Below are 110,375 nucleotides of genomic sequence, written 5' to 3'. Positions count from 1 at the left end.
ACAACCAGACCGTCCGCTACAGCGGCGAAAGCGTCGCCACCACCGGGCTGGCGAAGTCGACCGTCTGCACCGAGGGCGGCGACAGCGGCGGCGCCTACATCGCGGGCAACACCGCGCAGGGCATGACCTCCGGCGGCCCCGCCGACGGCCACGACTGCGGCTGGAACCAGGGTTCCAACGCCACCGGTTCGTACTCCTACTACCAGCCCGTCGTGGACGCGGCGAACAAGTACGGGGTCACGCTGACCCGTTCCTGACGCACTGATCGCGATGGCCGGGGAGCGCCCGCTCCCCGGCCATCGTCGTCTACCGGGAACTCAGGATCTGCTCGCGCAGGATGTCCGCGTGACCGCCGTGCTGCGCGAGTTCACGCAGCACGTGCAGGTACACCCAGCGCAGCGGAAGCGGGCCGCGCCGGTTGCCGTGCAGCAGATCGTCCAGGTCGAGGGCGGCCGCCGCCTTGCGCGACGTCTCGCAGGCTTCGCGGTACGCCTGCCGCACGGAGTCGATCGTGTCCTCCTCGGCGAGGATGAACGACTCGTCGGGCGTGTCGGGGAGGCCGATCTCGGTCCGCGGGCGGCAGGTGACGGCTTCGACGAACCACACCTTTTCCACGAAGGTCGCGTGCTTCACCAACCCGAGCAGGGTCGTCCGGGAGGGGACGAGCGAGCGGCGGGCCTCCTCCTCGGTCAGCCCTTCCAGTGACTTGTCGAGAACACGACGGTGCTCGTCGAGGAAGACCTCGAACTGCTCGCGGAACGGGTGGTTGAGGACTTCCAGCGTGGACATGCGGGAAGCATCGCAAAGGTTCTCGATCTTGGGCAACTACTTCAAGAACGCGACCAGTTCGGCGCTCACGAACTCCGGATTCTCCTCGGCGAGCCAATGTCCCGCCCTCGGCACCTCCACGGCGCGGGCCAGGTTCGCGACGCGGGGTGCCAGGGTCGCCTTCTGCGGTTCGAGCAGACCTTCCGCGGTCATCAGGAGTGTGGGGGTCGTGATCGATCTGGCGCCCACGTTCGCTGTCGCGTCCTGCCCGAGTGTGCGGTAGAGCTCGAAACCGCCGTGCAGGACCTCCGGCCTCGTGTAGGTGCGGGCGTACTCGTCGATCTCGGCGTCGTCGAACGGCGACGGCGCTCCCGGCCCGCCGAACGCCGTCCCCGAGTAGGCGACCTGCGGGTAGAACAGGGACAGGTATTCGCGGACGTCGTCGCCGACGACGGCTTCGGGAACCGTCTTCTGCGAGTGGAAGGCGATGTGCCAGCTCAGGTTCCGGTAGGCCGTCGCGTCGAGCGCGGGGCCCGGCAGCGGCAGATCGAGGTACGCGAGTTTGGTGATGTCGCCGGGGAATTGCGCCGCGTACTGGAAGGCGACCGCGGCGCCGAGATCGTGCCCGGCGATCCGGACGTCTCGTAGGCCGAGCCGTCCGGCCACGAGGCCGTGCACGTAGCGCGCGAGGGTCGCCTTGTCGTAGCTGGGCGGCGAGCCGGCGCTGTCACCGAGTCCGGGCAGGTCGAGGGCGTACACCGTGAAGTGCTCGGCCAGCGCGGGCATGACCCGGTGCCAGCCGTACCAGGTCTGCGGCCAGCCGTGCAACAGGACGAGCGGGGCGCCCTTGCCGCCGGTGACGTAGTGCATCTTCACGCCGTCGACGTCGGCGAACTCGTGCCGGAACTGACTCGCGAACGCCGCGTCGGCGCGGGTGACGTTCTCGTAGGGCGGGGCGGTGGCCGGGGGCGAACCGCAGGCCGTCAGCAGGACGAGGGCCACGACGAACGCGGCGGCTCGGTGGAACATGGGGATCTCCGTTTCAGCGCCCGGTGGCGCCATCGATCAGTTCGCGCAGGATGTCGGCGTGTCCCGCGTGCCGTGCGGTTTCTTCGATCAGGTGGGTCAGCGTCCAGCGCCGGGATCCCCGGCGGGGCCCGGTCGCGGCGAGGTCGTCCCAGGAGGCGATTTCGGCGTTCGCCTCGGCGACGGTTTCCCGGTAGGCGGCGAGAACGGACGCCGTCGTGTCGTCCGGGCCCGGCCGGAACGTCGCCTTCCAGTCGGTGACGCGGTGGCCGAGCAGCCAGTGACGTTCGACGTGGGTCAGATGTTTGACCAGCCCCAGCAGATTCGTGCCGGACGGGACGCCGGGAGCGCGCGCCCGGTCCTCCGGCACCCCCTCGGCCTTGGCCATGACCGCGGTGCGGAGATAGTCGAGGAATCCGGTGAGGACGTCCTTCTCCCCTGCTCCAGTCGAAGGCGGCCCGGCGTCGCGTTTGCGGCTCATCGCCCGGCCCGCCGGAGCACCAGGACGTGGTCGACGACCATCGCGGTCCGGCCCGCCGGGCCCGTGGCCAGGCGTTCCGCCGCCTCCGCGCGGTCGATCGACCAGTCCGCCGGGTCGAGCTCCAAACCGGCCGCCACCTCGGCAGGCGTGGGGAATTCGGCGCCCTGGTCCCACGACCAGGGAGCTGCGGAGCCGTGGTCGACGACGACCAGCCGCCCGCCGGGGTTCACCGAGCCCGCGGCAGTACGCAGGACGCGGGCGCGGTCCAGCTCGAACGGTGTGTGGAAGTACTGCGCCGACACCAGGTCGAAGGTGCCGCCTGGGAAGTCTTCGGCGAGATCGACGCGGAGCGCCGTGATCGATCCGCCGCGGTCCCGGAGCGAGCGCACGGCCGCTCCGGAGATGTCGACCGCGGTCACCCGCCAGCCTCGGGCGGCCAGCCACACCGCGTCTCCCCCGCCACCACAGCCGAGGTCGAGCGCGGTGCCCGGCGCCAGCGGGCCCGCGATCTCGGCCAGTCTCGCGTTCACCTTCGGCGTCCCCTCGGACCGCCGTTCGTGGAGTTCGTCCCAGAATTCCGTCGCGTTCATGACCGCCACCTTCGCCTCGGAGCAGCGGGGTTGGCACGAAAACTTGCCGACCTGGCAAGATCGGCGGCATGGCGGACGAGACGGACGAGGTACTGGACGCGGTCGGCCCCCGGCTGCGAGTGCTGCGCAAACGCCGGGGCCTGACCCTGGCCGAGCTGTCGGCGACGACCGGGATCTCGGAAAGCACCTTGTCGCGGCTGGAAAGCGGCGGCAGGCGGCCGACGCTGGAGCTACTGCTGCCGCTGGCGCGCGTGCACGGCGTGCCGCTCGACGACCTCGTCGGCGCGCCCCGGACCGGTGATCCGCGCATCCATCTCCAGCCGATCCACCGCCACGGCATGACGTTCCTGCCACTCACCCGGCGCGCCGGCGGGGTGCAGGCGTTCAAGATGCTCATCCCCAGCAGGGCCGAACCGGCGGAGCCGACGCCGCAGACCCACGGCGGCTACGAATGGGTGTATGTCCTCAATGGACGGTTGCGGCTGGTGGTCGGCGACCGCGACATGGTCCTGCCGCCCGGCGAAGCCGCCGAGTTCGACACCGCGCTGCCGCATTGGCTCGGCTCCGCCGACGGGCAGGCCGTCGAAACCCTCGTCCTTTTCGGACCGCAGGGCGAACGCGCGCACGTCCGGGCGCGCTAGGCGGTGCCGAAAGCCAAAGGTGTCCGAAAACGTCGGTACAGATGGTCGTGAGTGCGGGGCGGTGCCGCTCGAAGCCCGCGCCCACCGACGTTGCGAAAGCCACTTTCACAACCTTCAGCGTTGCGAAAGTGGCTTTCGCAACACTCCACCGCCGGCCCCGACCGCGAACTGACTTGCAGGACAGCGCCTAAAGCCAATCGTGCTCGCGGGCGTACCTGGCGGCTTCGTGCCGGGTCTGCGTCTGGGTCTTCTGCATCGCGTTCGAGAGATAGTTCCGCACCGTGCCCTGCGCGAGGTGGAGCTGTGCGGCGATCTCGGCGACGGAATAGCCCTCGCCGGTCACCCGCAGCACCTCCAGCTCCCGCTCGGTGAGGGGACAGTCGTCGACGACGGCGAGCGCGGAGACGTCCGGGTCGATCCAGCGTTTGCCCTGATGCAGGGCGCCGATGACGAACGTGATGTGCGACGGCTCGGCAGCCTTGCTCACGAAGCCCTGGACACCGAGTTTGAGGGCCTTGCGGAGCACCCCGGGTTTCGCGTGCCGGGTCAGCATGAGGATGACCTGGTTCGGCCGCGTGCGGCGGATCTCCGCGACCGCGCCCAGCCCGTCCACCCCGGGCATTTCGAGGTCGATGACGAGCACGTCGGGCTCGTGCCGCAAGGTGGCCTCGACGGCCTCTTCGCCGTTCTCCGCCTCGGCGAGGACGGTGATCTCGCCTTCGAGCGGGAGCAACGCGGCCATCGCCTTGCGCAGCAGGGCTTCGTCGTCGGCGAGCACGACCGTCGTCATCGTCCCTCCCGGGCGGGGAAGGTCGCGGCCGTCACGAACTGCCCGTCTTCCTGTTCCACCGTCAGTTCACCACCGTCCGCGACGACGCGTTGTTCGAGCGCGGCCAGCCCGCGGAGTTCGGGCAGCGGCGCTCGCTGGGCACCGTCGTTGACGATACTGATGCTCCATTCCGACAGCGTGATCCGCACGCGGGTCGCCTGTGCGTGACGTAGGATGTTGGTCGTGGTCTCGCGCAGGACCTGGCCGAGCAGCCTGCCCGCCGCCGGATCGACGTCCGCCTCCCGGTTGACGCGCACCCGGATCCCCGCGGCCTCGAAGAGGTTCCTCGCGTTCTCCAGTTCGGCGGAGAGGTTGAGCCGGCGCTGGGCGTAGGCGAGTTCCTTCGTCTGGGTGATCGTGTCGGCCACGAGCGCGTGGATCTCCCCCAGTTCCTGTTTCGCCCGCTCGGCGTCGATGTCCACCAGCTTCCTGGCGAGCGCGGCCTTGAGCTTCACCACGTGCAGCGTGTGGCCCTGGATGTCGTGCAGATCGCTCGCGAACCGGACGCGTTCCCGGATCACGGCCAATTCCGCCTCCCGCTCGCGCGACTCTTCGAGCTCCTTGACGACGTCGTAGAACCGCTTGTTGGGGAACATGAGGCCGAGCACGACGGCCGTGAGCGCCGCCGGGACGAACACGAAGCTGACCAGTTCGCCGGAGACGTCCTCGTAGGAGACCAGCGGCCTCAGCGCACCCACCGCCGCGATGTACGCGACGAGCGCGACGGCCGCCGCGATCCGGTGCCGGGGCAACTGGGGGACGACCAGGGAACCCACGAGGAAGACGCCGAAGAACGACGAACTCCCGCCCGGCACCAGCACCGAGAACGGCCACACGGCCGCCGCGACGACCAGGCACGGGATCGCCACCCGCAGGACCTCGCCCGCCGCCCACCGCACGAAGGCGACCATGGCCGCCAGCACGCCCGCGCTCAGGACGGCCGCGTGCCACCAGGTCCGCGCGTCGGACGCGACCACGATCACCCCGCCGACGAAGAGCAGCGGGAAGAACATGGTGAGGTTGAGCCGGCGCAGCTTTCCCTTCGCCGGCTCGGTGTCCACAGCAGACATGAGCCCAGTATCGGCCCTCCTCCGCCGCGGACGACAGTGACGCCACGTCATATCCGATCATGACAGACCACACTGGCCGGCCCGCGTCCGAACGGCTGGAATCAGGCCATGACTTCGACAGCAATCGACGTTGACCTCCTGAACCTCAAGTACGGCGACTTCCACGCCGTGAAGGATCTGTCCTTCCAGGTCCGGCAGGGCGAGTTCTACGCCCTGCTCGGAACGAACGGCGCCGGGAAGACCTCGACCCTGGAAACCCTGGAAGGACACCGGAACCCGACGTCGGGCACGGTGCGGGTGCTGGGGAAGAGCCCGCGGGACCGCGCCGCCGTCCGCCCCGAGATGGGCATCATGCTGCAGGAGAGCGGTTTCTCACCGGATCTGACGGTGAAGGAATCGATCCGCCTCATCGGGAGCCTGACGCGGCGCACGGACCGGCTCGAACGGGTCCTCGGCATCGTGGACCTGACCCGCAAGGCCAACACGAAGGTGTCGCAGCTTTCCGGTGGTGAAAAGCGGCGGCTCGACTTCGCGACGGCGGTGTACGGCTCGCCGCGGCTGGTGTTCCTCGACGAGCCGACGACCGGTCTGGACATCCAGTCCAGGGACGCGCTGTGGGACGCGGTCGACAAGCTCCGCGAGGACGGGTCGACCATCGTTCTCACCACGCATTACCTGGAGGAGGCCCAGCAGCGCGCCGACCGCATCGGCCTGATGCACCGGGGCACCTTCCACCGGGAGGGCACGGTCTCCGAACTCACGCGGACGCTGCCCGCCGTGATCCGGTTCGCCCTGCCACCCTCGGCGCCGGCGCTGCCGCTGCAGGGCAGGACCGAACACGACGGGAAGTTCGTCATCGAAACCTTCGGCTTGCAGAAGGACCTGCACGTCCTGCTGCGGTGGGCGCAGGACAACGCCATCGAACTGCGGGATCTCGAAGCGGGCCCGACCCGGCTCGACGACGTGTTCCGCGCCATCGACAACGACTAGCCACAAAGGACTCCCATGCTTTCGATAGCCCGTAGCGAACTGATCCAGATCTTCCGGAACCGCTCGGTCCTGATCACCAGCTTCGTGATGCCGCTGGCCATTTCCACGTTCTTCGTCTACCAGCACGAGGTCTTCACCAAGATCGGCAGTCTCGGGTACATCGCGGCGATCGTGATGTTCACCGTCTGCGCTTTCGGCCTCTACACCAGCGCGGTGACCACGCTGGCCTCGCGACGGCAGAACCTCTTCCTCAAACGGCTGCGCTCCACCGCGGCGGGTGACGCGTCCATCCTGGCAGGCCTGGTACTGCCGGTCACCGTCATCTCGCTCGTCCAGGTGGCGGTGATCATGATCGTGCTGGGCACGATCACCGATACGCCCGCCAATGTCGCCCTGCTGGTGGTGGCGGTACTCGCCAGCGTCGCCATGATGATCGGCCTCGGCCTGGCCACCGCGGGCCTGACCAACTCCCCCGAGCACGCCCAGGTCACCACCTTGCCGGTCAGTCTCGGCGTGATCGCCGTCGCCAGCTGGGTCGGGATCTCCGGTACCGACGAGCTGACCCTGCTCAAACGGCTGCTGCCCGGCGGCTCGGCGACCGAACTCGCCGTCAACGCCTGGAACGGCGGCGTGGCCGTCACCGACTCGCTGCTCCTGCTCGCCCCGACGCTGGCGTGGGTCGTCGTCGCCGTCGTCCTGGCGACGCGGCTCTTCCGCTGGGAGCCTCGCCGATGACCATCCTAAGTGGAGCGAAGGTTCTTCCCGTGCTGGTCGCCGCCTTGGTGGCCACGGCGACCCCGGCGGTCGCGTCGGCGGCACCCCCGCCGAACTGGGGCCCGTGCCCGGAGGAGGCGGCGGGCCTCGGCCTGGAATGCGGCACGATCCAGGTACCGCTCGACTACCGCGATCCCGGCGGGAAGACCATCGAGATCGCGATCTCCCGGCTGGCGAGCACCAAACCGGAGAAGCGCCGAGGCGTACTGCTGACGAACACCGGTGGCCCTGGCGGCGAAGGGCTGGCCTATCCGGCCACCCTCAAGAAGCTGAACATCCCGCAGGAAGTGCTGGACAGCTACGACGTCATCGGGATGGATCCGCGCGGAGTCCACAACAGCACACCGGTGACGTGCGGGCTGTCCCTCGCGGAGCATCCGACCAACATCCCGAGGTACGCCCGGAATTCGGCCGACGTCACGAGCGAGGCGCAGCGGGTCGCCGCCGTGGCCGCGAAATGCGGTTCCTCGGCCACCGCCCCGCTCCTGCCGTACATGACGACCGCCAACACCGCCCGCGACATGGACCGCGTGCGCGAGGCGCTCGGCGAGCGGAAGGTGAACTACTTCGGCATCTCGTACGGCACCTACCTCGGCTCGGTGTACACGTCGTTGTTCCCCGAGCGCAGCGACCGGTTCCTGATCGACAGCGCGACCGGCCCCGGCGGCTGGGACGCCTCCTTCTCGCGCCTGTTCGGCCAAGGTGTCGAAGACCGCTTCCCGGACTTCGCGAAGTTCGCCGCCTCGAAACCCGAATACGGCCTGGGCCGGACGCCCGCGCAAGTGACGGCGAAGTACTTCGAGCTCGCCGCGCGACTGGACCGGACGCCGAGCCCGGACGGCTACAACGGCCAGGTGTTCCGCCACGTCACTTTCGCCGAGCTCTACTACGACCGGCGTCTGCCGCATCTGGCCGAGACCTGGCGCGCGCTCGACACCGGCAAGCCCGTCCCGTCGTCTCTGTCCGGTGCGGGCTACCCGTCGGACAACTACATCGCGAGTCAGCTGCACGTGATCTGCAACGACTCCGACTGGCCGGAGGACGTCGGCACGTATCGACGCAACGTCGCCATCGACCGGTTCCGCCATCCGCTGTTCGGCGCGGCGGCCGCGGACATCACGCCGTGCGCGTTCTGGCCGTCCGAACCGATCGAACCGCCCGTGAAGATCACCGACCGCGGCCCGTCGAACGTGCTGATCGTGCAGAACCTCCGCGACCCGGCCACGCCGCTGGCGGGGGCACGGAAACTGCGCCAAGCCTTCGGCGAGCGCGCCAGGATGGTGACCGTCGACCAGGGCGGGCATCTGGCGTACCTGTTCAAGGACAACAAGTGCGCGAACGACCTCGCGACGGGGTTTCTGGTGGATGGGACGCGGCCGGGGCACGATTTCGCCTGCTGATCGCCTGGGTCGTGACCGGTCCGTTCATCCGGGACTGTGTGGATTTCGGGACGTTGGATGACCCGAAATCCACACAGTCACGCACGATCGGTCCAGTCACAGACCCACACCGGCACGCCCGACGGCACGCGGCACGATCTCACTGCAGACCCGGGTGGCCGGCTCCGCGAGACCGCCGAGACACCGTGATCGGGCAACGCCCCGACCATGACCGGACCCCTCATACACGACCGTGTGGATTCCGGGACGTTGGATGGCCCGAAATCCACACAGTCACACACGACCGGTCCGGTCACACACCCACACCGGCACGCCCGACGGCACGCGGCACGATCTCACCCGCAGACCCGGGTGGCGGGCTCCGCGAGACCGCCGAGACACCGTGATCGGGCAACGCCCCGACCATGACCGGACCCCTCATACACGACCGTGTGGATTTCGAGACGTTAGACGACCCGAAACCCACACAGTCACGCACGATCGGACCAGTCACGCAAGCCGCAGGGCGTTGCGCCGAGGTTGCCGAAGCGGATCTCCCGCAATTAGTCGACTAATTGCGGGAGATAAGACCAAGCGCCCCGGGCCGGAGGGTTTCCGGCCCGGGGCGACCCCCAGTTCAGCTCTCAGTTCAGCGGTCGCGTTCCTTGGCGAACAAGGACTTCGACCACACATATCCGACCACCGAGAGCAGCACGCACCACCCGATCGCGAGCCAGCCGCTGCTGCCGATCGGAGTGCCGAGCAGCAGTCCGCGGAGGGTTTCGATCACCGGCGTGAACGGCTGGTAGTCGGCGAACCAGCGCAGCCACGCGGGCATCGAGTCGGTGGGCACGAACCCGCTGCCGAGGAACGGCAGCAGCATGAAGATCATCGGCGTGTTGCTGGCCGTCTCCACGCTCTTGGCCGCCAGGCCGAGCGCCACCGAAAGCCAGGTGAGCGCGATGGTCAGCAGCAACAGCAGGCCGGCGACCGCGAACCATTCGCCGACTCCCGCCGTCGGCGAGAAGCCGATGAGCAGCGTGACCCCGAAGACCACGGCGAGCGCGAACGCGGTCTGGATGAGCGCGCCGACGACGTGCCCGGTCAGGACCGAAGCCTTGCTGATCGCCATCGTGCGGAACCGCGCGATGATGCCCTCGGTCATGTCCGTCGCCACGGAGATCGCGGTACCGAGCGCGGCACTGCACACGGTCACGAGCAGGATGGCAGGCGTGACATAGCCGACGTATTCGGCTCTGCCGCCTCCGCCGCCGAGCCCGTTCCCGAGCGTGCCGCCGAAAACGTAGACGAACAGCAGCAGGAACACGATCGGCTGGCCGATCAGCATGATGGTGAGCGACGGATACCGTTGCATATGCCGGATGTTGCGGCGCAGCATGGTCGCCGAGTCGCGCATCGAAAGGGACAGGGTGCTCATCGGGCCATCTCCTTGGTGGCGCCGGTCCGGTGACCGGTGAGGCTGAGGAACACGTCGTCGAGGTCCGGCGTGTGCACGGTGAGGCTGTCGACGGCGACGGATTCGGCGTCGAGGCGGTCCAGCACGGCGCGAAGATCGGCGACGGTGCCGTCGGTCGGCACGCGGAGCGCCAGCGCGTCTTCGTCCGAAGTGGACACTCGAAGCACGCGGGTCGCGTCACGCAGCGAGACCGCGTCGGGGAACTTCAGCTGCATGTGCCCGCCGGGTACGCGTCGCTTCAGCTCGTCGGGCGTGCCCAGCGCGACGATCCGGCCGCCGTCGAGGACGGCGACGCGATCCGCGAGCTGGTCGGCCTCCTCCAGGTACTGCGTGGTGAGGAAGATCGTCACGCCACCGTCGACGAGGTCCCGGATGATCTCCCACATCGTGCGGCGGCTGCGCGGGTCGAGGCCGGTGGTCGGTTCGTCGAGGAAGATGACCTTCGGGTCGCCGATCAACGTCATCGCCAGGTCGAGTTTGCGGCGCATGCCACCCGAGAAGGTGGACGGCGTCTTCTTCGCCGCGTCGGACAGTTCGAACCGTTCCAGGAGTTCGGCGGCACGCTTGCGTCCTGTCCGGCGCGGCAGATGGTGCAGATCCGCCATGAGGAACAGGTTCTCCTCGCCGGTGAGGAGATTGTCGACGGCGGAGAACTGGCCGGTGAGGCCGATGGCGGCGCGGACGCCGTCCGGGTCGGTGCCGAGGTCGGCTCCGGCGATGGTCGCCGCACCGGCGTCCGGAGTGACCAAAGTGGACAGGATGTTGACCGTGGTGGTCTTGCCCGCGCCGTTGGGGCCGAGCAGCGAGAAGACGGTACCCGCCGGGACGTGCAGATCGATCCCGTCCAGGACGACCTTGTCGCCGTAGGATTTACGCAGTCCGGTGGCGGAAATGGCCGGGTTTCTCATCGGGGATCCCCTTCAGGAACGGTGGACGACGATGTCGCCGACGGAGGTGCCGGCGTGGACCTCGACCTTGTCGGTCGCGGCGCCGGGCGCGGTGGCGGCGGCCATGTCGTTGATGACCCGGCCGAAACGGGTGTTCACGTCGAGCCAGGCCGCGCTGCCCTCGCGGATGCCGACCTCGATGTCGCCCAGCGACGTCTCGAGGGTGAGCGTGCCCCTGGCCGCGTCGAGCACGCGGACGGAACCGTTGGCGGTCTTGGCTTCGACGCCGCTTTCGGCCTTGTCGACGGTGATGTCGCCGTTGGCCGACCGGACGCGGATCGAATCGGCGACGGCGCCGATCGTGGTGGCACCGTTGGAGTTCTTGACCACCGCGGTGCCGTCGATCCGGCCGACGTGCACCCGGCCGGAGCTCGTGCTGATGTCGGCGTTCCCGTCGGCGTGTTCGACGACGATGTTCCCGGACGCGGAGTGCAGTTTCAGCTCGCCGGTGCGGTCGAGGTGGATGTGCCCGGTCCCGGACCGGTAGCGGCAGCCGGCGATCCGCCCGGTCACGGTCAGGTCACCGAGCCCGGTGCTCCCCTGCACCCGGGAGCCGGCGGGCAGTTCGATGGTCACGTCGATCGACCTCGTCCGGTTGGAGAAGTCGAGCAGGCGCATCTTCGGCGCGCGGACGGTCAGGGTGCCGCCGGAGAATTCGACGACCGTCCGCTTCGCGGCGTCGACGTCGGATTCGTTGTTCTCGTCGAGCGGCGCCACTTCGACGACCGTGTCGGTGCGGTCACCGGCGACGATGCGGACGTTGCCGACGACCGGCTCGAGGTCCGCGAGAATGGGTTCCGGGGTGGCGAAAGAAGGCATGGTTGTCCCCTCGAAGGTGGTGTGATCGATGTTTGTGCTGGTGTACGGGGTCTAGCTGACCCAGCCGGTGTAGCGCTGCGCGCCGCGACGACCGCCGCTCACCGGGGCGGGCGGCGCGGACGGCTCCGACGGGTTCAACGCCGCGGACGCGGCGCGCACGAGCCACGCGTTGACCGAACGGCCTTGCGCGGCCGCCGCTTCCTCGACGCGTGTCTTGAGGTTTTCCGGAAGCCGGAAGTTGATTCGCGCGGTGGCTCCTTCGTCTTCAGGCAGCGGCTCCGGCGCGGCGGCCGCGACCGCCTCGGCCTGTTCGACCGCGGGCAGCGTGACGGCGAAGCTGGCTTCCCCGGCACGCAACCGGACCTCGACCGAACCCGGCGCGAGATCACGGGTGATCTCGTCCGACGCGGCGGACAGCGCGTCCAGCAGCGCGAGACGAATGGCCGACGCCAGCGGCGCGGTCAGGCGTTCGGCGAGTGCGCTCGCCTCGGCTCCCCCAGCCTCGGCGGCGACGGCGAGTTCCCGGCGAACGTTGTCCACAAAGGGCGTCAAATCCATGATGCCATCATGGCACCATCGTGGCGCCATTGCAAGGCCAACTTGGCGCCAAAGGGCGCCAAAGTGGCGTCACCGCAGGTCAGGGCCGAATTTGCCCCTTCGGCCAGTCTCGGTTGGCGGGGAAAGCAGGAGGCGGGCGAACGCGTTGCCGGGGCTGTTCGCGGCGGGCGAGAATCGCCACGAGCCGCACGAAAGGAAGCGACCCGCCATCAGAGTGTGGGGGTCACCCGAGGCGGGCCGCTACCCGGATCCCACCGTACAAGAGCTCCGCTCGCTCATGCGGGCAACGCTTTTTGTCCCTGCGGCTCTTGACAAATCGAAGATCCACAGTGGACATAAGAGGGACACATGCGACCAGTCCGGGTGAGCGTCTGCGCACTGGACCCCATCACGAAGGCCGGGATGGCCGACCTCCTCGAGGCGCGCGCGTCCGTGCAGGTGGTCGAGGGCCGGGCGCCGGACCGAACCGATGTCGTCGTCGCCGCGTTCGACCGGCTTTCCGCCGACGCGGTCACCGCGTTGCGTGCGGTCACCGCCGAAATCGGCAGGCCGATCGTGCTGGTCACCGACCGGATCGAGGAAGGCGGCCTCGCGACGGCGGTGGCTTGCGGGGTGGTCGCCATCCTGCCGAGGTCGGCGATGACCGACTCCCGCGTGGCCGACAGCGTCCGGGTCGCCGCGTCGGGCACCGTGTACCCGCCGCGGGATCTGCTCGGCAGGCTCGCCGAACACGCCGAGCGGCTGCACCGGGAGACGCTCGCGCCGGAGTCGCCCTCCGGGGTGGCGCTCTCCTCGCGGGAGATCGACGTCCTCCGCCTGATGGCCGACGGGCTCGACACGCAGGAGATCGCCACCGAACTCGCCTATTCGGAGCGAACGGTGAAGAACGTCATCTACGCGGTCACCGACCGGCTGCGCCTGCGGAACCGGTCGCACGCGGTGGCCTACGCGATCCGGGAAGGGGTCATCTGAAAATGCTCAGATGAGCCCCTCACGCAGCGCGTACGCCACGACATGGGTGCGGTTGCGCAGATTGAACCGGCTGAGCAGGCCGTGCAGGATGTTCTTCACGGTCCGGTCGGAGTAGGCCACCCGGCGGGCGATCTCCCCGGTGTCGAATCCTTCCGCGAGCAGGCGGAGCACTTCGGTCTCGCGGGGCGACAGACCGCTGAGCGTGAGCTCGCGGGGCTCGAGAACTTCCTTGTGCAGCCGCGAAATCCCCCGGAGCAGGCTGCCGAGCTGCTCGGCGGGCAGATCGCCACGGCCGGCGTGGGCGTCGGCGACCGCGCGCAGCAGCCGCGCCGGCGTCGCCTCGGAGCGCGCGACGACGACGGCGAGCCCGCGTTCCACCGCGGCCCACAGTTCGGCCTGGTTGGGCTGATCGGCCACCAGCACCAGCCGCGCGGACCCGGCCGGGATCCGCCGCGGGTCGTCGTCGGCGACCGCGACGAGGACGTCGGCCTGCTCCGGGTCGTCGCGCAGGCTGATGCCGGGCCCGTCGCCGAGCGCGCTGCGCAGTCCCGCCCGCACGAGCGGGTCGGCGGCGTGCACGGCGACCCGGATCTTCTCGGCCCGGAGCACCGGGCGGACCGGCGTCGTCATGATCGTCGACATGCCTTCCAGGTAACCGGCCCCCGAGAAGGCCGGACAAGCGGAAGCAGGGGGCAGCTTTTCGACGCCGGAAGCCTGCCGGTTGAATGGGCCGCGGTGGAGGCGAACGAGAAGCGGTCGGTGTTCGGCAAGCTCCTGCTCGAACACCGTCGTGCCGCGGGGTGGACGCAGGGGCGCCTGGCCGAGGCCTCCGGTATCAGCGTTCGTGCCCTGCGCGAACTGGAACGCGGCCGCGCGCGGGCCGCCCAGCAACGCTCCGCCGAGGTGCTGGCCGACGCGCTCGGCCTGACCGGCGGCGACCGGGAGTTCTTCCTGACCGTCGCCAAACAGGGACGTCGCCGGAATCCGGCGCTGGCCGCCCAGATCGCGGCGACCTGCGCGCTGCCCGCGCCCACCGCGGATCTGTCCGGCCGCGAAAGCGAGCTGGAGCAGCTGTCCGCGAAGGTCGCCGAAGGTGGTGGCGTGGTCGCGATCGTCGGACAGGCCGGGGTCGGGAAGACGGCGCTCGCGGTGACCGCCGCGGATCTGTGGCGCGCGGAGTTCCCGGACGGGGGCTACGCGGTGGATCTGCGCGGGATGGACGAACAGCCGCTCAGCGCCGGGACCGCGCTCGACCGGCTGTTGCGCGCGCTGGACGTCGCGCCGGGGCAGGTGCCCGCCTCCGAAGCCGAACGGTCGGCGTTGCTGCGGATGCTGCTCGAAGGCCGCAAGGTCTTGCTGCTGCTCGACAACGCGGCCGACGAGGCGCAGCTCCGGCCGCTGCTGGTCACCGGGCCCGGCTCCCTCACCCTGATCACCTGCCGCCGGACGCTCGCCGGGCTCGAAGGCGCCCGGTGGCTCGCGCTCGAAGCGCTTTCGGACGAGGGCGCGACCGGCCTGCTCGCCAAGATCGTCGGAGCCGACCGGGTAGCCGCGGAGCCCGCCGCGGCACGCGAACTCGCCGAGCTGTGCGGATATCTGCCGCTCGCGCTCCGGATCGCGGGCAACCGGCTCGCCACCCGGCCGCAGTGGTCCCTGGCCCACCTGGCGGACCGGCTGCGCGACGAAAGCACCCGGCTGCGCGCGCTCGCGGCGGGCGATCTGCGGCTGCGCTCGGCTTTCGACCTGTCCTATCGCGCGGTCTCGGCCGAGGCCCGGCGGCTGTTCCGGCTGCTGGCGACCGTGCCCGGCGCCGACTTCGGCCTCGAACTCGCGGTCGTCGTCTCCGGCGCGCCACCCGCCGACGTCCGTGACCAGCTCGACGAACTCGTCGACGCCAGCCTCCTGCAGAGCACGGCGGAGCCGGAACGGCACCAGTTCCACGACCTGATCCGCTTGTTCGCCGAAGAACGGTTCGAGGCCGAGGGGGAACCGGCCGCGCGGGACACCGTGCTCGCCCATCTGCTCGGCAAGGCGGCGGAAGCGGCCAGGCTGTTCTACCCCGGAGCACCGGAGAACGGCCGCTTCGGCTCACGGGAGGAAAGCGCCCGCTGGCTGGACGTCGAAGGCGGGAACTGGGTCGCCGCGCACCGGATCGCGGCACGGAAGGGTCTCCACCGGGAGGTCCGGGACCTCGCCGTCGCGCTGCACTGGTACTCCGACGGGCGGAGCGCCCAGCGGCCGTGGTGGGAGATCTTCTCGCTCGGCGCGGCCGCGGCGAACGCGCTCGGCGACGACGGAGCCGAGGCGAAGCTGCTCAACTTCGTCGGCTGGGCCGCCAGCGTCTGTCTCGGCGACGACGAGGGTGCCGTGGCGGCGCACCGCCGCGCGCTGGACATCGCCACCGGGATCGGCGACCGCGTCGAGCAGACCTGGGCGTCCATCTACCTCGGCCAGGTCCTGCGGCTGACCGGAAAGGACGACGAAGCGTTCGAGTTCGCGAAGCGCGGGTACGAACTGGCGGGCGAACTTCCGTTCTGGGACGGGCAAACCACGGCGCGGAACGTCTACGGGCGCGCGCTGCTCAACGCCGGACGGCACGCCGAAGCGCTCGCCGTGCACCGGGCCGTGCTTTCCGACGCCGAGCGGCTGTCGGGCGACACGTATCCCGCTTTCCACCGGCTACTGAAGGCCTTGACCCTGCGCGCCATCGGCGACGTGCTCGGTGATCTCGCCGAATGGCGGGAGGCGGCGGGCCACTACCGCACCGGCCGGTGGCTCGCGTGGGAAGGCGGTTTCGACGCGCTGGAGGCGACCTGCGCCTTCCGTGAAGGGCGGGCCTGGCGGGAGGCCGGTGCCTTCGAGGAAGCCAGGGAGTGCCTCGCCATGGCCGTGGACCTCTCCGCCGGGCCGTCGTTCGGCGCGCTGCGCGAGCAGGCCTCGGCCGAACTGGCGCTCCTGCCCGCGGAGCGCCGACTAAGCTTCGGGCCGACAGAGCGGGAGGACCGATGACGGACGCGGACGGGAAGAGCCCGCGGGAGCGCTATCGCGACCAGGTGCGCGCGGAGATCAAGCAGCACGCGTGGGAGCAGATCGCCGCCGCCGGGGTGCCCGCGCTGTCCCTCAACGCGATCGCCAAACAGGTCGGGATGAGCGGCCCCGCCCTGTACCGGTACTTCGCCAGCCGCGACGATCTCATCACCGCGCTCATCCGCGACGCGTACCGGAGCCTCGCCGACACCGTCCGCGCGGCGTTCGACGGCGGCGCCGATCTGGCCGGGCTCGCCGTCACCATCCGGGACTGGGCCCGGAGCGACCCGCAGCGCTATTTCCTCATCTACGGCACGCCCGTCCCCGGCTACCACGCGCCCGAGGACACCACCGCCATCTCGAGCGAGGTCATGGCCGTGCTGCTCGAAGCGTGCCGCGCGATCACCGTGGACAAGCCGGAAACCCCGTTCGACAAGCATCTGGACGGCCATCGCGACTGGGCGGGCGACGACCCCGCCCCGTCCTCGGCGCTGCACCGCGCGATCGCCTTCTGGACCCGCCTGCACGGCGTGCTCTCACTCGAACTCGCCGGCCACTTCACCGGGATGAAGTTCGACCCCGACCTGCTGATCGCGGACGAACTGGACGACCTCACGGCCCGGTGAACCTTTCCCGCCTGTCACACGTCTTGCCAGCGACGTGGTTGACGTACAACGTTGTAAGGTTATAGCTTCTAAGTACCGCAATAGCTATTAATGCTGGTGCTTCGGACGGGGACTTCGCATGATTCACGGGGAGAAGATCAGCAGGAGGACCGATCGCGTCAGAGTCGCCGTGTACGCCCCGGATCTGCTGGCCGGGCTCGGCACGACGAGCATCCTCGGCGCCGACGACCGGCTGGACGTGCTGTCCGGTACCGACCTCGGGTCCGCCGAAGTCGTCGTCACGGTCGGGGATTCGATCGGCGACGGCGCTTTCGCCTTCCTGCGCCAGGTCCGCGCCGCGTCGTCACTGGCGACGCCACGGAGATGCGTGATCGTCACCGACCATTTCCCCGTCCAGGTGCTGATGACGGCGATCGAATGCGGGATGGCCGCACTGCTGCCGCGGCGCGATCTCGACGGCGAGCATCTGGCGCGGACGATCCTCGCGGTCAGCCAGGGCGCGGGCGCGCTGCCGCCGCGCCTGCAGGGCAGCCTGCTCTCCCAGCTCGAACGGATCCAGGAAGACCTGCTGGCGCCCAACGGGCTCGCGCTGTCCGGCCTGTCCGGGCGGGAACGAGAAGTACTCCGCCTGCTCGCCGACGGCCATGGCACGGAAGAGATCGCGGCCAAACTCGCCTATTCGGAGAGCACGGTGAAGAACGTCCTCCAGCGGGTGATGTCGCGATACGGCCTGCACAACCGCACGCACGCCGTCGCCTTCGCCTTGCGCACCGGCTCGATCTGAGGCGGTCACCGGAGCTGAACGCGGCCAAGCAACCGGTCGACCAGCTCGGGAAGCGACTGCTCCTCCGGGCCTTCCAGCCACAGGACGTTCCCCGTCCGCAACGTGGCAAGGAAGGTCGCCGCGGTGAGCCTGGCCAGCTCCTGATCCAGGCCGTGCCCCCTGGCGAGCAGCACAGCGATCAGGTCGCGTTCGAGAGCGAACTGGTCGCCCGCCTGCCGCGCGAGCAGCGACGGATGCCGCCGCAGCAGCCGTAGCTGCGCCACCCATTCGCGGTCGGGGACGGGGTGCGCCCGGTACAGCTCGCGGCACGCCGCCCGCAGCGCCTGCCAGGGCTTCTCGCCCGGCGGCCTGCCCTCGACCAACGACACGAGCAGACCGGTGCGGTCCCGGTCGGCATGCAGGATCGCGTCCTCTTTGTTCGCGAAGTAGTTCGAGAACGTCCGCCGGGACACGCCCACCGCGTCGGCGATGTCCTCGACGGTCACCCCGTCCAGCCCGTGCTCCATCGCCAGCCGGAGCGCGGCCTCGTGCAGCGATTGCCGCGTCGCCGCCTTCTTGCGGGTGCGCAACGTGTCGAGGGTGTCCACCAGGACAGCGTAGCGAGGGGAATAAAGTTCCCACTGTGCAAGTTTGCACAATGAGCAACATTGCCGCTCGAAAGGACGCCATGAAGACCGAGGGAACGACGGCGGAGGCACCGCCAGGGGCGATGGGGCACCGCCAGGTGCTCGAATCGCTGTCCGGTCTGCTGCTCGCGCTGCTCGTGGCGATGATCAGCTCGACGGTCGTGTCGACCGCCCTGCCGTTGATCATCGGCTCGCTGAACGGCTCGCAGACGCAGTACACCTGGGTGGTCACGGCCACCCTGCTGGCGGCGACGGCCACCACACCGATCTGGGGCAAACTCGCCGACCTGTTCAACAAGAAGACGCTGGTCCAGATCGCCATCGTGATCTTCGTGATCGGTTCGATGATCAGCGGATTCAGCCAGAACACCGGGCAGCTGATCGCCGCCCGCGCGTTCCAGGGCATCGGCGTGGGCGGTCTTCAGGCGCTGGTCCAGGTCGTGATCGCGGCGATCATCCCGCCGCGGGAACGCGGCCGCTACAACGGTTACCTCGGCGCGGTCATGGCGGTCGCCACCGTCGGCGGGCCGCTGCTCGGCGGCCTGATCGTGGACGTGCCGTGGCTCGGCTGGCGCTGGTGCTTCTTCGTCGGCGTGCCGATCGCGGTGGCGGCGTTCATCGTGCTGCAGCGGACCTTGAAGCTGGAGACCGTGCGCCGGGAAGGCGTCCAGGTGGACTACCTCGGCGCGGGCCTGATCGCGGCGGGTGTGAGCGTCCTGCTGATCTGGGTCTCCTTCGTCGGCAACAGCTTCGACTGGCTGTCGTGGCAGACGGCCGTGATGGTGGTGGGCGGCGCCGTGCTCCTCGCCTTCGCCGTGCTGGTGGAACGGAAGGTCCGCGAACCCGTCGTCCCGCTGCACATCATCACCCGGCGGACCCCGGCGCTGGCGATCATCGCGAGCCTCGCGGTCGGCATGGCGATGTTCGGCGGTGCTGTGTTCCTCGGCCAGTACTTCCAGGTCGGCCGCGGCTACTCCCCCACCGAAGCCGGACTGCTGACCATTCCGCTGATGGGCGGCGTGCTCGTCTCCTCGACCGTGTCCGGGCGCCTGATCAGCCGCACCGGACGGATGAAGCCGTACATCGTGGCGGGCACGATCACCCTGGTGATCGGTTTCCTCGGGCTGGGCACCGTCGACCACGCCTCGCCGCTGTGGCTGGTCGGTGTCGCGATGGCGATCGTCGGCGTCGGTGTCGGCATGACGATGCAGAACCTCGTCCTCGCGGTGCAGAACACCGTGCCGTTGCGGGATCTGGGCGCCGCCAGCGCTTCGGTCACGTTCTTCCGGTCGCTCGGCGGCACCATCGGCGTCTCGGTGCTGGGCGCGGTGCTCGCGAACCGGGTCACCGCCGACCTGTCCACCGCGCTGCACGTGCCGGCGGGGAGTGCGTCGACGGGCAGCGTCAGCGCGCTGAACCTCAAGGCCCTGCCGCCGGATGTCCAGACGATCGTGCACACCGTGTACGGCGACGCGACCGCGCACATCTTCCTGATCTCCGCGGCGGTGGGTGTCGTCGGCGTGATCGCGGCGCTGCTGCTCAAGCCGCTCACCCTGCGCACCACGCTCGACGTGGAGACACCGTCGGAAGCGCCGGTCGCGCGATGAACGAGAACGCCGCCGGGGCCTTCGAGTCCACTGTGGAGCGTTTCGGCCCGCCCCGGCCCCATCCGGGGCGGGCCATCCTGGCCGGGGTCGACGGCTCCGACACGGCGATGCGGGCGGCCGCCTTCGCCTTCGGCATGGCACGACGCGAGGGCGGCAGGCTGATCGTCGCCTTCGTCTGCCGTCCGGCGCTCGGTCCCGCGGTCGCGGCGACGATGGAACACGACACCGCGGTGCAGCTCTACGAAGAGATCCGCGAGCAGATCCGCGAGGCCGCCGAAGAACTGGAAGTGCCGGTCAGCTTCCTGAAGACCTACGGCGATCCGAACACCGTGCTCCGCGACACCGCCGACCGCGGCAAGGTCGACACCGTCGTGGTCGGCGCCTCACAGCAGGCCGGTCACCGGTTCGCGGGGTCGGTCGCGACCAAGCTCATCAGGACCGGGCACTGGCCGGTGCTGGTCGTTCCCTGACGACCGGCCGCCGAGGAACGACACGACCCCCACCGCGGCCACGACGAGCGTGCAACCCGCCAGCTGCAGCGGGGTCGGCCACTGGCCGAGCAGGGCGGCGCCGAACAGGATCGCGGCGGCGGGTTGCAGCATCAGCACGGCGGACCCGCCGCTCGCGGGAAGGGCGGACAGCGCGCGTCCGATCAGGAGCCAGCCGAGCACCTGGCCGGTCACGGCCAGCACGAACAGCCACAGCAACGCCGAAACCGGCGGCGTGACGTCGAGGTTTCCGGCAAACAGGCCCGAAAGGCCGCCCACGCTCGCCGACGCCGCGGTCGCGGTGGCGAGCATCGTCGTGCGCCCGCCGCCGTCGGATCCGGCGCGGCGCAACAGGATCAGGTAACCGGCGTACGCGACTCCGGCCAGCACCGCCATGACCGTGCCGTACCAGGGATCGCTGCCCGCGGCACCGCCGTCCGCCAGCCCGCCCGCCAGCGCGGTCCCCGCCAGCATCACCGGGATGGACAGCCAGAACGCCCGCGGCGGCCGCTCGCCGAACCACAGCAGTCCTGCCAGCGGGACGAGGACGACCTGGACGTTGACCAGCGCCGTGGCGACTCCGGCGCCGACGGAGAGGATCGCCTCGCTCCACAGCACCATGTCGACGCCGAGCAGGACACCCGCCAGCACGTGGCGTCGCCGCGCGGCCGGGGTGGGGCGCCGCCCCCGCTCCCGGGAACGCGCCAGGACCACGAGGATCGGCAACGCGAACAGGCAGCGGAAGAACGTCGCCGTCGTCGAGCTGACCCCGGACAGCGCGACGAGGGGGGCGGAGAGGGCGATCGCGAGGGCGCCGAGGACTCCCTGTGTCCTCGGATCGACGAAGAATCCGGTGTGCCGCATGCCTTCGATTCGATCGCACGGCGGCGGACAGGACCAGCGAGATCCTCTTACCCCGACGGTTAAGCTCGGCTAATGAGTGGCGATCTGTCCAATGTGGAACGGCTGCGGATGCTGCACGCGGTATGGCGGCGGGGATCGCTCGCCGCGGCCGCCGAACTGCTGCACGTGACGCCGTCGGCGATCTCCCAGCAGCTGACCAAACTGGAGCGGGAGGCGGGCACCGGGCTCCTCGTCCGGCACGGGCGCGGCGTGCGGCTCACCCCGGCGGGGCTACTGCTGGCGCAGCGCTCGGACCGGGTGCTCGCCGAACTCCGCGCCGCCCGCGCGGATCTGGACTCCCTCACCGGGGAGACGACCGGCGTCGTCGAGATCGGCGCCATTCCGTCGGGGGTGCACACGTTCATCGCGCCGGCGCTCACCGGCCTCGCCGTGCGCCATCCCGGTATCGAGGCGCGGCTGCACGAGGTCGAACCCGAAGTCGCCCTTCCCGCGCTGGCCGACGGTGTCTTCGACGTCGTGGTCGTCGAAAGCTGGGAGAACCTGCCGCTCACCCGACCGCCCGCGACCCGCTGGACCGAACTGCGCGACGACTCGGCGATGATCGTGCTCCCGGCCGGACATCCGCTGGCGGGCGCGGATTCGGTACGCGCCGAAGACCTCGCGGACGAGATCTGGGTCGCCTGGGCCCGGCCAACGCTGGCGAACGCCTGGATCCGCCAGACGCTGCGGGAACGCGGGATCGAACCGATCGTGCGGCATACGGTCAGCGGATTCGGGACGCAGTTCGCCGTCGTCGCCGGGCTCGGCGCCGTCACGCTGGTGCCGGGTATGGCCACCACGATCGCGCCGCCGACGGTGGTGTGCGCCCCGCTCGAACCGGTGCTGCACCGGCAGCTCTACGCGGTGCAGCCGCACGGGGAAACGCGGCCCGCGGTCGCGGAGTGCGTCAAGGCCCTGGTGGAGGCGGCGAGGTCCTGGGGCTCGTGAGTGATCCGGGCCCGTCAATGCCGCACCACGCTCGCTTCGATACGGCCGCGCTCGTGTCGTCCATCGGATCACGCGTGTCGTCCATTCAGTCACGTGTGTCGTCCGCCCGATCACGGGAAACGCCGGTGCTGAACCTCGTGAGTGGTAAGGACGGTTAGAACCGTCCTTACCACTCACGAGGGCGGGTCAGCGGCCGCAGAGGGCGTGGTCGATCACCGGCTCCAGCGGATGCACCTCCGGCAGCGGGGCGCCGGGGTTGTACGGCGTCAGCGTGTTCAGCGAGACCATCACGCTGCGCTTGCCGTCCTCGGTCACGCCGTTGCCCGTCAGGTAGCCGGGCAGCGCGCCGCCGTGACCCCAGTAGCCACCACAGGAACTCGCCGACTTCTGGAGGCCCAGCCCGTACTCGCCGAGCCCCGGCGCGGGCACGGTCTTCTTCATCTCGGCCAGCATCGACGGCGGGAGCACCTTGCCACCCAGCAGTGCCCGAAGGAACTTGTTGCCGTCCTCGGTGGTGCTGTTGATCGACCCGTCCGCTCCCCCGCCCATCGACGGATTCATCAGCGTCACGTCCACCCGCCGTCCGAGTTGCGGCGGATTCGAACCCTCGACGACGAACCGGTCGTACCCTCGCGCGTGCGGTGCCGGGATGAACGGCGACGTGTACGGCAGGGTGGTCTCGCGCAGGTCCAGCGGGCGGACGATCCGGTCGATGACCTCCTGCCGCCAGCCCCGCCCGGTCACCTTCTCGGTCACCATCCCGGCGAGCACGTAGTTGGTGTTGGAGTAGCCCCAGCTCGTCCCCGGCGCGAACTCCGGCGGCTTCCCGACCGCCAGCTTCACCGCATCCGACGCGCTCAGCTCGTCGAACCGATGACGCAGGAAACCCTTCTCGGTGAAGACGTCCAGTTCCGCCATGTAGTCGTGCAGCCCGCTGGTGTGCTGCAGCAGTTGCCGGACGGTGATGGCCTTGCCGTCGTTGCCGTTCCCGCTCACCACCCCCGGCAGCCATCGGTCCACCTTGTCCTCCAAGGAAAGCCGCCCCTCGCCGACGAGCTGGAGCATCGTCGCGGACAGGAACGTCTTGCTGAAACTGGCGATCCGGAAGTGCCCGTTCCACGGCACCGGGGTCCGGGTGCGCAGATCGCCGTGACCGCTGCGCACCTTGACGCTGCCCTTCGCCGTGCTGACCTCCATGAGCACGCCCGGCGACCCGTTCGCGACGAGCGTGTCGGCATCGCGCTGCAGTGTCCGCTGCAGCGATGGCGCCGCGGACGCGACGGCCGGGGTGACGAGCGTTGCCGCGCAAAGCACGGCCATGACGACTGAAGTGCGTTTCATATCGGCAAAACTACGAAGCCGCGGGCACATGGGGCATCGGCTTGGAGGACGATGCCACCTCCCTCCCTGGTACTAACGGAGCACAGGGTCCTCTCAGGGTTTCAGGTCCATCCGGAGGAATTCGGTGAGGCGGAGCAGTTTCGGCGGGCGGGTCACGCCGTCGGGGAATTCGTCCGCACCGATGAGGCGCGGGCCGGTGAGGTCCACTTCCCGTCCGTCGATCCGGAGCCGCGCCTCCCCCGCGGTCAGGATGTTGCGCACCCAGTCCGCCTCCGGGCCGTAAACCGGGATGAACAGGTAGCCGCCGTCGACCGGATGCGCGTCGAGCGGTGTGTGGCGGGTCTTTCCCGAACTGCGGCCGACGTGGATCAGCACCGGATATTTCCCTCGGGCGATCGCACGGGGGTTGAACACCCGTTTGTTGATGTGGCCCCACCATCTCGGCATCGGCATCGGTCTCTCCTCTCGATGGCCTTACACCCGTAAGGTTGTCTTACACCTGTAAGGTTGTCAACGTGCCGCCTCGCCGATCGCTCACCAGGGACCGCGTACTGAAGGCCGCGATCGAAGTCGCCGATCGCGGTGGCGTGGAGGCGATGACGATGCGCCGGGTCGCACAGCACCTCGGCGTGGAGGCCATGTCGCTCTACCACCACGTGCCGAACAAGGACGCGATCCTCGACGGCGTCGTCGACGCGGTGTTCGCGGCGATAGAGCTGCCGGACCCAGGCGCCGGCGATTGGCGCGAGGCGATCCGCGCGCGTGCTTCGTCCGCGCGCGCGGTCCTTTCGCGGCACAGCTGGGCGCTGGGCCTCATGGACTCCCGGCGGAATCCGGGGCCGGCGACGCTACGCCACCACGACGCGGTCCTCGGTGTCCTTCGGCGGGCGGGATTCACGGTCCCGATGGCGGTGCACGCCGTCTCGCTCATCGACAGCTACATCGGCGGATTCGTGCTGCAGGAGTCGAACCTCCCGCTGAGCGAAGACGTCCCGGACGTCGCGGGCGACATCCTGGACGGCCTGCCACGGGACGAGTTCCCGCATCTGGCCGAGGTGATCACCGAGCATGCCCGGCGGCCGGGTTACGACCACACGAAGGAATTCGCCTACGGCCTCGACCTCATCCTGGAAGGGCTCGAAGCCCGCAGGAAATGAGTCAGCGGGTCACTCCCGGCAGCACGAGGGCCAGCCGTGCCACCGGTGGCAACGGCGACCGTTCCGGCGCGGCCCGGAAGGCCTGGATCGCGAGCGCGGCGAACCGGCGGGACGCCGCCACCTGCGCGGCCGCCGAAGCGGCCTGGATCCCGTTGTTGGCCATGAGCATGAGGATCAGGTCGTCGAGGACGAAATCGGGGCGCAGCTTCCCGGTGTCCTTGGCCCGGCCCGCCAGCTCGGCGATCGCCTTGAGCGCGTGGTCGCGATCCGCGGTGAAGTCCACCGCCTTGGGGAAGGCCGAGACGAAGGCCGCCGTGAAGCCCCGGTCGCGCGAATGCAGCTCGCAGATCCTCTCGATCACCGAACAGAAGCCGCGCCACGGATCCGGATCCGCGAGCCCTTCGTCGACGACGGCGTGGCACGTGCGCATCTGCTCGGCGAACGCCTCCGTCGCCAGGATCTCCTTGGTCGGGAAGTGGCGGTACAGCGTGGCGGGGCCGACTCCCGCGCGGCGCGCGACCTCCCGCAGCGGCACGTTCAGACCCTCGGTGGCGAACAGCACGCGAGCCGCTTCGAGGATGCGTTCCCGGTTGTCCACGGCGTCGGAGCGCGGGATCCGAGGCAAATGATCGGTCACCGCTCTCAGTTTAGCCAAAACGGACGGGGGCGTCCGTTAACGTCCGCCGGACCAGTGATCGACGACCAGGAGACGAAATGCGCGCAGTCGAGATCCGGACGTTCGGCGCCCCCGAAGGCCTTGCCGTGATCGACGTCCCCTCCCCCGTTCCCGCCGAGGGAGAAGTGCTGATCGACGTGGAAGCGATCGGTGTCGGCGGGGTCGACACCGTGATCCGCAGCGGCGCTCTGGCCGGTCTCGGCGGCTTCCAGGAAGGATTCATCCCCGGCAACGAGGTGGCCGGAACCGTCACGGCGGTCGGCGGCGGGGTCGATCCGGCCCTGGCCGGGCGGCGGGTCTGGACGTTCACCGGCGAGGGCGGCGGCTACGTCGAACAGGTGGCCGTCCCGGCGGACAGGATCCTCCCGCTTCCCGGCGATCTGCCCGCCACCGACGCGGTGGCCATCGGGACTTCCGGCATGGTGGCCCATTTCGCGCTCGCCCACGCCCATTTCGCGCCGGGCGAATCGGTGCTCGTGCGCGGGGCGGCGGGCAGCATCGGGATCATGACGGTGCAGCTCGCGGCGCAGGGTGGCGCGAGCGCGGTGGCGGTCACGACGTCCTCGGCCGAACGCGGCGAGCGCCTGCGCGAACTGGGGGCGACCCACGTCCTCGACCGGTCCGGTGAAGGGGACGGGCCGCCGGGGTACGACGTCGTCATCGACATCGTGTCCGGTGTGGACATGCCGTCCTTCTTCGACCGCCTGAAGCCGAACGGCCGCATGGTCCTCGTCGGCGTGGTCGCGGGCATGCCGCCGGCGGATTTCGGCGCGAAGCTGATGGCGACCTTCCGGAAGTCCTTGTCGTTCGCGGCCTTCAGCGCGGACTCGATCCCCGAGCCGGATCGGCGGGCGGTGAGCGCGGAGCACTTCGGCGCGGCGGCGCGCGGTGGGCTGCGTCCGGTGGTGCACGAGGTGCTGCCGCTGGAAAAAGCCGTGCTGGCGCACCGGAAGATGGACGACGGCGAAGTGTTCGGCCGGATCGTGCTCACCCCGTGAACCGGTCCATTGTGGAGCGCCACGTCACCCGGTCAGTGTAAGTTTCCCCATCGCGTGCGCCGCCGCACTAGGCTGCCCACTCGTGCCCGATCCGATGCCCGAGGGACCCGGCTTCACGGCGGTCGGCTTGCGGCCGCTCTCCGGCGGCGAGGGCACCGGCGCCTACGGCGTGAACGACGCCGGGGTGATCGTGGGCGAGTCCGGGTCACGGCCGGCGCGCTGGGATCGCGGCGGGCATCCCACGCCGCTGCCTCTCCTCGACGGCTGCTCCGGCGGACGCGCGGTCGGCGTCAACGCCGCGGGTGTCATGGCGGGTTCACTCGTCGCCGGCGAGCACCTCCGGCCCGTGTGCTGGCTGCCCGACGGCCGGGTGTGCGCGCTCCAACTCCCCGCCGGGGCGCTGTCCGGCACGGCGTGCCGGGTGAACGCGCGCGGGTCGATCCTGGGGAACGCGATGTGGCCGGGCCACCGCTGGCGGGCGCTGCGCTGGGCACCGGACGGTGAGGTCGTCGAACTCGCCACTCTGCCAGGGGACGGCGAGACACAGGGGCAGGACCTGAACGGGCTGGACGAGGTCGTCGGATCGGCCAGGAACGGCTCGGGCGTCCGCACCGCGGTGCACTGGACGTCCTCGGGGAAGATCAGCACCCTGCCCCCGCCCCGCCGCACGACGGCGTGCGGGATCACCGACTCCGGCGCCATCCTCGGCGACGGTGTCGTGTGGCACCGCGACGGAGGCACCGTCCTGCTGACCGGTGAACCGGAGTTCTCCGCGGGACAGGTCGTCCGGATCACCGGGCCGGGTGTCGCGATCGGCTGGGGCCTGACGCCGGACCGGCGCGGCGTCGGCGCCCGCTGGGATCGCGACGGACGGCCCACCGTGCTCCGGCCCCTGCCTTCGGACGCCGCCAGTACGTGTTTCGACGTCGACGACGCCGGGACCGTCGTCGGCGAGTCCGTGAGCGAGGGAACGGTGCGGCCGGTGCGCTGGGACGCGGACGCGACGCCCCGTCTGCTCCCGTCACCTGCCGGTATCACGGCGATCGTGGCCCAGCACATCAACGCGAACGGCACCGTCATCATCGGCTACGGTTTCGCGCCGGACAGCTCCGCCTACCGCGGGATCGCCTGGCACCGTTCGTAAGGCCGCCCGGTCAGGCCGTCGCGAGCTCGATCGCCCGCCGCATCGCCTCGTCCAGCGGAGCCCCGAGGCGGAGGGCCGCTCGCCCGGCGGCGAAGACCGCCCCGGTGGCCGCGCCGACCAGCGCCGCGGCATCCACCTCGTCGATCTCGCAGGCTTGGCACAGCGCGGCCGCAAGCCGCTCCTGAGCGTCGAAGGCGCGTTGCAGCATCGTCGCGCGCAACGACGGCACCGACGTGATGAGCTCCAGCCGGATCCGCTCGGGCTCGTCGGCCGGATCGCGGAGCCCAGCGCCGGCCTCGGCGAGCATGCCGAGCATCGCGCGCCGCAGAAGTCCGCCGGGTTTCTCGCCCGCCTCGCGCGCGGCGAGCACGTCCAGGCCCACGCGCAGGATGTGTTCGCCGTCGTCGGTGAGAAGGAGGTCTTCCTTCGTCGCGAAGTGGTTGAAGAACGTCGCGGTGGACACCTCGGCGGCCGCGGCGATCTCGGCGGTGGTCGTCAGGTCGTAGCCCTGCCGTTCGAAAAGCCGGTACGCCGTCTCGATCAACACCTTCCGGGTGCGCCATTTCTTCCGTTCCCGCAAACCCACCGGCTCGGTCATGACGGTCAGCATACTGGATCGACTTCAAAATTAGAGTTACTATAATTTTAGAGTTGATCCAACCAAGGAGATGCCATGATCCTCGACGCGTTCCTCGACCGGCTGGAGTACCGCGAGCCCGTCCGGCCGGATCCGGCCACGCTCCGGAACCTGCACCGGGCATGGCGGTTGCGAGTTCCTTACGAGAACCTCGACCTCCAGCTCGGCAGGACACTCCCGCTCGACCAGGAAGCCTTGATCGACAAGCTCACGCGCCGCGGCCGGGGCGGGCTCTGCTACGAGATGAACGGCGCGCTCGCCGTTCTGCTGCGGGCGGCCGGATTCGAGGTGACCGTCGTGGAGGGCGCCGTCCTGCGCTCGACCCGCGGCGACGGCCAGTGGGGCAACCACATCGCCCTGCTGGTCGACGTCGACGGGGAGACCTGGCTCGCCGACACCGGGATCGGCGACGCGTTCCTCGAGCCCCTGCCGATGCGGGAAGGCACGTACCGGCAAGGAGAACTGCCGTTCCGGATCGAGCGCCTCGACGACAGCACCTGGCGGATGCATCACCATCCCGGTGGCACGGTCGACTCCTGCGACTACCGCACCGAGCCCCGCGAGGTCACCGACTACGCCGAACGACCCGAGATCACGTCGCCGGACTCCCCGTTCGCCAAGGTGCTGCTGGCGCAGCACCACCGCGACGGCCGTGAGCTGGCTCTTCGCGCTCGCACGATCAAACGCGGCGACGGCGAGCGCCACACCCTGTCCTCTCTCGACGAGTTCGCCGAGACACTGCGGGAGTTCCGTATCCCGGTGGAGGACTTCGGCGCCGGCGAATTGGCCGCCCTCTGGGCCAAGACCGAAGAGCAGCACGAGGCGTGGCTGGCCATCCAGGCGAAGTCGAACGGCAGGGGTTGAAAGCGCCCGTCCGGGGTATGCCCTGATCATGGAAGTCGACGCCGTGGTGATCGGATCGGGGCCGAACGGCCTGGTCGCCGCCAATCTCCTGGCCGACGCCGGCTGGGACACCCTGGTCATCGAGGCCACCGCCAAGCCCGGCGGCGCGGTACGGACCGAGGAGCTCACCGCACCGGGTTTCCGCAACGACGTCTACAGCGCCTTCTACCCGCTCGGCGCGGCGTCGCCGGTGCTCGCCGGGCTGGATCTCGAGGATCACGGCCTGCGGTGGCGGCACGCGCCGGCGGTGCTGGCGCATGTGCTGCCCGACGACCGGTACGTCCTGCAGTCCCGCGACCTCGACCGCACGGCCCGGTCCGTGGCGGAATTCGACGAGCGGGACGCGGACAACCTGCGGGCCGAACACGCGAACTGGCGGCGTCTGCGCCAGCCGTTGCTCGACGCGATCGTGCGCCCCTTTCCGCCGGTGCGGTCGGGGGCGCGACTGTTCAAGACACTCGGCACGGCGGAATCGCTCCGGCTGGCGAGGATGCTGACCCTGACCGCCCGCGGCCTCGGCAAGGAGAGGTTCGACGGCGAGGGCGCCCGACTGCTGCTCGCGGGCAACGCCATGCACACCGACCTCGGCCCGGACCAGGCCGGGAGCGGTGTCTTCGGCTGGCTGCTGACCATGCTCGGCCAGGACGTCGGATTCCCGGTGCCGGAAGGCGGGGCGGGCCGTCTGACCGACGCGCTCGTGAACCGCTTGTCCGCCAAGGGCGGGGAGATCGTGTGCGGCACGCCGGTCACCGAAGTGACGCTGTCGGGTGGCCGGGCGGTGGGTGTCCGGGACGCGGCCGGACGACCGGTGCGTGCCCGCAAGGCCGTGCTCGCCGATGTACCCGCTCCGGTGCTCTACCGGGACCTGGTCGGCGCCGCGCATCTTCCCGCGCGGCTGGTGTCCGATCTGGACCGATTCGTCTGGGACGACGCCACGATCAAAGTGGACTGGGCGCTGTCCTCGCCCATCCCGTGGAGCGCCGCCGAAGTCGGTGAGGCCGGCACCGTCCACATCGGAGCGGACCTCGACGGCCTCGCCAGAATCGCCAACGATCTCGCTTGCGGACGGGTGCCGGACGACCCGTTCCTGCTGCTCGGGCAGATGACCACCGCGGACCCGACCCGCTCCCCCGCCGGGACCGAATCCGCCTGGGCCTACACGCATGTGCCGAGGGGCGAGCCCTGGTCACCTTCCCGGTTGCGCCGGTACGCGGACCGGATGGAAGAGGTCATCGAGAAGCACGCGCCCGGTTTCCGCGGCCTGATCGCGGGCCGGGCGATCGCCGGGCCCGCCGAGCTGGAGGAAGGCAACCACAGCCTGGTGGAAGGTTCGATCAACGCCGGGACCGCGGCCATCCAGCAGCAGCTCTTCTTCCGGCCCGTCCCCGGTCTCGGCCGGGCGGACACGCCGATCGACCGGCTCTTCCTGGCGTCCGCGTCGGCGCATCCCGGCGGCGCGGTGCACGGCGCGCCCGGATCGAACGCCGCCAGGGCGGCGCTGGCCAGGGACGGCTGGGCCGGTTCCGTCTATCGCGCGACGGTGCGTGCCGCGCACCGCGCCGTCTACCGATGAGGACTCGCGGATGAAGATCGTCGTCACCGGGGCGAGCGGGAACATCGGGACCGCGTTGCTCCGGGCACTGGCCGGAGACGGCCACGACGTGCTCGGAGTGGCACGCCGACACCCCGACACGACCGCCGCGCCCTACTCGTCGGCCCGGTGGGTCCAGCAGGACATCGGCGCGAACGACGCCTGGCCGCGGCTGACCGGGGTCTTCGGCGGCGCCGACGCCGTGGTGCATCTCGCCTGGGCGATCCACCCGCGCGCCGACGATCCCGCCATGCGCCGGACCAACCTCGCGGGCAGCGCGAACGTCCTGCGCGCTGCCGCCGACGCCGGCGTGAAGCACATCGTGTGCGCGTCGTCGGTCGCCGCCTACACCCCGGCGGACCGCTGGGCCGAGGTGGACGAGGAATGGCCCTGCGACGGTCTCCCCGAAAGCGCCTACAGCGCGGGAAAAGCCGCCTTCGAGTCCCAATTGGACGAATTCTGCCGCGATCATCCGGAGATCGGGGTGGCGCGGATCCGCCCGTGCGGCGTCGTGCAGCCGGACGCCGCGGCCGAGTTCTCGGGGTGGCTGCTCAGCCCGCTCGCGCCGCCGTTGCCGCTCGGCGGCAAATGGCTGCCGGTGCCGTTGTGGCCGGGGCTGCGGATGCAGGTCGTGCATTCCGACGATGTGGCACAAGCGATCCGGGCGATCCTCGACCGCCGCGCGACCGGTGCGTTCAACCTCGCCGGCGAACCCGTCCTCGACAGCCGCGACCTCGCCGGACTGGCGGGCGGGTTCCGGATTCCCGTACCGCTGCGGCTGCTGACCGGGCTGGCCTGGCCGAGCTGGCGGCTCGGCCTGCAACCACTGCATCCGTCCTGGCTGCGGCTCGCCGATCGAGCGTCCCTTGTGGACACCCGCCGCGCTCGGGCGGAACTCGGCTGGCGGCCTCGCCACGACGCGGCGGCCACGATCAAGGAACTGCTCGCCGCCATTCGCGCCGGGCGACGTGGAGACAGCCGCCCGCTCGACCCGCCGCGGGACCGGATCCGGCTCGGGCGGCCGAGCCACCAGGATCAAGCCGGCGGATGAGCGGCTTCGCGGCCCTTCGCGAGGTCCGCGAGACGGCGCAGGGATTCCCGGTTCCGCGGCACCAGGAAGAGCGCCTGCGCTGCCTCCGGCAGCAGACGTCCCGGCCCGCGGGTCGCCTGCTCGGACATCAGGATCTCCGTGGTCCCCGGCATGGTTTCCCGCAGCTCCAACCGGATCCGCGCGGTACCGAAGGGCCAGGCCCGCGCGTCGAGTTCGAGCAGCCTCGGCGGGTCGGCGACGTGCACCTTGGTGACGTCGTCGAGCAGGAGGGGCCACGTCCCGACGCAGTGGTGGATGCGTGTTCCGCGCGCCGGCCAGCCCGCGTCGACGTCACGGATATGGGACGCCCCCACGACCCACGCCGCGTACGTCCAGCCGTCGGCGAGCACCTCGAAAACGCGCTCGGGAGAAGCCTCTACCGTCATCTTCACGTCGACCATGAACCCATCCGCCCTGGATATCCGGCCGGCTCGTTCCGGCTCGCCTCACCGCCCCGGATACCCCGGGGCGGCAAGGACAAACCCGTGCCGATGGCGTTCAGTCGCGCCAGCGGTTGTTGAGGAAGGCGTCGTCCTCGTCGTCCGCCGGTGCCGGGCGGGCGCGGGGAGCGCGACGGGGCGTGTCCCGTCCCGGGCGGGCAGGCGGCTCCGAAGCGAAGGGAGCCGCCATGTCCACGGGGTCGTCTTCGAACGGCGACGCCGCCCCCGGCCGCGCGTGCGACCGGTCGGTGCTCCAGCCCGACTTCGTCTTGCGCTGCCCCAGCTCCCGCCGGTGCTCGACGTACCGCTGGGCGGTCGCGACCTGTTTGGTCATGAACTCCTGCGAGCTCGCCTTGATCTCGTCGGCCCTCTTGTCCCGCAGTGCCCGGCGCTCCGACTGCTCGCGGACCAGGCCGTCCAGGGTCGCCTTCATGGCGGCGGTGTCATCGGCGCTCATCTGTTCTCCCCTGACCCGGCTCACCGCTTGCGGGTGACCGACTGATCCTCGTCGTCCAGCAGCGAACCGGTGATCCGGCCGGTGGGTTCGTTGATCTGGTCGAACACCTCGCCCTCGATCCGGTACGCGCGGTTGGTCCGTTCCTGGTCTCCGCCCTGGCCGCCCGCTCCGCCGGCACCCATGCCCATCGGCGGCATCGCGCCCCCGCCGAACGATTGGCCCGACGGGCTGCCCATCGGGGCGGACGGGGCGCCCGCGGCCACGGGCTGTGGCTGGTGGGTCCCACCGCCGCCGGTGTGCACGCCTTCGCTGAGCGATTGGCCCGTCGCGGGGCTCGCGGTCTCGAAGGGCATCGACGGTGCACCACCGCCACCGCCGCCGAAACCACCACCGCCACCGCCACCGATGTCACCGGCGCGGATCCCGTCGGGGACGGTCCCGCCGCCACCATGGTGCGGGGTGAACGCCGGTTTGGAGTCGGGCTGCGCCGTCCCGGTGACGGGAGTCGCCGGGTGCGACGCCTTGTCTGTGGAGGGCTTGTCGGTGGAGGGCTTGTCCTCGCCGAGGGTGTACGTGGTCGGCTTGCCGGTGCCGTCGTCGACGGTGACGACCGTCGGCCCGGAGGGACCGTCGGGACGTTCGGCGGTGATCTTCACATCGCCGTCCTGGATGTGGATCTTGCCGTCCGGCCCGGGACGGTGGACGCCGTCCTTGTCGGGCTTGCCGTCGTCCGAACCCGGAGTAGAGCCCAGCTTGGACTCGTCGCCGTCACCGGTCCAGTCGAGCTTGAAGTCCTTGGCGGGCCCGGAACCGTCCCCGACCTTGATCTCCATCTCGCCGTCTTTGTCCGGCTCGGTCATTTCGAAGGTCGTGTCGCCCTGCTTGACCTTGAGGGTCTCGCGTTCGCCGTCCTCGGCCTTGTCGCCGTCCTCACCGGGCTTGTCACCGGTCAGCTTGTCTTCGCCGGACAGCTCGCCGTCGAGCTTGTCCAAGGCGTCCGACGCCTTCTTCTTCGCCTCGTCGGCGGACTTCTCGCCGTCCTTCGAGTCACCGTCCTTGCCGTCGGTGTCGCCCATGCCGCCGGGGGCGTCGCCCAGTTTGTTCAGCGCGTCGGAAGCCTGCTTCTTCGCTTCCTCGCTCGCCTTCTCTGTCGCCGCCTTGGCTTCGGCCGCGGCGTCGGTGTTGCTACCGCCACCGGGGCCGCCGCCACCCGGGCTCGAACCGCCCGGCCCGGAGCCGCCGGAACCACCGAGGTCGGCACCGGCCGGACCGTCGCCCAGCTTGCCCAGCGCCTCGGACGCCTGCTTCTTCGCGTTCTCGGCCGCCGCGGCGGCCTGCTTCTTCGCCTCTTCGGCCGCGGCCTTCTGCTCGTCGCCGTTCGACGACGGCGGGGTCACGCCCGAGGGCGACGTCTGGTCCTTGTTCGTGTCCGGACCACCGCCGGAACCACCCGGAGATCCGGAGCCGCTCTCGGGAATCTTCACGTCCGGGACCGGCGGGGGTTTGACGTCGCCCGTCGGACCGGTACCGCTGCCGCCCGGACCGGAACCACCGCCACCGGGGCCGCCGCCGGAGCCGCCCTCGGGGCCGCCGCCCGGACCACCGCCGGTGCCGCCCGTGCCGCCGGTGAAGTCCGGACCCTGACCCGAACCGCCCGGCCCACCACCGGGACCGCCGGTTCCCGAGCCACCCGGCCCACCGCCAGGTCCGCCGGTTCCCGAGCCGCCGGGGCCGCCACCGGTGCCACCCTGGCCGCCGGTGAAGTCCGGCCCCTGACCGCCTGGCCCACCACCCGTTCCGCCTGGCCCGCCTCCCGTGCCGCCAGGGCCGCCGGGACCGCCGCCGGTGCCACCGGCTCCACCGGCGCCCGCGCCTTCGAACTCGTTCTTGACCTTGCCCATGACCTTGTCGAGCTCGTCGTAGGCCTGGTTGACGAAATCCTTGGTTTCCTTGCAGGACTTGGCGAATCCCTCGTAGATGATGGTCCACATCTCGGGGATGAACTGGTTCTGGATCCACTGCTTGGCGAGGTTCTGGCCCGCCTTCTTGAACTCGTCGTCGTCGCAGCAGCCGTCGTTGTTCAGCTGCTGGACCAGGTTGGAGCCGAAATTGACGTCCATCCAGCCCGCGATCGCGCCGAGGTCCTCCTTGCCGCTCTTCTCCCCGGCGGCGATGGCGATGACCTTCTGCGCCATCGCGAAATCCGCTTTGCCGACGATCTCCTTGTAGAGATCGACCACCGTGTCGGCCTTGCCCTTGCACAGTTTGAACACCGTGGCGGTGGTGGCCAGCGTCGCTTCGCTCGCGTTGTCCAGTGTCTGCGAGAGCTTCTTGGCCTTCGGGAGGATCTTCTCGTTGTAGTTGTCCGACGAGGCGTCCGCGGCGTTCCCGGTCCAGGTGCCGTACAGCGTGGTCAGCTGGGAACCGGTGTCGTCGATGGCCTTCTGCACGGTCTTCGAACCGGTCTTGAAGTGCGCGGCGTCGTCGACGAAGTTCTTGAAACTGATCCCGCGCTGCTCGTCGAACGGCTTCTGGATGTCCTTGTCGAAATCGAGCGCGCGAGAGGTTCCGCGGCAGTCTTCCGGGACCTTCGCCAGCAGCGAGCCGAAGGTTTGGAAGACCTTGAGCGCCGGTGCGGCGGCGTCGAAGATCTCGTCCGACGTCTTGGTCCCGGCGCCCTCCGCGGTGGGCTCCTTCACGCCGTCGAGCTTCTTGTTGCCTTCGTCGACGGCCTTGGTCTCTTCGTTCTGCGTGAAGCTGGCCTGATCTCCGGCCTTCTTCGCCTCGTCGTAGACCTTGCCGACGTCGTCCGAGGCGAAGAACGGCATGGCGTTGTAGGAGGCCGCGTACTTCTCGGCTTCCTCGCGCTTCCGCTTGATGTCCTCGGGCTCCTGGTCGGCCGACCACGGCGGAGGCGCCGGATGCGTCCGCATCCACGAGCCGATGAGCTTGGTCTTCTGCTCGGCGGGAACGGCCGGGTCGTCGAGGACGGCCTTGACGTCGGTCCAGGTGGTTTCGGTGGCCACTAGCGCATCCCCGTCTCGGTGATCTTGTTCTTCTGCTCGTCCTCGTTGGTGCCGTAGGAGGTGGCCGCGGTACCGAGGTTCGTGCCGAACGAGCCGAGCGTGGTGCTGTACCCCTGGACCGACGCCCACAACGCCGCCACCCCGTCGGTGTACTTCTTCGCGTGGTCGCCGTGCGCCTGGCCGAAGCCCGCCGCGTTCACCGGTGTGCTCGACAGATCCGGGTTGTCTTCGAGCAACTGTTCCGTCAGCTTTCCGATGTTCTTCGACGCCGATGAAAGCGCATCGGTCGCCGCGGTGAAGCCCCCGCTCATTATTTTCAGCGCCTTTCGTCGGATCCGTCGGCTTTACCGCCGAGTGCCTCTGCGAGCACTTCGGCCACCGACCCGATGTCGGTGAACCGGTCCAGCTGGTCCAGATCGATCCTCACGTCGTGGTAGATCTCCAGCGCCGACAGGAGTTTTATCCGTCCCTTGGAGTCGATACCCAGCTCTTCGAGCGGCGCGTCGGACTCGATTTCGGCGGGATCAAGCCGAAAAGTCTCACTGACGACCTTCACGACCTCCGCGCGGTGATCACCCACGGGGCCGACTATAACGCGCCCTCGCCGCGGCTCGCGCGACCTTGCCACTGGAAGTGCGCGGAAGGTCACCGGAGGGAACCAGACGTACCGATCGCAGCGTCAGATCATGTTCCCTGGAAACGGCGCGCAATACCACTCTCGTCACTTCTTTGACATCCGCGTCGGCGTTTTTTGCCCATTCGGCTACCAACATCGCCCCTTCTCCCCTTTCGTCCGTGACACCGAATGCGGCGACGCGGTCGCGGCGGATCGCCGGATGCGCCTCACCCGCCACCGCCTCGATGTCCTGCGGGTGGAAGTTGCGGCCGTCGATGACGATGAGGTCCTTGAGCCTGCCGGTGATGTAGAGATCGCCGCGATGGACCACGCCGAGGTCACCGGTGCGCAGCCAGCCGGCGACGCCGTCGAGTTCGCCGCCGAACGCGGCGGCGTCGCCACGGCCCCAGTACCCCGCCGCGACGTTCGGCCCGTGGATCCAGATCTCCCCGGCGAGGCCGTCGGGCTGCGCCACCCCGTCCCGGACGATCCGGACCCGCTGGCCGAGCGGCCGGCCGACCGAGACGAGTTCCTGACCTTCCGGCACCTCGATCGCCTGGCCCTGCGCGAGGGCTTCGCGGTCGAACACCGCGCTACGCGGTCCGTCCGCGTCCGCGCTCGCGACGTACACGGTGGCCTCGGCCAGGCCGTAGGACGGGCGGTGGGCATCGGCACGGAATCCGTGCGGGCCGAAGGCCTCCAGGAAGCGCGCGACCGTGTCCGGCCGCACCGGCTCGGCGCCGTTCAATGCGATCCGGACGTCGGAGAGGTCGAGGTCGTCCCCCGCTTCCCCGGCCGCTTCGACGGCCAGGTCGAACGCGAAATTCGGCGCGGCGGTGAACACGGCCGGGTGATCGGCGAGCTGACGCAGCCAGCGCACCGGACGGTGCACGAATTCGGCGGGCGACATGAACACCGATCGCGCCCCCGCGTGGACCGGCAGGCACAGCAGCTGGATCAGGCCCATGTCATGGAAGAACGGGATCCAGCCGGCGCAGGTCGTGCCCTCGTCGACGGCGTAGGCCCGGCTCGCCTGCCAGCAGGCGGCGGCCACCGCCCGGTGCGGGATCACGGCACCGGCGGGTTCGCGGGTCGACCCGGACGTGTACTGCAGATACGCGGGACTTTCCGGTGCGACGGGGAGCGGATCGGCCCCCGGCCCGGAAAGTCCGTCGACCACGACCAGGTGGTCCGGCGCGCCCGCTTCGCGCACCTTCGCGGCCGCGGCCGAAGAGGTCAGCCACACCCGTGCCCCGCTGTCCTCCAGCACACCGGCGAGCCTGGCTCGCTGGGATGGGCTGCCGGGTGCCATCAACGGCACGGCGATGAGCCCGGCGGCGAGCGCTCCGAAGAACGCCAAGGGGTAATTCAGGTCCTGGCCGGTGAGCACGGCGGCACGATCACCCGGCCGTGCGACCTGGCGCAGCGCGCCCGCGACCACTCGCACGCGCGAGACGAACTCCGTCCAGGTGACCGTGCTGTCCACACCGGCGCTGTGGTCCTGGTGCGTGAACAGTGGTCGCGGGTCGGCTTCACGAGCGAACAACCGCTCCACGATCGAGGTGCGCAGCACCTGCTCCGGCACATCCTCCGGCGACGCGGTCATATCCGGCAACGTACTGGAACCCCGGCGAGGGCGCTCGGGCGGCCGTCCGTCCTAAGTAGACGTTGGACGGCCCGGCCCGCCGGGATTCGCTCTTGTGAATTCCGGACAGAAGACCGGACATTCCTCGCTCTTTCGCGGACCTCGGCCGCACACTCGGCGGGCAGTGTGTTTCTTTCCCCCGGCCTTGGAGGACTAGACCATGCGTCGAAGAATCGCCCTGGCAGTCGGTGGCGCCGCCGTCCTGACCGCGAGCCTCACATCCGCCGCGCTCGCTCCCGTCGCGCAGGCTTCCCCCGGATTGATCGCCGCCATGCAGCGGGACCTGGGGCTCACCGCCGCGCAGGCCTCTGCCCGGCTCACCCAGGAGATGACCGCGTCGCGGGTGCTGCCGGCCGCCCAGCAGGCCGCCGGCGCGGCGTTCGGCGGCGCCTGGTTCGATCCGGCGCGCGGCAAACTCGTCGTCGGGGTGACCGACCCCGCCGCCGCTCCCGCCGTCCGGCAGGTGGGCGCGGAACCCACCGCGGCCACGATCAGCGCGGCCCGGCTCGACGCGGCCAAGGCCGAAATCGACGAATCGGCCAAGACCCAGCCCGCTCCCGCGGCCGTCAGCGGCTGGCGCGCCGACCCGCGCAGCGGCAGCGTCGTGGTCGCGGTGCGGCCGGGCGCGCACGGCTCCGACGTCGACGACTTCCTGGCCAGGGCGAGGAAATCCGGTCCGGTCACGGTGGCCACCGCCCCCAAGGCCGAACCGTTCGCGGCGGGCACCGTCGGCGGCGACCCGTACTACATCAACGGGAACACCCGCTGCTCCATCGGTTTCTCCGTCCATGGCGGTTTCGTCAGCGCGGGCCACTGCGGCGGCACCGGCAGTTCCGTCGTCGGCTGGGACGGCTCGGCGATGGGCAACTTCGCCGGTTCTTCCTTCCCCGGCAACGACTACGCCTTCGTCCGGATCGGCAACGGCTGGTGGACCGCGCCGGTCGTCCTCGGCTGGGGCACCGTCAGCGACGCCCTCGTCCGCGGCTCGTGGGTCGCACCGGTCGGCACCTCGGTGTGCCGGTCCGGTTCGACGACGCACTGGCACTGCGGCACCGTGCTGGGGCACAACGAGACGGTCAACTACTCGCAGGGCGCGGTGCACCAGATGACCCGCACCAACGTCTGCGCGGAACCCGGCGACTCCGGCGGCTCCTTCATCACCGGTGACCAGGCGCAGGGTGTCACCTCCGGAGGCTGGGGCAACTGCGGTTCCGGCGGGGAGACCTGGTTCCAGCCGGTGAACGAGATCCTGCAGAACTACGGCTTGTCGCTCGTCACCGCTTGATGCGCGCGAGGGCCCCCTTCCCTTGGCCAAGCCGAGGGCAGGGGGCTTTCAGGCCTGCGAGCCGCCGGTCTCCAGCATGGCCTTGATGTCGGCGACCGCGGCGCGGGCGGTCATCCCGACACCGATCAGCGTGGCCGACGCCGGCCCGGTCCAGTCCCCGTAACCGAGAAGGTGCAGCCCGGGCTCGGCCACCACTCGGGTGCCTTCGGTGGGGATGCGGCCGCGGGTGGTCCGCAGCCGCAGCGACGCGAGATGGCTCAGCGCGGGGCGGAACCCGGTGCACCAGACGACCGCGTCCGCGTGCCGGCGGGTCCCGTCTGTCCACACAGGACCTTCACTGTCCAGTCTCGTGAACATCGGACGCGGCCGCAGCAGTCCGGCGTCACGGGCCTCACGGACCGTTGGGACGGCGACGATGTCGCCCAGACCGCCGACTCCGCCGGTGTCGGCCTGCCCGGTTTCGAGGGCTCGGCGGCGCCGGGTGGCGACGTCGAAGAGGGCCTTGCCGTCGATGTGGCCGGGCAGATACCGGGGTGGGCGGCGGGTGACCCAGGTCAGGTTCGCCGTGCCCGCGAGGTCGGCGGCGATCTGGGCGCCGGAGTTGCCGCCGCCGACCACCACGACGTCCTGACCCGCGAAATCCTCCGGATCCCGGTAGTCGACGGTGTGCAGCTGGCGACCGGTGAAACCGCCGGGCATCAACGGCAGGAAGGGCCGCCACCAGGTGCCGGTGGCGCTGATGACCGCCTCGGCGCTCCACTCCCCCGTATCGGTGCTCACCGTGAACCGACCGCCGTCACGGCACACGTCGGTCACCGGCTCCGAGCGGCGGATCGGGAGTTCGTAGCGCTTCTCGTACGCCGCGAGGTACTCGACGACATGCTCGGCGGTCGGATACCCGGGCCCTGGGTAGGGTGGCATCGGCCACCCGGGCAGGGAACTGTGCTGTGCCGGGGAGAACAGCCGCAGCGAGTCCCAGCCGTGGATCCAGGCGCCGCCCGGCTGGGCCTGGGCGTCGAGGATGACGAAGTCCAGCCCGGCACGGCGCAGGTGGTAGCCCGCGGCGAGACCGGCCTGACCCCCGCCGATGACCACCACCCGCACGGCTGCGGTCACTCCGCGGGCGCTTTTGCGGTCCAGCGCTTGCGCAACCAGAGGCTGACGTAGACCAGCGCGACGAGCACCGGTACTTCGATCAGCGGTCCGACGACCCCGGCGAGCGCCTGCCCCGACGTCACGCCGAAAACACCGATGGCCACGGCGATCGCGAGTTCGAAGTTGTTGCCCGCCGCAGTGAACGCCAGCGTCGTGGTGCGCTCGTAGGAGAGACCGGACGCCTTGCCCAGGAGGTAGCCACCGATCCACATGATCGCGAAGTACACCAGCAGCGGCAGCGCGATCCGGGCGACGTCGAGCGGGCGGGAGGTGATGTTGTCGCCCTGCAGGGCGAACAGGATCACGATGGTGAACAGCAGGCCGTAGAGCGCGATGGGGCCGATCTTGGGCAGGAACTCGCCTTCGTACCAGTCGCGGCCCTTGCTCCGCTCCCCGACGCGGCGGGAAAGGTAGCCGGCGGCGAGCGGGATCCCGAGGAAGATGATCACGCTGAGCGCGATCTCCCACGGCGAGAAGTCGATGCTCGTAGTGTCCAAGCTCAGCCAGCCGGGCAGCAGATCGAGGTAGAACCAGCCGAGCACACCGAACATGATCACCTGGAAGACGGAGTTCAGCGCGACCAGCACCGCCGCGGCCTCGCGGTCACCGCAGGCGAGGTCGTTCCAGATGATCACCATCGCGATGCACCGGGCGAGGCCGACGATGATCAGCCCGGTCCGGTACTCCGGCAGGTCGGGCAGCATCAGCCAGGCGAGCGCGAACATCAGCGCCGGACCGAGAATCCAGTTCAGCACCAGGGAAAGCACCATCGTGCGCTTGTCCTTGGTCACGGTGTCGAGCTTGTCGTAGCGGACCTTCGCCAGCACCGGGTACATCATCAGCAGCAGACCGAGCGCGATCGGCAGCGACACCTGGCCGATCTTCACCGCGTCCAGCACACCCTGCAGACCGGGGATCACACTGCCCAGCAGCAGCCCGGCGCCCATCGCGACGATGATCCAGACCGGCAGGAAGCGGTCCAAAAAGGACAGTTTGTGCAGGACGTCGGTGCCGGTCTCTTCGGCGGTTCGGGTCACGGGGCCGGTCTCCAGAGGTCGGAAGCGAGGGTCAGGCGTCGAGGATTTCGGCGACCAGGCCACGGACGCGGCGGTCGATCTCGTCGCGGATCGGGCGGACGGCGTCGACACCCTGGCCCGCGGGATCCTCCAGCGGCCAGTCGAGGTAACGCTTGCCGGGGAACACCGGGCAGGTGTCACCACAGCCCATCGTGATCACCACATCGGACGCTTCGACGTCCTCGGTGGACAGCTTGCTCGGCACCTCGGCGGTGACGTCCAATCCCCACTCCGCGAGGGCCGCGGCGGCGGCCGGGTTCACCTTGTCCGCGGGTTCGGAACCCGCGGACCGGACGGCGATCCGGCCGAGCGAGTAGTGCTGCAGCAACGCGGCGGCCATCTGGGAGCGGCCGGCGTTGTGCACGCACACGAACAGCACCTCGGGCTTGCGGGTCATACCAGTCCCCCTTTCTGCGGTGATCGGTCGATGAGTTCGTCGAGCAGGTGCCGGACGCGGCGGCCGATGTCGTCCCGGACCCCGGGCACGCGTGGCCCCGTCGCAGGGTTCATCACGGCTCCTCGGTCCGGGCGAACTGGATTGAAGTATCTCGATCCAAATTGAAGAGCCTGGATCGAATTTTGTCAATTCAAGGGGTACGCTGGGCTCGTGACGAGCGAGAACGGACGCACCCGAAAGCCGGTCGCGGTGACCCTGCTGATGGCCGAACCCGCGGCGGTCGTCGATCCCGGGGACGCCGAGAAGGCCGCGAAGCTGTTCAAGGCGCTGTCGGATCCCGTCCGGATCCGTCTGCTGTCGCTCGTGCGGCACTCCCCAGGCGGCGAGGCGTGTTTCTGCGACCTCGCCGAGGAGTTCGACATGCCCCAGCCCTCGCTCAGCCATCACCTGCGGGTGCTGGTCTCCGCCGGCATCCTCGAGCGGGAGCGGCGTGGCACCTGGAGCTGGTACACCGTCGTCCCCGAGCCGCTCGAAACGCTGGGGAACCTGCTCCGCTCGGGCGGACCGCTCGCCGACCGGCCCGCGCGGCTCAGCAGGACTAACTGCTGAACAACCGGTCCAGCGCCGAGCGGCTTTCTTCGGCCATGGCACGATAGATCACCAGCCGCTGATCCTGATCCTGAAGCGGCGTCAGCACTTCGAAATGCAGGTCGAGCACGCCCGCCTCGGGATGCCGCAGCACCTTGCGCCCGCGGCCGTTGACCTTGACGTCACGTTCGGCCCACAGCCGCGCGAATTCCCCGTCGCTGGTGAATTCGGCGATGAGAGCGGCCAAGGCCTGGTCGTCCGGATGCGCGGCCCAGGCGGCGCGCAGATGGGCGATCCCTTCCCGCACCACCCGTTCACGATCCGCGTAGAACTCGCGCACCTCGGGATGCTTGAGGCACAACCACATCGCGTTGCGCTGCGACGGCGGCAACGTGGCGAAGTCCACCAGCAGCCTCGCCATTTCGTCGTTCCAGGCCAGGATGTCGTAGCGGTGGTTCAGCAACATGGCGGGCAACGGCGACAGATCGGCGATCAGCCGGGCCAGCGGCGGCGCCGCGGTGGTGGCGACTTTGTCGGCGTTGCGGGGTCGCTGACGGGCCAGGTCGAAGAGGTAGACACGCTCGTCGGGGGCCAGGCGCAACGCGCGCGCCAGCGCTTCCACCACGTCCGCCGACGGACGCAGCCCGCGCGCCTGTTCCAGCCGCACGATGTAGTCGATGCTGATCCCGGCCAGTTCGGCGACCTCCTCGCGGCGCAGACCCGGGGTCCGCCGGGACCGGCGACGTGACGGCAGGCCGAATTCGTCCGGGTCCAGGCGTTCACGCCGGGTCCGCAGGAACGCGGCCAGCTCCTGGGTCGTGTCCACGGTTGGGGTCGTCATGCCCGGTCCAACAGCGAGGGTGGGACCGGTGTTCCCAGGATGTCTTCTCCCTTAACCCCTGCTCGCGGCGGTCGCAGACTCGTCTTCGACAACGGATCACGAGTACAGGAGGACACGATGTCGCTCACCCTCGACACCTATCGGCTGCTGGGCCGGTCCGGGCTGCGGGTGTCCCCGCTGGCGCTGGGCGCGGCGACGTTCGGCACCGAATGGGGCTGGGGCGCCGGCCAGGACGAGGCGCGCGAACTGTTCGACACCTACGTCGAACGCGGCGGCAACTTCATCGACACCGCCTCCACCTACACCGACGGCAGCTCCGAGCGGCTGCTGGGCGAATTCGCCCGCGACAACCGCGAAAGCCTCGTGCTGGCGACGAAATACACGACCCTGCGGCGTCCGGGCGACCCGAATTCCGGGGGCTCCCAGCGAAAAAGCCTGTTCGCGTCGGTGGAATCCAGTCTGCGGCGGCTGAACACGGACTACATCGATCTGCTTTACCTGCACGTGTGGGATTTCACGACGCCGGTCGACGAGATCCTGCGCGGGATGGACGATCTGGTCCGGCAGGGCAAGCTCCTGTACGTGGCGATCTCCAACGCGCCGGCCTGGGAGGTTTCGCGGATGCAGGCGATCGCCGACCTGCGCGGCTGGTCGCCACTGGTCGCGCTGCAGATCGAGTACAACCTGATCGAGCGCACCGGGGAACGCGACCTGATCCCCATGTCACGCGAGATGGGGCTGGGAGTGGTCCCCTGGTCACCGCTGGCGGGCGGCGTGCTCACCGGGAAGTACAGCCGGGACGACCTGACCACGGTGCCGTCCGAGGACGGCACTCGCAAGAACTTCAACTTCGCCTTGGGCACGCTCACCGAACGCAACCTCGCCATCGTGGACGTGGTGAAGGAGGTCGCCGCGGAACTCGGCCGCACACCCGCCCAGATCGGGCTCGCCTGGACGCTACAGAACCCGAGCGTGACGGCACCCATCGTCGGCGCCCGCACCCCCGCTCAGCTGGAGGACAACCTCGGCGCGCTGGAGGTCGAGTTCACCGGCTCGCAACTGGCCCGCCTCGACCAGGCCAGCGCGATCGATCTCGGTTTCCCGCACGAACTGCTGTCCCGCGCCACGACGCTCGCGTTGACGCGCGGCGACATGACCATCGAACCGCGACGCTGACTCGCCGTTCCCCGCCGCCTACGGCTGAGGTTGCGTCTTGACGTGCGCTCCGGCGCTGCCGCGGGGCGTGTCGCGAAAGCCACTTTCGGGACACCAGACGTCGCGAAAGTGGCTTTCGCGACGCTGGACCAGGCGCCGAGGCAACGCAAGTAGTCGGCTGAATGCGAACGGACAACCCGTTCAGTTGCGGATGATCCTCCGTTCCGTGGCGACGGCGACCGCACCGGCACGGCTGTCGACGCCGAGTTTGTCGTAGATGTGGACCAGGTGTGTCTTCACCGTGGCTTCGGAGATGAACAGCCGCGCGGCGATCTGCCGGTTGATCAACCCCTCCGCCACCAACTGCACGATCTCGGTCTCCCGGGGGCTCAACGCGGGGGCGGGAGCCCGCATATGCCCGAAGAGCCGGGCCGCGACCTGAGGTGCCAGCACGGTCTCCCCGCGCGCGGCCGCGTGAATGCCCTTGAAGAGGTCCTCGGGCGGCCCCGCTTTGAGCAGGTAGCCGGTGGCGCCGGCGGCCACCGCCCTGGTGATGTCCAGCTCGGCGTCGTAGGTGGTGAGCACCAGCACCTTCGGCGGCTCCGGCAGAGCGGTCAGGCGTTCGGTGGCGTTCACGCCGTCGGGGCCGTCGCCGAGTTGCAGGTCCATCAGCACGACGTCCGGTTTCTCCGCGGTGGCGAAGAGCACGGCCTCGTCGGCGCCCGCGCATTCGCCGATCACCTCGAAGCCGGGCTCGCCTGCCAGCAGCGCGGCGATTCCCGCCCGCACCACCGGATGATCGTCGACGATCAGTACCCGGACGGTCATCGGATCTCCCTGGTGGGCACGGCGACGGCGAGCGCGGTGCCCTCTCCCGGCGCGCTCTCGACGACCATCTCACCACCGAGTTCGGCGAGCCGCTCGCCGATCATCCGCATACCGTTCCCCCGGTCGCCGCTCGCGCGAGTCGACGCCGGATCGAAGCCGACACCGTCGTCGCGGATGTCGAGGACGACCTTGTCGGCCAGGTAGGTCAGCGTGACGGCGGCTTTCGTCGCCTTGGCGTGCTCGCTGACGTTCGCCAGCGCGCCCTGCGCGACCCGGAGCAGAGCCGCCTCCACCGCGGGCGGCAGGGGATACGGGTCTCCGCTGGTCTCGAAACGCACCTGGTGCATGGCGGCGAACATGATCTGCTCGGCGAGTTCCTTCAAGGTCTCGGCGAGATCCCCGGCGTCGAGCCGCGGTGACCCGAGGCCTCTGACGAACCGGCGCGCCTCGGCGAGGTTGTCCCCCGCCGCCTCGACGGCGCGGGACACATGGGCTTTCGCCAGCTCCGGGTCCGTGTCCCACGACCGCTCCGCCGCCTGCAGCAGCATCCGCATACTCGAGAGCCCCTGTGCGAGGGAGTCGTGGATCTCCCGCGCCAGCCGCTCCCGTTCCTTCATCATCCCGGCCAGCCGCTGGCTCTGCGCGAGATCGACCCTGGCGCCCAGGAGAGCCTTGACGGCTTCCCCCAGCTTTCTCCGGTCACTGTCGAGTTGCAGGAAGGTCATCGTGGCCATCAGCGCGACCGCGACGGGCGCGAGCACGAGACTCGGATCGAACCCGCTCGCGATCCTCAGCTGGGCGAGGATGGTCGCGGCGGTCAGCAGGACCACGACCGCGACCATCACCCGCGGGCGCAGCATCTGCAGGCAGACGAAGAACAACGGCACGGCGCACCAGGCGAAACTCGGCGCGGCCACCACCAGCGCGAGCCAGACCGCGATCACCGCCGTCAACCACACCGGACGCCACCGGTCGATCATGTCCCAGCTCAGTATCCCCGCCACGTACACCAGCGCGAGCGCGCCGGTGAGCACGAGGATCAACGGTGTGGCACCGCTCAACCCGTGCCCCGCGACGAACCGGGCCACCGACGCGGCGAGCAGCAGGAAGAACCCGGCATGCATCGCGGCGTTCAGCCGGGTGACCGGGCCGAGGTGCGATTTCATTCGGTCCTCCCTTCGTGCCGATGATCGTAAGCAGGGAGCCGGGGTGTTCCGCATCAATCGTTCGGTTGATGCCCCCACCGATCACTCGACGCCCGATCGATGTCCACTCTCCCGATTCGCCGCGCCCCGCCGGACAGGAGAGTCGTAGGGGAAGGCAACACCCCCTCACCGCAAAGGAAATCCGATGAACGCCAAGCTCCCCCGCACTCGTCTCATCCTCGGTATGACGGCCGGTCTCGCGACCGTCGCGCTGGCCACCGGTGTGGGCGCGGCGCAGGCACAGGACCGCAAGCCGCAACCGCCCGCCCAGCAGGCCGTCGTGCAGACCAGCGTGCTCGGCGTCGACGCCGCCACCCGCGCCGCGCAGGCCGCGCTGGACGCCGCCGAGAAGGAGGGCCAGCGGGTCACGGTGGCCGTGGTGGACCGCTCGGGTGACGTGCGTGTGCTGCTCAAGGGCGATGGCGCCGGGCCGCAGACGGAAGAGTCCGCCAAGCGCAAGGCCTTCACCGCGGTCTCCTTCGGACAGCCCACGTCCGCGCTGGCCAAGAACGCCCAGGGTGACGGCCCGACCATCCGCGACATCCCGGGCACGCTCTTCCTCGGCGGCGGTGTGCCGGTCGCCGCGAACGGGGGCCCGATCGCCGGGATCGGCGTCGGCGGGGCGCCCAGCGGCGACCTCGACGAGCGCTTCGCCACGGCCGGGCTGCGCGCCATCGGGGAACTTCGCTGATGATCGGTGAGCGGGCGATCGTGGCGTTGCTCGCCGCCCTCGTGCTCGGTGCCTGCTCCCCCCAGGCACCGAGCGCACCACCCCCGACGGCACCGAGCACCGCCCCGCCGCCCGCCTCGTCCCAGCCGCCCCGTCAAGGAGTCCCTGTGAGCCGGCTCTTCGAAGCCGACGTGAACCGCGTCCGGCAGGCCGTCGAGGCGGGCGCCGACCTGGAGACCCGTGACGATCGCGGCCGGACCCCGTTGCTCGTCGCCGTCACCGAGAACCGCGTCGACGTCGCCGAGGTCCTGGTGCGGGCGGGCGCCGACCCGGACGCGCTCGACGGACGGCACGACACGCCGTGGCTGGTCACCGGAGTCACCGGCAGCGTCCCGATGGCGAAGCTGCTGCTCGAGGCCAAACCGGATCTGACCATCACCAACCGGTACGGCGGCGTCTCGCTGATCCCCGCCTCCGAACGCGGGCACGCCGAGTACGTGCGGCTGGTGGCCGGCAGCGGGATCGACGTCGACCACGTGAACGATCTCGGCTGGACCGCGTTGCTGGAAGCGGTCATCCTCGGCGACGGCGGGCCGCGTCACCAGGAGGTGGTCCGCGCACTCGTCGCCGCCGGGGCCGACGTGAACCTCGCCGACAAGCAGGGCGTCACTCCCCTCGCCCACGCCCGGTCCAAAGGCCAGGCGGCCGTCGTCCGGATCCTCACCGAGGCCGGGGCGCACTGACCCGGTCCGCCCCGGTTTCACGGACCACCACGGTGACCGCTGCTGATCCTGTGGCTACCGTGGCAAGGCGAAGCCCGAGAGCCGCACAGTGTGAGGTAGTGGCTCGTCGATGAAGGAATCGGGACACTCGACGTCCCAATTCCTTCATCGACGTGGCCAGGCGCGGGCAGTGACCTCACAACCGGCGGGCGTGTCTCGTCGTACCCGGGACAACGCACGAGACCCAGGGGGCGACTTTCGATGACCGAACGCACACAAGACCCGCTCGACCCGGCGTTGACGGCGATAGTGAGTGAGCGGCGCCAGCTGATCGGGCTGGCGTATCGCCTGGTCGGTTCGCTTTCCGAGGCCGAGGACGTGGTGCAGGAGACCTACACCCGCTGGTACGCCTTGTCCCCGGCACAGCGGGAAGCGATCGACTCCCCCGGTGCCTGGCTGACCACCGTCGCCGGCCGCATCTGCCTGGACCTCCTCGGTTCGGCCCGCAAGCGGCGGGAACGTTACGTCGGCGAGTGGCTGCCCGAACCGGTGCCGGGACATGTCGAGTGGACGACCCTGCGCCCGCCCACCGACGATCCGGCCGACCGGATCACCCTCGACGAGTCGATCAACATGGCGTTTCTCGTCGTGCTCGAGTCGCTGACACCGGCCGAGCGGGTCGCGTTCGTCCTGCACGACGTCTTCCGCTACCCCTTCGCCGAGGTCGCGGCGATCGTCGGCCGCAGCCCGGCCGCCTGCCGTCAGCTGGCGACCTCCGCCCGCCGCCGCATCCGCGCGTCGCGGCTCGTGCCCGCGCCGGTCGCCCGGCAGGCGGACCTCGTCAAGGAGTTCAAGAAGGCGTGGGAGGCCAAGGACATCGAAGCCCTCATCGGTCTCCTGGATCCGGACGTCAAGGCGGCCAGTGACGGCGGAGGTGTCGTCAGGGCCGCGCTGCACCCGTTCGAAGGGCGGGAGGAGGTCGCGTCCTATCTCCTCACGGTGGCGCACCTGACGTCCGGCATCGATCTGGTGGAGCGGGAGGTCAACGGACTGCCCGGCCTCGTGCTCCAGCAGGCCGGGCGGACCGTCGCCGTCTTCGCGTTCCACGTCGCCGACGACCGCATCCAGCGCATCTGGGGGATGCGGAACCCGGAGAAACTGCGGCCGTGGGCAGACGCCTGATCGCTACGCCGCGAGGGCGCCGAGTTGCCGAAGCTGGGTGAGGACGTCAACCACACCCCAGATCTCGGCGACCCGCCCTCCGGCGAAGCGGAGGATGAAGATCTCACCGTAGGAAACCGGTTTCCCGGTGGCGGGCATTCCCCGGTACTCGCCCCCATGGGTGCCGGTGACGGTGTTCCGGCAGACGATCTTGTCGCCGTCGGCGAGCACGTCCTCGGCCGTGACCCGCAGGTCCGGGAACGCGCGAAGCAGCACCGTCCATACCTGTTTCAAGGCCTGTGGCCCTGACGCCTCCATCGGCACCGGCGCGTGGAACACCGCGTCCGGGGCGACGACCTCGTCGATCATCTTCTCGATGACGTCGTAGCTGCCACTGTTGGTCGCGTCGTGGAAGCGGTCGAACGCCGCCCGGTTGCGGGCTGTCTCGGCGGCGGTCATGCGAACTGCCCGACCCGGTAGTCGCCGCCAGGGTTCTGGATGATGCCGTTCATCCGGTTGAAGGCGTTGATCAGCGAGATCACGCCCACCAATGCGGCGAGCTGGTCCTCGTCGAAATGCTTGGCGGCGTTCGCCCACGCCTCATCGGTGACGACGCCGCCGTCGGCCATCCGGCAGGCCTGCTCGGTCACCTCCAGCGCGGCACGCTCGGCCTCGGTGAAGCAGTTCGCCTCCCGCCATACGGCGACCAGGTTGATCCGCACGTCCGTTTCGCCCGCGGCGGCCGCTTCCTTCGTGTGGATGTCCAGGCACACCGCGCAGCCGTTGATCTGGCTCGCGCGCATCCGTACCAGTTCCTGGATCGTGAGCGACAGCGGCGAGTCGACCAGCCCCTTGTTCGCCGAGACGAGAGCCTTCACGAACTTTCCGCCGACCTGGTTGCCGAAGTAGTCGAGCCTGGCGTTCATCGCGATCTCCTTGCGTTGGTGGATGTTCCTGTCCAACCGACGAGGCAGCCGCGCGGAATGTGAGGCCGGGCCCGAAAACGCGTGTGGAGGGCGGACCTGGAACGGTCTCACCCTCCACACGGGATACAGCCGGTCATCGCGACACCGCCGGTTCACCTCCGCTGATCTCGCTCGGCTCGGGCTTCGGGGCGCGCAGGGTGGCCATGGCCAGGAAGCCACCGGCGACCGCGACTCCCGCGGCCCCGAGGAACGCGGCCGAGTAGCCGCCGGTCAGCGCGACCGGGTCCCCGATCCGCCCCGCGCCGAACGACACGCCGACCGCGGTCATCGCGGCGAGACCGAGTGCCGAACCGATCTGGTACGAGGTGTTCACGATCCCCGACGCCAGCCCGCCTTCCTCCGGTTTCGCGCTGGAGATGGCGGTGCCGAGCGACGGGATGAACGCGAGCGCCTGGCCGAGTGCCGCGACCAGCGACGCGGGCAGGACGTCGACGACGAAATTGCCCGTCGGGCTGACGAACGACAGCCACACCAGACCCGCGGCGAGTGCCCACAGGCCACCGATGATCATCTTCTTCGGCCCGAACCGGCCGATCAGCTTCGGTGCGACCGCGACCATCAGCACGACGATCAGCACGGTCATCGGCAGCAGCGCGGCACCGCTGGCGAAGGCCCCGTATCCGAGGACCTGCTGCAGGTACAGGTTGAGGAAGTACCACATCGGGATCCACGCCGCGCCCAGCAGGAACTGCGCGAGGTTCGCGCCGCCGAGGTTCGGCGTCCGGAAGATCCCCAGCCGTACCAACGGAACCTCACGCCGGCGCTGGATCAGCACGAACACCGCCAACAACGCGACACCGCCGACCAGCGCGCCCCACGTGCCCGCCGAGTCCCAGCCCGCTTCCGGTGCCCGCACGACGCCGAACACGGTCAGCCCGAGGCCCGCGGTCGCCGCGATGGCGCCGGCGATGTCGACCGAACCACGCCGTGCGGGCGCGGACGGCATCAGCTTGCCGGTCGCCAGGATCGCGATGAGCGAAATCGGGACGTAGAGCCAGAAGATCCACGGCCACGACAGCCATTCAGTGATCACGCCGCCGAGGAACACCCCCGCCGTACCACCGGCCGGAGCGGCCGCGCCGTAGAGCGCGAGCGCCTTGGTCAGCTCACGGGGACGCGCGCCGAACAGCATCATCAACAGGGTCAGCGCGGACGGAGCGATCAGCGCCGCTCCCGCGCCTTGCAGTACCCGGCCGAGCAGTTCGACCCACGCGGTGCCCGCGACCGCGGCGACCACGGAACCGCCGAGGGTGACGACCCAGCCGGCGGTGAACATCTTCCGCGCGCCGAACAGGTCCGAGAGGCGTCCGCCGAGCAGCAGCAGCCCGGCCAACGCGATGACGTAGGCGTTGAACACCCACGACAGGTCGCCCGGGGAGAACCCGAGGTCCTGCTGCATCGCGGGGAGCGCGACGCCGATGATCGAGGTGTCCATGATGACCATGAACTGGGCCAACGCGATGAGTCCCAGCGCCCACCACCGTCGTGGGTCCGGGGATGTCTCCGCCATGACGACCGTCCTTTCGAGAACTTGATACCCCCAGGGGGTACCTGACGGAGACGAAGTTATGCCAGGCCCACACTCGGCGCAAGTACCCCGAGGGGGTATCTATGTAGCGCTGGTCACAGCCGCTCCGCGACGCGCTCGACCTTGCCGACCAGGAGGACGTAGGACAGGATCCCGGCGACCGTGATCACGGTCATGTAGGCGAAACCGGGCGCGAAGCTGTCGTCGGTGACGATCAGGCCGATGACGATCGGGGTGGCGATCGACGACAGGTTCCCGATGAAGTTGAACATCCCGCCGGTCAGCCCGAGCAGCCGTCGCGGGGCCAGCGCCGAGACCAGCGACCAGGTGATCGACGCGAGCCCGTTGCCGAAGAAGGCGATCGACAGGATGACGATGACCAGCGTCGTCGAATCGGTGAAGCCCGCGGCGACCATCACGGTGCTCAGCAGCAGACCCGCGATGATCGGTCCCTTCCTCGCCACCCCGAGCGAAGCCCCACGGCGGACCAGGAAGTCCGACAGGACACCGGAAGCCAGCACACCGACCAGCGCCGCGATGAACGGCAGCGACGCCAGGAAGCCGGACTTGATGTAGTCCATCTCCCGGTATTCGACGAGATACGTGGGGAACCAGGTGAGGAAGAACCAGAGCGTCGAGGTCAGGCAGAACTGTCCGAAGTAGATTCCCCACAGCTTCCGGCTGCCCAGCACCGTCGCCAGATCCGCGCGGGTGATCCGCGCCCGCTCCGGCCGTTCACGCGGCAGGTCCACCAGGCCGCCGCCGGTGCGGATCAGCTCGACCTCGGCCTCGTTGGCCCGCGAGTCGCGCGGCTCCCGGTACTTCGCGTACCAGAGCACCGCCCAGAGGATGCCGACCAGACCGGTGGCGATGAACACCCAGTGCCACGAAAGCACGGTCTGCAGCCAGGACAGCACCGGCGTCAGCAGCGCGAGCCCGATGAACTGGCCCGAGGTGTAGAAACCGATGGCCGTGGCACGTTCGCGTTCCGGGAACCAGACGGTCGCGATCTTGCTGTTGATCGGATAGGCGGGTGCCTCGAAGACACCGACCATCAGCCGCAACGCGATCAGCGCCACGAATCCGCCGATGATCCCCATGAAGAACGTCGCGAGCGACCACAGGATCAGGCACGCCGGGTAGAGCAGCCGTGGCGGGATCTTGTCGACCAGCCAGCCGCCGGGCAGCTGCAACGCGGCGTAGGTCCAGCCGAAGGCCGACAGCAGCAGGCCCTGTTCCGCTTTGGTCAGCTCGAGTTCGCCGGCGATCGCGGGCATCGCGATCGACAGGTTCGAGCGGTCGAGGTAGTTGATGACGACGGTGACGAACAACATCACCGCGATGAGCACCCGGAACCGGGTCGGGCGCACAGTGGTTTGGACGGAAGTCGTCATCGGGCTCACCATTCCGCGAACGAGCCGTCGGTGTGCCGCCACACCGGATTCCGCCAGCGATGTCCCTCGGCCGCGCGTTCGGCGACGTACGCCTCGTTGATCTCGATGCCCAGCCCCGGCCCGCGGGGAATGACGACCTGTCCCTCGTCGTAGGCGAACACCGACGGATCCGCCAGGTAATCCAGGAGATCGTTGCTCGTGTTGTAGTGGATGCCGAGGCTCTGTTCCTGGATCGTCGCGTTGTAACAGCCCGCGTCGATCTGCAGGCAGGCCGCCAGCGCGATCGGGCCGAGCGGGCAGTGCAGGGCCAGGCCGACGTCGTAGGCCTCCGCCATATGCGCGATCTTGCGCGCTTCGGTGATGCCGCCGCAGTGCGACGGGTCCGGCTGGATGATGTCGACGGCGCCCGAGGCCAGCACCGCCTTGAAATCCCACCTCGAGTACAGCCGCTCGCCGAGCGCGATCGGGATCGGCGAGTTGCGAAGGATCTCGGCGAACCCGTCGACGTGCTCGGACAGCACCGGTTCCTCGACGAACATCAGCCGGTACGGCTCCAGTTCACGCAGCAGGACCTTGGCCATCGGCTTGTGCACACGGCCGTGGAAGTCCACCCCGATGCCGATGTTCGGGCCCACCGCCTGGCGCACGGCGTCCACGTTGGCCACACAGCGGTCGACCTTGTCCCAGGTGTCCAGATAGGACAGTTCCTCGGTGCCGTTCATCTTCACCGCGCTGAACCCGCGATCGACCACCTCACGCGCGGCACGGGCGGTCTCGGCGGGGCGGTCACCGCCGATCCACGAGTACACCTTGATACGGTCGCGTACCCGGCCGCCGAGCAGCTCGTGCACCGGGACGCCGAGCGCCTTGCCCTTGATGTCCCACAGCGCCTGGTCGATCCCGGCCAGCGCGCTCATGTGGATACCGCCGCCGCGATAGAACCCGCCGCGGTAGAGCACGGTCCACAGATCCTCGATCTGCGAAGGATCCTTGCCGATCAGGTAGTCGGAAAGCTCCTCCACGGTGGCGGCCACCGACGCGGCCCGGCCCTCCAGGACCGGTTCACCCCAGCCGGTGACGCCCTCGTCGGTTTCGATCTTCAGGAACGACCAGCGCGGCGGCACCTGATATGTCGTCATTGACACGATCTTCATGGGTTTCTTCCTTAGTCCTGGTGCCAGATCTCAGAGAATTCGCGAGCGCGGACGCCGACCGCGTCCGCGCCGTCACCCGGCCGGTAGAGGCAGGAACCCAGCCCCGCCCCGGCCGCCCCGGCGGCGGCCCAGTCCGCCAGGTTCGTTTCGTCGACGCCGCCGACCGGCAGCAGCCCGATTTCGCGCGGCAGTACGGCACGCCACGCCTTCATGCCCCCGATCCCGACCGCGCCGGCGGGGAACAGCTTGAGATTCCGCGCTCCCGCGGCCACCGCGGCGAAGGCCTCGGTGGGCGTGGCCACGCCGGGATACGGCGTCATCCCCTCGGCCACGGCGGCGGAGATCACCGCGGGATCGGTGTTGGGTGCCACGATCATCCGCGCTCCGGCCGCCCGCGCCCGGCCGACGTCTTCGGTGGTGAGCACGGTGCCCGCGCCGATCTCGCACCATTCGCCGAACGCGTCGGCGAGCAGGCGGACGCTCTCGAACGGCTCGGGTGAGTTCAGTGGCACCTCGATGGCGGGGAATCCCGCGTCGACGAGCGCCCGGCCGATGCCGACGACCTCGGCCGGGGTCACCCCGCGCAGGATCGCGATCAAACCGGTCACGGCTTCAGTGTCCTTTCGAGACGGTCTTCGAGCAGTCCGGCGGCCGTCGCGATACGCCACAGCCCCCGGGCGGTGATCTCCTCGGAGAGCACGGTGGCCTCCACTCCCCGTTCGGCGAGGGCGGCGGCATAACGACGGCAGAGTTCGCGCGCTCCACAAAGGACGACGTGCGTTTCCGACGCGTGGAGCAGATGCGAGACCTCGTCGGCGATCAGGACACCGGAGAGGTAGTCGGGCAACGACTCCGGTGCCAGTACGCCGTCGAGCACGAGCGGCCGGGCGCCGAACGCCTCGGTGGCGAGCCCTCGCGAACGCCGTCCCGCGGCCAATCCCCGCGAGAAGGCGGCGTCATCGGCGACCGGGTCGGCGGCCGTGCGGGCGAGGATGCCGTGCGCGGTCAGCAATCCGTACAGTTCGCCGGTCATCGCGGTGGTGAAGCCGGTGACGACCCCCTCCTCGACGCGGACCCATTTGCTGTGCGTCCCGGGGAGCACCACGGTGAGCGATCCGCCGGGGTGCGCGAGCGTCTCGAGCGCGCCGGCGAGTTGCGTTTCCTCGCCGCGGATCACGTCGCCCGGGTCGTCACCGGACGGGATCCGCAGCCCCGGCACGAGATGGAGCACGCCGTCGCGATGAAAAACCGGGACGAGCGAAGGGAAATCGAGCGGCGCCGGGACGGTGCGATAGCCGGAGTCGGCCCAGCCCTGCGCGCTGCCCACCATCCCGGAAGCGAGCGCGGGAAGCCCGGGGCAGGCCGTCAGCCAGTCGCCGCAGGCCTGCCGGAAGGCCGACTCGTAGGCGGCCGCCTTCGCTCGCGGGTCCCGGAGGTCCACGTCCTCGGTCGTGGTGAGCAGTCCGCGCCCGGTGTCGCGGGCGTCGAGGATCCCGCCGTCCCTGCCGAGCAGCCAGGCGCGCTGACCGGAGGTTCCCCAGTCGAGCGCGATCAAGGCGGGTTCAGTGTCGGTCACGAGCGACATCGTGCGGTCGCGTTCCCGATAATGCGATCGCCGTCCCTATATGTAGGATTCAGCCATGTCCGACACGGCACCGCCCGGCACCCAGACCCTCGCCAGAGGCCTCGCGGTGATCCGCGCGGTCGCGAACGGCGCGACCGATCTCCGTGCCCTGGTCGACCACACCGGCCTGGGCCGGAGCACCGTGCACCGGCTGGTCCAGCTGCTGGTCAGCGAGGGTTACCTGCGCAGCGGACGGGACGGCTACACACTCGGGCCGTCCTTGATCGAGCTGGGTTTCCAGGCCCTGCACGGAAGTCCGCTGCCGGTGGTCGCCCGGCCGATGCTGGAGGAGCTGGCGGAACAGTTGCGGGACACCGTGCACCTGGCCGTCCGCGACGGGGATTCCGTGCTGTACCTGGACAAGCTGCCGGGTTCACGGGGCGCGGAGATGCGCTCCCGCATCGGGCACCGGATGCCGTTGACCCGCACCGGGGTCGGCATGGCGCTGCTGCTGGATTCCGCGCCGGAGTGGCGGGAGCTGTACCTGGCCGAGACACCGGCGGAACCCGGCCGGGTGCGCCCGGAGGACGTCGACGCCTTCCTGGCGCGGATGCGCGAGTACGCGGAATCCGGGGTGGCGATGGACCTGGAGGACAACGAACCGGGGATCCGCTGTGTCGCGGCGCCGATCCGGGACGCCACCGGCGCGATCGCCGGCGCCATCAGCGTTTCGGCGACCCGGCCGTACATGCCCGCCGCCCGGATGCGCGGCCTGAACCGCGTCGTCGGCCGCGCGGCGCGACAGGTCTCCGCCGGGCTCGGCCACCGCGAACCCTAGCGACGGTCCGTCAGACACCCAAAGCGCCCACGAGCAACGCACTGACGGCGTCACGGTTGGCGGGGACGTCCTCCCAGCGCAGCCTCCGGCCCGCTTCGACCACCACCCCGAAACCCGCGTGCACGAGCACCCTCGCCTGACGCTGGTCGAGTTCCGGCCTGGCCGACCGTAATTCCCTTTCCCAGACTGCGATGTGCTCGCGCTGCGCGTTGACCAAGGGCCGCTGGAGAGCCGCGGGGAGGCCGACCAGTTCCGCGTTGGCGACGCTCGTGAGCGCGGTGTGCTCGAAGCTGTACGCCACATAAGTCCGCGCCAAGGCGCGCAGGGCTTCGCCCGGGTCGTCGACACCACGGAGGTTCTGTTCCACCGCCTGGGCCAGAATCCCCGCGGCCTGCAGGCAGGCGGCGGCGAGGATGTCGGCCTTACCGGGGAAATACCGGTAGAGCGCGGACGGCACCAACCCCACCGCCTCGGCGATCCGGCCGTTCGTGACGTTGGCGAAGCCGTCCTGTTCGAACAACGGGATGGCCGCCGCGATGATCTCCGAACGCCTGGTCCGCGACACCGGGCTGGACGGCAGCTCGACGGCGTGCGTGTTCCCGCCGCCCGTCACCGGGTCGGTCGCGGCCACCCGCAGCGCCGACTCCACCAGCACCTCTTCGACCCGGCGCTGGGCGATCGACGTGCGGTGCATCGTGATGGACCCGATCACGCCGAGCGCCGCCACGGCCCGCAGGCCCGCGCCGGGGAGCGGGTACTCCCGCTGCACCGCGTCGGCCACCCGGTCCACGACCTGACCGAACTTCAGCGCGAGCGAATGCCGGTCCTCGCGATCGAGATACCGGGATTCCCAGCGGTACAGGCCGCTCGACGCCCGATGGGTGACCGTGCCCCGCGTGACGGCGGCGAGGACCTCCGCCAGCGGCGCGCCGGGCGCGACCTCGTCGAGGGTGGCGACGAGCCGGTCGGCCATGACGTTCGCGCACGCGGCGAACAGCGCGTACTTGTTCGGGAAGTGCCGGTACAGGGCCGCCGCGGTGATGCCGACGCCGGTGGCGATCTCCTCCATCGACGCCGCGTGGTAGCCGTGCTCACTGAAGATCCGCCCGGCCGCGTCGACGATCGTCTGCTTGCGGTTGCGGGGCCGGACGGCCGCGGTCGAGTCGGCGCTCATCGCGGGCGCCGAGCGGCTGCGGACGGGAACTGGGCCATGCGGGGAAGTCAACCACGAACCGGATCACCGGCACGGGAGCTGACCGGCGAAGACCGCGTCCTGATGTGATTCTCGATTAACTTATGGCTTCTCAACCGGCGGCTTGGCATGCATACTGGCCTCGCGACCAGTCCCGTTCCGACACCTGAGGATGGCCATGTCGACCGCTTCGGCTCCCGCCTCGTCCTTCCGGCACCACTGGATGGCGCACGCGGCGACGCACGCGATGATGCGTCCGGACAAGCCCGCCCTGCGGTACCTCGGGGAGACGACCACCTGGGCGGAGCTCTCCGAGCGGTCCTTGCGGCTGGCCGCCGGACTCGCCGCGCGAGGGGTCGCCGAAGGCCATCGGGTGGCCACGCTGACCTTGAACCACCCGTGGTTCGTGGAAACCGTGTTCGCGGCGAACAGCCTGGGCGCCATGGCCGTCCCGCTCAGCTTCCGGCTCGCGCCGGCGGAACTCGACTACATCCTGGCCGACTGCACGCCGTCCGCCATCGTCGTCGACGAGCGGCTGCTGCCCCTGCTCCACGCCGCGCCGAACGCCGCGTCGATCGAGACGGTGCTCGTCCTCGGCGAGCCGGATGTGGGCCGGACAGCGTACGAGGAGTTCCTGACCGCGCACGAACCGCTGGAACTGCCCGACGTCAGCGAGGAGTCGACGGCGCTGATCATGTACACCTCGGGCACCACCGGCAGGCCGAAAGGGGTGCTGCTGTCCCATCGCAACCTGCAGATGCAGGCGATCACCTGCATCCGGGCGATGAAGATCTTCGACGACACCGACGTCGCGTTCCTGACCGCGCCCTTCTTCCACATCGCGGGCCTGGGTTCGATCGTGGCGAACTTCCTGGTCGGCGGCGTGGTCGTGATCCATCCACTGGGCGCCTTCGATCCGCGCGCGGTGCTGGACGCCTACGAACGCGAGGGCGCCACCGTGGTGTTCAACGTCCCTCAGCAATGGGACCTGATCTGCGCCCAGCCGGATATCGCCGAACGCGACCTGAAACTGCGGATCATCAGCTGGGGCGCGGCTCCCGCGTCCAGGGCGACGCTCCTCGCCATGGCCGAGAAATTCCCCGGCGCCCTCAACGTGGCCGTGTTCGGCCAGACCGAGACCTCCCCGATCACGTGCGTCCTCAGCGGCGAGGACTCGATGCGCAAACTCGGCTCCGTCGGCAAACCGATCCCGGCCCTTCAATACCGCGTCGTGGACGACGACATGAACGACGTCGCACCGGGCGAGGTGGGCGAGATCGTCTATCGCGGTCCGACAGTGACCAAGGGGTACTGGAAGAAACCGCAGGAGACCGCGGAAGCCTTTGCCGGTGGCTGGTTCCACTCCGGCGATCTGGTCTCCCAGGACGAAGACGGTTTCGTCTGGGTGGTCGACCGCAAGAAGGACATGATCATCAGCGGCGGCGAGAACATCTACTGCGCCGAACTGGAGAACGCGATCTCCGCGCATCCGGCGGTACTGGAGGTCGCCGTGATCGGCAGGCCCGACGAGCGCTGGGGCCAGGTGCCGGTCGCGTTCGTCACCACCCCGCCGGACGGCGGGCCGTCCTTGGCGGAACTGGCCGGATTCCTCGACGGCAGGCTCGCGTCCTTCAAGCTGCCCAAGGATCTCGTGGTCGTCCCCGAACTCCCGCGCAACGCGGGCGGGAAGGTCGTCAAGGGTTCGCTCCGCGACCTGGACGAGAAACGCGCACGTCACTAGCGAATCACTCATCGGATACCTACCAAGGAAGTTAGGTCAGTAAATGAGCGATCTCAGCAGGAGGAATGTTCTGTCCCTAGGTGTCGCCTTGGGGCTGGTCGGTGCGGCGAGCGTGGCGCCGGCCTGGGGCGCGACACAGACCGGCTCGGCCGCCGACCCGTGGTGGGTCTGGGACGACGAAATCGACCGCATCATGGCGAGGATCCTCGAAGCGGGCGAGGTTCCGGCGGTCAACACCGCGATGAAATCCTGGGTGGACAACAACGATCCGCTGCCCGGCGGCCTGCCCGCCGATCTCGCCGGCTACCTCCGAGGCGTCCACAAGCTGCCGTCCTGGGCAGACCCCGCGAAGTTGCGTCGCGCGGCGGATTTCAACCGGCGCAAGGACACCTATCTGTTCATGTTGTACGGGCTCGGCAGCGGGATCATGAGCACCGTCATCCCGCGTGAGGCCAAATCGGTCTACTGGTCCGCGGGCGGGGCCGACATGCAGGACCGCGCGGCCAAGACGTTCACCTTCGGCTACGACCTGAGCGATCTGAACGCTTTCGAGCCCGACGGCCAGTTCGTGGTCACCGCCAACAAGACCCGGCTCGTGCACGCCGCGGTGCGGCATCTGCTGCCGCAGTCGGCGCATTGGAAGGCCGTCGCGGACGAGCGGATCCCGATCAGCAACGGCGACATCCTGGTCACCTTCCACAGCCTCGGCACCTACGTGCACCGGAAGCTGCGCGAGTGGAAGGTCCCGATGTCGGCCGCCGACGAAGAGGCCTTCCTCCACATGTGGCAGGTCGCCATCCACCTGCTCGGCGTACGGGAAGAGTTCATCCCGAAGACGTGGGCCGCCGCGCACGCGCAATCGGCGCAGGTGCTCACCCCGATCCTTTCCCCGTCACACGAAGGGAAAGAGCTCGCCGAAGACCTGCTCGGGCTGACCGCGCAGATCGATCTGGGCGTCACTCGCGGCTTCCTCAACGAATTCGTGCGCTACGTGCTGAGCGACGCGATTGGCGACTGGCTCGGACTACGGCGTGACTACGCCTCCGCGGCCCTCATCCGCACCGCGTGGCCCGCCTACATCGCCTTCCGCGAGGGGCTGATCCCCGTCGTGCCCGCCGGCTTCTACATGTTCGACCAGCTGGTGCGCGCGCTGGCGATGTTGTTCCTCAACAAGGGCACCTCGCCGACGACCACCCCCATCACGATCCCGACCGGGAACCGGCCGGGGGCCTGACCGGTGATCGGAGGGGCTTCCCAAAGGTGACGTGATGCGAAAGCCACTTTCGCAACGTTGAAGGTTGCGAAAGTGGCTTTCGCAACGCCTCCGCGCCAGACCGCTCGGCTGAGGCACGCGGCCCCACGAACGCGTGTCGCGAAAGCCACTTTCGGGACATCAGACGTCGCGAAAGTGGCTTTCGCGACACGCCCCCACCGCCGCCCCCGACAACCAGGACGGATCTCACCATTCACGACCGCCGAATCCACCTCGGCGTGACAACTTTCCGCTTCTCAGTAGTTTCCACGACGCGCTTCTCCCCGGAACCCCGCTATATCTGGGAATCCGTTCCGGCCTCGGAACGGTTCTTCCGAGAGGACATGCGCAATGAAGCGTGGATCAACGTGGGGCGCCGCGGTTATCGGTGCGGTGACCGCACTTCTCGTGGCGGCGGTACCGGCCACCGCCGAAGAGAGTCCGTATGCCCGCGGCCCGGCGCCGACGAAAGCCAGTATCGAAGCGGATCGCGGCACGTTCCAGACCGCCACCGAGAAGGTCCCCGCCGGACAAGGTTTCGGCGGCGGGACGATCCACTACCCGACCGCCACCGGCCAGGGCACGTTCGGCGCGATCGCGATCGCGCCCGGCTTCCTGGAGTCGGAGGCGGCGATCGCCTGGTACGGCCCGCGGCTGGCGTCCCAGGGTTTCGTCGTCATCACGTTCTCGACCAACAGCGCCTGGGACACCCCGGACAGGCGCTCCGACCAGTTGCTCGCGGCGCTGCGTTACGTCACCGATTCGAGCCAGGCCAAGAGCCGTGTCGACCCGAACAGGCTGGCCGTCATGGGGCATTCGATGGGCGGCGGCGGGGCGCTGATCGCGTCACAGAAGGCGCCCACGCTGAAGGCGGCGATCCCGCTGACGGGCTGGAATCCGAACACGACGTTCTCCGACATGAAGGTCCCCACCTTCGTCGTCAGTGCCCAGAACGACTTCATCGCCCCGGACGGCTCTCATTCCCGGCCGTTCTACCAAAGCCTTCCCGCGTCGCTGGACAAGGCGTACATGCTGCTGGCCGGGGCCGGTCACATGGCGCCCACGAGCCCGAACGTGACCATCGCGAAGTACAGCCTTTCGTGGCTGAAACGCTTTGTGGACCAGGACACCAGGTACGACCAATTCCTGTGCCCGCTTCCGGCGAACGACCCGAAGATCGCCGTGTACCAAGGAACCTGCCCGATCGACTGACGCTGGACGTCCGCGGCCGCTGTGCTCCCCGCAGGTCACAGCGGCCGCTGCTCGACCCAGACGGCCAGCTGGGTCCGGTTCACGAAGTCGAGCTTGTGCGAGATGTGCTGCAGATGCGTCTCCACCGTGCGCCGGGCGATGACCAGCCTCGCCGCGATCTCCCGGTTGCTCAGCCCGGCCGCGACCAGGCGCGCGATCTCCGACTCGCGGGGTGTCAGCGGCGCGAGCACGGCCTGCTCGCCGACGGGCTCGGACGGCGGGCCGCTCAGGGCGTCGTGCGGGTTCCGCCGCCGTCCCTCGGCGAACGCGGCGTCGAACCGCGCCGCTCCCAAGGCGTCCCGGGTGGCCTGGTGGAACATCCGGTGGGTCGTGGTGACGGCCACGTCGGGCTCGGCACTGCAGCGTTCCCAAAGCGTGGCGGCGGTCCCGAACAGTTCCGCCGCACGGACCCAGTCCTCGCGGCGCGCGGCCACCCAGGCCAGGCCGTCCACCCGGTAGGCGGCGGACAGCACGTCGGAGGCGCGGAGGTCGATCTCCAGCGCGGCACGGATGCAGCGTTCTCCCTCGTCGAGATCTCCGCCGAAACAGACTTCGGCGACCCCCAGCCCGAACAGGGCCATGGAGCGATATCGGTACTCCCCCGCTTCCTCGCACTGCCGCCGCATCGAGCCCAGCAGCCTCCGCGCTCCCGGAAGATCACCGCGGTAGGCCAGCGCGACACCCTGGATGAACATCGGGTGCATCTGACGCCGGACGTCGCCTCGCTCACCGAAGATCCGCACGGCCTCCGCCGCCCGGGCCATGCTGTCCGGCTCGATCGACAGCATCCTCACGAAGGCACTCGCGTGCGCGACGTAGGGAGCCGCGTCTTCGTCTTCGATCGCCTCGGCGTCGGCCAGCCGCCGCCGGGCCCGCGGCAGATCCGCGTGCAGCGCCGCGCACAGGGCAGCGATCGCCAGCCCCCTCGCGCGCCCCGGGGTTTCCGGCGACGCCGCGTCGATCGCGCGATCGATCCAGTCCCGCAGTTCCCAGGCCGCGCCGCGGGCCACCCAGTACTCGATCGTGCCGGTGGCCATCTCCAACGCCACCGGGCTTTCGCCAGGGGTGCGAAGCGACCACGACAACGCTTCGCGGATGTCGGCGTGCGCGGCCGTCAGGCGCTCGTAGGCCTCGTCCTGCTCCGGGCCGAACCAGGTGTCGGCGGCCTGGGCGATGAGCCGGGCGTAGTGGTCGCGGTGCTTCCTCGCCACGGCGAGCTCGTCTCCGGAAGCGGCGAGCTGTCGTCCGCCGTATTCGCGGAGGAGCCGGAGCATCCGGTAGTGGACCTTGCCCGTGCCGTCGATCCGGCTCAGCACCGATTTGTCGACCAGACCGTCCACCGCGTCCAGTACGGCCAAGGAGTCCTCGGCACACACAGCCTCGACGCCCGCCAGGTCGAACTGCCCGGCGAACACCGAACAGCGTGCCCAGACGATCCGCTCGGTCTCGGTGCAGAGGGAGTGACTCCACTCGATCGTCGCGCGCAGCGTCCGATGCCGTTCGACGGGCATCCGGAGGCCGCTCGTCAGCACCGCCGAGTTCTGTTCGACCCGGTCGGCGATCTGCGACGGCGACAAGACGCGGATCCGGGCCGCCGCCAGTTCGATCGCCAGCGGTAGTCCGTCGAGGGCACGACAGAGGCGAACGACGTCCGCGACGTTGCCTTCGGTGACCTCGAACGCGGGCAGGACGTTGGCGGCCCGCTCCGCGAACAGCCGCACCGCACCGAAGGCGAGCGCCGCTTCAGGGGTGCCGATCCCGTCGTGGGGCACGGCCAAGGGCGGGATCGTCACGACCTGCTCACCGGCGAGCCCCAGGGAGCAGCGGCTGGTGGCGAGCACCACGAGCTCCCGGCATTCGCGCAGCAACGCCGTCACCAGCTCCACGCTGCCCTCGCGGAGATGTTCGCAGTTGTCCAGCAGCAGCAACGACGTCCGGGGACGCAGATACGCGACGACGGCGTCCAGGTCGGTGCGCCCCGCCGTGTCGTGCAGGCCGAGGCTGTCGGCGACCGCACGCGGGACGAGCCGTTCGTCCCGCAGTTCTCCCAGCCCGGCGACCGCGACACCGCCGGGGAACTCCCGGGTGAGCGAACTGGCCACCTGGGCCGCCAAGTGGGTCTTGCCCACCCCGCCGGCACCGGTCAAGGTCACCAGACGTCCCGCGCCGAGCAGCCGCCGGACCTCGTTCTCGTCGTCCGCACGGCTCACGTAAGTCGTCAGGGGCCGCCGCCGGACGTCCCGGACGTCACTGTCGCTCGTCATGCCTCATCACCCGCCGAACCGTCGATCGCCTATCGAAGCATGCCCTGCCGGGGTGACGTGGGCTGTTCACACCACAGCCGGGCCCGCGCCGCATAATGCCCCGGACCGGGAAGACACGTGGGGGCACTCGATGACCGACCAGCTCACCGCCGCGAGGGAACAGGTCGAACGCACCCTCGGCCCGAAGGTCGCGAAACGGCTCGCCGAGTTCGACGACGGGACCCTGTACGTGTCGGCCGGCGGGTGGGCGGAGTTCCTGGCCTGGCTGGTGGACTTCGCCGTCTACCTCCTGGGCACGGCGATCGGTTTCGTCGTGTTCGCGGTCGCCACCCGGAACAGGGTGATCCCCGACAGCGCGGCGCTGCTGACGCTGCTCGGCCTGCTGATCGGTGTCCCGGTCCTCTACGGCCTGTTCTTCGGCAACGGCCGCGTGCTCGGCGCCGTGTTCACCGGGACCCGGCTCGTCCGGATCAAGGACGGCGGGCGGATCGGCGCGGCGGCATGCTGGGCCATGGTCGTGCGCACCCTGCTGTTCCCCCTCCTGCTCGCCGCGATGGTGCTCACCGGATCGGGCGGCGTCGGCTCCGTCAGGAGGGTCAGCATCGACGAAGAGGCGACCCGGCGGCTCCGGATGGGCTAGGCGTCCCACTCCGGCGCGTCGACGAAGTGGACGTCGTACCGCTCGTGCAGGCGCTCGACCTCCTCCGGCGCGACGTTCCCGCGCAGGATCTCGGGCAGGACGCGGAAATACCCGAACCGGTCGACACCCGGCGCCAGCGTGATGAGGACGTCCGCGGCCCGGTCCGGCGGCGCGGCGAACGCGTGCCGCATCCCCGGCGGGATCACCACGTATCCCCCTCGCTCGACCGTGACCGTTTCTGCGCCAACCAGCATGCGTAGCGCTCCTTCCAGAACGTAGAAGGCCTCCGCGGATTTCTCGTGGTAGTGCGGTTTCGTGCCGGGTTCCCCGGCTCGGAGCGACAACCGGTTAGCGCCGAGAAACCCGCCCGTGTGCTCGCCGTCGGCCAGCAACCGCAACGCGGGCTTCTCGATGACCTCCGCGTCCTTCTCCTGCATCACCCAGGCTTCGTTCGCCATCTCGTTTCCCATCTAGTTGAAGTCTTCAACCAAAGCTAGACCGAAGTGGTTGAAGGCGTCAACTGTTACCGTGTGTGCCGTGACCGACTGGCTCGACACGGAACAGCAGCGCGACTGGCGGGCGTTCATCGAAGGCTCCGTGCGCTTCATCGACCTGCTCGACCGGCGGCTGCGCGAGGAGCACGGCCTTTCCCTGGCCGAGTTCGAACTCCTGGTGCGGCTGTCCGAAGCCACCGGCCGGTCGATGCGCATGGCGGACCTCGCGAAATCGGCGTACTACTCGCGCAGCCGGCTGTCGCACCGCGTCGGCGGGATGGAAAGCCGGGGCCTGGTCCAGCGGGAATCGACCGCCGACGACGGCCGTGGTGTGCGGGCGCGGCTCACCGACAAGGGGTACGAGACCCTGCTGCGCGCGGCACCGGACAACCTCCGCACCGTTCGCGACCACTTCGTGGACGTGATCGCGCCGGAAGACCTCCAGGCCGTCGGCCGCGCCATGCGCGCCGTCGCCGCGCGACTCGATTTGTGACGTGTGTCCGGTGAGCTGCCCGTCATGGCGCCACCCGGTAATGTCCCGATCATGAGCGACGCGCCGCCGACCCCTTCCGAGGCCTTCGACCTTCTGCTCTCCGGTAACCGGCGTTTCGTCGCCGGAACCCCGGAACACCCGAACCAGGACGCGGTACGCCGCGCCGAAACCGCTCCCGAACAGAGCCCTTTCGCCGTCCTCTTCGGCTGCTCCGACTCGCGACTGGCCGCCGAGATCATCTTCGACCGCGGGCTCGGCGACCTGTTCGTCGTCCGCACCGCGGGCCACGTCGCCGGTTCGGAGGTGCTGGGCAGCATCGAGTACGCCGTCAGCATCCTCAAGGCTCCCCTGGTCGTCGTCCTCGGCCACGACTCCTGTGGCGCCGTCGCCGCGACCCGCGCGGCCCTGACCGACGGGCTCGGCACCAACAGCTTCGTCCGCGACGTCATCGAGCGGGTCACCCCGAGTGTCCTCGCCGCCAAGGCCGCCGGGCTCACCGAGAACGACGACATCATCGACGAGCACATCCGCCACACCGTCGACCTCCTCGTCGACCGCTCCAGGCTGCTCGCCGAGAAGATCGAGGCAGGCGAGACCGCCGTCGCCGGGCTCTCGTACCACCTGGCCGACGGCAACGCGCGGGTCGTCACCACCCGCGGGCTGAACTAACTCGGCAGGAGCGCTCCCGCCAGCGCGAGTACGGTTCCGGCACCCGCCGCGACCAGGATCGTGGTCACCACTCCGCGCCGTAACACGAACAGCAGGACCCCGGCACCGGCGAGTACGGCGTACTGCCATGCCTGGGTCAGGCTGAGCGCGAGCGGGACCGCCGAGCCGAGGATGGCCCCGACGGCGGCCGGGCCGGCGCCGTCGAGGAACGCCCGCACGTTCGGGTTGCCGCGGAGCCGGTCGAAATGCTTGGCACCGAAGAGAATGAAGAGAAACGACGGGGCGAAGGCGACCAGCGAGGCGAGGATGCCACCGGCGAGCCCGGCCGCCGCGTAGCCGACGACGGCGACGGTCTGCACGACCGGCCCTGGGGTGACCTGGCCGAGCGCGACCGCGTTGAGGAACTCCCCCGCGGTCATCCAGCCGTAGGTGTTCACCGCGTCGTCCTGCATGAGCGGGATGATCACGAAACCGCCGCCGTAGGACAGCATCCCGACCTTGAGCGCCACCCACGCCACCGACGCGAACACCCCGGCGCCCGCGGCCGCGGCGGCCCAGGATTGGACGGGGACGGCGAACAGGGCGGCGGTGGACTCGCCGCGGCGTGCGCGGTTCACGGTCAGCTCGATCAGGCCGCAGCCCAGCAGGACGAGCACCAGCCACGGACCGAGGAAGGCGGCCGACGCGACACCCGCGACGAGGTACAGCGCCCAGCGCACGCGCCCCGTGGTGGCCGCGCGCCGCCACCCCGCCGGGATCAGGCCGACGCCCGCGTGCACCGCGACGGCGGCGACCGCCGCACCCGCTCCCGCACCGGCGCCGCGGACCCACGCCGGCGGCGAACCGGTGAGGAACAGCGCTGCCAGCGCCAAGATCACGATGAGACCGGGCACGATGAACGCCGCGCCGCCGACCAGCGCTCCCGCGCGGCCGCGCACCCGCCACGCGGTGAAGATCGCCAGCTGGGTCGACGCCGGGCCGGGCAGGAGGTTACAGGCGGCGATCGCGTCCTCGAACTCCTGATCCGACAGCCAGCCCCGGCGCTGCACGCACAATTTGCGCAGCAGGGCGATATGCGTCGGCGGGCCACCGAAACCGATGCAGCCGATCCGGCCCCATTCCCGCAGGACTGTTCCCAGGCCGGCGTCCTGAGTGGACTTGTGCGGCATCGCGGGCTCCTGCTCGCCGTGCGATGTCACCGGGCCGCCGGCTGGAACAGCTCGACCGGATTGCCCGCCGGGTCGTCGAACACGATCTGACGACCGCCCGGCCCGGTCACGACGTCACTGCGGAACCCGACGCCCGCCGCACGCAGCCTGGCGACCTCGGCGTCGATGTCCTCGACGACGAGATGGATGCGGTTCCAGCCGCCCGGCGCCGGTTTCGTGCCGTCCGGCATCGGACGGCCCGCCGAACTCGCCGGACCGCTGAGCAGCAGCCGGAGATTCCCGCGCACCACGTCCGCGAACGCGGGCAGCACACTCGAGCGCACGCTGAAGTCCAGGTGCCCGGTGTAGAACTCGACGGCCGCCGCGACGTCGTCGACCAGATAACGCACACTCACCAGATCCGAAGTCATGTCCTCTTCACCTCGTCGTACCGGTTCTTCAGCTGGGCGGTCAGGAACCCGATCCGGCGGTCCAATTCGGCGGCGAGGCGACGGAACGCCGGATAGGTCTCGCCCGCGTCGTCGATTTCCCGCGCCGGGTCCGGCAGGCTCCAATGGACGACGCGCGGATGCCCGGGGAACTCCGGGCAGACCTCGCGGACCCGGTCGCAAAGGCTGATCACCCAATGGAATCGCCTGTTCCGGAGACCGTCCACATGGGACGGTTCATGGTCGAGGACGACGCCGCGCTCGGCCATGACGCGCACCGCGTCCGGATGCAGCGGTTTCGGATGACTGCCCGCACTGGCCACCTCGACCGCCGGACCGGCCCGGTGCCGCAGCAGCGCCTCGGCCATCGGCGACCGTCCACTGTTGCCGGTGCACACGAACAGCACCTTGAGCCGGGAACCGGTGGCTTTCGCATCCGCCGGGTTCGACACGAGAGCGGGATGCAGCGAGCCCCCCGCCTCGGCGAGCGCGTCCGCACACCGCCCCAGATCCAGGTGATAGTAGGTGTCGCGGCCGTCGAAACTGCTTCTCCGTGCCCTGACCAGCTCCGCCGCTCGCAGCTTGCGCAGGTGATAGGACACCAGGTTCTGTGGCTGGCCGACCAGTTCCACCAGCTCGCGCACCCGGCGGTCGCCATGCGACAACTCGCGCAGCAGCCGCCAGCGCAGCGGATCACTCGCCAGCCGCACGAACGGCGGCGGATCGGACATCTCGGCGGTCGCCACGCGGTCGAAGATACATCAATACAGGTTGATATATCTAGACCTCAGCGTGCGGGGCGGTTATCGTCGTGAGGTGCCGTCTCCCGAGATCGTGGAGTTGTCATGACCGCTGACCCGCCGCACCTGCCGCCCAGCGACGAAAACCTCGAGAAACTGATCGACGCGCTGACCGAGCGCTTTCCCGCCGGTCGCGAGGAGGTCGAAGCGATCGTCCACCGGAACTTCACGGAGCTCAGCTCCGACGCTCCGGTGGACGCGTACCTCCTCCAACTGACCGAAGGCAAGACCGCGGACGAACTTCGCGCCCGCTATCCGGCGCATCACTGAGGTTCCTGCCCGGGAGCCACTGCTTCCGCTCTGGAGGCGGTGTCGCGAAAGCCACTTTCGGGACGTCTGATGTCCCGAAAGTGGCTTTCGCGACCCCCGGGCAAGCGCCCAGCAAGACCCGGCGAGCAAGGAACACCGGCAGAGCGAGCCCCGCATGGACGACACGCGTGATTGGACGGACGACACGACCGCGGCCGGATTCCGCCACGTGCCGTCCGTAGGAACACGCGTGTCGTCCGACTGATCACGCGTGTCGTCCGTCTGATCACGCGAAAGCGCCATTCCGCGCAACCGCGGTAGGTCTTTCAGGCCACCCGGCGGGCGCGTGACAGGGCGAGCCATCCGACGATCGCGGCGAGCAGCCCGAGCACCAGCGCGATGAACCCGCCGACGATTCCGTAACCGGTGCCGGGACCACCCTCGGCGGCGGCCACGACGTAACCACCTCCCGCCATCCCGAGAAGCCCCGCCGTGAGCGCCACGAAGGCCCCGCGCCGGGCGTTGCCGGAGCGCATGCGAGCGAGGGCCAAGCCTCCGGCGATCAACCCGATCACGCCGGCCAGCGCGGCCACCAAGGACCAGAAACGGCCTGAGGTCAGGGAGGCGGCGGCGATCGGCTCTGCCAGCAGATGGACCGACATGGGGTGCTCCTTCGTTCGATGACTGGGTCTCCCTGGATCGTGTCCGCCGGGATCGCGTCGGTCGTCCGGTGAACGCAGACAATCCGGGCTACCGCCGATGCCGCAGGAAAGCGCGGACTACCACGTCCGCGGTAGTCCGCGGATGGTCCGCGCGGAGGAGTCCCTCCGGCGGGCGGCTGGCTAGGGTGCACGCATGAGCAGGGTCTGGGACTGGGTGATCGCCGCCGGGGTGACGGCGGTCCTGCTCGTCACGGGACTGTCCGGTGTGGACTCCACGACGAGCCTCGACCCGCTGGGCCACGTGCTGCTGGTCGCCGGTGGCCTGGCGCTCGCCGCGCACCGGCGGGCGCCGATCACGGTGCTGGCCGTGACCGGGGGTTGTGCCTTGGGGTACCAGGCCCTCGGTTTCGACGTTCCCGTCGTCGCCTATCTGGTCGCGGTCTACGCCGCCGTCCGGGCCGGTCACCGGATCGTCGCCGTCGCGGGCTCGCTGTTCATGATCGCCGCGCTCCCGCTGGTGCTCCTGGCCTCCGCCAACGCCGTCACCGTGAGCGAGGCGCTCGCGCAGAGCCGGGACGCGCTTCAGCTGGCCTGGCTGATCGCCGCCGGTGCGGCGGGCGAAGCGCTGCGACAGGCCGAACGCCGGGCCGACGAGGCCGAACGCACGCGCGAGGAGACCGCGCGGCGGCGGGCCGACGAGGAGCGCCTGCACATCGCGCGGGAGCTGCACGATTCGCTCACCCACCAGATCTCCGTCATCAAGGTGCAGGCCGAAGTCGCCGTCCACCTGGCGACGAAACGGGGGGAACCGGTGCCGGAATCCTTGCTGGCGATCCGGGAAGCCGGTCGCGAGGCGACCCGGGAACTGCGGGCGACCCTGGAGGCCTTGCGTGACGACGGAACGCATCCGCCGCACGGGCTCGACGGGATCCCCGATCTGGTGGAACGGGCGAAGTCGACCGGTCTGGACGCGACGCTGATCGTCGGCGGGCAGCGGCACGACCTGCCCGCGGCGGTGGACCGCACCGCGTACCGCATCGTTCAGGAATCGCTGACCAACATCGCCCGGCACGCCGCGGCCAAGACCGCGTCGGTGCGGATCGACCACCGCCCCGGTGCTCTCGCCATCCGGGTCGACGACGACGGCGAAGCCACCTCGGACACCACGCCGGTGCCCGGTGTCGGGCTGCTGGGTATGCGCGAACGGGTCACCGCCCTCGGCGGCAGTCTCCACGCCGGACCACGGAGCACCGGCGGCTTCTCCGTCCAGGCCGAACTCCCCGTGGAGCGAACGTCGTGATCCGTGTCCTGCTCGTCGACGATCAGCCGCTACTCCGCAGCGGCTTCCGCGCGCTGCTCGACGTCGAGGACGACATCGAGGTCGTCGCCGAAGCCTCCGACGGGAGCGACGGCGTGGCGCTCGCCAGGAAGCACCTGCCCGACATCGCGCTCATCGACATCCAGATGCCCGTGGTCGACGGGATCGAGGCGACCCGGCGCATCGCCGCCGATCCGGCCTTGTCCGGCGTGCACGTCGTCATCCTGACCAACTACGGCTTGGACGAGTACGTCTTCGACGCGCTGCGCGCGGGCGCGGCGGGTTTCCTGGTCAAGGACATCGAACCCGAAGACTTCCTGCACGCCGTCCGCGTCGCCGCCCGGGGTGACGCCCTGCTCGCGCCGTCGATCACCCGCAAGCTGATCGACCGGTACGTCACCCTGCCGCCCGGCGCCGGGGCGGGCGGCGGGCTGAAGGAACTGACCAACCGCGAACGCGAAGCCGTCGCCCTGGTCGCCCGGGGCCTGTCCAACGACGAGATCGCCGGCCGCATGGTGATCAGCCCGCTGACCGCGAAGACGCACGTCAATCGCGCCATGACCAAACTCCACGCCCGTGACCGCGCGCAACTCGTCGTGCTCGCCTACGAATCGGGCCTGGTCGTCCCGGGCGACGCGGGCTAGGCCCGATCAGGGCCAGCTGCCCGAGCCGCCACGGGCGGACCGGACCGCTTTTCCGGTACCGCGCGGGAAACCGTGTTTGCCGAGCCGGACCTCGGCGAGTTCGTCCGCGCTGGTCATCGTGAAGAACAGGGCGAGGAACAGGCTCAGCACGAGCGCGCCCAGCACCGGCGCCACCGGTAGCGGCGTCAGGGTCACCAGGAGTACGAACGCGGCCACGAGCCACGGCAGCGCCTCGAAACAGATCCGGGCGGCGAAACGCAGCAGCCACGTCCGCGCCGTCGCGTCGTGCAGGACCCAGTCCCGGTATCGCTCGGGCAGCCGACGTCCGTAGACGTACTGCACCCAGCGGATCGGGCCCGGTCGCTCCATGCGAATCACCTCTCGTGGATTACCCGTTTTCGCCTGGATTCATGTACGCGTCCGTGGTTGCCGGGGAACCGGGCCGGGTAGCCCATCGGCACCGGAGCGAGAGCGAGGAGGGTGCCCGATGGCCGCCTGCGAAGTCTGTGGAAACGACTACGAGAAGACATTCGAGATCCACACCGTCGATGGAGGGGCGCATACCTTCGACTCGTTCGAATGCGCCATCCACCAGCTGGCGCCGATCTGCGACCACTGCGGCTGCCGCGTGGTCGGGCACGGCGTCCAGGTGGAGGACCGGTTCTTCTGCTGCGCCCACTGCGCGCGGGAAAGCGCGGTGGCCGGCGGGGAGAAGGCACGGGACGCCGTCGCCACGTCTTGAGCACTGCGCCATTCGAGTGACATGGGGCTCCTCCGGGGTAGGGCGAAACGGGGTGGGGGTACCCGGTAGGCCACTGCCCCTTGGAGGAGTCCCATGATCACCCGCATGGTCATCGACCGCGACGGCACGACCCTCGAATGCGAGCGGTGTGGCCGCCCCACGGTGCACGTCGCCCGGCTCGTCGCCGACAACGGTGGTGAGGTCGGGCAGACCCTCGTGTGCACGTTCTGCCGACCTCACCGAGCGGACCAGGTCACCCGCGACGGCACGGCCGTGCACTGAGTCAGATCGCGAACCTCAGGATCGCGCCGACGCCCTCGGCCAGGCCCTCACCGCTGACGGGGACGAGATCCGCGCCTTCGGCCAGCACGGCCGCCGGAAGCGCTTCGTCCGCGCGACACCGCCTGAGAGCCTCCGCGGCGGCACCCGAAACGTCGAGGTCCTCCTTCGTGGTCGCGACCTGCGTGGGGTGGCCCGCGACCCAGACGAGCCGGTCGGCCAGCGACTCACCGTCGATCAGCAGCGTCTCGACGGCGGCCGACCGCAGGGCCTCCGTCGTCCTGGCGAGCCCGTCCACCGCCAGCCCGCCGTCGCGCCCCTGTCCGGCGCGGAAGCGGTCGATCACGTCCTGGCGACGGCGTTCCGCGTGCTCCGCCAGCACTCGCCGCACCTCGGCTTCGAGCGCCTCCGGCGCGCTCCCTTCCGCCCGGCCGCCTTCTTCGAGCTCGACGACCTTCTCGGTCCCCCGCGGCGGGAGTTCGTCGCGCACCAGTGCCCGCGCCTGCACCTCGCCCGCGAGCACCAGCACCGCGGCGCCGACGGAGTCCATGAGCTTGACCGCCTCCCGCGCGACCTCCGCGGCGTTGCGTTCTGCGACGGCCTCCACGCGACGCTGGATGTTCCAGTAGGCCGAGCCACCGCCACGCACCTTGTGCACCGGGTGATCCTCGCCCTCGACGGTCCGCTCTTCGGCGCCGTCCTCGCCGACCGCGTACAGATCGGCGCCCGTTTTGTCCACGACCACCACGACATGCGGCACGACAGCCGGGGTGAGCCGCAGCAGCGGGAGCAGGTACGGCTGCGGTGCGACCCGGGCTACCTCACGGAGAGGCGGCTCCACGAGCTCCTCGTCGAGCACGACCTCGCCACCCTCCGCGACCAGGGCGCGCCCGGCCGTGCCTTCCGAAGGCGGCGCGGCGGCCACCGCCTCGTCGAGCGCGGTGAGCGTCCGCTCCTCGGCGCCCTCGTCGGCCAGCCGCTTGCGGAGCGACCGCCAGCGCAGGTCCAGCCGCGCGGCGGCGTCCTCGGTGTTGTGCGAGTTGTCGAAGTAGACCGACGCGAACGGTCCTTCGCGCACGGTGACCTGCCGAAGCGTTGAAGTGTGCACGGTATCTCCTGTCTCGTCGGTTCCGTTTTCGATCTTCGGGTACCCGGGACAAGGACGGTGAATCATGACGTCCTGGCGTCGACGGCGAATTCTTCTTCCCGTCCCATGGGGGTGCGCCCATAGAATGGGACGATGGCGGGGGACGAGCCAAAGAAGACCGACGACGAGCCGGACTACAAGAAGTGGGGCGTCATCGTCGGCACGATCAGCGGGGTCTTCGCCATTCTGGCGGCCATCAACACGCTGACCGGGTTCAATCCGTTGAAGGGCCTCGCTCCCTCCCCCACCAGCCAAACCTCGGCTTCACGGCCGCTCGCCGCGAGCGTGCCTCGGACGACACGGACCACCGAGTCACGGCCGGCCCGCGAGCCGGCGCGGGCCACGAAGGAACCCACCACCCGGGCCGCCGGGACGACGCCGCCTGCCCGGCCCGATTTCCAGGTCCGCTCCTCACAGTGGAACGGTCCGTGCGACGACAAGGCCTGCTCGATGAGCGCGGTCTTCCGCAACAACGGCGACACGGGTTCCGGAACCGCGACGTTCTTCGTGCTGTGGCCGGACAAGTTCAGCTATCTCGCGCAGTGTTCCGTCGTCCTGCCCAGAACGGGTGAGAACGAATTCACCAGCGCCGGATGCGTCGCGAGCAGCGCGCAGCTCCAGAACTATTTCCGCACCCATCGCGGCGGAACCGTGCGCCTGTACGTCAAGGCCGAAAGCTGACCCGTCCGTGAAGGCCTCCTTCACTACCTTCAGGGTAGGGAAGGAGGCCTTCACGGACATCACGACCGGTTAGGACGTCTTCGGTGTCGCACGGACGCCGTAGTGCATGTACTGCTCACCCGTCGGCAACGTGTAGAACGTGACCGGCATCCACGTCCGCGTCCCCGGCTCACGACAGACGAACAGTGAATCGGTCACCGGGACCAGCTCGAACTCCTGCGTCTTCTCCGGCAGGAGTTCGGCGAGCGGTCCGGTGGCGGTCTGCCGCAGCCGCAATCCTTCCCCGGCGGCCAGCACGTCCATCCGCGCGCCCGCCCGTTCGTAGACGCCCACATGCCTCGACCCGTCGACGGTGACCGGGGTCGACGGCGGTTCGAGCGGCCGGGGCATCGCCACGTCGGCGAGTTCGGCGACGATCTCCCGGTACAGCTCGACGTACAGGTCCCGGGTGTTGCCCCCGTTGGTGAGCAACGTGATGGCGAGCCCCTGATCGGGCAGGAGCCGGAGGAACGCCGACTGGCCGATCGTGTTGCCGTCGTGGCCGATGACGCGCTGCCCGCCCCAGGTGTCGCGGATCCAGCCGAGCCCCCAGGAGTCGCCGAGCGAGTGCTTGTCGGGGATGTCGGCCTGTTTCGCGGCCATCGCGGTGACCGAGTCCGTCGTCAGGATCCGTTCCCCCGCCGGGGTCAGCCCGTCGGCGAGGTGCAGCCGCGCGAAGCCGAGCACGTCCTTCGCCGTGGCGGTGATCAGCCCGGCGGGCCCCATGCTCCGGGGCAGTCCCCAGACGGGCGCGGGCGCCGGGTCCTCGTCCCCGTCGGTCACGTGACCGACGGCCGCCCGAAAGAGCAAGGCCTCCTCGGGCAGGGTCACGGTGTGGGTGAGACCGAGCGGAGCGAACAGTTTCTCGCGCATCGCCGCGTCCCACGTCAGCCCGGTGAGCTTCTCGATCACCCGGCCCATGATCACGAAACCCGAGTTGCAGTAGGAGAAGGTCTCGCCGAGCGGATGGTTCTGCGCGGCCTGGTCGAGGACTTCGACGTAGCGTTCGAGACAGTCGTCGCCGCGGCCGGTGTCGGTGAAGACGTCGCCGTCGATACCGCTGGTGTGCGTCAGCAGGTGCCGCATGGTGACTTTCCCGGCCACGCCCGGATCGGCCAGCCGCAGTTCCGGCAGGACGTCCGCGATCGGCGCGTCCAGTTCGAGGAGCCCTTCGTCGACCAGCCGCATGACCACGGTCGCGGTCCACACCTTGGAGATCGAGCCGATCTGGAACACCGAGTCTTCGGTGACCTCGACCCCGGTCTTCGTGTTCAGCACGCCGTAGGACGCCAGCACCTCGGTGTCATCACCGATCCGGGTGATGCCGAGCGCCGCGCCGGGAACGCGGTGCTTGCGGGCCAGTTCGGCCAGCCGTCGGCGCCAGTGCGCGGCCTCGATCGGCACCCGTGACGGGCCATCGGCCGGCGCCGTGTACTGCTCGACCCAGCCGAGGACACGCCGGTTGAAGTCGAGCCGGTGCGACGGCGGCCCGTCGAGGATGAACAGGTGCGAAGCGTCCGGGTACAGCACCAGCCGGGACGGGATACCCCGTGCGCGCAGGGCGCCGAACCACTGCTCGGCCTGGCCGACCGGGCACCGGTCGTCGTTCGCGCCCTGGATGACGAGCGTCGGCGTCCGCACCCGCTCCACCTGGGCGAACGGCGAGAACCGCTCGTTGGCCTTGTCCCACGCCGGACCGCCGAGTTCGCCGACGGCCAGGTAGTGCCCGGCGTCGGACGTGCCGCCCATGCTGGTCAGGTCGCTGACCACGCCACCGGCGACGGCGGCGGCGAACCGGCTGTCGCGGCTGGTCAGGTAGCAGGTCATGAACCCGCCGTAGCTGTAGCCCGCCACCGCGAGCCGGTCCGCGTCGGCGATCCCTTCGGCGACAAGGTGATCCAGCGGTTCGAGGAAGTCGGCCGCGTCCGCGACGCCCCATCCGCCGACGGCGGCGGTGTAGAAGTCCTCGCCGTAGCCGTCGCTGCCCCGCGGGTTGATCAGCAGCACCGCCCAGCCCCGCGCGACGAGCGCCTGGTGATAGAGATGGATCGAGTCGGCCGCGCCGTTCCAGGCGTTGTGCGGCCCGCCGTGGATGTCGAGCAGCAGCGGCGCGGCACCGGACCGCGCCGGGTCCCGCAGCAGCCAGCCGTGGACGACGGTGCCGTCGCCGATGGTGAATTCCCGTTCCTCGTGGCGGAAAAGCTCGACCTCGGCCACGGAGGCGCCGTGCTTGGTGCGCACGTCGACGGCGCCGGTTGCCCGGTCGACGACGGCGACTTCGCCGAACGAATCGCCGGTGGCCAGGACGACCACGACCCGCCCGGCCGCGACGTCCACTCCGGACACCACGCGATCCGCGCCCGCCAGCACCGGACGCGGGCCGTCACCGTCCACTTCGTACAGATGGGTGCAGCCACGGTCCCGGACACCGAACAACACGGCGCCATCCTCCGTCGTCTGCGGTAGGGCTCCCGGATAGCCGGGGCCTCCGGCCATCACGTTGCGATCCAGGGAGGCCGTCAGCTCGACCGGATCCCCGCCGTCGAGCGGAACACGCCACAACCCGAGATGCCCGACCCGGGTGTCGGCCCGGCCGACCACCAGCAACGCGGCGCCGTCGGCGGTCCAGCCGACCGTGCCCGCCATGCCCTCGCCGGAGCCGACCAGCCGTGGCTCGGCGGTCTTCGCGGTCACGTCGAGGACGTAGGCGCCGGAACGGAAGGTCAGATCGGCGTCGCCGTCCTGACCGGACGAGAAGGCGAGGTGCGTGCCGTCGGGCGACCAGGCCGGATCACCGGCGTGCCAATCGCCGAAGGTGACCTGCCGGACTTCGCGCGTGGCGACGTCGAGGACGTGCAGATGCTTGCGGACGGTCTTGATCAGCCCGGCGCCGTCGGCCTTGAAGTCGAGACGATCGGCCACCACCGGGGCGTTCGGCGCCGCTTCCCCACCGGCCAGATCGACCGCGGCGGAGAAGGCGATCTTGCCGCCGTCCGGACTCCAGACCGGCGCGCCCGCCCCGAGCGGGAGTTCGGTGACCTGCTCGGCCTCCCCGCCCGACGACGGCAGGAACCACACCTGCGGCGGCCCGTCCTGGGCGCGCAGGAACGCGATCCGCGTGCCGTCCGGCGCCCATTTCGGGGCCAGGTCGGCGGTTCCGCGGGTGAGCCGCCGGGCTTCGCCGGTGGTCGCGTCGACCTCCCAGAGCGTGTGCACGTTCCGGTCCTCGTCACGGTCCGCGGTGCGCAGGACGTAGACGATCCGGTCGCCGCCCGGGGACAGCGAAGGCTGGCTGGGGACGGCGATGTCGTATAGGTCGTCGAGACCGAGACGTCGGGTCATGATGCGCTTGCTCCTCTGGAAGTCGTGAGCTCGTTGTCGCTGAAGTGACAGGCCGCCGAGTGACGCCGCTGCGCCGCGCCCTCGGCGGGATCCACCCGGAGGCAGAGGTCGCGATCGGCGCGCACGAGCGGGCCGACCGGGCAGCGTGGGTGGTAGCGGCATCCGCCGGGCGGATGATGCGGGTCGGCGGGTTCGGCGTCGGCGATCACGTCGTCCGAGCCCGTGCCGAGCAGTGACGTGGTCGCCGAAGGCGCGGCGGCGAGCAGGTCACGCGTGTACGGATGCCGCGGGTCGGTGAGCACCTGTTCGGCCGGGCCGACCTCGACGATCCGGCCGAGGTACATCACGGCGACGATGTCGCTGAGGTACCGGATCACCGCCAGGTTGTGCGAGATGAACAGCATCGACAGGCCGAGCCGCCGTTGCACGGACCGGACGAGGTTGAGCACCGCGCCCTGCACCGAGACGTCGAGCGCGGAGGTGATCTCGTCCGCGATCAGCACTTCGGGCCGTCCGGCCAGCGCGCGGGCGAGCGCCACCCGTTGCCGCTGGCCGCCGGAAAGCCGTCCCGGCAAGTGGTCTGCGCGTTCGGGATCGAGGTTGACCAGTTCTAGCAGCCGGGCGACCTCGTCCCGGCGGGCCGCGCGTCCGGGGAGGACGCCACGTGGGATCGCCTCGGTGATCGATTCCCCGATGCTCATCCGGGGGTCCAAAGAGGAATACGGGTCCTGGAACACCATCTGCAGCGGCGGACGGCGGGGCAGCTCGCGGACGTCCACGCCGCCCAGCAGAACCCGTCCGGCGCTGACCGGTGACAGCCCGACGGCGGCGCGGGCCAGCGTCGACTTCCCCGATCCCGATTCACCGACCAGCCCGACGACCTGTCCGGAAGGGACGGTCAGCTTTACTCCGTCGACGGCCGTGAGCCCGCGGCGGCCGCCGTAGCGCACGCTCACCGCGTCGAAGACGAGATCGCTCACTCCGCACCTCCGGCGGTCACGATTTCCTTGACAGGCGGGGAAAGCGGCGCCGGATACCAGCAGGCCACGCGATGCCCGGGTTCCACGCGCTCCAGCGCCGGGTCTTCGAGGCGGCATCGATCGGTCACCGCCGGGCACCGGTCGGCGAAAGCGCAGCCGGCGGGCACCCGGTCCGGTTCCGGCGGGCGGCCGGGGATCACCGCGAGCGGCGCGTCACGATCGGTATCAAGGTCGAGCGTCGCGGCCAGCAACGCCCGCGTGTACGGATGCCGCGGCGTCCCGGCGGTCGGCAGATCCTCCACCACCCGGCCCGCGTACATGACCAGCATCCGTTCGCACGTCTGTGAAACGACCGCGATGTCGTGGCTGATCAGGATGATCGCCGTGTCCCGCTCGGCCCTGGTCCGCGCCAGCAGGCGCAACAACTGCCGCTGCACGGTGACGTCCAGCGCCGTGGTCGGTTCGTCGGCGATGATGAGCTTCGGGTCGCCCATCAGGCCCATGCCGATCATCGCGCGCTGCCGCATGCCGCCGGAGAACTCGTGCGGATACTGCCGTGCCCGCCGTTCGGCGGCGGGGATCCGCACCGCGCGAAGCCGGTCCACCGCGCGCTCGAAGGCCTTGGCACGCGGGAGTCCCTGATGCTGTTCGGCGACTTCGGCCAGCTGGCGGCCGATCCGCCTGGTCGGGTTGAACGACGTCATCGGATCCTGGAAGACCATCGCCAGAGAGGTGCCGAGCAGGCCACGTAACTCCCGTTCCGGTGTCGTCAGCAACGGTTTCCCGGCGAATTCGAGCTTGTCCGCGGTGACCACGGCGGGTGCTTCGACCAGCCGGGACACCGCCAGCCCGGTCAGGCTCTTCCCCGAGCCCGACTCGCCGACGACACCGACGGCCTCACCGGCGTGGACGGTGAAACCCACCCCGCGCACCGGAACGGTCCAGCCCGCCGGGTTCGGGAACGCGACCTGGAGGTTCTCCACGACCAGCACGGCGTCGTCGCGGGACTCGGCGGCGTCTTCCCTGGCCGGGGCGACCGGCCGCGGCGCGAACCTCCGCAGCCCCGTGCGCACGCCGATCACCCCGGCGACGGTCTCCCCCACCAGGTTGAAGGCGAGCCCGGCGAGGACGACCGCGACCCCGGGCGCCAGCGCCGCCGCCGGATTGACGTAGATGCCGTTGGGTCCTTCGCCGAGGATCCGCCCCCAGTCGTATTCCGGGGCCTGGACACCGATGCCGAGGAAGGACAACCCGGCGAAGGCGAGCAATGCCCCGCCGGCGCCGATGGTCGCGTTGACCACCAGCGGTTCGCCGATATTGGGCAGGATGTGCCGGAACAGCAACCGGATCCGGCCGACGCCGGAGATCCTGGCCGCCGCGACGAAATCCCGTCCCGCCACCGAAGCCGCCATCGTCTGTGCCAGCCGCGCGAACGCCGGGGCCAGCGCGAAACCGACCGCCAGCACGGCGCCGTGCGTCCCGACGCCGAAGATGACCGAGAAGAACAACACCAGCAGCAGACCGGGAAAGGCGACCGCGATGTTGACCGCCGCGATCACCAGCCGGGCGAGCGGACGCGGCAGCACCGAGGGCAGCGCCCCGAGCACGAGCCCGGTCATCACGCCGAGCGCGGTGGCGAGCAGCGCCAGCACGATCGACAGCCTGGTCGCCACCAGCACGCGATAGAGGATGTCGCGGCCGAGGTCGTCAGTGCCCAGCCAGTGCGCCGCCGACGGTCCTTGCCCGATCGCGTTCGTGTCGATCTCGAAAGCCTTGTCCTGCCACAGGATCGGGGCCAGCACCGCGAGCACGATCACCAGCGCCAGCAGCCCGGCCGAGCACGCGCCTAGCGGGGTGCGCAGGGCCGCGAGCCATTTCGCTCGGCGCGGATTCGCCATCTCAGTCCTCCCGGATCGTCGAACGCGGATCGAGGACGGCCAGCAGCACGTCCACCGCCAGGTTCACCAGCAGGACACCGATGCCGTAGACGAGCACGATTCCCTGGACCTGCGGATAATCCTTCTGCAGGATCGACTGCGTGATGGTGGAACCGAGGCCCGGCCAGGCGAACACGTTCTCCACCAGCACCGTCCCGGCGACCATCCCGGTCAGCATCAGCCCGCCCATGGTCAGGGTCGCGGTCAGCGCGTTCGGCATCGCGTGCCGCAGGTAGACCAGCCGCGCGGGCAGCCGCTTCGCCCGCGCGGTGCGGATGAAATCGTTGCCCAGCACGGAAAGCGTCTCCACGCGGACGATACGGGAGAGGACCGACGCCGGGCCGAGCGCCAGCGCGATCACCGGGAGCACGAGCGCGCCCGGTGCTTCGCTGCCCGCCACCGGGAACCAGCCGAGGCGGACCGCGAAGAACGCCACCAGCGCCACCGCGACCAGGAACTCCGGGATCGCGGCCAGGAGGACCGTCGTCGAGGTGAACGCCAGTTCCCCGCCACGACGGCGGCCGCCCCTGGTCAGGACTGCGAACAGCAGGCCAAGCGGGATCGCGACCGCGATGACCACCGTGAAGGCGGGCAGCGCCAGTTGCAGGGTCGCGGGGAGCCGGTCGCCGATGACGTCCGCGACCGGTACCCCGGTGGTCATCGACGTTCCCCAGTCGCCCGAGAAGAGACCGGCGAGGTAGTCGGCGTACTGCTTCCAGAGCGGGTCGTCGAGGCCGAGCGCGGCCCGCCGGGCGTTCACCAGCTCGGCGGGCGCGGTCAGCCCGAGCGCCGCGCGGACGGGGTCGCCGGGGATCAGCTGGATCATCAGGAACGCCGTGGTGACCAGGACCCACAACGAGACCGCGAACCGGCCGAGCCGGCGGATCCCGAACGACAGCCAAGGGCTGCTGCGCGGGCCGGCCGTCGCGACGGCGCTCGTCATCAGGAGTACATCCGGATCGACGACGGCAGGATCTGGCCCTGGTTCATCTCGAACCGCGCGCCGTTCGCGAAGGTCGGGATGGTCGAATTCACGAACGGCACCACGTCGAGCCGTTCGAACAGCGCGGATTCGGCGGCCAGCCAGTCACCGCAACCGGCTTCGGCCGTCCGCGCCGACGCCTTGCCCACGAGCTCGGTGTACCGGGGATTCTCGATATACGCGAAATTCGTACCCTGCGGCGGTTTCGCGCCGGAGACGAACGGAATGGCCTGGCTGGGCAGGACGAATCCCAGTGGTGCCAGCGAAACCTCCCACTCGCCGGTGCCGAACAGCACCTGGCTGACACCGGGACCGTCGACGGCCTTGATCGTGGCCTCGACCCCGATGTTCTTCCACGACTGCAGGATCAGCTCCGCGGCCGAGACCATCGTCGGCCCGACCTGGGTGCCGTAGACGACGGTGAGGGCGAGCCGTTTGCCGTTCTTGGCCCGCACTCCGTCCGGGCCGGGCATCCACCCCGCGGCGTCGAGCCCGGATTTCGCGGCGGCAACGTCGAAGGCGGGCAGCTTGCCGTTGACCGAATCACCGGGACACGCCAACGGTTCCCCGGTGACGAGCCCCTTGGCGGGCTGGCCGGTGCCGGTGGTGAGCACCTTGCCGATCTGGGCGAAATCGAGCGCCTGGGTCAGTGCCCGCCGCACCGCCAGGTCCTGGCCGGGCCTGCCGGGCGCCTGGTTGAAGAACACCTCGCCCATCGGCATGACGATGTCGGCGTGGAACAACTTCTGTGACCGCAACCGCTGCTGGTCCTGCCCGGTCACCTGCGCCGCGCTGAGTTCCCCGGACAACAGCAGGTTCGCCGTCGTCGTCATGTTCGGCACGACCCGGAAGACCACTTTCTCGGGAAGTCCCGGCTGTTCGTTCTTCCAGTCGCCGGGGCCCCAGGCGTAGTCCTTGCGCCGGGTCAGGGTGTAGTGGTCGTTCGGCACGATCTCGGTCATGGTGAACATGCCGGTGCCGTGCTGTCCTTTCGCGACGGACGCCCGGTCCGCCAGCCCCTTGGCGCAGACGATCGGCACCCCGGCCACGTTGCGCAGCAGGAACGAATCCGGTGACCCGCTGGTGACCGTGACGGTCCGGGCCGCGTCGTCGGCCACCGCCTTCGTCCCCGCCTTGACACTGACGCCGGTCAGCGGGGACTTGGTCGCCGGATCACCGACGTGGTTGATGTTGGCTGCCACGTCCCGCGCGGTCAGCGGCGAACCGTCCGCGCATTTGATCCCGTCGCGCAGGGTGAAGTTCGCCGTGGTCGTCGTGGCGTCCCATTTCTCCGCCAACCCCGCGACCGGTTTTCCCGCCGAGTCGAGGTTGATCAGGCCGTCGTAGAGGAACCGCCCGATCTGCCTGGCGATCGACAGCACGGTGACGGCCGGGTCGAGCGTCCCCGGATCGGTCGACAGGCCCATCGTGAAGGTCTTGCCGTCGGTCAATTTCTGGTTCGCGGTCCGGTCCTGTCCGGATTGCGACGTCCCCCCGCACGCGCTCACGGTCAAGGCCACCACGCCCGCCATGGCGGCGGTGAGCCGGGCTGTCTTCATGCGGTTCTCCTACGGTTCGACGGAAAGTGCGCGAAGGTGGTCCACGGCGAGGCGCGCCGCCGTGCCGATCGAGGCGTCGACCGCGGGCAGGCGATCGGCAAGGGATCCGGCACGGGTGAACACCGCGACGGCGTACCGGCGACCGTCCACATCGGACACGACACCCGCTTCGTTGCGGACGGCGGGAAGCGTCCCGGTCTTGGCCGCGATCGCCACCCCGGCGGGGAAACCGGACGACATCCGGTGCGGCCAGATCTGCCGTGCCATGATCTTCCGCACGCTTTCGCAGGCGGCCGGGTCGCCCGCGCGGTCGGTCCAGATCGCGTCCAGCAGCGCGGTGATCTCCCGCGGCGTCGACGCCGTCGTGCGTTCCGGGTCGAGCACCGAGAGCTTCCACAGCTGTTCGGGCGTGGCGGCCGCGAAGACGGCTTCCAGGTCGTCGTCCGGTTTCGCGCCGAGATCGGCGATCACCGAGGAGAAAAGGTCTTCGCAGCAGCCGATCAACCGCGTCCTGGCGAGCCCGAGATCGGCGAGCACCCGGTCGACGGCCTCCTGGCCGACCCGGCGGTAGACGAGGTCGGTCGCGGCGTTGTCGCTCATCGTCAGCATGAAATGCGCCAGGTCGCGCCAGCTCATCTCGACGTCGTCCGCACAGCCCGCGGTGCCGATCCCCCCGATCCGGTACCGGGCGGTGACCCGGGTCCGCTCGGTCTCGTCCAGCCGCCCGGCCACCACTTCCCTGGCGTAGGCGACGGCGACCGGGATCTTGAAGACCGACGCGAGCACGACCGGATCGTCCGCGCCCACCGCGACTTCGGGCCCGCCGGAGACACCGACCTCCCGCGCGTGCAGGAATCCGCGAGCCCCGGCGGCCGCGAAGACCGCATCGATCTCGTCGGCGATCCGGCTCACCGGCCCACCCGCCGGTCGGCGCGCCCGGTGTGGAGGTACAGCGCCCGGCCGTTCCCGTCATCGCCGACGAACGCGTGCGGCATGTGCAGGCCGGGGTGCGTCTTGTAGGCCGCGACGAGTGTGTTGTCCTTGTAGGCCAGCAACTCCGCCTTCTCGGTTTCGCCTCCCGTGGCGGCCATGACCCCTTTCGGCACCCGCTCGATCCACAGCTTGCCGTCGTCGTCCTGGGTGACCACGGTGTCGGCGACGCGCGACGAGTACTCGCCGACGTACCGGGACGGGTCGGCCGGGGCCGCCGCCGCGTTCGGCTCCGGCAGGGCGGGGACCTCGACGTCGGCGAGGTCGCCGAGCACCTTCCGGAAGATGTCCGCGTACAGGTGGAGCGTCTCGCCTCCGTTGGTGAGCAGGGCGACCGCGACGTTGCGGCCCGGCACCACCCGCAGGAAGGCCGACTGGCCGATGGTGCCGCCGTCGTGGCCGATCACCGGGCCGCCCGGCCAGTCGAAAAGCATCCAGCCCAGGCCCCACGCCCCGCCCATCAGGCCGAGGTCGGGCAGCTCGACCTGGCGTTCCCACATCGATCGCACGGTTTCCGGCCGGAGCACCTGGGTGCCGTCGTCCGCCCGGCCCTCGGACAGGTGCATCCGCGCGAAGGTGAGCAGATCGCGCGGGCGCATCGAGAGCATCGATCCGGCGGGGGCGTTCGACCGGGTCAGCGCCCAGATCCCGGCCGGCCGCGGGTCGCCGCCCGGTTCCGGCGCGAGGTGCCCGATCGCGGCGCGGTACCGGATCGCGTCGTACGGCCCGGCCGCCGCGTGCGTCAGTCCCAGCGGGGCGAACAGATGGTCACGCAGGCAGTCGTCGTAGGACTTGCCCCGCAGCACTTCGACGACGCGGCCGAGCACGCAGTAGGCGGCGTTGTTGTAGGAGAACATCTCCCCCGGCGGGAACAGCTGGGGCACGTCCGCCAGCGTCGCGACCAGTTTCTCCACGCAGTCGTCGCCCACACCGGTGTCGGTGAAGATGTCGCCTTCGAAACCGGACGTGTGGCAGGTCAGCTGCCGGACGGTGATCCGCGACGCCGCGTCGTCGTCCGCGAGGACGAACTCCGGAAGGTAGCTGCGGACCGGCTTGTCGAGATCGAGGAGACCTTCGTCGACGAGCTGCATCGCCAGCGTCGTCGTCCACACCTTCGTGATCGAGCCGATCTGGAACAAGGAGTCCACTGTGGACTCGACAGCGGTGTCCTTGTTCAGCACGCCCGCCGCGTGCTCGATCACCTCGCCGCCGGCGAGGACCGCGACGGCCGCACCGGGAACCCGGTGTTCGGCCAGCAGGGCGGAAAGGTTCTGGCCCAACCAGGCGTCGATTTCGGAAAGTTTCGCCATGTTCCACCTCGTGTCCGGGAAGCGTCGGCCGCAGTTCCCGGGATGCTATGCCGGGGACCGGCGCCACCGATTCGTGCGGAACGACGAGAGCGACGGGAAAGTTCATCCGTGCTGACGAACTGGAGTCGGAGCCGCGCATCCCGGTCGTGCACACGACAGCAAGGGAGACAAGGAGTTCCCGGACACGATCCCGTCCGTCACCGGAAGGACGGGGGTTACCGCTCCGCGGGGTCGCCGCTGAAGTACGTGAAGGCCCCCTTCATTGCGCCTGGCGCAATGAAGGGGGCCTTCACGTACTTGGGACAGCAGCCGCTGGGGCTCCTGCGGCACGTGGGGCAGCCAGTCCGTGTCGTACCCGAACACTCACGACAGCCCAGCAGCGGTCGCGAAAGCCACTTTCGGGACATCAGACGTCGCGAAAGTGGCTTTCGCGACGTGTCCCCGGCATCACGGCACCTTCCCGCACTACGCTGACGATTGATAATCGCTGTTTATCAATAGGCCGGAACCAAGTCTTTGTCTTCGATGAGTCCGCTTCGTACCGTGGACGGATCGGCGGCAGAGGCAACGGAGGGAGGCGTCTCATGGAACTTCGTCACCTGCGCTACTTCGTCACCGTCGCCGAGACCTGTCACTTCGGCCGGGCGGCCGAGCGGCTGCACGTCGCGCAGCCCGCGCTCTCGCACACCATCCGCCAGCTGGAGGAGGAACTCGGCGTCGTCCTGCTGGCCAGGACGACCCGGCAGGTCCGCGTGACGCCGGCGGGCGAGTTCTTCCTGGCCGAAGCCCGGCGCGTGCTCGCGGGGCTGGACGTGGGAGTCCGCGGGGTCCGCCGGATCGGTGAGGGCAAGCGGGGCCTGCTCCGGGTCGGCTTCACCGGCACCGCCGCGTTCTCCCATCTGCCGCGGCTGGCCAGGGCGCTCGCCCAGCGGGTGCCGGACGTGGAGCTGGAGATCCGCGCCGATCTCCTGACCGCCGAGCAGTGCGAGCGCCTCCGCACCGGGACGCTGGGCATCGGGGTGCTCCGCCCGCCGGTCACCGGGGACGACATCGGCTTCCGGGTGATCGAGAGCGAGCCGCTGATCCTCGCCGTCCCCGCCGACCACCGGCTGGCCGCCGAACCCGTCGTCGCGATGGCGGACCTGCGGACCGAACCACTCGTGACCTACGACCGGCGCAACTCCGTCGTGTACGACGCCGTCGCCCGCAGCTGCCGGGAGGCGGGGCTCACGCCCCATCAGCTGCATGAAGCCTCCGGGACCGCGGTCCTGCTGGCGCTGGTCGCCGGCGGCCTCGGGGTCGGCGTGGTGCCCGCCTCGGCCAGGGCGCTGCCCCTGGCCGGTGTCGTGTTCCGCGACCTCGCCGGAGCGGCGACCGTGGAGCTGGCGCTGGCGTGGCACCGCGAAACCCCGTCCCCGCTCGTCACGACGGTCCTCGACGCGCTCGAGGACGTCTTCCCCACCCCAGAGGGCACCTGATGAAGATCACGCGAGTCGAGGCGATCCCGTTCGCCATCCCGTACCGGAAACCGCTGAAGTTCGCCTCGGGCGAAGTGCACGTCGCCGAGCACGTCCTCGTGCGGGTGCACGCCGACAACGGCGTCGTCGGCGTGGCCGAGGCGCCCCCACGCCCGTTCACCTACGGCGAGACGCAGGCGGGGATCATCGCGGTGATCGACTCCCTGTTCGCCCCGCAGGTGGTCGGCCTCAGCCTGCTCGACCGCGAAACGGTGCACACCAGGCTCGCCCGCACGGTCGGCAACCCGACCGCGAAATCCGCGATCGACATGGCCGTCTGGGACGCGCTCGGGCGCAGCCTCGACGTGTCGGTCACCGAGCTGCTCGGCGGCTACACCGACCGCATGCGCGTGTCCCACATGCTCGGCTTCGACGAGCCGTCGGCGATGGTCGCCGAGGCCGAGCGGATGCGGGAGACGCACGGCATCACCACCTTCAAGGTCAAGGTCGGCCGTCGTCCGGCGTCGCTCGACACCGCCGTCGTGCGCGCGCTGCGGGAGCATTTCGGCGAGGCCGTCGACCTCTACGTCGACGGGAACCGCGGCTGGACCGCCGCCGAATCGGCCCGCGCGATGCGCGAGATGGCCGACCTCGGGCTGCTCTTCGCCGAGGAGCTGTGCCCCGCCGACGACGTCCTCGGCAGGCGCTGGCTCGTGCGGCAGCTCGACGTGCCGTTCATCGCCGACGAATCCGCGGTGACCCCGGCCGACGTCACCCGCGAGATCCTCGGCGGCTCCGCCACCGCGATCAGCATCAAGACCGCCCGCACCGGTTTCACCCGTTCGCAGCGCACCCACCACCTCGCCGAAGGGCTCGGCCTGGAAGTCGTGATGGGCAACCAGATCGACGGCCAGCTCGGCTCGCTGTGCACGGTCGCGTTCGGCTCGGCCTACGAGCTGACGTCCCGCCGCCCCGGCGAACTCTCGAACTTCCTCGACATGAGCGACGACCTGCTCACCGAGCCGTTGCGGGTCGTCGACGGCGAGCTCACCGTCCGTCCCGGTGCCGGTCTCGGTGCCGAAATCGATCCGGAGAAGCTCCGGCACTACCGCCAGGACCACTGACGCCCACCACGAATCAAGGAGGATTCATGACCGCCATCCACGAGTCGGCCACCGCGGCCGCGTCCGGCGCCAATGCGACGGAACGGTTCAAGAGCGACAAGTTCGCCGGCGTCGCCGGAACACCCAAGGAGCGCGTCAGCCTGCTGGCCAGGGAGGTACTCGAAGCCGTGCACGGCACGATCCGCAAGCACAAGGTCACCTACGACGAGTACAACGCGCTCAAGTCGTGGCTGATCGGCGTCGGCGAGGACGGGGAGTGGCCGCTGTTCCTCGACGTCTGGGTGGAGCACGTCGTCGAGGAGGTAGCCACCGAGCACCGCGAGGGCAACAAGGGCACCATCGAGGGGCCGTACTACGTGCCCGGCGCGCCCGAGCAGGGCGCCCGCGGTCCGGTCCCGATGCGGGAGGACGAGCCCGGCACACCGCTCGTCTGGACCGGCCGGGTCACCTCCACCGACGGCACGGCGTTGAGCGGCGCGAAGGTCGAGCTGTGGCACGCCGACGCGGACGGCTTCTACTCCCAGTTCGCGCCGGGCATCCCGGAGTGGAACCTGCGCGCGAGCTTCACCGCCGACGCCGATGGCCGCTTCGAGATCCACACCGTGCGCCCGGCGCCGTACCAGATCCCGACCGACGGTTCCTGCGGCAAGCTCATCGCCGCGACGGGCTGGCACGCGTGGCGCCCGGCGCATCTGCACGTCAAGGTCTCGGCCCCCGGGCACGAGCTGCTCACGGCCCAGCTGTACTTCCCCGGCGACGAGCACAACGACGACGACATCGCTTCGGCGGTCAAACCGGAACTCGTGCTCGACCCGCATCCGTCGGGTGACGGCGAGACCGTCGAGTACGGCTTCGTCCTCGACCCCGAACGTCCCTGACCGCCATCCACTTCGGAGTGATCGATGCTTTACCACGTGCGCATGGACGTCCGCCTGCCGCCCGATCTCGACGCGGCGGAACGGGCCGACCTCATCACCCGCGAAAAGGCGTACAGCCAACAGCTTCAGCGCGAGGGCAAGTGGCCGCAGCTGTGGCGGATCGCGGGCGAGTACGCGAACTTCTCGATCCTCGACGTCGCCGACCACGACGAGCTGCACACGCTGCTGTCCGGGCTGCCGTTGTTCCCGTACATGGACATCGCGGTCACGCCGCTGGCGGCGCATCCGTCCAAGGTCGGGGACGGCGGCTGAGGCTCAGTCCTTTCTCTTCGCGAAGAGAGGCCCCTTGGAAACGATCATCCCGATGCCGAAGCCCAGCACCGTGATCCCGAACATGAGGAGGATGAAGCCGCCGAACTGCGCCTCGGCGTCGGTGTCCGGGCTGCGCGCCGATTTCGACGAACGGGAGACCACGCCGCTCGGATCGGCGAGCGCGTCGATCGCCGTGTAGAACAAGGCGATCGACGCGAGGATCAGGAAGATACCGCCGGCGATGCGCTTGCCCGTCCGGCCCGGTGGAGCGGCGCCTTGGCTGTCCTCAGTGGAGTTGGGCTCTGACATGGGCCGCAACATATCAGCCGTCCAGGCCGTGTCCGGCAAGTCTGTTCGATGGGCTTCGTGATCCAGGCGGTCCCTGGCGGTGCGGGCGGATCGGCCTCGTACCGGGTCGTACTCGGCCGCATCCGCCCGTGCCGTCAGGGGCCGCCTGGGCGCGAAGACCGCGAACAGACTTGCCGGACACGGCCTAGACGAACGTGAGGTGTGAACGGCGCCGCAGGCGGAAGCCGGACACGACGGCGACCGCGCCGAGCAGGAGCACGAACGCCGCCATGCCGTGCGCGACACCCCTGGTCAGGTAGCCGATGTCCGTGTGGTCGATGGCGTAGGTGCCGATCTCACGGCTGGACCAGAACGGCAGCAGCCGCGCGATCAGGCTCGACGGATCGGCCATCATCTGGAGGCCGACGACCGCCAGCAGGACGAGCGTGCCTTCGAGTTCCCTGGGCAGGACCGCGCTGAGCAGGAGCCCGAACGGCGCCGACACGGCGACCGTCAGCACCATGACCACGGCGACCGAGCCGTACCGGACGTCGTGCTGGTCGACGAGGATCAGCACGAAGTACGGGGCGGACAACAGGAATCCGACCGTCCACAGTGCACTCAAGCGGCCGAGGTACAGGTCGCGGGAGCGGTAGCCGGAAAGCCGCAGCCGGGGCTCCATGGCGCGGCTCGCGCTGCCGGCGAACAGCGCGGCGGTGCTCAGTGCCCAGCCGAGGCCGAGGCAGACGAACCGGATCGACTGTCCGAGGTGGTCACCGCGCCTGCTCAGGTAGAACACCAGCGGCAGCAGCAGGAGGATCAGCAGGACCGACCGGCGCCGCAGCAGTTCGCGCAGCGACATCTCGGCGACCGTCAGGATCTTCTTCACGCGACAGCCTTCCTGGCCGGGGAGAGTTCGAGCACCGTGTCGACGCGGTCCAGCCGGTCGAGCAGGTGGGTCACCACCACGATCGCCTTGCCCGCCTCGCGCCATTGCCAGACCTGGTGCCAGAAGTCGAGGTACGTGCCCTTGTCGAAACCCTGGTAGGGCTCGTCGAGCAGGAGCACGTCCGGTTCACCGAGCCCGGCCAGCACGAGGTTCAGTTTCTGCCTGGTCCCACCGGAAAGGTGACGTGCCTGAGTGCCCCGTCCGGGTGTCCAGTCCAGCGCCGCGGCACGGGCGGCGCCGATCCGCGCCGACTCCTCACGGGCCATCCCGCGCCCGGCGCCGATGAGGACGAAGTGCTCTCCCGCGTCGAGGAAGTCCGCGGTGCCGCCATCCTGCGGGCAGTAGCCGAGCGAGCCGCGTACGCGGACCTCACCCTTGTCCGGGCCGGTGATCCCAGCGCAGATGCTCAGGAACGTGCTCTTGCCGCAGCCGTTCGCCCCGATCACCGCGACGATCTCACCCGAGCGCACCACGAGGTCGACGCCGTCCAGCACGGTCCGCCTGCCGTATTTCTTCGTGATACCCCTGGCTTCCAACAGCACCTCGCCAGGACGACGCCGGGGACGTCCCACGCTTTCGGCCACGGCCGAGGCGTACGCGGCGGGCGGCCCGAAGACCCGCACCGGATCTCCGCCGCTCTCCCGCAGATGCACGGCCGCCTCCGCGACCACCTGCCGCGCCGCGTCCCCGCCGACGCCCCGGCGGCGCAGTTCGTGCGTCAGCGTGGAAAGCCATCCGTCGTGGTTCATCTTCCCTCCCGCAAGATCGAGGCCACCCCGGCGGAGAACTCCTGCCAGTCAGAAGTGGCGTGCCGCAGTGTTTCCCGGCCTTCCGCGGTGATCCGGTAGTACTTGCGCGCGGGCCCGGCCGACCCGTCCCGCCAGCTCGCGGTGACCAGGCCGAACCGCTGCAACCGCAGCAGCACCGGATACAGCGTGCCGCCCTGGATGGGGCCCAGCCCGGCGGCGTCGAGCGACTGGGCCAGCTCGTAGCCGTAGGACTCGCGCTCGGCGACCAGCGCCAGCACGCACGGCGCCAGCACACCCTTCAACCACTGGCCGCGCCGGTCCTGATCCACGCCGGGCAATGTAGCAGTCCTACCTAGGTAGCGCTACACGCTAGCCCTGTGCCCGAAGTCGTAACTCGCGTGATTGGAGGGGTATCTCGCGTGATTGGAGGCGTATCTCGCGTGTTTCCGCGCGTATCTCGCGTGTCTGGGCCGGATGACTCGAGATGGGCGAGTTACGCCTCCAATCACGCGAGTTGCGCCTCCGATCACGTGAGTTACGCCGCTGATCACGCGAGTTCGGACAGGGGGCGAAACCGTCACGGGTAGGAATGGGACATCGTGGGTATCCAGTGCCATGACGCCGGCGGCCATGGGGGACGCGGGCGAACAGGAAGGAGTAGATCGTGTATCGACATACTCCGGATCCGAGCACGGAGACGAGTGACGCCGACGCGGCCGATCCGAAGGCCGATGCCGTCATCGGCGCACCGATCGACCCGGCCGTGAAGTCGGCCTTCGAGGAACTCGTCCCGGCACTGGCCGGCGAGGTGGCCCTGCTCCGCCGGAAGCTGAGGGACTGGCTGGACCCGTTGCCCATCGACGCGAACAGCAAGTACGACATCACCATCGCCACGTACGAGGCGCTGGCCAACACGGCGGTGCACGCCTACCCCGGCGGGCGAGGCTGGGTCCGGCTTTACGCCGACTGGGCGGGCGACGCGATCACGGTAACGGTGACCGACACGGGGGACGGCATCCCCGCATCCCGGACACGGACGGACAAACCCGCTTCCGGTGGTCGTGGCCTGAACCTGATCGACGAGCTCACCGACCAGATGACCATCGACACCGGTGCGCACGGTACGCGGGTGGACATGGTGTGGCGGCCCGCCGCGCTCCGGCGGGACACGGCGTCCTGATCCCTAGCGCGAACCCAGTGCGACGGCGGGGGTGGGTCCCGGGCCCGAACGCGGCGTCGGCCCGAACCAGTCGAGGCACACCACCATCGCGTCGTCCTCGGCCTGCTCGCCGTGGCGGCGGGTGGACAGCTCCCGCAGCACGGAGCCCGGGACATGGGCGGCGGGCAGGTCGGCGGTCGCGACGACCGCCTCGGCGAGTTCGTGTTCCCCGTAGCGGTCACCGTGCGGCCCGGCCGCGTCATAGACGCCGTCGCTGACGAACACGAACCGGTCGCCGTCGAGGGCCTGGAATCGCTGGGCGGTGTAGAGGGTGTCCTCGAACGTGCCGAGCGGCAGTTGTTCGTCGAAGTGGACCTGCTCGGCCTTCCCGTCCCGCAGCCGCCACAGGCGCGGCGACCCCGCGTCGACGACGTCCGCCATTCCGGTGGAGAGGTCGAACTCCAGCAGCAACGCCGAGACGTGCTGCGCGCCGCGATAGTGCGCGTAGAGCGCCTGGTCGGCGAGTTCGGCCTGGGCGTCGAGGGCGACTCCGGCGCGGCGGGCGTTGCGCAGGGCGTTGACGGCGAGGTTGGTCAGCAGCGCGGCTTCGCTGCCCTCTCCCATGCCGTTGATGAGCGTGACGGCGAGTTTGTGGGCGGAGGCCGACCAGTCGAAGCAGTCGCCGTAGATGGCGTACGCGGGTTCGAGCTGGCCGCCCAGAGCGAATTCCGCGCGGGTGCAGGCCCGGCCGGGCAGGAGCTGCCATTGCATCTCAGCGGCCAGCGTCAGCCGCGAAGAACGCCTGGCCTGGATGTAGAGATCGGTGTCTCGGTCGGCGACGAACAGTTCGTGCGCCAGCGCTTCGGCGAACCGTTCGAGTTCGGCCCACACCGGCGGCTCCGGCTCCTCGGGCAGGGTCACCGCGAGGATTCCGAGCCGGTCACCGCGGACGCTGACCGGCAGGTACCCGGTCACGCTCGCGCCGTCGTGGCCGAACGTGGCGGCCTGCGCGACGAACGCCGCCCCCGGCACCGTGCCCTCGACCGGGATCGGGTCCGACGTGTAGGGCAGCGTGCTCACCTGGCACAACTCGGTGAGGGCGTAATCGGCCATCAGCAGCTCGACCGCCCGTGCCCCGAAGTGCTCGGAGAGGGCCGACCGCAGGGCGGCGGGCAGGTCATGAGGAGGGACGTCCCGCAAAAGCCGCTCCACCGCCAGGGATCTGTCCAACGCCCCGCCTCCCGCTCACCCGGATCGCGCACCGGGCGGCACACGTCGAATCTGTTGAGTCTGCGCCGCTCCGGCGTGCCGGTCTACGGCGATTCGCGTGAGCTGTGCTGCAGGGACGAGCATAAGGATGCCAGAGTGGACACCGTGGATCGGTCTCGCGAGCAGCCAACCCCGAACGGGACGGCTGCGGTGTTCGACCTGCCCGACCTCTTCCAATTCGTGGTCGAGCGGGTGCAGGACGTCTCCCCGCGGCCGCTGTCCACCGCCCAGCTGCGCGCGGTGATCGCCCTGGACCACCACGACGGGCTGAACCTGCGCACCCTGGCCGAGTTGCTCGGCTCGACCCCGCCGCTGGTGAGCAGGCTCTGCGACCGCCTCGAAGCGGTCGGCTTCCTCGAACGCCTGCCGAGCACCCGCAGCCGCCGCGAACTCACGCTGCGGTTGAGCGAACGCGGCCGCGCCTACCTGCGGGAGATCCGCGCCCGGCGGCGGGAGAACGTGGAGGCGGTACTGGAGAAGATGTCGCCCGCCGGAAGGGCCGCGCTGGCCGCCGGACTGCGGGAATACCACGCCGCCGGCGCCGGGGACGAGGTCGGCAGCGGGGCGCCGTGAGGCCCCACTGTTGCGGGAGTACTCTCGAACTGTTGTTATATGACAACAGTTCATCGGCGTACAGCAGAGCGCGCCCCAAACCGCAGGAGGAAACGGTGCTGGGGACGGATGATGCCCCCGTTCGGGAGCTGCTGACGCAGACCCTCGACGACGACCACACCACGCTGGTGGACGACTGGGTCCGCCGTCAGCTCGAACCGCCCGCCGCGGCGCACCCCGAGCAGGATCTCCGCCGCGAGGCGGCCGAACTGCTCGAAGCCCTGCGTGCCGCGCTGGGCACGGCACTGCCCGCGGACCGGATCGTGGCGCGGGACGGCGCGGTCCGTGACGCGCTGATCTCCCTTTCGCAGCGCCGGGCCCGCGCGGGCGCCGAGCCGTCGGCCACCGCCCTGGCGATCTTGTCGCTCAAACGCATGATGCTGGCCGCCGTCGAGCGGCACACGGAGGACGCAGACCTGCGCTACCGGGCGGCACTGCTGGTCAGCGAACTGCTCGACAGTGCGGGTGTGCTGACCTTCGCGGTCTACGTCACCGGGCGGGAACAGATCATCCGCCAGCAGCACGACCAGATGCTCGAACTGTCCACCCCGGTCGTGCGGTTGTGGCGGCACGTGCTGGCGGTGCCCCTGATCGGCACCCTCGATAGCGCCCGCACGCAGGTCGTGATGAACAACCTCCTCGAGGCTATCCAGACCAACGAAGCCAGGGTCGCGATCATCGACATCACCGGCGTGACGACCGTCGACACCGCGGTCGCCCAGCACCTGCTGCAGACCGTCAGCGCGGTCCGGCTGATGGGCGCGGAATGCGTCGTCAGCGGCATCCGCCCGTCGATCGCGCAGACCATCACCCAGCTGGGTATCGACCTGTCGCATATCGTCACCCGCGGTTCCCTCGCCGACGCGCTCGCCACCGCGATGCGGCTCATCGGCGACAGCACGCACGCGAGCACGGTGACGGTGTGAGCGCCCAGGCGGGATTGCCGATCCTCCGGCTCGGCGACATCCTGCTCACCGGTCTCCTCAGCGACCTGGACGACAAGACCGCCCTGCGGTTCACCGAAGAGCTCACCGCCCGTATCGCCGACGAAGACATCCGCGGCGTCATCATCGACATCTCACGGCTGGAGATCATCGACTCGTTCGTCGCACGGGTCCTGATGCAGCTCGCCGATACCGGGCGCCTGCTCGGCGCCAGGATGATCGTCGCCGGGATGCGCCCCGCGGTCGCGATCACGCTGTCCGAACTCGGACTCCAGCTCACCGGCGTCCGGACCGCGCTCAACGCGGAACAGGCGATGGAACTGCTGGGCTGGCGCCGTCCCGCCGAGGCGCCCCATGCTCCCTGACGAACTCACCGACCCTGGACGCGACGTCCCGCCCCTCGAACACGCCGTCCGCGCCGAAGAGGATCTGCTCACCGCCCGGCACGCCGTGCGGTCCAGCGCGGTCGCCGCGGGGTTCTCGATCGTCGACCAGACCAAGATCGTCACCGCGGCCAGCGAACTGGTCCGCAACGCCTACATCCACGGTGGCGGCGGGACCATGACGATCACCATGCTCCGCGACGACCGCGGCCGGCTCGGGCTGCGGCTGCGGGTCCGGGACGACGGGCCCGGCATCGCCGACGTCGGCCAGGCGATGACCGACGGTTTCAGCACTGGCGCCGGACTCGGCCACGGCCTCGGCGGCACCCGCCGCCTCGTCGACGAATTCACCATCGACACCGCTCCCGGCAGGGGCACGACCATCACGATCACGCGCTGGAAACCATGACCGGCATCGTGGTTCCCCCGCCCTCGCGCCACCTGCGCGTCGACCACGCCAGCGCCGTCTACGCCGCCGCACGGACCGCTCGCGAAACCGGACGGGCGGTCGGGCTGCCCTCGGTGCTCACCGAACGCGCCGCCGTCGTGACCTCGGAGCTGGCGGGGAACCTCGACCGGCACGCGATCAACGGTTCGATCGTCGTGCAGCGGCCCGCGATCGGGCTCGGCATCGACGTCCTGTCCGCCGACGACGGCCCGGGGATGGCCGACGTCGGACATTGGCTCGTCGACGGCAACACCACCACCGGCACGCTCGGCACCGGCCTCGGCGCGGTCGGCAGGATGGCCACCGTCTTCCGGATCCGTTCGGCGCCCCGGTCCGGCACGCTGGCCGCGGCCAGGGTCCTCCTCCCCGGGACACCGGCCGGGCCCGCCGCCGCGGTCGGCCATTTCTGCCTCCCCCGCGACGGGGAAGACCACTGCGGCGACGCCGTCGCCCTCGCCGAACTGTCCGGGGGCTGGGCCGCGGTCGTCGTCGACGGCCTCGGCCACGGGCCCGAGGCCGCCGAAGCCGCCGACACGGCGATCCGCGTGTTCCGCCAGAACCCCGATCGCCCGTTCCCCCATCAGTTGGCGACCATGCACCGCGCCCTGCGCACCACCCGCGGCGCCGCCGTCGCGCTCGCCCGGATCACCTCCGGCGGGCTCGAATTCTGCGGCGTCGGCAACATCAGCGGCACGACGCTCAGCGGGGACGGCCGATCGCGCTTGCTGCTCAGCATCCCCGGTGTCGTCGGCTACGCCCTGCCCGCCGCCCAGGTGCGGCACGCCGCGCTCGCCGCGGGCGACCTCGTCGTGTTGCACACCGACGGCGTCGACCACACCTGGCGCGCACCGGCGAGCGCCACGCAGCCGGCGAACGCGCTGCTGCTGGCCGCCCTTCTCGCCCACAGTCATCGCAACCCCCGCGACGACGCCGCCATGATCGCCCTGCACCCGGACCAGCTCACCTGATGCACCCACTCCTCGCCCGGCTCCGCCGCCGCCTCCGTACCGTCTGCGCCGAAGCAGGCGTCCCCCTCGAAGACCGCGCCCGGCTCGTCATGGCCGCGACCCTGCTCGCCGAACCGGCCTTCGACACCGGCACGGAAGTGACGGTCGACAGCAGCACCACCGACGGCCTGCTGGCCGTCACCGTCCGGCTCCCCCGCCCGGTCGGACGGCCACGGCGCAACACGCTCCCGCTGCTGCCCGACGCCGAAGACGACACGAGCCTCACCTGGCACCTCCCCACGGGAACCGCCCGGCGTCCCGTCCCGGCCGCCGACGACCGGGCCACGGACGAGGAGACCCTCGCGCTCATCGCCCGCGCCGACGCGCTCGCCCAGGAACAACGGGAGCTCAAACACGAACTCGCCGAAACCAACAGCGGCGTGCTGGCCATGTACATCGAACTCGAACAACGCGACGAACAACTCCGCCGCGCGCACGCCGTCATCTTCCGCGAACTCGAAGACGCGCTACGGCCCGGCCCGCCCGCCGTGGCGGGGCTCGAACTGGCCGTCCACTACTCGCCGACCGACCAGGACTCCCCCACCGGCGGCGACCTCTACGACTGGTTCGTCCTTCCCGGCGGCCACCTGCACATCACCCTCGTCGACGCCGTCGGGCACGGCGTCACCTCGACCCGCCACGCCCTCACCGTCACCCACGCGATCCGCACCCTCGCACTGGAGGGCCACCCCTTCCGCGACCTCATCGCCCATACCGCGCGCACCCTCGCCACCATCGAACCCGACCTCATGGCGACCGTGATCCTCGCCAGGATCGACCCCGCGACCGGCGAACTGACCCTCGCCAACGGCAGCCACCCCGCTCCCGTACTGGCCACTGTGGACGGTCAAGCGCGGTTGCTGCGCGCCCCGGTCGTCGGCCGGGGGATCGGTTTCCCCGACCCCGGCAGCCCCGAACTCCGTCACCACACCCTCGACCCCGGCGACACCCTGCTCCTCTACACCGACGGCCTCGTCGAAAGCCGCAAGGACTATCTCGAAGGACAGGACCGGCTCCTGGAGCTCGCCCCCGCGCACGCCGCCCTTCCCATCGGCGAGCTTCCCCGGGAACTGGCCGTCCGGATGCACGACGTCGTCCTGCACGCCGACGACACCGTCGTCCTCGCCGTCCGGCGGACACTTCCCGGGGCGGACCTCAGCACGCGGGCGGAGTGAACGTCCCGTTCTGTGCGACGACGTCACCGATATCCGCGAAACCCACGTGATTGTTCTGATGGCTGAGCAGAAGCACCCAGTTGTTCCCCCGGGGGGCTCTTCCATCCCGGGAACCGGCAGATCGCCGCCACGTCGTCGGCGGGAAACGGTAGTCCGTCGTCGACCCACCCCTGGTCGCAATTGGTGTACGGGCATTGGAACAACGCGAACAAGGCTACGACACGTACTCTGTCGACGTTCCCATTCTTCGCCTGCCCGGACCGATCTGTCGACGGCGTTTCAGCACAATCGGATTCGCCCGCGTGCTACTCCTGCGACTCGGCGAGCAGTTTCAGCGCGAGTGCCTTGAGTTCCGGGCTCGCCTTCGCGGCGTCGCCCGAGTCGAACGGCGGCCGCGGGTCGTATTCGACGGCGAGCTGGATACCGCGCGCGATCCGCTCTCCGGCCAGCAAGGACGCGAGATGGAACGCGAGGTCGATCCCGGCGGACACCCCCGCCGCGGTGACGACCTTGCCGACCTGGACGTACCGCTCGGCCACGTAGCGCACTCCGAAGGTCTTCTCCAGGTAGTCCGCCGACGCCCAGTACGTGGTGGCCCGGTCGCGGAGCAGTCCCGCCGCGCCGAGGATCAAGGATCCCGTGCACACCGACGTGGTCCAGGTCGTGTGCCGGTGGACGCGCCGGATCCAGTCGAGCAGGACCTGGTTCTCCATGGCGGCGACCGTGCCGCGGTTGCCCGCGCCCGGGACCAGCAGCACGTCCAGGCGGCTCACCTCGGCCACCGAACGTTCCGCCATCACCGCGACGTCCCGGGTGTCGGTGCGCACCGGGCCGCGGTGCTCGGCGATCATCGTCACCGTCGCGCCGGGAAGCCGGGACAACACCTCGGCGGGGCCGGTCGGATCCAGCAGGCTGAAGCCGTCGTAGAGCAGGATGCCGATCTTCAAGCCCGTGGACTCCGCCTGCGCCGTGCCGGTGCCGAGGCCGAACGCCGCGGCCGCCGCGGCCCCGGCCAGCACTGTCCTGCGCGTGGTCTTCGCATCGTTCATGCCGCGAATCCTGGAGCGGTCAGGGGACGATCGGGCGGGGCATGTCCGGCATCCTGCGAAGCTTGTCCCCGGACAGCCCGTAGTGGTGGCGGAACGCCGTGCGCAGGGTTTCCGCCGAGGCGAACCCGCATTGCCGCGCGACCGCGGCGAGCGGCAACGCGGTGGACCGCGCCAGCTGGGCCGCCGCTTCGGTCCGCGCCGTGCGCACGGTCCGGGCCGGGGTGCTGCCCAGCTCGGCGGTGAACAGGCGGGCGAGGTGCCGGGTGGTGACCCCGGCCCGCGCCGCCAGCGCCGGCGGGCTCAGGTCCTCGGTGAGATGCGCGGAGATGTATCCCAGCAGATCCAGCACGACCCGGTTACCCGGCGGCGGAGCGGCCAGGAACGTGCTGATCTGCGCCTGGTCGGCCGGGCGGTGCAGATAGGTCACCAGTTCACGGGCGACTTCGCGGGCCAGCGTCGGACCGTGGTCGTCCTCGACCAGCGCGAGCGTGAGATCCAGCGCGCTGATGACCCCGGCCGAGGTGATGACGTTCCCGTCGCGGATGTAGAGCGGGGCGGGATCCACTGTCACGGCGGGAAAAGTCGCGGCGAGCTGCTCGCTGTATCCCCAGTGCGTGGTGACCCGCCGGTGGTCGAGCAGCCCGGCGGCCGCCAGCACGAACGTCCCCGTGCACACCGAAGCGACCCGCCTGCTCCGTTCGGCCAGCCGCCGCACCTGCGTCAGCAGCCGCTCGTCCCTGGCGGCCGCCTCCGTTCCCGCGCCCCCGACCACGAGCATCGTGTCCATCCTCCCCGACACCTCGGCCAGCCGCCGGACACCGGCGAGCAGGATCCCCGACGAACTCCGCGTCGTCCGCCCGTGCACCGTGGCCAGTTCGACGGCATACGACGGCGCGGCACCGTGCGAGTTCGCGATCTCCAACGCCCCGCTGGGACAGGCGACATCGAGTATCTGCGCGCCGTCGAAGGCGACGATCACCACGCGGCGCACCGATTCCGTTCCAGACCCCACAAGGCGAACCTACTCGCCGGACGCGCGATCCGGCGGGGCGTTCTCCTGAACTGCCTTCTCCGCCGGCGATTCCCCAGTCCTGTGCTGAATTTCCCTATGCTGGACGACAGGTCACCGCGCGATGACCACAGTGGACACTCGCCGCGAATGCTTTCGTCCCGGCCGGGCACGAGTTCCAGCGAGGGGTGTCGCGAAAGCCACTCGCCACGTCCAGAACAGGAGAACCTCATGAGCGCCACCCGGGCAGGCTCCGTGCACTGGACGGTCGTCGTCCTCTGTTTCCTGGCGATTCTCCTGGACGGCTTCGACACGGCCGCGCTCTCGCTCGCGATCCCGACGATGGCCGCCGAATGGGCGGTCACGCCGGCCGCGTTCACCCTCGCCGTCGTGCTGACCAACATCGGCGTGGTGTTCGGCTACCTGTCGGCGGGTTACCTCGGCGCGCGGATACCGGGACGGCGGCTGCTCATCGGTGCCGTCGTGCTCTTCGGGGTGGCCACCATCGCGACGGCGGCCACCCTGCCCCTGGAGTCGATCGCGCTGCTTTCGGCGACCCGCCTGGTCACCGGGGTCGGGCTCGGCGTGGTGGTGCCCGCCGCCGTCGGCCTGGCCACGAAACACAGCGCCGAGAACCGCCGGGAGCAGGTCTCCATCGCGGTGGCCCTCGGTCTCGCGGCCGGCGCCGGGCTCGGCGGGCTTCTCGGCGGGCGCCTGCTGAACCTCGTGGGCAGCGACGGCGTCTTCTACGTCGCGGGGATCGTCCCGCTGCTCTTCGCCGCCGTGCTGGCGTGGCTGCTGCCCGCCGAGGGGACCGCGGTCACGGCGACCGTCGGCGACAAGAGCGACGCGAAGATCGGCAGGCTCTTCGACCCGGGCCTGCGCCTGCCCACCACGCTGATCTGGGCCTTCTCCTTCCTCGTCTTCATCACCTCCTACGTCCTGATCTCGTGGATCCCCACCTTGCTCACCGGATACGGCTTCAGCCCGTCCAAGGCTCCGCTCGGGCTCGCGTTCCTCACCCTCGGCGGCATCATCGGTGGCCTGGCGTTGCTGCCGCTCGCCGGGCGGCTGGGGATCGCCCGCGCGATGATCCTGATGCCCGCCATCGGCGGCGTGTTCATGATCATCGCGGCGAAGGCGTCCCTCGGCGACACCGCGTTGCTCCTGTGCCTCGCCGGTGCGGGGGTCGGCGTGGTTTCGGGGCAGCTCGGCCAGCTGGCCCTCGCGGTGGCGACCTATCCGCCCGGCCCCCGGACCACCGGCGTGGGCTGGGCGGCCGCGCTGGGACGGCTCGGTTCCATCGTCGGGCCGGGGATCGCGGGCGTCCTCATCGGGCAGGCGCTGGCGACGCGGGACATCGTCGTGGCGGCCACGGTGCCGCTCCTCTTCGCGATCGTGTGCGCGGTCGCGCTGTCGCGAGTGAAGGCGAAGGCACGCGTCCTGCCGGCCGCGGAAACCCCGCTGGTGCTGGAAAAAACGCGATAGCGCTCAGTCGGCCGCGAGGATTTCGGCCAGCCGGACGGTGTCCTGGAGATAACGCTCGTACGGAAAGCCCGCCGCGACGAGCCCTTCGCGCAACTCGTCGTAAAGCGGCTTTCCCGCGGCGTGGAAGGCTTTCCGGCCGGGGTCGGTGAGCCGGACCAGCCGGCGACGCGCGTGCTCGGGGTCGACGGTGATCCGCACCAGACCGTCCGCTTCGAGTGGCCGCAGGGCCCGGCTGATCGCCGGGTCGGACACCGACAGCGCCTGGGCGAGCCGGTGCTGCGTCGCCGGCTCGATCTCCTCGAGCGTGCCCAGAAGCCGTATCTGGCTGTAGGTCAAACCGCCGGGGTCATCGGCGCGCCGACGGGCGGCTTCGCCCATCAGCATGACCACCCGGTGCAGCAGGTCCGCGAGTCCGTCGTCCACGGCGTCACCCTATCATGAGTGTTGACGCGTTAATATTAACTAGGTAAGACTGAAGCCATGAACTACTTCACCCAATCCGCCTTCCCCCTGGTCTGGGTCGTCGTGCCCGCCGCCGGAGCCTTCCTCCGCGCCCGCCACGCGACGTCGTCTCAGGAGCGGCTCGAAATCTGGCAGCGCTGGTGGGCCATCGGCGCTTTCGGCTGCGGCAGCCTGTGGATGACGGTCGCCTTCCTCGCCTTCCCGGACGTCATGGCCACGGCGATCGGCTTCGAGCGGACGCCGTTCATGTTCGAGATCGCCTTCGCCAACCTCGCGCTGGCCGTCCTGGGCTTCCGGGCCGCCTCGGCCTCCGCGCGCGAACGCCTCACCATCGGCATCGCCGGCGGGATGTTCCTCTGGGGAGCCGCGATCGGCCACGTCTACCAATGGTTCGCCAACGGTGACCACGCGCCCGGCAACACCGGCGGAGTGCTCGTCACCGACATCCTGCTCCCGGCGGTCATGATCGTCCTGGCCCTGCGATCGCGGCGCCTCGCCGCGAAGATCGCCGCCTGAGGTGCCCACCATGACGACACAGACCGGCGACGCGATCGGAAAGGCCGCCGCCGAGCGGCTCGGCATCTTCGCCGACGCGGTGATCGCGATCGCGCTCACCTTGCTGGCGCTGGATCTCCCGATCCCCCATGGCGACACCACCGGCGCCATGCTGAGCTCGATCTCGGCCCACGGCAAGGAATACCTCGCCTTCGCGCTCAGCTTCGTGGTGATCTCCGCGCACTGGCGCGCCCACCACGAGATCTTCCCCTACGTCCGTTCGCTGAACGGGCGCCTGATCAGCCTCACCCTGGCCTGGCTGTTCATGCAGGTCCTGATGCCGTTCGCGACGCGGGTCATCACCGCCGAGGGGGCCTTCCCGCCCCGGTTCAGCGTGTACGCCATGGTGCAGGTCCTGGCCTCGGCGTCGTTCGCGCTGATCATCCGGGAGATCCGGCGCGGACACCTGTACGGGACCGGCGGGCCGCCGAAGGTGTTCGCCCAGAGCCTGACGCGCAGCGTCTGCCTCGCCGCGGTGTTCGGGATCTCCGTGCCCGTCTCGTTCCTGACGGATGACACCGCCGCCTACCTGTGCTGGCTCGCGGCGCCTGTCGTGCTCGCCGTCGCCCGCCGCGTGCAGGACCACCGGCCGTCCGCCACCTGAGCGGCCGGACCGGGGTCAGCGCAGGGCCGCCAGGACGTAGTCGTCGCCGAACTGCCACACCGGCGCCACTTCGGCGAAGCCCGCTTCCCGGAGCAGCCTGGTTTGTTCCTGCGGGCTCAACCGGTTGCCGTAGCCGGTCGAGATGCCGCGCAACTCGCCGGCCGTGAACCGCTCCCGCAGCGCGGGATCGGCGGCGGCCGCGGCCCACCAGGCCTTCCATTCCTCGTTGGCGCCGACGCCGGCACGCTCCGCCCGCCGGTTCTTGACCACCTCGGCGAGTTCGCGGATGGCAGGCTGTTCGTCGTAGAAGTGATCACCGTTGACGAGCGCACCGCCTCCCCTGAGCGCTCCGGCGAGGTCACGGTAGACCTCGGCGAGCCGCTCGGGACGCAGCCAGTGCAACGCGGTCGTCGAGACCGCGGCGTCGACCGGCCCCCATTTCAGCCAGCCGCTCTCGGCGAGGTCCGTCTGGACGTAGTCGATGTTCGCCTCCCGTGGCCGGGTGGCCCTGGCGAGGGCGAGCAGGAAGGGGTCGTTGTCGAACCCGACGATCCGTGCGCGCGGCAGCCGCCCGGCGAGCCTCGTGGCCAGCGACCCCGGGCCGCAGCCGAGGTCCAGCACCAGCGGCTCGGCGACGTCACGGCATACGTGCTCGACGACGTCGATCAGCACGGCGAAGCGTTCTTCGCGGTCGGCGATGTAGCGTTCCTGCTGGATGTCCCACCGGCGCACCCAGTCCGCCGCCAGTTTCCCGTCCACCGGCCTCCCCTTCGTGATCTTGATCCTGTGTAGCACACCAGGGGCATGGGTTACCGTGGGCGCCACAACGCAAGAAAGTGCCCGTCGGGGGAAGCCGGTGTGAATCCGGCGCTGACCCGCAACCGTGATCGGACCGGGAGGACTCCCGGTGCCGAGAGCCGGACTGCCCGCCGGGTACCGCCAGCCCCAACTGTCGTGGAGTACGGAGCGGGGTCCCGTTCACGTGCGGCCGCGCGCCCGGGACAGTGCTCGATGTCCCGGAGGTTCCTATGACGCGTCATCCGCTCACCCGCCGGCGGCTCCTCGCCCTGGCCGCTCTCACGCCGTTGGCCGCGTGCGGGACCGCGCCGTCGGACACGGGCCGGTTGAGGGTCGCGTTCGCCGCGGGCGGCTCGAAGGAGACCCTGGACCCGTCGCAGGTCTCCCTTTTCGTCGACCAGGCGCGGGCCAAGGCGCTCTTCGACACGCTGGTCGCCTACAACGCCGACACCTCGTTGCGGCCGCGGCTCGCCGAGTCCTGGGAGAGCGACGATTCGGGCACGCGCTGGCGAATCCGGCTGCGGCGCGCGGCCTTCCACGACGGCCGTCCGGTCACGGCGGACGACGTGCTCTACACCTTCCGGCGGATCGCCGATCCCGCGCTGGCCTCCTCGTCACGGCAGTACTTCGCGAAGGTGGATTTCGGCCGCAGCAAAGCGGTGTCCCCCACCGAAATCGAGCTGATCCTGACCGCTCCCGACTTCGAGTTCCCGTCGGGCTGGGGCGCTCCCGGCGCCGAGATCGTGCCCGCCGGGACGACGGACTTCACGGCGCCGGTCGGCTCCGGCCCGTTCCGGTTCGTCTCGTTCACCCCCGGCGGCCCGGCCGTGTTCCGCAAGAACGAGTCCCATTGGGACGGTGCGCCGAGTATCGACGAACTGGAATTCGTTCCGGTCAACGAGGAAGCCGCGCGCGTCAACGCCCTGCTGTCCGGGCAGGTCGACTACGCCCACGATCTCGCGGCCGGAACCGCGGCCCGGTTGGCCGGTGACGCGCGCGTCTCGCTGCTCGAAGCCAAGGGAACGACGATGCAGGGCATGATCCTGCGCGTCACGCAGCCGCCGTTCGCCGACCCGAGGCTGGTCCGCGCCGTACTGTCCGGAGTGGACAGAGAGGCGCTGAACCGCGTCGCGCTGGCCGGCCGAGGCGAGATCGGCAACGACCTGTTCGGCAAGGGACTCCGCGGGTACGCCACCGGTATCCCCCAGCGCGGGCGCGAGGTGGAGCTGGCCCGCTCGCTCGTCCGGGAGGCGGGCGCGGAGGGGCTGGCCTTCGCCGTCGAAACCAGTGACGTCGATCCGGGTTTCGCCACCGCGGCCACGCTGATCTCCCGGCAGCTCGGGGAAATCGGGCTGAAGGTCACGCCGAACACGCGCGCGTCGAGCACCTATTTCAGCGAGATCAAGACCAAGGGTGTCGCCGCGCTCACGCGCACGGCCACCCTGCCGGTGCCGACGTTCCTCAACCAGCGCTTCCGGACCGGTGGTTCGAACAACGTCAACGGCTTCGCCTCGCCGGAGTTCGACGCCCTGATGGACCGGGCCGCGGCCACCGCGGACGAAGGCGCCCGGCTGGCACTGTTCGGTGACGCGCAGCGGATCGTGCACGCGTCCGGAGGTCTGCTCGCCTGGGGCTTCAGTACCTGGACGATCGGCGCGTCGAAGCGGGTGTCCGGACTGGTGACCGCGCCGCCGAACACCTTCGACTGGGCGAGGTTCGACCGCGCCCGGCTGTCCTGACGTGCCGGGTTTCACCGCCCGGCGGCTGGGTTTCGCGATACTGCAGGCGATGTTCGTGCTGGTCGCGACGTTCGCCGTGACCGCGTTGCTCCCCGGCGACGCGGCGTCGGTCGTGCTCGGGGAGCAGGCCACCGACGAGCAGGTGGCGACCGTGCGCCACCGGCTCGGCCTCGACCAGCCGGTCCTCGACCGGTTCGGGCACTGGCTTTCGGGGCTGGTGAGCGGCGATCTCGGCCGGTCGCTCGTGACCGGCGCCCCGGTGACCGACGAGATCACCCGGCGCTTCGCCGCCACCGCCGTGCTCGCCGGGGTGACCCTGCTCGTGCTCGTACCGCTCGCGCTGGGCATCGGGGTGACCTGCGGCCTGCGCGAAGGGTCGCGGATCGACCGGGTGCTCACCGCGGTCACGCTGTTCCTGCACGCCATTCCCGAGTTCGTCCTCGGTCTGCTGCTGGTCGCCGGATTCGCCGTCTACACCGGACTGCTCCCGGCGACCGCGGCCGGAACGGACCTGACCGCGCGCCCCGAAGTCCTCGTCCTGCCGGTGATCGTGCTGGTCGCCCGGCAGCTGTGCGACGTCGCCCGGCAACTCCGGATCGGGATCGCCGAGCAGACCCGGGGCCAGGTGGCCGGGCACCTGCGTCTGCTGGGCCTGCCCGAACGCACCGTGGTGCTGCGCCATCTCCTGCCCGCCGCCGCGGCGCCCGCCGTGCAGCAACTCGCCCGCGCCGTCGAAGGCCTGCTGACCGGCACGGTGATCGTCGAGTCCCTGTTCGCGATCACCGGGCTCGGCACGGGTTTCGTCGAAGCCGTGCAGAACCGGGACATCCCGCAGGTGCAGGGTTACGTGCTGCTGTTCGCCGGGGTGGTCGTGCTCGGGAACCTCGTCGCGGACCTCGTGGCGCATCGGCTCACGCCGCAGCGGGAGCGTGCCACGTGGTGAAACGGATGTTGGGCTGGTCCCTCCTCGCGGTACCGCTGGCGCTCGCGATGGCCGGGCCGGTGGTCGCGGGCCCGGTGGAATCGGTCGGGGCGCCGTGGCAGGCACCGGACGGCGCCCATCCACTCGGCACCGACGTCCTCGGCCGTGACGCGCTCACGGTGATCCTCGCGGGCGGCTTTCCCGTGATCGGCATGACGGCCGCCGCGCTCGGGCTCGCTTACCTGATCGGGGTACCGCTCGGTCTGGTCGCGGCCGGGCGCGGACGGCTGGCCGACGAAACCGTGATGCGGTCCCTCGATCTCGTGCTGGCCTTCCCGTCGCTACTGGTGCTCATGGTGCTCGCCGCGACCGGGCACCGGGGGCCGGTCGTGCTCATTCCCGTCGTCGCCGTGCTCCAGCTGCCCGCGATCACCCGCGTGGTGCGGGCCGCGGCTCTGGCGCCCAGCTGCCGGACCGCGGTGGAAGCCCTTACCCTGCAAGGACAACCGTGGTGGCGGATCCAGCTCGGGTACGTCGCCCGGCACCTCGCCGGTCCCGTCGCGACCGACGCCGGCACGCGTCTCGGCGTGGTGCTCTACCTGCTGGCGTCGGCGAACTTCCTCGGCCTCGGCCTGCCCGCCGACTCACCGGACTGGGCCGTGGTCATCGAACGCAACAGCGAAGCGCTCTACACCTCGCCCGCGGTGGTCCTCGTGCCCGCCGCCCTGCTGATGGCGTTGTGCGTCGGCACGAACCTCGTCGCCGACCGGCTGCTCGCCGCCAGGCGGGTGATCCCGTGACCGTCCTGGAGATCAGCGGACTGTCCGCCCGCGCCGGGGAAACCGTTCTGCTCGACGACGTCTCACTGTCCCTCGAACCGGGCCGGGTACTCGTCGTTCTCGGCGCGTCCGGCACGGGAAAGACCACCTTGGGCCTCGCCGCGACCGGGCAGGCCCGCCCGGGGATCGCGCTGTCCGGGTCGGTGATGCTCGAGGGATCCCCGTTGCTGGTCCGGACCGCTCCGGAACTGCGACGGGCGCGGGCCGGCGTCATCGGCCACCTGCCGCAGCAGCCGTCGGCGGTACTGGACCCGGTCCGCCGCTGCGGGCCGGTGCTGGCCGAACTCGCCGCCCTCCGCCACCACGGCCGTGCCGCGCGGCTGGCGGCGGCCCGCACCGCACTGGCGGAATCGGGGCTGGAACAGGCTTTGTGGCGACGGTTCCCGCATCAGTTGTCCGGCGGGCAGCAGCAGCGCATGGCGCTGGCCACCACTCTCGTGAACCGGCCCCGGATGCTGATCCTCGACGAGCCGACCAGCGGTCTCGACGCGGCGAACAGGGCGCTGCTCACCGCACGGCTCGCGGAGCTTTCCCGGGCCGGGACGGCATTGCTGGTCCTGACCCACGACCTCACGCTGGCCCGCGCCCTGGACGGCGACGTCGCCGAACTCCGCGACCACCGCTTGGTGCCGTCCCCGACGCTCACTGACCCCGTACGCTCCGACAGACCACCGCCCCCTTCACCGTCCTCGCCGGTGCTCGTCGTTCGCGGACTCACCGTGCGCGCCGGGCGGACGACGCTCGTCGAGGACTTCGACCTGGAGCTGGCGGCCGGCAGCCGGACCACGCTCACCGGTGTCTCGGGCGCGGGCAAGACGACACTCGCCCGCGCCCTCGCCGGTTTGACCCCACCGAGCGCGGGCACTATCGAAATCGACGGCGTCCCACTCCCCCGCCTCGCCCGTCGTCGCACCCGCGCGCAACTGCGTGCGATCCAATACGTCCATCAGGACAGCCGCGCGTCCTTCGACGAATTCCGCGACGTGCTCGACCAGGTGGCCGATACCGCCCGCCTCCTTCGCGGGCTCAGCCGCGCGGACGCCCGGCTCGAAGCGGCGGAAACCCTGCGCTGCCTCGGAATCGACGCGGCCGACCGGCGCCCCGGCCAGCTCTCCGGCGGCCAGCTCCAGCGCTGTGCCGTGGCCCGCGCGCTCCTCGCCCGCCCCACGGTGCTGATCTGCGACGAAGTGACGTCGGCGCTCGACGCGGCGAACCGCGTGCGGCTGCTGGATTTCCTCGCCGCCGAGGCTACGCGGCACGGGACGGCGCTGCTCCTGATCAGCCATGAGGACGTCTCGGCTCCGTTCGCGATCACGATGCCCGAGTGACCTACTGTCCACAGGGGACAGTCTCGGGGCTCGTTTGGTTTTACGTGCGGCCGACCTAGGGGCGCGGCCCCGGCGCGCGTGTCGCGAAAGCCACTTTCGGGACACCAGACGTCGCGAAAGTGGCTTTCGCGACACCACCCGAACCGGCACACCACAACCGGACCCACCCAGCCGTCCGCCAACACGTCACCTCGACCTCAAGCCACGAGAACCGTCCTCAGTGGACACCAAGGCGGACTCAGCAATATCCCCGCACCTTCTCCCGACGCGACCGAAAAGCCCAGCCAAAGAGGCCCGGAAACGACCACTCACCACCAGGCCATTCGACCCCCGCCGGCCGCCAGCCGAGCAAGGTCCTCCTGAAGACCACCTCGACCTCCCCCTCGACCAGCGCCCGCGTGAACGCCGCGAACTCTTCGCCGTCTTCCGGCGAATCCACTTCGAACGCGTCCAGATCGTCGAGGAACAGGTCCCCGGTGCTTCCGGTCATGCGCAGCAGGAGGCGCGGCGCATGACCGGGGACGGCCGGCTCGACCCGGACGACCGTCTCATCGTCATCGTGTTCGACGCTGAGCGAGACCGCCCCGCTTTCGATCAGCCGTCGGTACGCGGCTTCGAGTGAATCCACGAACCGGTCGGCTGAGGGCAGGCTCATCGTCGTCCTTCGGTCGCGCGGTAGCGGGACGAGTCTACGCTTCGGGGTTGTACTGCCAGCCGCTCCGATAACAGGTGTCCCAACCCGCGTCGTCCACGCAGACCACGACGCGGACCCGGCTGAGCTTCGTTCCCGAGCTGTACCAAAGGTTGCTCCAGGTGGTCGTGGTGCCACATCCGCTCTGGTTCCAGCGGTACGGCGTCTGACCGATGGTCCCCATGCCCAGGTCGGCCTCGAAGTGCACGTAGACCGGGTTGCCGTCGCATTTCGTGTCCCGCACGGCCATGTTGATGCTCTTCATCCCGCTGAGCGTCCAGGTCC

The 110,375-nt window shown here is 70.0% G+C and carries 118 protein-coding genes and 1 riboswitch (2 of these 119 cut by a window edge); of the genes, 55 read left to right on the top strand and 63 right to left on the bottom strand.

The window, feature by feature from the left end; all coding sequences use genetic code 11:
- Positions 1-257, top strand: partial view of a S1 family peptidase gene (locus H4W30_RS03560; RefSeq protein ID WP_192741471.1) — the end only. It extends 901 nt beyond the left edge of the window; only the last 257 of its 1,158 coding nucleotides appear in the window; the start codon falls outside the window, past its left edge; the stop codon is at positions 255-257.
- A 49-nt stretch (positions 258-306) separates the two neighbouring features.
- Here H4W30_RS03560 and H4W30_RS03555 read toward each other — a convergent pair whose 3' ends face one another.
- The 4 genes from H4W30_RS03555 to H4W30_RS03540 are packed head-to-tail and all read right to left on the bottom strand — an operon-like array spanning position 307 to position 2,865.
- Positions 307-789 carry a DinB family protein gene (locus tag H4W30_RS03555; RefSeq protein WP_192741470.1) on the bottom strand — a complete coding sequence of 161 codons (483 nt, stop codon included), beginning with the start codon at positions 787-789 and terminating at the stop codon, positions 307-309.
- A gap of 36 nt (positions 790-825) precedes the next feature.
- Positions 826-1,797: an alpha/beta fold hydrolase gene (locus H4W30_RS03550; protein ID WP_192741469.1), complete on the bottom strand. Its 972-nt coding sequence runs from the start codon at positions 1,795-1,797 to the stop codon at positions 826-828.
- A gap of 13 nt (positions 1,798-1,810) precedes the next feature.
- Positions 1,811-2,275, bottom strand: coding sequence for a DinB family protein (locus H4W30_RS03545; protein ID WP_192741468.1), 465 nt, complete (start codon positions 2,273-2,275; stop codon positions 1,811-1,813).
- A complete protein-coding gene (locus tag H4W30_RS03540) occupies positions 2,272-2,865 on the bottom strand; it encodes a class I SAM-dependent methyltransferase (RefSeq protein WP_192741467.1) in 594 nt (197 codons plus the stop codon). Before H4W30_RS03540 ends, H4W30_RS03545 begins: the two co-directional genes overlap by 4 nt.
- 68 nt (positions 2,866-2,933) lie before the next feature.
- On the opposite strand from H4W30_RS03540, the gene H4W30_RS03535 reads away from it, so the two are divergent.
- Entirely contained in the window at positions 2,934-3,506 is a 573-nt protein-coding gene (locus tag H4W30_RS03535) for a helix-turn-helix domain-containing protein (protein ID WP_192741466.1), read from the top strand.
- Between the two features lie 187 nt (positions 3,507-3,693).
- Here H4W30_RS03535 and H4W30_RS03530 read toward each other — a convergent pair whose 3' ends face one another.
- Together H4W30_RS03530 and H4W30_RS03525 are read right to left on the bottom strand one after the other, a co-directional pair.
- Positions 3,694-4,296 (bottom strand): response regulator transcription factor, encoded by a 603-nt coding sequence (locus H4W30_RS03530; protein ID WP_034323874.1) that lies wholly within the window; start codon positions 4,294-4,296, stop codon positions 3,694-3,696.
- Positions 4,293-5,396, bottom strand: coding sequence for a sensor histidine kinase (locus tag H4W30_RS03525; RefSeq protein WP_192742408.1), 1,104 nt, complete (start codon positions 5,394-5,396; stop codon positions 4,293-4,295). Before H4W30_RS03525 ends, H4W30_RS03530 begins: the two co-directional genes overlap by 4 nt.
- Before the next feature lie 117 nt (positions 5,397-5,513).
- On the opposite strand from H4W30_RS03525, the gene H4W30_RS03520 reads away from it, so the two are divergent.
- From H4W30_RS03520 to H4W30_RS03510, 3 genes are read left to right on the top strand one after another with little or no spacing between them, the layout of a single operon-like run.
- A complete protein-coding gene (locus tag H4W30_RS03520) occupies positions 5,514-6,395 on the top strand; it encodes an ABC transporter ATP-binding protein (protein WP_192741465.1) in 882 nt (293 codons plus the stop codon).
- Between the two features lie 15 nt (positions 6,396-6,410).
- A complete protein-coding gene (locus H4W30_RS03515) occupies positions 6,411-7,130 on the top strand; it encodes an ABC transporter permease (protein WP_192741464.1) in 720 nt (239 codons plus the stop codon).
- Positions 7,127-8,569: an alpha/beta hydrolase gene (locus tag H4W30_RS03510; protein ID WP_192741463.1), complete on the top strand. Its 1,443-nt coding sequence runs from the start codon at positions 7,127-7,129 to the stop codon at positions 8,567-8,569. The genes H4W30_RS03515 and H4W30_RS03510 overlap by 4 nt, the downstream gene beginning before the upstream one ends.
- Positions 8,570-9,197: 628 nt before the next feature.
- Here the strand turns inward: H4W30_RS03510 and H4W30_RS03505 are convergent.
- Genes H4W30_RS03505 through H4W30_RS03490 form a run of 4 tightly spaced genes read right to left on the bottom strand, consistent with a single transcriptional unit; the run spans position 9,198 to position 12,349 of the window.
- Positions 9,198-9,986, bottom strand: coding sequence for an ABC transporter permease (locus H4W30_RS03505; protein WP_192741462.1), 789 nt, complete (start codon positions 9,984-9,986; stop codon positions 9,198-9,200).
- Complete coding sequence (locus H4W30_RS03500) at positions 9,983-10,933, bottom strand: ATP-binding cassette domain-containing protein (protein ID WP_192741461.1); 951 nt, start codon at positions 10,931-10,933, stop codon at positions 9,983-9,985. Before H4W30_RS03500 ends, H4W30_RS03505 begins: the two co-directional genes overlap by 4 nt.
- A 12-nt stretch (positions 10,934-10,945) precedes the next feature.
- On the bottom strand, positions 10,946-11,791 hold the full coding sequence (locus H4W30_RS03495) for a DUF4097 family beta strand repeat-containing protein (protein WP_192741460.1): 846 nt from the start codon (positions 11,789-11,791) through the stop codon (positions 10,946-10,948).
- Positions 11,792-11,842: 51 nt separating this feature from the next.
- Complete coding sequence (locus tag H4W30_RS03490) at positions 11,843-12,349, bottom strand: Arc family DNA-binding protein (RefSeq protein ID WP_225948746.1); 507 nt, start codon at positions 12,347-12,349, stop codon at positions 11,843-11,845.
- Positions 12,350-12,751: 402 nt separating this feature from the next.
- Here H4W30_RS03490 and H4W30_RS03485 point away from each other — a divergent pair, with 402 nt between their 5' ends.
- Positions 12,752-13,321 carry a helix-turn-helix transcriptional regulator gene (locus tag H4W30_RS03485; RefSeq protein ID WP_225948992.1) on the top strand — a complete coding sequence of 190 codons (570 nt, stop codon included), beginning with the start codon at positions 12,752-12,754 and terminating at the stop codon, positions 13,319-13,321.
- Positions 13,322-13,327: 6 nt separating this feature from the next.
- On the opposite strand, the gene H4W30_RS03480 is transcribed toward H4W30_RS03485, so the two are convergent.
- A complete protein-coding gene (locus H4W30_RS03480; RefSeq protein ID WP_192741458.1) occupies positions 13,328-13,963 on the bottom strand; it encodes a helix-turn-helix transcriptional regulator in 636 nt (211 codons plus the stop codon).
- Positions 13,964-14,056: 93 nt separating this feature from the next.
- Here H4W30_RS03480 and H4W30_RS03475 point away from each other — a divergent pair, with 93 nt between their 5' ends.
- The 3 genes from H4W30_RS03475 (at position 14,057) to H4W30_RS03465 (ending at position 17,758) form a co-directional block, all read left to right on the top strand.
- On the top strand, positions 14,057-16,330 hold the full coding sequence (locus H4W30_RS03475) for an ATP-binding protein (RefSeq protein WP_192741457.1): 2,274 nt from the start codon (positions 14,057-14,059) through the stop codon (positions 16,328-16,330).
- Positions 16,327-16,974, top strand: a complete 648-nt coding sequence (locus tag H4W30_RS03470; RefSeq protein WP_192741456.1) for a TetR/AcrR family transcriptional regulator — start codon at positions 16,327-16,329, stop codon at positions 16,972-16,974. The genes H4W30_RS03475 and H4W30_RS03470 overlap by 4 nt, the downstream gene beginning before the upstream one ends.
- 118 nt (positions 16,975-17,092) lie before the next feature.
- Positions 17,093-17,758: a helix-turn-helix transcriptional regulator gene (locus tag H4W30_RS03465; RefSeq protein WP_192741455.1), complete on the top strand. Its 666-nt coding sequence runs from the start codon at positions 17,093-17,095 to the stop codon at positions 17,756-17,758.
- Positions 17,759-17,763: 5 nt separating this feature from the next.
- On the opposite strand, the gene H4W30_RS03460 is transcribed toward H4W30_RS03465, so the two are convergent.
- Positions 17,764-18,345, bottom strand: a complete 582-nt coding sequence (locus H4W30_RS03460; protein ID WP_192741454.1) for a TetR/AcrR family transcriptional regulator — start codon at positions 18,343-18,345, stop codon at positions 17,764-17,766.
- 80 nt (positions 18,346-18,425) lie between these two features.
- On the opposite strand from H4W30_RS03460, the gene H4W30_RS03455 reads away from it, so the two are divergent.
- Both H4W30_RS03455 and H4W30_RS03450 read left to right on the top strand, forming a co-directional pair.
- On the top strand, positions 18,426-19,991 hold the full coding sequence (locus tag H4W30_RS03455) for an MDR family MFS transporter (protein ID WP_192742406.1): 1,566 nt from the start codon (positions 18,426-18,428) through the stop codon (positions 19,989-19,991).
- The gene (locus H4W30_RS03450) at positions 19,988-20,461 is read left to right on the top strand and encodes a universal stress protein (RefSeq protein WP_192741453.1); all 474 of its coding nucleotides are present in this window, start codon (positions 19,988-19,990) and stop codon (positions 20,459-20,461) included. Before H4W30_RS03455 ends, H4W30_RS03450 begins: the two co-directional genes overlap by 4 nt.
- On the opposite strand, the gene H4W30_RS03445 is transcribed toward H4W30_RS03450, so the two are convergent.
- Positions 20,375-21,343: a DMT family transporter gene (locus tag H4W30_RS03445; protein WP_192741452.1), complete on the bottom strand. Its 969-nt coding sequence runs from the start codon at positions 21,341-21,343 to the stop codon at positions 20,375-20,377. The genes H4W30_RS03450 and H4W30_RS03445 overlap by 87 nt on opposite strands.
- A gap of 72 nt (positions 21,344-21,415) precedes the next feature.
- Here H4W30_RS03445 and H4W30_RS03440 point away from each other — a divergent pair, with 72 nt between their 5' ends.
- Complete coding sequence (locus H4W30_RS03440; protein ID WP_192741451.1) at positions 21,416-22,330, top strand: LysR family transcriptional regulator; 915 nt, start codon at positions 21,416-21,418, stop codon at positions 22,328-22,330.
- 186 nt (positions 22,331-22,516) lie between these two features.
- On the opposite strand, the gene H4W30_RS03435 is transcribed toward H4W30_RS03440, so the two are convergent.
- Positions 22,517-23,671 carry a serine hydrolase domain-containing protein gene (locus H4W30_RS03435; RefSeq protein ID WP_192741450.1) on the bottom strand — a complete coding sequence of 385 codons (1,155 nt, stop codon included), beginning with the start codon at positions 23,669-23,671 and terminating at the stop codon, positions 22,517-22,519.
- A 93-nt stretch (positions 23,672-23,764) separates the two neighbouring features.
- Entirely contained in the window at positions 23,765-24,124 is a 360-nt protein-coding gene (locus tag H4W30_RS03430) for a nitroreductase/quinone reductase family protein (RefSeq protein WP_192741449.1), read from the bottom strand.
- A 62-nt stretch (positions 24,125-24,186) separates the two neighbouring features.
- Between H4W30_RS03430 and H4W30_RS03425 the strand changes: the two genes are divergently transcribed.
- Positions 24,187-24,828, top strand: coding sequence for a TetR/AcrR family transcriptional regulator (locus tag H4W30_RS03425; protein ID WP_192741448.1), 642 nt, complete (start codon positions 24,187-24,189; stop codon positions 24,826-24,828).
- Position 24,829: 1 nt separating this feature from the next.
- On the opposite strand, the gene H4W30_RS03420 is transcribed toward H4W30_RS03425, so the two are convergent.
- Positions 24,830-25,465, bottom strand: a complete 636-nt coding sequence (locus tag H4W30_RS03420) for a TetR/AcrR family transcriptional regulator (RefSeq protein ID WP_192741447.1) — start codon at positions 25,463-25,465, stop codon at positions 24,830-24,832.
- 77 nt (positions 25,466-25,542) lie between these two features.
- Between H4W30_RS03420 and H4W30_RS03415 the strand changes: the two genes are divergently transcribed.
- Positions 25,543-26,502 (top strand): zinc-dependent alcohol dehydrogenase family protein, encoded by a 960-nt coding sequence (locus H4W30_RS03415; protein WP_192741446.1) that lies wholly within the window; start codon positions 25,543-25,545, stop codon positions 26,500-26,502.
- Between the two features lie 82 nt (positions 26,503-26,584).
- Positions 26,585-27,646: a hypothetical protein gene (locus H4W30_RS03410; RefSeq protein WP_318780521.1), complete on the top strand. Its 1,062-nt coding sequence runs from the start codon at positions 26,585-26,587 to the stop codon at positions 27,644-27,646.
- A 10-nt stretch (positions 27,647-27,656) separates the two neighbouring features.
- Here the strand turns inward: H4W30_RS03410 and H4W30_RS03405 are convergent, their stop codons facing one another.
- Positions 27,657-28,244, bottom strand: a complete 588-nt coding sequence (locus tag H4W30_RS03405; RefSeq protein WP_192741445.1) for a TetR/AcrR family transcriptional regulator — start codon at positions 28,242-28,244, stop codon at positions 27,657-27,659.
- Between the two features lie 75 nt (positions 28,245-28,319).
- On the opposite strand from H4W30_RS03405, the gene H4W30_RS03400 reads away from it, so the two are divergent.
- The 3 genes from H4W30_RS03400 to H4W30_RS03390 are packed head-to-tail and all read left to right on the top strand — an operon-like array spanning position 28,320 to position 31,828.
- Positions 28,320-29,147, top strand: coding sequence for an arylamine N-acetyltransferase family protein (locus H4W30_RS03400; protein ID WP_225948744.1), 828 nt, complete (start codon positions 28,320-28,322; stop codon positions 29,145-29,147).
- A 28-nt stretch (positions 29,148-29,175) separates the two neighbouring features.
- Positions 29,176-30,759, top strand: a complete 1,584-nt coding sequence (locus H4W30_RS03395) for a phytoene desaturase family protein (protein ID WP_192741444.1) — start codon at positions 29,176-29,178, stop codon at positions 30,757-30,759.
- 10 nt (positions 30,760-30,769) lie between these two features.
- Positions 30,770-31,828 carry an NAD-dependent epimerase/dehydratase family protein gene (locus tag H4W30_RS03390; RefSeq protein WP_192741443.1) on the top strand — a complete coding sequence of 353 codons (1,059 nt, stop codon included), beginning with the start codon at positions 30,770-30,772 and terminating at the stop codon, positions 31,826-31,828.
- On the opposite strand, the gene H4W30_RS03385 is transcribed toward H4W30_RS03390, so the two are convergent.
- The 6 genes from H4W30_RS03385 to H4W30_RS03360 form a co-directional block, all read right to left on the bottom strand.
- Positions 31,813-32,268, bottom strand: coding sequence for an SRPBCC family protein (locus H4W30_RS03385; protein WP_192741442.1), 456 nt, complete (start codon positions 32,266-32,268; stop codon positions 31,813-31,815). The two genes, H4W30_RS03390 and H4W30_RS03385, sit on opposite strands and share 16 nt — an antisense overlap.
- 97 nt (positions 32,269-32,365) lie before the next feature.
- The gene (locus tag H4W30_RS03380) at positions 32,366-32,764 is read right to left on the bottom strand and encodes a hypothetical protein (protein WP_192741441.1); all 399 of its coding nucleotides are present in this window, start codon (positions 32,762-32,764) and stop codon (positions 32,366-32,368) included.
- A 20-nt stretch (positions 32,765-32,784) separates the two neighbouring features.
- Positions 32,785-35,790, bottom strand: a complete 3,006-nt coding sequence (locus H4W30_RS03375; protein WP_192741440.1) for a WXG100 family type VII secretion target — start codon at positions 35,788-35,790, stop codon at positions 32,785-32,787.
- Complete coding sequence (locus H4W30_RS03370) at positions 35,790-36,101, bottom strand: hypothetical protein (RefSeq protein ID WP_192741439.1); 312 nt, start codon at positions 36,099-36,101, stop codon at positions 35,790-35,792. The genes H4W30_RS03375 and H4W30_RS03370 overlap by 1 nt, the downstream gene beginning before the upstream one ends.
- A gap of 5 nt (positions 36,102-36,106) precedes the next feature.
- On the bottom strand, positions 36,107-36,370 hold the full coding sequence (locus H4W30_RS03365) for an acyl carrier protein (protein WP_007030132.1): 264 nt from the start codon (positions 36,368-36,370) through the stop codon (positions 36,107-36,109).
- A complete protein-coding gene (locus tag H4W30_RS03360; protein ID WP_192741438.1) occupies positions 36,363-38,012 on the bottom strand; it encodes a fatty acyl-AMP ligase in 1,650 nt (549 codons plus the stop codon). The genes H4W30_RS03365 and H4W30_RS03360 overlap by 8 nt, the downstream gene beginning before the upstream one ends.
- Positions 38,013-38,211: 199 nt before the next feature.
- Between H4W30_RS03360 and H4W30_RS03355 the strand changes: the two genes are divergently transcribed.
- Positions 38,212-39,336: a S1 family peptidase gene (locus H4W30_RS03355; protein WP_192741437.1), complete on the top strand. Its 1,125-nt coding sequence runs from the start codon at positions 38,212-38,214 to the stop codon at positions 39,334-39,336.
- Between the two features lie 48 nt (positions 39,337-39,384).
- Here the strand turns inward: H4W30_RS03355 and H4W30_RS03350 are convergent, their stop codons facing one another.
- Genes H4W30_RS03350 through H4W30_RS03340 form a run of 3 tightly spaced genes read right to left on the bottom strand, consistent with a single transcriptional unit; the run spans position 39,385 to position 41,964 of the window.
- On the bottom strand, positions 39,385-40,452 hold the full coding sequence (locus H4W30_RS03350; RefSeq protein WP_192741436.1) for an ArsO family NAD(P)H-dependent flavin-containing monooxygenase: 1,068 nt from the start codon (positions 40,450-40,452) through the stop codon (positions 39,385-39,387).
- The gene (gene arsB, locus H4W30_RS03345; protein WP_318780520.1) at positions 40,449-41,528 is read right to left on the bottom strand and encodes an ACR3 family arsenite efflux transporter; all 1,080 of its coding nucleotides are present in this window, start codon (positions 41,526-41,528) and stop codon (positions 40,449-40,451) included. Before arsB ends, H4W30_RS03350 begins: the two co-directional genes overlap by 4 nt.
- 31 nt (positions 41,529-41,559) lie before the next feature.
- Positions 41,560-41,964, bottom strand: a complete 405-nt coding sequence (locus tag H4W30_RS03340; protein ID WP_126737062.1) for an arsenate-mycothiol transferase ArsC — start codon at positions 41,962-41,964, stop codon at positions 41,560-41,562.
- A 210-nt stretch (positions 41,965-42,174) separates the two neighbouring features.
- On the opposite strand from H4W30_RS03340, the gene H4W30_RS03335 reads away from it, so the two are divergent.
- Entirely contained in the window at positions 42,175-42,573 is a 399-nt protein-coding gene (locus H4W30_RS03335; RefSeq protein ID WP_318780519.1) for an ArsR/SmtB family transcription factor, read from the top strand.
- Here the strand turns inward: H4W30_RS03335 and H4W30_RS03330 are convergent.
- Positions 42,563-43,393 (bottom strand): helix-turn-helix transcriptional regulator, encoded by an 831-nt coding sequence (locus H4W30_RS03330; protein ID WP_192741435.1) that lies wholly within the window; start codon positions 43,391-43,393, stop codon positions 42,563-42,565. The genes H4W30_RS03335 and H4W30_RS03330 overlap by 11 nt on opposite strands.
- Positions 43,394-43,510: 117 nt before the next feature.
- Between H4W30_RS03330 and H4W30_RS03325 the strand changes: the two genes are divergently transcribed.
- Entirely contained in the window at positions 43,511-44,569 is a 1,059-nt protein-coding gene (locus tag H4W30_RS03325; protein ID WP_192741434.1) for an aldo/keto reductase, read from the top strand.
- A 180-nt stretch (positions 44,570-44,749) separates the two neighbouring features.
- On the opposite strand, the gene H4W30_RS03320 is transcribed toward H4W30_RS03325, so the two are convergent.
- Both H4W30_RS03320 and H4W30_RS03315 read right to left on the bottom strand, forming a co-directional pair.
- The gene (locus tag H4W30_RS03320) at positions 44,750-45,376 is read right to left on the bottom strand and encodes a response regulator (RefSeq protein WP_126737064.1); all 627 of its coding nucleotides are present in this window, start codon (positions 45,374-45,376) and stop codon (positions 44,750-44,752) included.
- Complete coding sequence (locus H4W30_RS03315) at positions 45,373-46,542, bottom strand: sensor histidine kinase (RefSeq protein ID WP_192741433.1); 1,170 nt, start codon at positions 46,540-46,542, stop codon at positions 45,373-45,375. The genes H4W30_RS03320 and H4W30_RS03315 overlap by 4 nt, the downstream gene beginning before the upstream one ends.
- Before the next feature lie 184 nt (positions 46,543-46,726).
- Here H4W30_RS03315 and H4W30_RS03310 point away from each other — a divergent pair, with 184 nt between their 5' ends.
- From H4W30_RS03310 to sigJ, 3 genes are all read left to right on the top strand, one after another.
- Positions 46,727-47,272 carry a GlcG/HbpS family heme-binding protein gene (locus H4W30_RS03310; RefSeq protein WP_126737066.1) on the top strand — a complete coding sequence of 182 codons (546 nt, stop codon included), beginning with the start codon at positions 46,727-46,729 and terminating at the stop codon, positions 47,270-47,272.
- Positions 47,273-47,418: 146 nt separating this feature from the next.
- Positions 47,419-47,994 carry an ankyrin repeat domain-containing protein gene (locus H4W30_RS03305; RefSeq protein WP_192741432.1) on the top strand — a complete coding sequence of 192 codons (576 nt, stop codon included), beginning with the start codon at positions 47,419-47,421 and terminating at the stop codon, positions 47,992-47,994.
- A 240-nt stretch (positions 47,995-48,234) separates the two neighbouring features.
- The gene (gene sigJ, locus H4W30_RS03300) at positions 48,235-49,155 is read left to right on the top strand and encodes an RNA polymerase sigma factor SigJ (RefSeq protein WP_192741431.1); all 921 of its coding nucleotides are present in this window, start codon (positions 48,235-48,237) and stop codon (positions 49,153-49,155) included.
- Positions 49,156-49,158: 3 nt separating this feature from the next.
- Here sigJ and H4W30_RS03295 read toward each other — a convergent pair whose 3' ends face one another.
- From H4W30_RS03295 to H4W30_RS03265, 7 genes are all read right to left on the bottom strand, one after another.
- Positions 49,159-49,593: an ester cyclase gene (locus tag H4W30_RS03295; protein WP_192741430.1), complete on the bottom strand. Its 435-nt coding sequence runs from the start codon at positions 49,591-49,593 to the stop codon at positions 49,159-49,161.
- On the bottom strand, positions 49,590-50,060 hold the full coding sequence (locus H4W30_RS03290; protein ID WP_192741429.1) for a carboxymuconolactone decarboxylase family protein: 471 nt from the start codon (positions 50,058-50,060) through the stop codon (positions 49,590-49,592). Before H4W30_RS03290 ends, H4W30_RS03295 begins: the two co-directional genes overlap by 4 nt.
- 133 nt (positions 50,061-50,193) lie before the next feature.
- Positions 50,194-51,630 carry an MFS transporter gene (locus H4W30_RS03285; protein ID WP_192741428.1) on the bottom strand — a complete coding sequence of 479 codons (1,437 nt, stop codon included), beginning with the start codon at positions 51,628-51,630 and terminating at the stop codon, positions 50,194-50,196.
- 113 nt (positions 51,631-51,743) lie between these two features.
- Positions 51,744-53,042 carry an MFS transporter gene (locus H4W30_RS03280; protein ID WP_225948742.1) on the bottom strand — a complete coding sequence of 433 codons (1,299 nt, stop codon included), beginning with the start codon at positions 53,040-53,042 and terminating at the stop codon, positions 51,744-51,746.
- 5 nt (positions 53,043-53,047) lie between these two features.
- Positions 53,048-54,196, bottom strand: coding sequence for a galactonate dehydratase (gene dgoD / locus H4W30_RS03275; RefSeq protein WP_192741426.1), 1,149 nt, complete (start codon positions 54,194-54,196; stop codon positions 53,048-53,050).
- Between the two features lie 11 nt (positions 54,197-54,207).
- Entirely contained in the window at positions 54,208-54,804 is a 597-nt protein-coding gene (locus tag H4W30_RS03270; protein ID WP_192741425.1) for a 2-dehydro-3-deoxy-6-phosphogalactonate aldolase, read from the bottom strand.
- A complete protein-coding gene (locus H4W30_RS03265; RefSeq protein WP_192741424.1) occupies positions 54,801-55,781 on the bottom strand; it encodes a 2-dehydro-3-deoxygalactonokinase in 981 nt (326 codons plus the stop codon). The genes H4W30_RS03270 and H4W30_RS03265 overlap by 4 nt, the downstream gene beginning before the upstream one ends.
- A 55-nt stretch (positions 55,782-55,836) precedes the next feature.
- On the opposite strand from H4W30_RS03265, the gene H4W30_RS03260 reads away from it, so the two are divergent.
- The gene (locus H4W30_RS03260; RefSeq protein ID WP_192741423.1) at positions 55,837-56,598 is read left to right on the top strand and encodes an IclR family transcriptional regulator; all 762 of its coding nucleotides are present in this window, start codon (positions 55,837-55,839) and stop codon (positions 56,596-56,598) included.
- A 10-nt stretch (positions 56,599-56,608) separates the two neighbouring features.
- Here H4W30_RS03260 and H4W30_RS03255 read toward each other — a convergent pair whose 3' ends face one another.
- Positions 56,609-57,772 carry a TetR/AcrR family transcriptional regulator gene (locus H4W30_RS03255; RefSeq protein ID WP_192741422.1) on the bottom strand — a complete coding sequence of 388 codons (1,164 nt, stop codon included), beginning with the start codon at positions 57,770-57,772 and terminating at the stop codon, positions 56,609-56,611.
- A gap of 196 nt (positions 57,773-57,968) precedes the next feature.
- Here H4W30_RS03255 and H4W30_RS03250 point away from each other — a divergent pair, with 196 nt between their 5' ends.
- The 3 genes from H4W30_RS03250 (at position 57,969) to H4W30_RS03240 (ending at position 61,995) form a co-directional block, all read left to right on the top strand.
- Positions 57,969-59,531: a long-chain-fatty-acid--CoA ligase gene (locus H4W30_RS03250; RefSeq protein WP_192741421.1), complete on the top strand. Its 1,563-nt coding sequence runs from the start codon at positions 57,969-57,971 to the stop codon at positions 59,529-59,531.
- A 43-nt stretch (positions 59,532-59,574) separates the two neighbouring features.
- Entirely contained in the window at positions 59,575-60,765 is a 1,191-nt protein-coding gene (locus tag H4W30_RS03245; RefSeq protein ID WP_192741420.1) for an oxygenase MpaB family protein, read from the top strand.
- Between the two features lie 369 nt (positions 60,766-61,134).
- A complete protein-coding gene (locus tag H4W30_RS03240; RefSeq protein WP_192741419.1) occupies positions 61,135-61,995 on the top strand; it encodes a poly(ethylene terephthalate) hydrolase family protein in 861 nt (286 codons plus the stop codon).
- A 35-nt stretch (positions 61,996-62,030) separates the two neighbouring features.
- Here the strand turns inward: H4W30_RS03240 and H4W30_RS44455 are convergent, their stop codons facing one another.
- Positions 62,031-64,298, bottom strand: coding sequence for an ATP-binding protein (locus H4W30_RS44455; RefSeq protein ID WP_192741418.1), 2,268 nt, complete (start codon positions 64,296-64,298; stop codon positions 62,031-62,033).
- A 130-nt stretch (positions 64,299-64,428) separates the two neighbouring features.
- Here H4W30_RS44455 and H4W30_RS03230 point away from each other — a divergent pair, with 130 nt between their 5' ends.
- Complete coding sequence (locus tag H4W30_RS03230) at positions 64,429-64,938, top strand: hypothetical protein (RefSeq protein ID WP_192741417.1); 510 nt, start codon at positions 64,429-64,431, stop codon at positions 64,936-64,938.
- On the opposite strand, the gene H4W30_RS03225 is transcribed toward H4W30_RS03230, so the two are convergent.
- Entirely contained in the window at positions 64,935-65,396 is a 462-nt protein-coding gene (locus H4W30_RS03225) for a cupin domain-containing protein (protein WP_192741416.1), read from the bottom strand. The two genes, H4W30_RS03230 and H4W30_RS03225, sit on opposite strands and share 4 nt — an antisense overlap.
- Before the next feature lie 79 nt (positions 65,397-65,475).
- On the opposite strand from H4W30_RS03225, the gene H4W30_RS03220 reads away from it, so the two are divergent.
- Both H4W30_RS03220 and H4W30_RS03215 read left to right on the top strand, forming a co-directional pair.
- Positions 65,476-65,925, top strand: a complete 450-nt coding sequence (locus H4W30_RS03220) for a MarR family winged helix-turn-helix transcriptional regulator (protein WP_318780518.1) — start codon at positions 65,476-65,478, stop codon at positions 65,923-65,925.
- 51 nt (positions 65,926-65,976) lie between these two features.
- Positions 65,977-66,594 (top strand): carbonic anhydrase, encoded by a 618-nt coding sequence (locus H4W30_RS03215; protein WP_192741414.1) that lies wholly within the window; start codon positions 65,977-65,979, stop codon positions 66,592-66,594.
- Here H4W30_RS03215 and chrA read toward each other — a convergent pair.
- Genes chrA through H4W30_RS44450 form a run of 3 tightly spaced genes read right to left on the bottom strand, consistent with a single transcriptional unit; the run spans position 66,591 to position 68,922 of the window.
- On the bottom strand, positions 66,591-67,763 hold the full coding sequence (chrA, locus tag H4W30_RS03210; RefSeq protein WP_192741413.1) for a chromate efflux transporter: 1,173 nt from the start codon (positions 67,761-67,763) through the stop codon (positions 66,591-66,593). The genes H4W30_RS03215 and chrA overlap by 4 nt on opposite strands.
- 26 nt (positions 67,764-67,789) lie before the next feature.
- A complete protein-coding gene (locus H4W30_RS03205; RefSeq protein ID WP_192741412.1) occupies positions 67,790-68,173 on the bottom strand; it encodes a VOC family protein in 384 nt (127 codons plus the stop codon).
- A complete protein-coding gene (locus tag H4W30_RS44450) occupies positions 68,170-68,922 on the bottom strand; it encodes an arsenate reductase/protein-tyrosine-phosphatase family protein (RefSeq protein WP_378233852.1) in 753 nt (250 codons plus the stop codon). Before H4W30_RS44450 ends, H4W30_RS03205 begins: the two co-directional genes overlap by 4 nt.
- A gap of 114 nt (positions 68,923-69,036) precedes the next feature.
- Here H4W30_RS44450 and H4W30_RS03195 point away from each other — a divergent pair, with 114 nt between their 5' ends.
- A complete protein-coding gene (locus H4W30_RS03195; protein WP_192741410.1) occupies positions 69,037-69,261 on the top strand; it encodes a three-helix bundle dimerization domain-containing protein in 225 nt (74 codons plus the stop codon).
- Positions 69,262-69,566: 305 nt separating this feature from the next.
- Here the strand turns inward: H4W30_RS03195 and H4W30_RS03190 are convergent, their stop codons facing one another.
- Complete coding sequence (locus tag H4W30_RS03190) at positions 69,567-69,902, bottom strand: DUF6223 family protein (protein ID WP_192741409.1); 336 nt, start codon at positions 69,900-69,902, stop codon at positions 69,567-69,569.
- Between the two features lie 193 nt (positions 69,903-70,095).
- On the opposite strand from H4W30_RS03190, the gene H4W30_RS03185 reads away from it, so the two are divergent.
- Both H4W30_RS03185 and H4W30_RS03180 read left to right on the top strand, forming a co-directional pair.
- The gene (locus tag H4W30_RS03185) at positions 70,096-71,202 is read left to right on the top strand and encodes a sensor histidine kinase (RefSeq protein WP_192741408.1); all 1,107 of its coding nucleotides are present in this window, start codon (positions 70,096-70,098) and stop codon (positions 71,200-71,202) included.
- On the top strand, positions 71,199-71,864 hold the full coding sequence (locus tag H4W30_RS03180; protein WP_192741407.1) for a response regulator: 666 nt from the start codon (positions 71,199-71,201) through the stop codon (positions 71,862-71,864). Before H4W30_RS03185 ends, H4W30_RS03180 begins: the two co-directional genes overlap by 4 nt.
- Before the next feature lie 6 nt (positions 71,865-71,870).
- Here H4W30_RS03180 and H4W30_RS03175 read toward each other — a convergent pair whose 3' ends face one another.
- Positions 71,871-72,233, bottom strand: a complete 363-nt coding sequence (locus H4W30_RS03175; RefSeq protein ID WP_192741406.1) for a DUF5313 family protein — start codon at positions 72,231-72,233, stop codon at positions 71,871-71,873.
- Positions 72,234-72,351: 118 nt separating this feature from the next.
- Here H4W30_RS03175 and H4W30_RS03170 point away from each other — a divergent pair, with 118 nt between their 5' ends.
- Together H4W30_RS03170 and H4W30_RS03165 are read left to right on the top strand one after the other, a co-directional pair.
- Complete coding sequence (locus H4W30_RS03170; protein WP_192741405.1) at positions 72,352-72,606, top strand: Prokaryotic metallothionein; 255 nt, start codon at positions 72,352-72,354, stop codon at positions 72,604-72,606.
- A gap of 93 nt (positions 72,607-72,699) precedes the next feature.
- Complete coding sequence (locus H4W30_RS03165) at positions 72,700-72,888, top strand: hypothetical protein (RefSeq protein ID WP_192741404.1); 189 nt, start codon at positions 72,700-72,702, stop codon at positions 72,886-72,888.
- A gap of 1 nt (position 72,889) precedes the next feature.
- Here the strand turns inward: H4W30_RS03165 and H4W30_RS03160 are convergent, their stop codons facing one another.
- The gene (locus tag H4W30_RS03160) at positions 72,890-73,993 is read right to left on the bottom strand and encodes an Rv2629 family ribosome hibernation factor (protein WP_192741403.1); all 1,104 of its coding nucleotides are present in this window, start codon (positions 73,991-73,993) and stop codon (positions 72,890-72,892) included.
- Between the two features lie 132 nt (positions 73,994-74,125).
- Between H4W30_RS03160 and H4W30_RS03155 the strand changes: the two genes are divergently transcribed.
- A complete protein-coding gene (locus tag H4W30_RS03155) occupies positions 74,126-74,713 on the top strand; it encodes a hypothetical protein (protein WP_192741402.1) in 588 nt (195 codons plus the stop codon).
- A 69-nt stretch (positions 74,714-74,782) separates the two neighbouring features.
- On the opposite strand, the gene H4W30_RS03150 is transcribed toward H4W30_RS03155, so the two are convergent.
- The 7 genes from H4W30_RS03150 to H4W30_RS03120 are packed head-to-tail and all read right to left on the bottom strand — an operon-like array spanning position 74,783 to position 85,852.
- On the bottom strand, positions 74,783-78,094 hold the full coding sequence (locus H4W30_RS03150; RefSeq protein WP_192741401.1) for a serine hydrolase: 3,312 nt from the start codon (positions 78,092-78,094) through the stop codon (positions 74,783-74,785).
- Entirely contained in the window at positions 78,091-79,074 is a 984-nt protein-coding gene (locus tag H4W30_RS03145) for an ABC transporter ATP-binding protein (protein WP_192741400.1), read from the bottom strand. Before H4W30_RS03145 ends, H4W30_RS03150 begins: the two co-directional genes overlap by 4 nt.
- Positions 79,071-80,972, bottom strand: coding sequence for a dipeptide/oligopeptide/nickel ABC transporter permease/ATP-binding protein (locus tag H4W30_RS03140; RefSeq protein WP_192741399.1), 1,902 nt, complete (start codon positions 80,970-80,972; stop codon positions 79,071-79,073). Before H4W30_RS03140 ends, H4W30_RS03145 begins: the two co-directional genes overlap by 4 nt.
- Before the next feature lies 1 nt (position 80,973).
- The gene (locus tag H4W30_RS03135) at positions 80,974-81,954 is read right to left on the bottom strand and encodes an ABC transporter permease (RefSeq protein ID WP_192741398.1); all 981 of its coding nucleotides are present in this window, start codon (positions 81,952-81,954) and stop codon (positions 80,974-80,976) included.
- Positions 81,954-83,552, bottom strand: coding sequence for an ABC transporter substrate-binding protein (locus tag H4W30_RS03130; protein WP_192741397.1), 1,599 nt, complete (start codon positions 83,550-83,552; stop codon positions 81,954-81,956). The genes H4W30_RS03135 and H4W30_RS03130 overlap by 1 nt, the downstream gene beginning before the upstream one ends.
- A 9-nt stretch (positions 83,553-83,561) precedes the next feature.
- Positions 83,562-84,464 (bottom strand): serine hydrolase, encoded by a 903-nt coding sequence (locus H4W30_RS03125; protein ID WP_192741396.1) that lies wholly within the window; start codon positions 84,462-84,464, stop codon positions 83,562-83,564.
- Positions 84,461-85,852: a serine hydrolase domain-containing protein gene (locus tag H4W30_RS03120; RefSeq protein WP_192741395.1), complete on the bottom strand. Its 1,392-nt coding sequence runs from the start codon at positions 85,850-85,852 to the stop codon at positions 84,461-84,463. Before H4W30_RS03120 ends, H4W30_RS03125 begins: the two co-directional genes overlap by 4 nt.
- A 584-nt stretch (positions 85,853-86,436) precedes the next feature.
- Here H4W30_RS03120 and H4W30_RS03115 point away from each other — a divergent pair.
- The 4 genes from H4W30_RS03115 to catC are packed head-to-tail and all read left to right on the top strand — an operon-like array spanning position 86,437 to position 89,623.
- Complete coding sequence (locus tag H4W30_RS03115) at positions 86,437-87,330, top strand: LysR substrate-binding domain-containing protein (protein ID WP_192741394.1); 894 nt, start codon at positions 86,437-86,439, stop codon at positions 87,328-87,330.
- On the top strand, positions 87,330-88,433 hold the full coding sequence (locus H4W30_RS03110; RefSeq protein ID WP_192741393.1) for a mandelate racemase/muconate lactonizing enzyme family protein: 1,104 nt from the start codon (positions 87,330-87,332) through the stop codon (positions 88,431-88,433). Before H4W30_RS03115 ends, H4W30_RS03110 begins: the two co-directional genes overlap by 1 nt.
- Before the next feature lie 26 nt (positions 88,434-88,459).
- Positions 88,460-89,311, top strand: a complete 852-nt coding sequence (catA, locus tag H4W30_RS03105; RefSeq protein ID WP_192741392.1) for a catechol 1,2-dioxygenase — start codon at positions 88,460-88,462, stop codon at positions 89,309-89,311.
- Between the two features lie 24 nt (positions 89,312-89,335).
- Positions 89,336-89,623 (top strand): muconolactone Delta-isomerase, encoded by a 288-nt coding sequence (catC, locus tag H4W30_RS03100; RefSeq protein WP_192741391.1) that lies wholly within the window; start codon positions 89,336-89,338, stop codon positions 89,621-89,623.
- Between the two features lie 3 nt (positions 89,624-89,626).
- Here catC and H4W30_RS03095 read toward each other — a convergent pair whose 3' ends face one another.
- From H4W30_RS03095 to H4W30_RS03080, 4 genes are all read right to left on the bottom strand, one after another.
- The gene (locus H4W30_RS03095; protein ID WP_192741390.1) at positions 89,627-89,971 is read right to left on the bottom strand and encodes a hypothetical protein; all 345 of its coding nucleotides are present in this window, start codon (positions 89,969-89,971) and stop codon (positions 89,627-89,629) included.
- A 145-nt stretch (positions 89,972-90,116) separates the two neighbouring features.
- Positions 90,117-90,800 carry an ABC transporter permease gene (locus tag H4W30_RS03090; protein ID WP_192741389.1) on the bottom strand — a complete coding sequence of 228 codons (684 nt, stop codon included), beginning with the start codon at positions 90,798-90,800 and terminating at the stop codon, positions 90,117-90,119.
- On the bottom strand, positions 90,797-91,609 hold the full coding sequence (locus H4W30_RS03085) for an ATP-binding cassette domain-containing protein (RefSeq protein WP_192741388.1): 813 nt from the start codon (positions 91,607-91,609) through the stop codon (positions 90,797-90,799). The genes H4W30_RS03090 and H4W30_RS03085 overlap by 4 nt, the downstream gene beginning before the upstream one ends.
- Positions 91,606-91,938 (bottom strand): PadR family transcriptional regulator, encoded by a 333-nt coding sequence (locus H4W30_RS03080; RefSeq protein WP_192741387.1) that lies wholly within the window; start codon positions 91,936-91,938, stop codon positions 91,606-91,608. Before H4W30_RS03080 ends, H4W30_RS03085 begins: the two co-directional genes overlap by 4 nt.
- A 335-nt stretch (positions 91,939-92,273) precedes the next feature.
- Between H4W30_RS03080 and H4W30_RS03075 the strand changes: the two genes are divergently transcribed.
- Positions 92,274-92,789 carry an ATP-binding protein gene (locus tag H4W30_RS03075; RefSeq protein WP_318780517.1) on the top strand — a complete coding sequence of 172 codons (516 nt, stop codon included), beginning with the start codon at positions 92,274-92,276 and terminating at the stop codon, positions 92,787-92,789.
- Between the two features lie 3 nt (positions 92,790-92,792).
- Here the strand turns inward: H4W30_RS03075 and H4W30_RS03070 are convergent, their stop codons facing one another.
- Positions 92,793-93,998 (bottom strand): PP2C family protein-serine/threonine phosphatase, encoded by a 1,206-nt coding sequence (locus H4W30_RS03070; RefSeq protein WP_192741386.1) that lies wholly within the window; start codon positions 93,996-93,998, stop codon positions 92,793-92,795.
- A 135-nt stretch (positions 93,999-94,133) separates the two neighbouring features.
- Here H4W30_RS03070 and H4W30_RS03065 point away from each other — a divergent pair, with 135 nt between their 5' ends.
- From H4W30_RS03065 to H4W30_RS03040, 6 genes are all read left to right on the top strand, one after another.
- The gene (locus tag H4W30_RS03065; RefSeq protein ID WP_192741385.1) at positions 94,134-94,610 is read left to right on the top strand and encodes a MarR family transcriptional regulator; all 477 of its coding nucleotides are present in this window, start codon (positions 94,134-94,136) and stop codon (positions 94,608-94,610) included.
- Positions 94,611-94,705: 95 nt separating this feature from the next.
- Positions 94,706-95,575: an STAS domain-containing protein gene (locus H4W30_RS03060; protein WP_192741384.1), complete on the top strand. Its 870-nt coding sequence runs from the start codon at positions 94,706-94,708 to the stop codon at positions 95,573-95,575.
- Positions 95,572-95,958 (top strand): STAS domain-containing protein, encoded by a 387-nt coding sequence (locus H4W30_RS03055; protein WP_192741383.1) that lies wholly within the window; start codon positions 95,572-95,574, stop codon positions 95,956-95,958. Before H4W30_RS03060 ends, H4W30_RS03055 begins: the two co-directional genes overlap by 4 nt.
- Positions 95,948-96,385, top strand: a complete 438-nt coding sequence (locus H4W30_RS03050) for an anti-sigma regulatory factor (protein WP_192741382.1) — start codon at positions 95,948-95,950, stop codon at positions 96,383-96,385. Before H4W30_RS03055 ends, H4W30_RS03050 begins: the two co-directional genes overlap by 11 nt.
- Positions 96,382-97,392 carry a SpoIIE family protein phosphatase gene (locus H4W30_RS03045; protein WP_192741381.1) on the top strand — a complete coding sequence of 337 codons (1,011 nt, stop codon included), beginning with the start codon at positions 96,382-96,384 and terminating at the stop codon, positions 97,390-97,392. Before H4W30_RS03050 ends, H4W30_RS03045 begins: the two co-directional genes overlap by 4 nt.
- The gene (locus H4W30_RS03040) at positions 97,392-98,606 is read left to right on the top strand and encodes a PP2C family protein-serine/threonine phosphatase (protein WP_192741380.1); all 1,215 of its coding nucleotides are present in this window, start codon (positions 97,392-97,394) and stop codon (positions 98,604-98,606) included. The genes H4W30_RS03045 and H4W30_RS03040 overlap by 1 nt, the downstream gene beginning before the upstream one ends.
- 305 nt (positions 98,607-98,911) lie before the next feature.
- Here the strand turns inward: H4W30_RS03040 and H4W30_RS03035 are convergent, their stop codons facing one another.
- Both H4W30_RS03035 and H4W30_RS03030 read right to left on the bottom strand, forming a co-directional pair.
- A complete protein-coding gene (locus H4W30_RS03035) occupies positions 98,912-99,655 on the bottom strand; it encodes a DJ-1/PfpI family protein (protein WP_192741379.1) in 744 nt (247 codons plus the stop codon).
- A 19-nt stretch (positions 99,656-99,674) separates the two neighbouring features.
- Positions 99,675-100,637, bottom strand: a complete 963-nt coding sequence (locus H4W30_RS03030) for a GlxA family transcriptional regulator (protein ID WP_192742400.1) — start codon at positions 100,635-100,637, stop codon at positions 99,675-99,677.
- Positions 100,638-100,895: 258 nt separating this feature from the next.
- Here H4W30_RS03030 and H4W30_RS03025 point away from each other — a divergent pair, with 258 nt between their 5' ends.
- Positions 100,896-102,152 carry an MFS transporter gene (locus H4W30_RS03025; protein ID WP_192741378.1) on the top strand — a complete coding sequence of 419 codons (1,257 nt, stop codon included), beginning with the start codon at positions 100,896-100,898 and terminating at the stop codon, positions 102,150-102,152.
- A 3-nt stretch (positions 102,153-102,155) separates the two neighbouring features.
- Here H4W30_RS03025 and H4W30_RS03020 read toward each other — a convergent pair whose 3' ends face one another.
- Positions 102,156-102,575, bottom strand: coding sequence for a MarR family winged helix-turn-helix transcriptional regulator (locus H4W30_RS03020; RefSeq protein ID WP_192741377.1), 420 nt, complete (start codon positions 102,573-102,575; stop codon positions 102,156-102,158).
- 57 nt (positions 102,576-102,632) lie between these two features.
- Between H4W30_RS03020 and H4W30_RS03015 the strand changes: the two genes are divergently transcribed.
- Positions 102,633-103,130, top strand: coding sequence for a DUF6790 family protein (locus tag H4W30_RS03015; RefSeq protein WP_192741376.1), 498 nt, complete (start codon positions 102,633-102,635; stop codon positions 103,128-103,130).
- A 10-nt stretch (positions 103,131-103,140) separates the two neighbouring features.
- Entirely contained in the window at positions 103,141-103,773 is a 633-nt protein-coding gene (locus H4W30_RS03010) for a TMEM175 family protein (RefSeq protein ID WP_192741375.1), read from the top strand.
- Positions 103,774-103,788: 15 nt separating this feature from the next.
- Here the strand turns inward: H4W30_RS03010 and H4W30_RS03005 are convergent, their stop codons facing one another.
- Entirely contained in the window at positions 103,789-104,532 is a 744-nt protein-coding gene (locus H4W30_RS03005) for a class I SAM-dependent methyltransferase (protein WP_192741374.1), read from the bottom strand.
- 43 nt (positions 104,533-104,575) lie between these two features.
- Positions 104,576-104,699, top strand: a riboswitch (cobalamin riboswitch).
- A gap of 102 nt (positions 104,700-104,801) precedes the next feature.
- Here H4W30_RS03005 and H4W30_RS03000 point away from each other — a divergent pair.
- The 4 genes from H4W30_RS03000 to H4W30_RS02985 are packed head-to-tail and all read left to right on the top strand — an operon-like array spanning position 104,802 to position 109,399.
- A complete protein-coding gene (locus tag H4W30_RS03000; protein WP_192741373.1) occupies positions 104,802-106,310 on the top strand; it encodes an ABC transporter substrate-binding protein in 1,509 nt (502 codons plus the stop codon).
- A gap of 1 nt (position 106,311) precedes the next feature.
- Positions 106,312-107,253 carry an ABC transporter permease gene (locus H4W30_RS02995; protein ID WP_318780516.1) on the top strand — a complete coding sequence of 314 codons (942 nt, stop codon included), beginning with the start codon at positions 106,312-106,314 and terminating at the stop codon, positions 107,251-107,253.
- A complete protein-coding gene (locus H4W30_RS02990) occupies positions 107,247-108,032 on the top strand; it encodes an ABC transporter permease (RefSeq protein ID WP_192741372.1) in 786 nt (261 codons plus the stop codon). The genes H4W30_RS02995 and H4W30_RS02990 overlap by 7 nt, the downstream gene beginning before the upstream one ends.
- Positions 108,029-109,399, top strand: coding sequence for an ABC transporter ATP-binding protein (locus H4W30_RS02985; RefSeq protein ID WP_192741371.1), 1,371 nt, complete (start codon positions 108,029-108,031; stop codon positions 109,397-109,399). The genes H4W30_RS02990 and H4W30_RS02985 overlap by 4 nt, the downstream gene beginning before the upstream one ends.
- A gap of 238 nt (positions 109,400-109,637) precedes the next feature.
- Here H4W30_RS02985 and H4W30_RS02980 read toward each other — a convergent pair whose 3' ends face one another.
- Together H4W30_RS02980 and H4W30_RS02975 are read right to left on the bottom strand one after the other, a co-directional pair.
- Positions 109,638-110,027 carry a hypothetical protein gene (locus H4W30_RS02980; RefSeq protein ID WP_192741370.1) on the bottom strand — a complete coding sequence of 130 codons (390 nt, stop codon included), beginning with the start codon at positions 110,025-110,027 and terminating at the stop codon, positions 109,638-109,640.
- A gap of 61 nt (positions 110,028-110,088) precedes the next feature.
- Positions 110,089-110,375, bottom strand: the 3' portion of a protein-coding gene (locus H4W30_RS02975; RefSeq protein ID WP_192741369.1) for a hypothetical protein. The gene runs 148 nt beyond the window's last position; only the last 287 of its 435 coding nucleotides appear in the window; the start codon falls outside the window, past its right edge — the gene reads right to left on this strand; it ends in the stop codon at positions 110,089-110,091.

Origin of the sequence: Amycolatopsis roodepoortensis (assembly GCF_014873915.1) — a bacterium.
Taxonomy (GTDB): domain Bacteria; phylum Actinomycetota; class Actinomycetes; order Mycobacteriales; family Pseudonocardiaceae; genus Amycolatopsis; species Amycolatopsis roodepoortensis.
This window is presented reverse-complemented; position numbering and strand designations above follow the sequence as displayed.

Bases quoted from the DNA above. Each gene is read 5' to 3' on its own strand.
- H4W30_RS03250 (WP_192741421.1), top strand. From the start codon at position 57,969: ATGTCGACCGCTTCGGCTCCCGCCTCGTCCTTCCGGCACCACTGGATG.
- dgoD (WP_192741426.1), bottom strand. From the start codon at position 54,196: ATGAAGATCGTGTCAATGACGACATATCAGGTGCCGCCGCGCTGGTCG.
- H4W30_RS03170 (WP_192741405.1), top strand. From the start codon at position 72,352: ATGGCCGCCTGCGAAGTCTGTGGAAACGACTACGAGAAGACATTCGAG.
- H4W30_RS03135 (WP_192741398.1), bottom strand. From the start codon at position 81,954: ATGACGAGCGCCGTCGCGACGGCCGGCCCGCGCAGCAGCCCTTGGCTG.
- H4W30_RS03040 (WP_192741380.1), top strand. From the start codon at position 97,392: ATGCACCCACTCCTCGCCCGGCTCCGCCGCCGCCTCCGTACCGTCTGC.
- H4W30_RS03315 (WP_192741433.1), bottom strand. From the start codon at position 46,542: ATGAAATCGCACCTCGGCCCGGTCACCCGGCTGAACGCCGCGATGCAT.
- H4W30_RS03195 (WP_192741410.1), top strand. From the start codon at position 69,037: ATGACCGCTGACCCGCCGCACCTGCCGCCCAGCGACGAAAACCTCGAG.
- H4W30_RS03390 (WP_192741443.1), top strand. From the start codon at position 30,770: ATGAAGATCGTCGTCACCGGGGCGAGCGGGAACATCGGGACCGCGTTG.
- H4W30_RS03265 (WP_192741424.1), bottom strand. From the start codon at position 55,781: ATGTCGCTCGTGACCGACACTGAACCCGCCTTGATCGCGCTCGACTGG.
- H4W30_RS03490 (WP_225948746.1), bottom strand. From the start codon at position 12,349: ATGGATTTGACGCCCTTTGTGGACAACGTTCGCCGGGAACTCGCCGTC.
- H4W30_RS03495 (WP_192741460.1), bottom strand. From the start codon at position 11,791: ATGCCTTCTTTCGCCACCCCGGAACCCATTCTCGCGGACCTCGAGCCG.
- H4W30_RS03380 (WP_192741441.1), bottom strand. From the start codon at position 32,764: ATGAGCGCCGATGACACCGCCGCCATGAAGGCGACCCTGGACGGCCTG.
- H4W30_RS03280 (WP_225948742.1), bottom strand. From the start codon at position 53,042: ATGACGACTTCCGTCCAAACCACTGTGCGCCCGACCCGGTTCCGGGTG.
- H4W30_RS03255 (WP_192741422.1), bottom strand. From the start codon at position 57,772: ATGAGCGCCGACTCGACCGCGGCCGTCCGGCCCCGCAACCGCAAGCAG.
- H4W30_RS03230 (WP_192741417.1), top strand. From the start codon at position 64,429: ATGACCGACCAGCTCACCGCCGCGAGGGAACAGGTCGAACGCACCCTC.
- H4W30_RS03415 (WP_192741446.1), top strand. From the start codon at position 25,543: ATGCGCGCAGTCGAGATCCGGACGTTCGGCGCCCCCGAAGGCCTTGCC.
- H4W30_RS03555 (WP_192741470.1), bottom strand. From the start codon at position 789: ATGTCCACGCTGGAAGTCCTCAACCACCCGTTCCGCGAGCAGTTCGAG.
- H4W30_RS03085 (WP_192741388.1), bottom strand. From the start codon at position 91,609: ATGAACCACGACGGATGGCTTTCCACGCTGACGCACGAACTGCGCCGC.
- H4W30_RS03455 (WP_192742406.1), top strand. From the start codon at position 18,426: ATGAAGACCGAGGGAACGACGGCGGAGGCACCGCCAGGGGCGATGGGG.
- H4W30_RS03245 (WP_192741420.1), top strand. From the start codon at position 59,575: ATGAGCGATCTCAGCAGGAGGAATGTTCTGTCCCTAGGTGTCGCCTTG.
- H4W30_RS03240 (WP_192741419.1), top strand. From the start codon at position 61,135: ATGAAGCGTGGATCAACGTGGGGCGCCGCGGTTATCGGTGCGGTGACC.
- H4W30_RS03260 (WP_192741423.1), top strand. From the start codon at position 55,837: ATGTCCGACACGGCACCGCCCGGCACCCAGACCCTCGCCAGAGGCCTC.
- H4W30_RS03330 (WP_192741435.1), bottom strand. From the start codon at position 43,393: ATGACGACCCCAACCGTGGACACGACCCAGGAGCTGGCCGCGTTCCTG.
- H4W30_RS03225 (WP_192741416.1), bottom strand. From the start codon at position 65,396: ATGGCGAACGAAGCCTGGGTGATGCAGGAGAAGGACGCGGAGGTCATC.
- H4W30_RS03535 (WP_192741466.1), top strand. From the start codon at position 2,934: ATGGCGGACGAGACGGACGAGGTACTGGACGCGGTCGGCCCCCGGCTG.
- H4W30_RS03500 (WP_192741461.1), bottom strand. From the start codon at position 10,933: ATGAGAAACCCGGCCATTTCCGCCACCGGACTGCGTAAATCCTACGGC.
- H4W30_RS03405 (WP_192741445.1), bottom strand. From the start codon at position 28,244: ATGACCGAGCCGGTGGGTTTGCGGGAACGGAAGAAATGGCGCACCCGG.
- sigJ (WP_192741431.1), top strand. From the start codon at position 48,235: ATGACCGAACGCACACAAGACCCGCTCGACCCGGCGTTGACGGCGATA.
- H4W30_RS03435 (WP_192741450.1), bottom strand. From the start codon at position 23,671: ATGAAACGCACTTCAGTCGTCATGGCCGTGCTTTGCGCGGCAACGCTC.
- H4W30_RS03185 (WP_192741408.1), top strand. From the start codon at position 70,096: ATGAGCAGGGTCTGGGACTGGGTGATCGCCGCCGGGGTGACGGCGGTC.
- H4W30_RS03400 (WP_225948744.1), top strand. From the start codon at position 28,320: ATGATCCTCGACGCGTTCCTCGACCGGCTGGAGTACCGCGAGCCCGTC.
- H4W30_RS03010 (WP_192741375.1), top strand. From the start codon at position 103,141: ATGACGACACAGACCGGCGACGCGATCGGAAAGGCCGCCGCCGAGCGG.
- H4W30_RS03530 (WP_034323874.1), bottom strand. From the start codon at position 4,296: ATGACGACGGTCGTGCTCGCCGACGACGAAGCCCTGCTGCGCAAGGCG.
- H4W30_RS03395 (WP_192741444.1), top strand. From the start codon at position 29,176: ATGGAAGTCGACGCCGTGGTGATCGGATCGGGGCCGAACGGCCTGGTC.
- H4W30_RS03520 (WP_192741465.1), top strand. From the start codon at position 5,514: ATGACTTCGACAGCAATCGACGTTGACCTCCTGAACCTCAAGTACGGC.
- H4W30_RS03385 (WP_192741442.1), bottom strand. From the start codon at position 32,268: ATGGTCGACGTGAAGATGACGGTAGAGGCTTCTCCCGAGCGCGTTTTC.
- H4W30_RS44455 (WP_192741418.1), bottom strand. From the start codon at position 64,298: ATGACGAGCGACAGTGACGTCCGGGACGTCCGGCGGCGGCCCCTGACG.
- H4W30_RS03035 (WP_192741379.1), bottom strand. From the start codon at position 99,655: ATGAACGATGCGAAGACCACGCGCAGGACAGTGCTGGCCGGGGCCGCG.
- H4W30_RS03360 (WP_192741438.1), bottom strand. From the start codon at position 38,012: ATGACCGCGTCGCCGGAGGATGTGCCGGAGCAGGTGCTGCGCACCTCG.
- H4W30_RS03015 (WP_192741376.1), top strand. From the start codon at position 102,633: ATGAACTACTTCACCCAATCCGCCTTCCCCCTGGTCTGGGTCGTCGTG.
- H4W30_RS03485 (WP_225948992.1), top strand. From the start codon at position 12,752: ATGGCCGACCTCCTCGAGGCGCGCGCGTCCGTGCAGGTGGTCGAGGGC.
- H4W30_RS03025 (WP_192741378.1), top strand. From the start codon at position 100,896: ATGAGCGCCACCCGGGCAGGCTCCGTGCACTGGACGGTCGTCGTCCTC.
- H4W30_RS03465 (WP_192741455.1), top strand. From the start codon at position 17,093: ATGATTCACGGGGAGAAGATCAGCAGGAGGACCGATCGCGTCAGAGTC.
- H4W30_RS03550 (WP_192741469.1), bottom strand. From the start codon at position 1,797: ATGTTCCACCGAGCCGCCGCGTTCGTCGTGGCCCTCGTCCTGCTGACG.
- catC (WP_192741391.1), top strand. From the start codon at position 89,336: ATGCTTTACCACGTGCGCATGGACGTCCGCCTGCCGCCCGATCTCGAC.
- H4W30_RS03155 (WP_192741402.1), top strand. From the start codon at position 74,126: ATGGCGGGGGACGAGCCAAAGAAGACCGACGACGAGCCGGACTACAAG.
- H4W30_RS03510 (WP_192741463.1), top strand. From the start codon at position 7,127: ATGACCATCCTAAGTGGAGCGAAGGTTCTTCCCGTGCTGGTCGCCGCC.
- H4W30_RS03045 (WP_192741381.1), top strand. From the start codon at position 96,382: ATGACCGGCATCGTGGTTCCCCCGCCCTCGCGCCACCTGCGCGTCGAC.
- H4W30_RS03355 (WP_192741437.1), top strand. From the start codon at position 38,212: ATGCGTCGAAGAATCGCCCTGGCAGTCGGTGGCGCCGCCGTCCTGACC.
- H4W30_RS03515 (WP_192741464.1), top strand. From the start codon at position 6,411: ATGCTTTCGATAGCCCGTAGCGAACTGATCCAGATCTTCCGGAACCGC.
- H4W30_RS03000 (WP_192741373.1), top strand. From the start codon at position 104,802: ATGACGCGTCATCCGCTCACCCGCCGGCGGCTCCTCGCCCTGGCCGCT.
- H4W30_RS03215 (WP_192741414.1), top strand. From the start codon at position 65,977: ATGAGCGACGCGCCGCCGACCCCTTCCGAGGCCTTCGACCTTCTGCTC.
- H4W30_RS03545 (WP_192741468.1), bottom strand. From the start codon at position 2,275: ATGAGCCGCAAACGCGACGCCGGGCCGCCTTCGACTGGAGCAGGGGAG.
- H4W30_RS03370 (WP_192741439.1), bottom strand. From the start codon at position 36,101: ATGAGCGGGGGCTTCACCGCGGCGACCGATGCGCTTTCATCGGCGTCG.
- chrA (WP_192741413.1), bottom strand. From the start codon at position 67,763: ATGCCGCACAAGTCCACTCAGGACGCCGGCCTGGGAACAGTCCTGCGG.
- H4W30_RS03480 (WP_192741458.1), bottom strand. From the start codon at position 13,963: ATGTCGACGATCATGACGACGCCGGTCCGCCCGGTGCTCCGGGCCGAG.
- H4W30_RS03295 (WP_192741430.1), bottom strand. From the start codon at position 49,593: ATGACCGCCGCCGAGACAGCCCGCAACCGGGCGGCGTTCGACCGCTTC.
- H4W30_RS03340 (WP_126737062.1), bottom strand. From the start codon at position 41,964: ATGACCCGCAAGCCCGAGGTGCTGTTCGTGTGCGTGCACAACGCCGGC.
- H4W30_RS03150 (WP_192741401.1), bottom strand. From the start codon at position 78,094: ATGACCCGACGTCTCGGTCTCGACGACCTATACGACATCGCCGTCCCC.
- H4W30_RS03140 (WP_192741399.1), bottom strand. From the start codon at position 80,972: ATGGCGAATCCGCGCCGAGCGAAATGGCTCGCGGCCCTGCGCACCCCG.
- H4W30_RS03450 (WP_192741453.1), top strand. From the start codon at position 19,988: ATGAACGAGAACGCCGCCGGGGCCTTCGAGTCCACTGTGGAGCGTTTC.
- H4W30_RS03440 (WP_192741451.1), top strand. From the start codon at position 21,416: ATGAGTGGCGATCTGTCCAATGTGGAACGGCTGCGGATGCTGCACGCG.
- H4W30_RS03190 (WP_192741409.1), bottom strand. From the start codon at position 69,902: ATGTCGGTCCATCTGCTGGCAGAGCCGATCGCCGCCGCCTCCCTGACC.
- H4W30_RS03325 (WP_192741434.1), top strand. From the start codon at position 43,511: ATGTCGCTCACCCTCGACACCTATCGGCTGCTGGGCCGGTCCGGGCTG.
- H4W30_RS03540 (WP_192741467.1), bottom strand. From the start codon at position 2,865: ATGAACGCGACGGAATTCTGGGACGAACTCCACGAACGGCGGTCCGAG.
- H4W30_RS03505 (WP_192741462.1), bottom strand. From the start codon at position 9,986: ATGAGCACCCTGTCCCTTTCGATGCGCGACTCGGCGACCATGCTGCGC.
- H4W30_RS03115 (WP_192741394.1), top strand. From the start codon at position 86,437: ATGGAACTTCGTCACCTGCGCTACTTCGTCACCGTCGCCGAGACCTGT.
- H4W30_RS03050 (WP_192741382.1), top strand. From the start codon at position 95,948: ATGCTCCCTGACGAACTCACCGACCCTGGACGCGACGTCCCGCCCCTC.
- H4W30_RS03165 (WP_192741404.1), top strand. From the start codon at position 72,700: ATGATCACCCGCATGGTCATCGACCGCGACGGCACGACCCTCGAATGC.
- H4W30_RS03205 (WP_192741412.1), bottom strand. From the start codon at position 68,173: ATGACTTCGGATCTGGTGAGTGTGCGTTATCTGGTCGACGACGTCGCG.
- H4W30_RS44450 (WP_378233852.1), bottom strand. From the start codon at position 68,922: ATGTCCGATCCGCCGCCGTTCGTGCGGCTGGCGAGTGATCCGCTGCGC.
- H4W30_RS03290 (WP_192741429.1), bottom strand. From the start codon at position 50,060: ATGAACGCCAGGCTCGACTACTTCGGCAACCAGGTCGGCGGAAAGTTC.
- catA (WP_192741392.1), top strand. From the start codon at position 88,460: ATGACCGCCATCCACGAGTCGGCCACCGCGGCCGCGTCCGGCGCCAAT.
- H4W30_RS03320 (WP_126737064.1), bottom strand. From the start codon at position 45,376: ATGACCGTCCGGGTACTGATCGTCGACGATCATCCGGTGGTGCGGGCG.
- H4W30_RS03445 (WP_192741452.1), bottom strand. From the start codon at position 21,343: ATGCGGCACACCGGATTCTTCGTCGATCCGAGGACACAGGGAGTCCTC.
- H4W30_RS03175 (WP_192741406.1), bottom strand. From the start codon at position 72,233: ATGGAGCGACCGGGCCCGATCCGCTGGGTGCAGTACGTCTACGGACGT.
- H4W30_RS03120 (WP_192741395.1), bottom strand. From the start codon at position 85,852: ATGGCGAAACTTTCCGAAATCGACGCCTGGTTGGGCCAGAACCTTTCC.
- H4W30_RS03310 (WP_126737066.1), top strand. From the start codon at position 46,727: ATGAACGCCAAGCTCCCCCGCACTCGTCTCATCCTCGGTATGACGGCC.
- H4W30_RS03430 (WP_192741449.1), bottom strand. From the start codon at position 24,124: ATGCCGATGCCGAGATGGTGGGGCCACATCAACAAACGGGTGTTCAAC.
- H4W30_RS03285 (WP_192741428.1), bottom strand. From the start codon at position 51,630: ATGGCGGAGACATCCCCGGACCCACGACGGTGGTGGGCGCTGGGACTC.
- H4W30_RS03110 (WP_192741393.1), top strand. From the start codon at position 87,330: ATGAAGATCACGCGAGTCGAGGCGATCCCGTTCGCCATCCCGTACCGG.
- H4W30_RS03130 (WP_192741397.1), bottom strand. From the start codon at position 83,552: ATGAAGACAGCCCGGCTCACCGCCGCCATGGCGGGCGTGGTGGCCTTG.
- H4W30_RS03470 (WP_192741456.1), top strand. From the start codon at position 16,327: ATGACGGACGCGGACGGGAAGAGCCCGCGGGAGCGCTATCGCGACCAG.